General features: G+C 32.6%; 83 protein-coding genes (1 of these 83 running past the window's edge). 51 read left to right on the top strand and 32 right to left on the bottom strand.

The genetic code is table 11. From position 1 onward, the window contains the following. A partial coding sequence (locus ACFSC2_RS10625; protein WP_379818636.1) for a hypothetical protein occupies positions 1-322 on the top strand: 322 nt, incomplete at its 5' end. Positions 323-802: 480 nt separating this feature from the next. Next, a complete protein-coding gene (locus ACFSC2_RS10620; protein ID WP_379813998.1) occupies positions 803-1,603 on the top strand; it encodes a hypothetical protein in 801 nt (266 codons plus the stop codon). Between the two features lie 337 nt (positions 1,604-1,940). Here the strand turns inward: ACFSC2_RS10620 and ACFSC2_RS10615 are convergent, their stop codons facing one another. Continuing rightward, positions 1,941-2,279, bottom strand: a complete 339-nt coding sequence (locus ACFSC2_RS10615) for a hypothetical protein (RefSeq protein ID WP_379813999.1) — start codon at positions 2,277-2,279, stop codon at positions 1,941-1,943. Between the two features lie 356 nt (positions 2,280-2,635). Here ACFSC2_RS10615 and ACFSC2_RS10610 point away from each other — a divergent pair, with 356 nt between their 5' ends. The 6 genes from ACFSC2_RS10610 (at position 2,636) to ACFSC2_RS10585 (ending at position 6,747) form a co-directional block, all read left to right on the top strand. Continuing rightward, positions 2,636-3,247, top strand: coding sequence for a hypothetical protein (locus tag ACFSC2_RS10610; RefSeq protein ID WP_379814000.1), 612 nt, complete (start codon positions 2,636-2,638; stop codon positions 3,245-3,247). Between the two features lie 191 nt (positions 3,248-3,438). Further along, the gene (locus ACFSC2_RS10605) at positions 3,439-4,236 is read left to right on the top strand and encodes a PhzF family phenazine biosynthesis protein (protein ID WP_379814001.1); all 798 of its coding nucleotides are present in this window, start codon (positions 3,439-3,441) and stop codon (positions 4,234-4,236) included. Between the two features lie 361 nt (positions 4,237-4,597). After that, positions 4,598-4,963, top strand: a complete 366-nt coding sequence (locus ACFSC2_RS10600) for a hypothetical protein (RefSeq protein ID WP_379814002.1) — start codon at positions 4,598-4,600, stop codon at positions 4,961-4,963. Positions 4,964-5,170: 207 nt separating this feature from the next. Beyond that, on the top strand, positions 5,171-5,725 hold the full coding sequence (locus ACFSC2_RS10595; RefSeq protein ID WP_379814003.1) for a hypothetical protein: 555 nt from the start codon (positions 5,171-5,173) through the stop codon (positions 5,723-5,725). Positions 5,726-5,778: 53 nt separating this feature from the next. Beyond that, positions 5,779-6,381, top strand: coding sequence for a hypothetical protein (locus ACFSC2_RS10590; protein WP_379814004.1), 603 nt, complete (start codon positions 5,779-5,781; stop codon positions 6,379-6,381). A gap of 3 nt (positions 6,382-6,384) precedes the next feature. After that, positions 6,385-6,747: a hypothetical protein gene (locus ACFSC2_RS10585; protein ID WP_379814005.1), complete on the top strand. Its 363-nt coding sequence runs from the start codon at positions 6,385-6,387 to the stop codon at positions 6,745-6,747. Between the two features lie 109 nt (positions 6,748-6,856). Here ACFSC2_RS10585 and ACFSC2_RS10580 read toward each other — a convergent pair whose 3' ends face one another. Then, positions 6,857-7,648, bottom strand: a complete 792-nt coding sequence (locus ACFSC2_RS10580) for a DUF5995 family protein (RefSeq protein ID WP_379814006.1) — start codon at positions 7,646-7,648, stop codon at positions 6,857-6,859. Between the two features lie 156 nt (positions 7,649-7,804). Between ACFSC2_RS10580 and ACFSC2_RS10575 the strand changes: the two genes are divergently transcribed. The 12 genes from ACFSC2_RS10575 to ACFSC2_RS10520 all read left to right on the top strand — a co-directional run bounded on the left by ACFSC2_RS10575 (position 7,805) and on the right by ACFSC2_RS10520 (position 18,246). Next, positions 7,805-8,215, top strand: a complete 411-nt coding sequence (locus ACFSC2_RS10575) for a DUF6157 family protein (protein ID WP_379814007.1) — start codon at positions 7,805-7,807, stop codon at positions 8,213-8,215. Between the two features lie 103 nt (positions 8,216-8,318). Further along, entirely contained in the window at positions 8,319-8,675 is a 357-nt protein-coding gene (locus ACFSC2_RS10570; protein ID WP_379814009.1) for a hypothetical protein, read from the top strand. Positions 8,676-8,720: 45 nt separating this feature from the next. Further along, entirely contained in the window at positions 8,721-9,281 is a 561-nt protein-coding gene (locus tag ACFSC2_RS10565; RefSeq protein WP_379814010.1) for a YdcF family protein, read from the top strand. 59 nt (positions 9,282-9,340) lie between these two features. Further along, positions 9,341-9,796 carry a hypothetical protein gene (locus ACFSC2_RS10560; protein ID WP_379814011.1) on the top strand — a complete coding sequence of 152 codons (456 nt, stop codon included), beginning with the start codon at positions 9,341-9,343 and terminating at the stop codon, positions 9,794-9,796. Between the two features lie 50 nt (positions 9,797-9,846). After that, entirely contained in the window at positions 9,847-10,341 is a 495-nt protein-coding gene (locus ACFSC2_RS10555; protein ID WP_379814012.1) for an SRPBCC family protein, read from the top strand. Between the two features lie 9 nt (positions 10,342-10,350). Beyond that, positions 10,351-10,704, top strand: coding sequence for a hypothetical protein (locus tag ACFSC2_RS10550; protein WP_379814013.1), 354 nt, complete (start codon positions 10,351-10,353; stop codon positions 10,702-10,704). Next, positions 10,673-11,191 carry a hypothetical protein gene (locus ACFSC2_RS10545; RefSeq protein WP_379814014.1) on the top strand — a complete coding sequence of 173 codons (519 nt, stop codon included), beginning with the start codon at positions 10,673-10,675 and terminating at the stop codon, positions 11,189-11,191. Before ACFSC2_RS10550 ends, ACFSC2_RS10545 begins: the two co-directional genes overlap by 32 nt. Before the next feature lie 90 nt (positions 11,192-11,281). Further along, positions 11,282-12,157, top strand: a complete 876-nt coding sequence (locus tag ACFSC2_RS10540; RefSeq protein WP_379814016.1) for a class I SAM-dependent methyltransferase — start codon at positions 11,282-11,284, stop codon at positions 12,155-12,157. 253 nt (positions 12,158-12,410) lie between these two features. Continuing rightward, complete coding sequence (locus ACFSC2_RS10535) at positions 12,411-13,868, top strand: hypothetical protein (protein WP_379814018.1); 1,458 nt, start codon at positions 12,411-12,413, stop codon at positions 13,866-13,868. Positions 13,869-14,046: 178 nt separating this feature from the next. After that, positions 14,047-16,350 (top strand): type IA DNA topoisomerase, encoded by a 2,304-nt coding sequence (locus tag ACFSC2_RS10530; RefSeq protein ID WP_379814019.1) that lies wholly within the window; start codon positions 14,047-14,049, stop codon positions 16,348-16,350. Positions 16,351-16,657: 307 nt separating this feature from the next. Next, positions 16,658-17,134, top strand: coding sequence for a DUF6265 family protein (locus ACFSC2_RS10525; protein ID WP_379814020.1), 477 nt, complete (start codon positions 16,658-16,660; stop codon positions 17,132-17,134). A 53-nt stretch (positions 17,135-17,187) separates the two neighbouring features. Continuing rightward, positions 17,188-18,246, top strand: a complete 1,059-nt coding sequence (locus tag ACFSC2_RS10520) for a hypothetical protein (protein WP_379818634.1) — start codon at positions 17,188-17,190, stop codon at positions 18,244-18,246. Between the two features lie 199 nt (positions 18,247-18,445). Here ACFSC2_RS10520 and ACFSC2_RS10515 read toward each other — a convergent pair whose 3' ends face one another. After that, positions 18,446-19,606, bottom strand: a complete 1,161-nt coding sequence (locus ACFSC2_RS10515; RefSeq protein WP_379814022.1) for an MFS transporter — start codon at positions 19,604-19,606, stop codon at positions 18,446-18,448. 218 nt (positions 19,607-19,824) lie between these two features. On the opposite strand from ACFSC2_RS10515, the gene ACFSC2_RS10510 reads away from it, so the two are divergent. The 5 genes from ACFSC2_RS10510 (at position 19,825) to ACFSC2_RS10490 (ending at position 28,015) form a co-directional block, all read left to right on the top strand. Next, the gene (locus ACFSC2_RS10510) at positions 19,825-22,149 is read left to right on the top strand and encodes a TonB-dependent siderophore receptor (protein ID WP_379814023.1); all 2,325 of its coding nucleotides are present in this window, start codon (positions 19,825-19,827) and stop codon (positions 22,147-22,149) included. A 91-nt stretch (positions 22,150-22,240) separates the two neighbouring features. Continuing rightward, a complete protein-coding gene (locus ACFSC2_RS10505) occupies positions 22,241-23,389 on the top strand; it encodes a PepSY-associated TM helix domain-containing protein (RefSeq protein WP_379814024.1) in 1,149 nt (382 codons plus the stop codon). A 147-nt stretch (positions 23,390-23,536) separates the two neighbouring features. Further along, on the top strand, positions 23,537-24,259 hold the full coding sequence (locus ACFSC2_RS10500; protein WP_379814025.1) for a DUF4198 domain-containing protein: 723 nt from the start codon (positions 23,537-23,539) through the stop codon (positions 24,257-24,259). 242 nt (positions 24,260-24,501) lie between these two features. Further along, positions 24,502-26,406, top strand: a complete 1,905-nt coding sequence (locus ACFSC2_RS10495; protein ID WP_379814026.1) for a S9 family peptidase — start codon at positions 24,502-24,504, stop codon at positions 26,404-26,406. Positions 26,407-26,704: 298 nt separating this feature from the next. Further along, on the top strand, positions 26,705-28,015 hold the full coding sequence (locus tag ACFSC2_RS10490; RefSeq protein WP_379814027.1) for an APC family permease: 1,311 nt from the start codon (positions 26,705-26,707) through the stop codon (positions 28,013-28,015). Between the two features lie 42 nt (positions 28,016-28,057). Here the strand turns inward: ACFSC2_RS10490 and ACFSC2_RS10485 are convergent, their stop codons facing one another. From ACFSC2_RS10485 to ACFSC2_RS10465, 5 genes are all read right to left on the bottom strand, one after another. Beyond that, positions 28,058-30,328, bottom strand: a complete 2,271-nt coding sequence (locus tag ACFSC2_RS10485; RefSeq protein WP_379814028.1) for a hypothetical protein — start codon at positions 30,326-30,328, stop codon at positions 28,058-28,060. After that, positions 30,288-31,358: a hypothetical protein gene (locus ACFSC2_RS10480; RefSeq protein ID WP_379814029.1), complete on the bottom strand. Its 1,071-nt coding sequence runs from the start codon at positions 31,356-31,358 to the stop codon at positions 30,288-30,290. Before ACFSC2_RS10480 ends, ACFSC2_RS10485 begins: the two co-directional genes overlap by 41 nt. A 133-nt stretch (positions 31,359-31,491) precedes the next feature. Continuing rightward, a complete protein-coding gene (locus ACFSC2_RS10475; RefSeq protein ID WP_379814030.1) occupies positions 31,492-33,843 on the bottom strand; it encodes a hypothetical protein in 2,352 nt (783 codons plus the stop codon). Next, positions 33,803-34,756 carry a hypothetical protein gene (locus ACFSC2_RS10470; protein WP_379814031.1) on the bottom strand — a complete coding sequence of 318 codons (954 nt, stop codon included), beginning with the start codon at positions 34,754-34,756 and terminating at the stop codon, positions 33,803-33,805. Before ACFSC2_RS10470 ends, ACFSC2_RS10475 begins: the two co-directional genes overlap by 41 nt. A gap of 235 nt (positions 34,757-34,991) precedes the next feature. After that, entirely contained in the window at positions 34,992-37,628 is a 2,637-nt protein-coding gene (locus tag ACFSC2_RS10465; RefSeq protein ID WP_379814032.1) for a valine--tRNA ligase, read from the bottom strand. A 276-nt stretch (positions 37,629-37,904) separates the two neighbouring features. Between ACFSC2_RS10465 and ACFSC2_RS10460 the strand changes: the two genes are divergently transcribed. Next, complete coding sequence (locus ACFSC2_RS10460) at positions 37,905-38,285, top strand: DUF1573 domain-containing protein (RefSeq protein WP_379814033.1); 381 nt, start codon at positions 37,905-37,907, stop codon at positions 38,283-38,285. Between the two features lie 103 nt (positions 38,286-38,388). Here ACFSC2_RS10460 and ACFSC2_RS10455 read toward each other — a convergent pair whose 3' ends face one another. From ACFSC2_RS10455 to ACFSC2_RS10435, 5 genes are all read right to left on the bottom strand, one after another. Further along, positions 38,389-38,871 carry a hypothetical protein gene (locus ACFSC2_RS10455; RefSeq protein WP_379814034.1) on the bottom strand — a complete coding sequence of 161 codons (483 nt, stop codon included), beginning with the start codon at positions 38,869-38,871 and terminating at the stop codon, positions 38,389-38,391. Positions 38,872-38,978: 107 nt separating this feature from the next. Further along, positions 38,979-41,108 carry an OmpA family protein gene (locus tag ACFSC2_RS10450; RefSeq protein ID WP_379814035.1) on the bottom strand — a complete coding sequence of 710 codons (2,130 nt, stop codon included), beginning with the start codon at positions 41,106-41,108 and terminating at the stop codon, positions 38,979-38,981. Between the two features lie 10 nt (positions 41,109-41,118). Beyond that, a complete protein-coding gene (locus ACFSC2_RS10445; RefSeq protein WP_379814036.1) occupies positions 41,119-42,054 on the bottom strand; it encodes a PorP/SprF family type IX secretion system membrane protein in 936 nt (311 codons plus the stop codon). A gap of 34 nt (positions 42,055-42,088) precedes the next feature. Beyond that, positions 42,089-44,722, bottom strand: a complete 2,634-nt coding sequence (locus ACFSC2_RS10440; RefSeq protein WP_379814038.1) for a gliding motility-associated C-terminal domain-containing protein — start codon at positions 44,720-44,722, stop codon at positions 42,089-42,091. Between the two features lie 137 nt (positions 44,723-44,859). Beyond that, on the bottom strand, positions 44,860-46,074 hold the full coding sequence (locus ACFSC2_RS10435; RefSeq protein WP_379818632.1) for a PDZ domain-containing protein: 1,215 nt from the start codon (positions 46,072-46,074) through the stop codon (positions 44,860-44,862). A 234-nt stretch (positions 46,075-46,308) separates the two neighbouring features. Between ACFSC2_RS10435 and ACFSC2_RS10430 the strand changes: the two genes are divergently transcribed. From ACFSC2_RS10430 to lgt, 6 genes are all read left to right on the top strand, one after another. Continuing rightward, entirely contained in the window at positions 46,309-47,505 is a 1,197-nt protein-coding gene (locus ACFSC2_RS10430) for a pyridoxal phosphate-dependent aminotransferase (protein ID WP_379814040.1), read from the top strand. 136 nt (positions 47,506-47,641) lie between these two features. After that, positions 47,642-48,394, top strand: coding sequence for a hypothetical protein (locus tag ACFSC2_RS10425; RefSeq protein ID WP_379814042.1), 753 nt, complete (start codon positions 47,642-47,644; stop codon positions 48,392-48,394). A 154-nt stretch (positions 48,395-48,548) separates the two neighbouring features. Next, complete coding sequence (folE, locus tag ACFSC2_RS10420) at positions 48,549-49,220, top strand: GTP cyclohydrolase I FolE (protein ID WP_379814043.1); 672 nt, start codon at positions 48,549-48,551, stop codon at positions 49,218-49,220. A gap of 141 nt (positions 49,221-49,361) precedes the next feature. Continuing rightward, on the top strand, positions 49,362-50,840 hold the full coding sequence (gene cysS, locus ACFSC2_RS10415; protein WP_379814044.1) for a cysteine--tRNA ligase: 1,479 nt from the start codon (positions 49,362-49,364) through the stop codon (positions 50,838-50,840). 77 nt (positions 50,841-50,917) lie between these two features. Next, positions 50,918-51,166 (top strand): membrane protein insertion efficiency factor YidD, encoded by a 249-nt coding sequence (gene yidD / locus ACFSC2_RS10410; protein WP_193844708.1) that lies wholly within the window; start codon positions 50,918-50,920, stop codon positions 51,164-51,166. 64 nt (positions 51,167-51,230) lie between these two features. Then, positions 51,231-52,163 carry a prolipoprotein diacylglyceryl transferase gene (lgt, locus tag ACFSC2_RS10405; protein WP_379814045.1) on the top strand — a complete coding sequence of 311 codons (933 nt, stop codon included), beginning with the start codon at positions 51,231-51,233 and terminating at the stop codon, positions 52,161-52,163. A 64-nt stretch (positions 52,164-52,227) separates the two neighbouring features. Here the strand turns inward: lgt and ACFSC2_RS10400 are convergent, their stop codons facing one another. The 6 genes from ACFSC2_RS10400 to asnB (ACFSC2_RS10375) form a co-directional block, all read right to left on the bottom strand. After that, a complete protein-coding gene (locus ACFSC2_RS10400; RefSeq protein ID WP_379814046.1) occupies positions 52,228-52,842 on the bottom strand; it encodes an acyloxyacyl hydrolase in 615 nt (204 codons plus the stop codon). An 84-nt stretch (positions 52,843-52,926) separates the two neighbouring features. Continuing rightward, positions 52,927-55,917, bottom strand: coding sequence for a protein translocase subunit SecDF (gene secDF, locus ACFSC2_RS10395; protein ID WP_379814047.1), 2,991 nt, complete (start codon positions 55,915-55,917; stop codon positions 52,927-52,929). A gap of 225 nt (positions 55,918-56,142) precedes the next feature. Beyond that, the gene (mdh, locus tag ACFSC2_RS10390) at positions 56,143-57,078 is read right to left on the bottom strand and encodes a malate dehydrogenase (RefSeq protein ID WP_379814048.1); all 936 of its coding nucleotides are present in this window, start codon (positions 57,076-57,078) and stop codon (positions 56,143-56,145) included. Between the two features lie 110 nt (positions 57,079-57,188). Continuing rightward, the gene (gene gyrB / locus ACFSC2_RS10385) at positions 57,189-59,129 is read right to left on the bottom strand and encodes a DNA topoisomerase (ATP-hydrolyzing) subunit B (RefSeq protein ID WP_379814049.1); all 1,941 of its coding nucleotides are present in this window, start codon (positions 59,127-59,129) and stop codon (positions 57,189-57,191) included. 330 nt (positions 59,130-59,459) lie between these two features. Continuing rightward, positions 59,460-61,076, bottom strand: coding sequence for an asparagine synthase B (gene asnB, locus ACFSC2_RS10380; RefSeq protein ID WP_379814050.1), 1,617 nt, complete (start codon positions 61,074-61,076; stop codon positions 59,460-59,462). 297 nt (positions 61,077-61,373) lie between these two features. Further along, a complete protein-coding gene (asnB, locus tag ACFSC2_RS10375; RefSeq protein WP_379814051.1) occupies positions 61,374-63,050 on the bottom strand; it encodes an asparagine synthase B in 1,677 nt (558 codons plus the stop codon). A gap of 269 nt (positions 63,051-63,319) precedes the next feature. Between asnB (ACFSC2_RS10375) and ACFSC2_RS10370 the strand changes: the two genes are divergently transcribed. Beyond that, positions 63,320-63,562 carry a hypothetical protein gene (locus ACFSC2_RS10370; protein ID WP_379814052.1) on the top strand — a complete coding sequence of 81 codons (243 nt, stop codon included), beginning with the start codon at positions 63,320-63,322 and terminating at the stop codon, positions 63,560-63,562. Here the strand turns inward: ACFSC2_RS10370 and ACFSC2_RS10365 are convergent. The 4 genes from ACFSC2_RS10365 to ACFSC2_RS10350 all read right to left on the bottom strand — a co-directional run bounded on the left by ACFSC2_RS10365 (position 63,543) and on the right by ACFSC2_RS10350 (position 70,192). After that, positions 63,543-63,992: a hypothetical protein gene (locus ACFSC2_RS10365; RefSeq protein WP_379814053.1), complete on the bottom strand. Its 450-nt coding sequence runs from the start codon at positions 63,990-63,992 to the stop codon at positions 63,543-63,545. The two genes, ACFSC2_RS10370 and ACFSC2_RS10365, sit on opposite strands and share 20 nt — an antisense overlap. 241 nt (positions 63,993-64,233) lie before the next feature. Then, positions 64,234-65,985: a TonB-dependent receptor gene (locus ACFSC2_RS10360; protein WP_379814054.1), complete on the bottom strand. Its 1,752-nt coding sequence runs from the start codon at positions 65,983-65,985 to the stop codon at positions 64,234-64,236. Between the two features lie 130 nt (positions 65,986-66,115). After that, positions 66,116-66,979 (bottom strand): PhzF family phenazine biosynthesis protein, encoded by an 864-nt coding sequence (locus ACFSC2_RS10355; RefSeq protein WP_379814055.1) that lies wholly within the window; start codon positions 66,977-66,979, stop codon positions 66,116-66,118. A 189-nt stretch (positions 66,980-67,168) separates the two neighbouring features. Continuing rightward, positions 67,169-70,192: a tetratricopeptide repeat protein gene (locus ACFSC2_RS10350; protein ID WP_379814056.1), complete on the bottom strand. Its 3,024-nt coding sequence runs from the start codon at positions 70,190-70,192 to the stop codon at positions 67,169-67,171. A gap of 322 nt (positions 70,193-70,514) precedes the next feature. Between ACFSC2_RS10350 and ACFSC2_RS10345 the strand changes: the two genes are divergently transcribed. Together ACFSC2_RS10345 and ACFSC2_RS10340 are read left to right on the top strand one after the other, a co-directional pair. Then, positions 70,515-71,198: a cell division ATP-binding protein FtsE gene (locus ACFSC2_RS10345; protein ID WP_379814057.1), complete on the top strand. Its 684-nt coding sequence runs from the start codon at positions 70,515-70,517 to the stop codon at positions 71,196-71,198. Between the two features lie 2 nt (positions 71,199-71,200). Next, a complete protein-coding gene (locus ACFSC2_RS10340; protein WP_379814058.1) occupies positions 71,201-72,067 on the top strand; it encodes a glycosyltransferase family 2 protein in 867 nt (288 codons plus the stop codon). Between the two features lie 273 nt (positions 72,068-72,340). On the opposite strand, the gene ACFSC2_RS10335 is transcribed toward ACFSC2_RS10340, so the two are convergent. The 3 genes from ACFSC2_RS10335 to ACFSC2_RS10325 are packed head-to-tail and all read right to left on the bottom strand — an operon-like array spanning position 72,341 to position 74,932. Then, positions 72,341-73,435 (bottom strand): glycosyltransferase family 4 protein, encoded by a 1,095-nt coding sequence (locus tag ACFSC2_RS10335; RefSeq protein WP_379814059.1) that lies wholly within the window; start codon positions 73,433-73,435, stop codon positions 72,341-72,343. Then, positions 73,432-73,836 (bottom strand): sugar 3,4-ketoisomerase, encoded by a 405-nt coding sequence (locus tag ACFSC2_RS10330; RefSeq protein WP_379814060.1) that lies wholly within the window; start codon positions 73,834-73,836, stop codon positions 73,432-73,434. Before ACFSC2_RS10330 ends, ACFSC2_RS10335 begins: the two co-directional genes overlap by 4 nt. Positions 73,837-73,840: 4 nt before the next feature. After that, entirely contained in the window at positions 73,841-74,932 is a 1,092-nt protein-coding gene (locus ACFSC2_RS10325) for a glycosyltransferase (RefSeq protein WP_379814061.1), read from the bottom strand. A gap of 195 nt (positions 74,933-75,127) precedes the next feature. On the opposite strand from ACFSC2_RS10325, the gene ACFSC2_RS10320 reads away from it, so the two are divergent. Then, positions 75,128-76,027 carry a glycosyltransferase gene (locus ACFSC2_RS10320; RefSeq protein ID WP_379814062.1) on the top strand — a complete coding sequence of 300 codons (900 nt, stop codon included), beginning with the start codon at positions 75,128-75,130 and terminating at the stop codon, positions 76,025-76,027. Positions 76,028-76,112: 85 nt separating this feature from the next. Here ACFSC2_RS10320 and ACFSC2_RS10315 read toward each other — a convergent pair whose 3' ends face one another. From ACFSC2_RS10315 to ACFSC2_RS10290, 6 genes are all read right to left on the bottom strand, one after another. Next, positions 76,113-76,859: an acyltransferase gene (locus ACFSC2_RS10315; protein WP_379814063.1), complete on the bottom strand. Its 747-nt coding sequence runs from the start codon at positions 76,857-76,859 to the stop codon at positions 76,113-76,115. A 1-nt stretch (position 76,860) separates the two neighbouring features. Continuing rightward, positions 76,861-78,345, bottom strand: coding sequence for an O-antigen translocase (locus tag ACFSC2_RS10310; protein WP_379814064.1), 1,485 nt, complete (start codon positions 78,343-78,345; stop codon positions 76,861-76,863). Positions 78,346-78,348: 3 nt separating this feature from the next. Then, a complete protein-coding gene (locus tag ACFSC2_RS10305) occupies positions 78,349-79,449 on the bottom strand; it encodes a DegT/DnrJ/EryC1/StrS family aminotransferase (RefSeq protein ID WP_379814065.1) in 1,101 nt (366 codons plus the stop codon). Further along, a complete protein-coding gene (locus tag ACFSC2_RS10300; protein WP_379814066.1) occupies positions 79,449-80,396 on the bottom strand; it encodes a FemAB family protein in 948 nt (315 codons plus the stop codon). The genes ACFSC2_RS10305 and ACFSC2_RS10300 overlap by 1 nt, the downstream gene beginning before the upstream one ends. A gap of 7 nt (positions 80,397-80,403) precedes the next feature. After that, positions 80,404-81,006 carry a trimeric intracellular cation channel family protein gene (locus tag ACFSC2_RS10295; protein WP_379814067.1) on the bottom strand — a complete coding sequence of 201 codons (603 nt, stop codon included), beginning with the start codon at positions 81,004-81,006 and terminating at the stop codon, positions 80,404-80,406. Positions 81,007-81,141: 135 nt separating this feature from the next. Next, positions 81,142-81,885 carry an RDD family protein gene (locus ACFSC2_RS10290; RefSeq protein WP_379814068.1) on the bottom strand — a complete coding sequence of 248 codons (744 nt, stop codon included), beginning with the start codon at positions 81,883-81,885 and terminating at the stop codon, positions 81,142-81,144. 20 nt (positions 81,886-81,905) lie between these two features. Here ACFSC2_RS10290 and ACFSC2_RS10285 point away from each other — a divergent pair, with 20 nt between their 5' ends. The 15 genes from ACFSC2_RS10285 to ACFSC2_RS10215 all read left to right on the top strand — a co-directional run. After that, positions 81,906-82,883, top strand: a complete 978-nt coding sequence (locus ACFSC2_RS10285) for a stage II sporulation protein M (RefSeq protein ID WP_379814069.1) — start codon at positions 81,906-81,908, stop codon at positions 82,881-82,883. 14 nt (positions 82,884-82,897) lie between these two features. Next, entirely contained in the window at positions 82,898-83,671 is a 774-nt protein-coding gene (locus ACFSC2_RS10280) for a DUF4129 domain-containing protein (RefSeq protein ID WP_379814071.1), read from the top strand. Further along, positions 83,664-84,911: a DUF4350 domain-containing protein gene (locus tag ACFSC2_RS10275; protein WP_379814072.1), complete on the top strand. Its 1,248-nt coding sequence runs from the start codon at positions 83,664-83,666 to the stop codon at positions 84,909-84,911. The genes ACFSC2_RS10280 and ACFSC2_RS10275 overlap by 8 nt, the downstream gene beginning before the upstream one ends. Before the next feature lie 40 nt (positions 84,912-84,951). Further along, positions 84,952-85,965, top strand: coding sequence for an AAA family ATPase (locus ACFSC2_RS10270; RefSeq protein WP_379814073.1), 1,014 nt, complete (start codon positions 84,952-84,954; stop codon positions 85,963-85,965). Between the two features lie 86 nt (positions 85,966-86,051). After that, on the top strand, positions 86,052-87,383 hold the full coding sequence (locus ACFSC2_RS10265) for a DUF58 domain-containing protein (RefSeq protein ID WP_379814074.1): 1,332 nt from the start codon (positions 86,052-86,054) through the stop codon (positions 87,381-87,383). A gap of 17 nt (positions 87,384-87,400) precedes the next feature. Beyond that, positions 87,401-87,811, top strand: coding sequence for a hypothetical protein (locus ACFSC2_RS10260; RefSeq protein WP_379814075.1), 411 nt, complete (start codon positions 87,401-87,403; stop codon positions 87,809-87,811). Further along, positions 87,808-88,758 carry a hypothetical protein gene (locus ACFSC2_RS10255; RefSeq protein ID WP_379814076.1) on the top strand — a complete coding sequence of 317 codons (951 nt, stop codon included), beginning with the start codon at positions 87,808-87,810 and terminating at the stop codon, positions 88,756-88,758. Before ACFSC2_RS10260 ends, ACFSC2_RS10255 begins: the two co-directional genes overlap by 4 nt. A gap of 114 nt (positions 88,759-88,872) precedes the next feature. After that, positions 88,873-89,958: a phosphoglyceromutase gene (locus tag ACFSC2_RS10250; RefSeq protein ID WP_379814077.1), complete on the top strand. Its 1,086-nt coding sequence runs from the start codon at positions 88,873-88,875 to the stop codon at positions 89,956-89,958. Between the two features lie 190 nt (positions 89,959-90,148). Further along, on the top strand, positions 90,149-90,937 hold the full coding sequence (locus ACFSC2_RS10245) for a TrmH family RNA methyltransferase (RefSeq protein WP_379814078.1): 789 nt from the start codon (positions 90,149-90,151) through the stop codon (positions 90,935-90,937). A gap of 238 nt (positions 90,938-91,175) precedes the next feature. Beyond that, a complete protein-coding gene (locus ACFSC2_RS10240) occupies positions 91,176-93,398 on the top strand; it encodes a RelA/SpoT family protein (RefSeq protein WP_379814079.1) in 2,223 nt (740 codons plus the stop codon). Then, positions 93,367-93,969 (top strand): hypothetical protein, encoded by a 603-nt coding sequence (locus ACFSC2_RS10235; protein ID WP_379818630.1) that lies wholly within the window; start codon positions 93,367-93,369, stop codon positions 93,967-93,969. Before ACFSC2_RS10240 ends, ACFSC2_RS10235 begins: the two co-directional genes overlap by 32 nt. Before the next feature lie 182 nt (positions 93,970-94,151). Next, complete coding sequence (locus ACFSC2_RS10230) at positions 94,152-94,610, top strand: Fur family transcriptional regulator (RefSeq protein ID WP_035684359.1); 459 nt, start codon at positions 94,152-94,154, stop codon at positions 94,608-94,610. A 92-nt stretch (positions 94,611-94,702) separates the two neighbouring features. Beyond that, positions 94,703-95,974 (top strand): adenylosuccinate synthase, encoded by a 1,272-nt coding sequence (locus ACFSC2_RS10225; protein WP_379814082.1) that lies wholly within the window; start codon positions 94,703-94,705, stop codon positions 95,972-95,974. 51 nt (positions 95,975-96,025) lie between these two features. After that, positions 96,026-96,610, top strand: coding sequence for an NUDIX domain-containing protein (locus tag ACFSC2_RS10220; RefSeq protein WP_379814083.1), 585 nt, complete (start codon positions 96,026-96,028; stop codon positions 96,608-96,610). A 41-nt stretch (positions 96,611-96,651) separates the two neighbouring features. Then, positions 96,652-97,113, top strand: the 5' end (the start) of a protein-coding gene (locus ACFSC2_RS10215; protein WP_379814084.1) for a S41 family peptidase. Its footprint extends 1,038 nt past the window's final position; 462 of the gene's 1,500 nt are visible here — the first part of the coding sequence; it begins with the start codon at positions 96,652-96,654; its stop codon lies beyond the right edge, outside the window.

The raw sequence follows: 97,113 nt of genomic DNA, 5'->3' as shown, positions 1-97,113 counted from the left end.
AGCGCGGATTTGCAATCCGCGCTATTCGGGTAATTTTAATATAATAAGACCTGAAAAACATAAAAAAATGGGAAATTTTAAACATTATTATGTTGATATAGTGAATGTCATAGTTGATGGAGCACTATTCGAAACTATAACAATAACTGGTTCTGGAATGTATGAGCCAAATCAAGTAAAAAGATATGCTGAAAACATGTTAAGAGAATCATATCCCAATTCACAAATAGCGTCAATAATTCTAAATCATACAAATGTAACATTAGAAGAATATAAAGAAATAATAGGTAAAAATCCTCCATGGCTCGGTAATATTAGTTAAAAAAAACATCTACCTACTGAAGTATTTAAATGAAAAAACGATAGCACGGATTTGCAATCCCTCCCCACAACAATAAGACAAATAGAATATTGTAATAAAAGCTATACAATTTATGTCGCTTTTATTATATATTTATGTACTGAAAAAATATCAAGCTTTGCGGGCACGGATTGCAAATCCCACTATCGGGTTAACAATGGAAAAACGGTTCCAATTATAATAAAATCAGTAATGGATAATACTCAAAATAAAGTTGATAATGCAAAACCTTATGCTTCGTGGACTAGCGCAAGAACATTAGAATATATTTTAAAAAATGAAATTATCTAGTAGAAAATCGTAATCAGAATATTTATAAACACGAGCTTCAAGTCGCAAACAATTTCGCTGAAATAAATAAAGTGGTCATCATTACAAATCCACACTATCGGATGTAGAATAAAAATGTTTATCATAGCCATCAATAAAATAAATTAAAAAATGCAGGAAGAAACAATTAAATCATTTATGAAAATTGGAGTCAATTCAATTGAAGACGGAGAATCAATTTTTATACTAACAATTACTTATTTAGACGAAATAAAAAATCAGGCATTTAATTCAGATGCTGCATCCATGATAGAAGGGTTAATCAATAAGATAGTAATTATTAGTGAAAACTTAAACTTCAATCAAGATTTTATAAATATTTTAGAAGTTGATTTGACAAATTTTGTAAATTCTGTCAACTCATCAACAAAAAACAATGTACAAGTATATTTTAGTAAACTCTATTCAAATGTAATGAAATTTCACAATTTACTTACAAAGAAAACCTCAAAAACCGAAATCAGTGTAGGACCATTTCAGCCCGATAAATCAGACAAACCTCGAATCTCCTTTTTAATTGCCGAAGTTATTGAGCAAATTCAAAATTCACCATATTTAACTGAAAAAGTAAAAGAAAATTTAATTGAAAAACTGAGTCAAGTTATTAAAGAATTAAACAGTGAAAAAACTAATTGGGGAGTTTATTTTAAACAAATGGCAAATGCTATTATGATTATAAGTGCATTATCTGCAATTCCATCAGGAATTGAGTCAGTTAAAAACTTATTATCTGCAAAAGAAAAACTTGAAACTGCAAACGAAACGGTGGCAAGATCTTCTTTAAATATAAGTACACATGATTTAAAAGAAGTTTTTGTAATCAATCAAACACCACAGCTTGAAGGAAAAATAATCATCGAATTAGAGCAAAAAACAAATCATTTGGAAAACGAAAAATTATTAAATAAATAATATTTAAGACTCTCATACTTGTACAAACATTATCCTTCCACTAGAAACCCGATAGCCCGATAGCGCAGATCTGCAATCCGCGCTATCGGGTTTATTGGAACTTTCTAACTTTTTCACATTACAAGATAAATCTGGAAACATTGATAATTTCCAAAACAGCTATTGGAACTTTTATTAAATTGGATCATGAAACAGAATAAAGAAAAAAAGAAAAATTGGTTTATAATTTTTATAGACATTTTACTTGATTTTATTTTAAAATAAAAAAATGCGCAAAAGGTCTTAAAACCTTTTGCGCATTTCCTTTTTATATCAAAAGAAACAAACGCTACTTCCCTTACAAACATTCATTTTCCAAATAAATTTTATGCAAATCATCCAGCAATTCCATTTCTTCTTCTGGTAAAAGCTGCAAAGCAATTTCAATTAAAGTCATTACATTAACATCCCTGTCTTTTGTGAAACTCGACAAACCTTTTGCTTCGGGATTTAGCAAAATAATACTGGCTTTTAGCAAATCTGAAACCATTAGATTTAATTCGTTATAGCCTGAAACATTTAATGGAATGGTAAACGAATTATTTTCTTTATGCTCTGGTTTTAGTTTGGTGAAATATCTTCCTTTATTTATTAATTCTAACAATTCTTCGGCTCTTTCATTATTTTTTATTTCCATGATTTCTAGTAGTTTTTATTGGAAACGAAATTAGAAAGAACAAATAAATTATAAGTGATTGTAAACAATCGGGCGAATACAACTGATTTTCTAAATCTAAAAAAACCTATCACGTTAATATATCCCTACGAGTCGTTAGCGCGGATTTGCAATCCGTGCCCGCAACGATAAGACACAATAGAATATTGTAATAAAGGCTGTATAATTTTATGCAGCTTTTATTATATATTTATCGTACTGAAAAACATCAATCTTTGCGGGCACGGATTGCAAATCCGCGCTATCGAGGACTAATTAAAAAAATCTTATTCACTTTGCGAAGTCTAACAACTTCTTATCGATATCTTCAAAAAAAAATGACAAAACAGAAATACTTAATACTTTCTAATATTGGAATCATAGCAATAGTATTTTTACTTAATTCCTGTAGTTCTTTTAAAAACAATGAAATAATAATTCCTATCGATGAGAAAACAACTGATATAGAGCTTAGCTTAGGAGAAATCGATAAATATATTACCATTGAAAAAAGACAAAACTCAATTGATGTAACTCGTAATTATTTTGTAGACATAAGCGAAGGAATTTATCCGTATATTAAAAATCATACATTTGAGATTCCAAAAGAATTTGAATTACAAACTGAAAAATCAATTGAATTAAGAAAGTCTTACTATTATACAAAAAATGGAAACGTGAAACTGATCTTGTATGAATGGAATGTTGCAGATAAATCAGAAGTTGAAAAAGAAAAATTTAAATCAATATTTTTAAATATAGAAAGAAAAGTTACTCAGAAAATTGGCCAACCTTTTTTTAAAAAAATAGAAAGTAAAAAAGTAAGAAATGACAAAACTTTTCGTGATGATGTAAAATGGCAATCACCGGAACTAAATGCATATTTGTTCAGATTTGGAGATAGAAATAACACATACAACCAAATAATATTAGCGATCTATAAAGATTGATAATACTTCACGGTGTTCGAACCCGATAGCGCGGTTTGCAAATCTGCGCTATCGGGTAAAACTTGGTATCCTTGCACCTTTACGGAAGTGCAAAAATGAGGGTAAAACTTGGTGCCCTTGTGCCTTTGCGGCAGTGACAAAAGTTAGAAAACCTGCAAGAAAATCAAAACATTAAAAAACCAAAATTAAAAATGAAAACTTATTTTGTTGACTCATTTACAAATGAAAAATTTAAAGGAAATCCAGCAGCTGTTTGTCTTCCCGACGCCGAATTGGATGCTGTGATGATGCAAAATATTGCGACAGAAATTGGCTTTTCTGAAACCGCTTTTATAAAACAGATACAAGAAAACACATATAGCATTCGATTTTTTAGTCCGAAAACTGAAATTCCTTTATGTGGGCATGCGACTTTGGCTTCGTCTAAAATTCTTTTCAGCACGACTTCATTTGAAAGTATCAAATTTATTAATTGTAATAATGTCGAATTGCTTATTGCAAAAGAAGCAGACAAAATCAAGATGCAATTTCCGGTTTACGACACAGAGCAAACGGAAGTTCCTCAAAAACTATTAGAAGCACTCGGAATTTCTGAAATTGTAGAAAAAAGATATAGCCCGAACAATAAAATAATCTTAGTAGAAATTGAAAGTGCGCAGCAACTAGCCAATTTAAAACCCGATTTTGCAGCCTTAAAAAATTCACACAACGGCATAAACGGTGTTTTGGTAACTGCCATTTCCAACAACGAGAATTTTGATTTTCACTACCGCTATTTCTGGCCGTGGGCAGGAACCGACGAAGATCCGGTAACGGGAGGTGTTCAAACTTTTTTGACAAAATATTGGGCAAATAAATTGAATAAAACAAAATTTAATGCCTTTCAATCTTCTTCAAGAACTGGAATTATGAGCACAGAACTTATTCAAGATAAAGTTTACATTCTGGGAGAAGCAGTGATTGTTTTAGAAGGTGATTTTATTTTATAAAATTATTTGAAGCTTTTTAATTAATTAAACCCGATAGCGCGGATTTGCAATCCGTGCCCACAACGATAAGACACAATAGAAACAATTATAAAATAATATTTCTAATTAATTTAGAAATTAAAAATGCGCAAAAGAATAAAAGCTATTTGCGCATTTTTCGTTTAGAATAAGAAAATACGTAATAGTTCTTCAAAAAAACTTTTATCGGTTTGAGTTATAATACAAAAAAACTTATTAAAAAAATCTTCGAAAGTTAGGTCCAAAATATTTCTAATGCATTAATTTTCAGCGTTACGGTTTCCCGTAAGGATTCTTGATTTAAAGCTTTTACATTTACCTCGAAATCAAATTGAAAATAATCATGACTGGACTTAAATTTATAGAAAATTATCCTAGCGATATCAGAGAAAAAATTGAAAATGTGTATGGAAGTATTGAAGATTTATATCAAACTATTTTCAAATTAATTGTAGAAGATTATAAAAGCTATCAAATGATGCCGCGCAACGAGAAAAAGATTGTAGAGGTACAAAATCATTTATTCGCTATTGAAGAAAAACTAGACGGTTTCGGAATCGATGGAATCGATGTAATTGCCGAAGTAAGAAGCGATTATGGCGATATCTTAGTAAATAGAGAAATTAATGCTCTAAATGAGTTCTTAAAAGATTTGGGAATCGAATATCCTGCTGTTAGAGAATGGTTAAAAGATACTTATAATCTTTAACCCAAAATATAAAACCAACCAGCCCAATATATAGTAGTATAACCATGTTAAAACCAAAAATGAGATCTGAATATTTAGATCTCATTTTTTTTGGTTCAATTGTATTTCTCTTGTGTATTAACTTTTTTGTATAGAAATTTCTATATTGATTAAATAACTGAATAGATTTTTAATTTACACCCAAATCTGAAACAATTTTTATTTATTATGAACAAAATAATTATCCTTTTCATCTTATTTTCTACTACTGTTTCTTATTCACAACTTTTTGAAGGGCAAAAATTTTGCGAGGAATCAAAAAACGAAAGTTATTTTCCGCTTTTAATTGGAAAGAAAAAGATATTCTGGAAAAAAGGTTTTTATTTTGAAACTAAAGGCGAAACAAAAATCATAAATGGGAAAACCTATACAGAATTCAAACAAGTATGGAACAATTCTGATCTTGATTCTGATTTATTATATTTTAGAGAAGAAAATGGAGTTGTATATCAATATGAAAAATGCTGCCAAATGGAAACCATTAGATTTGATCCTAAATTTAAAAATGGCCATTCTTGGAAAGATGCAAAAAAAGATGCTGCGTATACTATAATTACTTATGATGGAAAATTGAAAACTCCTTATTGTGAATATCAGAATTTGTTGGTCATTGAAGCAAAATATACTAATGTTACGTTTAATTTTTATTATTTAAGAGGACACGGTTACATTGGGGCTACGCAGGATAATCAGCTTATTTCGTGCATTTCTCCAGAATGGTAATATTTAAATCTTAAAAGATTGCTTTGTAAATTGCCTCAAAAAATATCAATTATATGAAAACAATATATTTCAGTTTGCTTTTAATTGTAAGTATCGTAAGTTGTAATTTTAGTAAAAAACAAAATCCTGACGATAAACAAAAGAAGATCATTTCTAAAATAAGATTAAAGAAAAACATATCTGAAATCGATACTTTATGGGTTTCGCAAAATGACAGCACGGTTTTTAGGAAAGAAGAATTTATGAACGCTCGCCCTTGCAGTAAACCTGAATTGCAGGTAATTTATAAATTGATCCATCCAAAAAATAATGCATATTATTTTATTCACGATGAATATGGAAAGTTAGTATTAGAAGGAAAATATACAAATAGTTATACTTACGAAGGAGTAATGTACAAAAATGGTAATTTTTATAATACAAAAGGTTATTCATACAATGACGACGGAGAATTAACGACGATTCATTATATGGAAGACGGACGAAATCTTAAAACCGAAACCTACGATAAAAAAAGAAGATTAGAAGAAATAATATATAGGGATAAAAAATCTGGCGCAACTACAAAAGTCGAATTTTATGATGAAGGCCAATTAGAAAAAACACGTTTCTATACAAGTTTTGACCAATATACTACTGTGAAAGCCAATAAATAAGGAATGAAAAAATTCGAATTATACTTTAAAGAAATTCATATCGGATCTCTTACCGAAACTAATTGGGATATGAGAAGTGCCGGCAATATAATATATCATTATGATTTTTATTCGGAAGATGCACAAAACAGCTTACTTGCAGCGTTAATTAGACATTCTATCAAAGCGGACATTTATTGGGAAGAATTTGGAGAAGACGAAAATTATCATAAAATGTGCGAAGAAGAAAATCAATTTCTTGAAATTATAAACACTCCAGATTGGTATATAGTAAATGAGCAGCATAAAAAGATTAAAATTTTATGTCCACTCTTTCATGATAACAATCAAATTGTCTGGCAGGAAGACTATTTAAATATATTATAACGTTAAATAAAAAAGCTGACCCGAGCGGGACGCTCGCGCTAGCCATAGAAATCTTTATTCCTTATTCTATTTTCTATTTTCTATTTTCTATTTTCTATACTCTAAAAAACTACGCCACAACACATTCCATATTTTTTTCTTCCATTATCTGCATATCAATTATTTTTTGAGCAATAGTTCCTCTTTCGAATATACGGATGAATTTGAAAACGGCACTCACAAAATAGCCAGGATTCGAAACCAAGCGGGCAATTTCTGTAATTCTTCCATCTCTTAACACCGTACAAGCTTCTCTTTCATTTTCTGGAACGGCAACAAATTCATTAGCGAACTTCCAAGCACCATTTCTTGCGGTTTCCATGCTGAAATCGATAAAGAAAGTGTCTATTTTTCCGGTGTATTTTAGAATCCAAGTGAGCGTTGGCCAAATTTTGATGAGACATTTTTCGACACCCGCGACCAAGTTGCTCAGAATGGCATTTATTTTGTCAAAATCAGCTTGTAAATCTGCTATGTCTTCTACCGTACAAACTTCGGCAGAGGCAATTCCTAAATCTAGATTTATATGCGCATTCATTCCGAGTAATAAATGCTGCAGGACTATTGGCCAGAACTTTTCGGCTTGTTCAAAGGCAAATCCCCAGCATTCAGATGGTTTTTCTTTGGCTTGGTATTGATAATAGGCTTTTAAATATCGATTGGCAAAAGTGACGTCCAGTTTTTCCATTCGTTCCCCATTCTGAAAAGAACCATTCAGAATACCTTCTTTTACTTTTACAGTAACTTCGCGATACAGAATGGCAAATAAACCCAGATTGCTTTGATCAATTTTTGCTTTTTCAATTATTTCATCCAAAAACAAAATTACTTCGTCTATAGTTTCAGCTTGTTTCATGCTCATTTATAATTGGTTATGGTTAATTTTGAGAATAACGAATATAATTATTTTTATCTTTGAATGTGCTTTTTTGAAGCAATTATCTTATTAACTTTTAAATAGTTATATTTGAAATACCGCTCTAAAAAATCTAAATACTCATAGAAAAATGCAAAGGAGATGAAAACACATACTACAAATTATACCGATACTTTTATAGAAGTGGCAGCAGATACCAAAGCAGAAATGGGTACCAAACCGCCATCAAAAGATAAAAAAACGGTTGCCGAAATGCAATATGAGCTAATTGCTAAAAATCCGTACGCATATACGTCTGATGATATTCTTTTTCAGGTATTTGCCGATCGAAATGATTTAACCAAAAAGGAATACAAAGAAGCTAGAGAACAGTTTTTCTCAAAAGGTCAGGCGTGTATGCGAGCTTCGCCTCTGACCAAAACATATGGCTTTGGAATTCACAATGATAAAAACGGAAAAATTGCACTTTTTGGAATGGAAAGCAAAGAATATCAAGATTTCTTAAAGGACAGCAAAATCAAAAAAGTTAAAGCAATGAAATCCAGCAGATAAATTGTTAAACCTGACAGGTTTGTTTCTGTAATTTCAGGTTTTTGAAAAACCAATTCTGACAATAAATACCTTATATTTACTACAATTAAAAATCTATCGAAAAATGAATAAGCTTCTCAAATTAAATATTATTGGAGTGATTTTATTTCTCACTTCTTGCTCTAGTTCAATGTCTCCTATTAAGGTACATAACACCCTTCCCACTTTAACAAAATCAAAATACATTTCATCGTCAGAAATGGAACAAAGCAATTGTAAAGTTTTAACTAAAAACAGAACCTACACGGCTCCAATTGGTTTATTTGCTAAAGACGATTTAAAAAATGCTGCTAGAGGAATTGACGAATGGGTAACTTTAGATGGTGGAAATGCGTATGTTTTAAGAAACTATAAATGGGTTAATGTTGGTGAAGAAACTACACAGCTTCACGTTGAATTTGACACTTTATTATGTGAATAAATCATATCGGTTATATTTGCCAATGAAACCAAAAAACACATCTTAATGCAGATTTTTAAAAGAATAATTAAATCGTTACTGCTTCTTTTTATAATATGGTTTATTGGTCATACCGTATTTATAACAATTGACGGTTTGAGTGATAACGGAAAAACTGCAGATATTGCAGTAATTCTTGGTAATAAAGTAAACGAAGATGGAACACTTTCTGAACGTCTAGAAAAACGTTTGGAATGCGGTTTGAATTTATATCAAAATCATCGTGTCAAAAAAATAATTGTAAGCGGCGGTTTTGGCAAAGAAGGTTTTTATGAAGGGACTAAAATGAAAGATTTTCTACTCGCGAAAAAAGTTCCTGATTCTTTAATAATTGTAGACAACTTAGGAAATAATACACGTGCAACTGTAGATAATACCCTAAAATTAAAAGACAGTCTGCATTTTAAAAGCATAATTGTTGTGTCACAATTTTATCCTGTTACAAGAACAAAAATGCTGTTTAAAAAACAAGGATTTGAAAATGTCAGCAGTGTTAGTCCTAATTATTTTGAAGTTAAAGATCTATATTCAATCATAAAAGAATTTGCGGGTTATTACACGCAGTAAAGAAATTCCTCCATAAAACAAGACAAACAATATCAATCAAAATAAAATAGTATCAAGTAGTGAAAAACAACTTTCTCTTCAGCTTCTTAACAGCATCTTTCGTAATTTTAACCAGCTGTAAAAAAGAAAATTCAGATTTGACATTTTATTCGTGTGACTTTGACAAAACGCAGTATAACGATCCTCAGTTTTATGATAAATGGATTTACAATAAAGAAGACGCGCTTAAAGTAAAGCTTACTTTTAATGATTCAGAATTGGACAATAGAAATTTAGATAGTCTGTATAATCAAAAAGTACAATACTTATTTATACTCGGCGGCGGCAGTATTTATGTGCATGCTGATGACTGTGAAGCCGAAATTAAAAATGATACTATCTTCATTAAATATGACATAAGAATGACTACAGATCAGGTTGGTGAAACAGCAGAATCTTTGATCTGTTTGGAAGTTAATAAAAGAAAATATCCTAATTATAAAAAAATGAAAATTAAGTATTTAGAGTTTAATTAAATTAACAGAAAAATATTGGAGTATTATTTAGATAATCAAACTAATGAATCATGGAAAACTTCGACTGGACTTCTTTCACCAAAAAAATAGCGGTCAAAGCTAAAATAGATGATATTTACGACGCTTGGACAAAAGCAGCAGCATTAGAAAAATGGTTTCTAGAAAAAGTTTCATTTTTTGATGAAAATCAACAATTGATAAGTAAAAATCAAAACGCTTCGGCAGGCAATACTTATGACTGGCTTTGGTTTTTGTATGATGATGCAATGAAAGGCAAAATTGTTTCTGCCAACGGAAAAGATCAATTACAATTTACCTTTGAAGGAAATTGTCTGGTCGATATTAAATTAAGCGAAAAAGACGGCTATACAATTGTAGAACTTCGTCATCATAATATTCCGACAGACGATTTTTCTAAACAATACATCAGGCTTGGGTGCTCCAACGGCTGGCATTTTTATTTGACCAATTTAAAATCGGTTTACGAAGGCGGTTTGGATTTACGAAATAAGGATCATAATTTGAATCCGATGATTAATAATTAAATATAAACGATGCGAAAAAGTATTTTAGGCGTTATTAGTTTTTTGATTTTTGCTTCTTTTCAAAGTAAAAAAGAAGAAGAAATTATTGTTCTTTATTCAGCCATTTCTTGCAGTTGTGCACAATGGCAAATTGTTAATTCCAATTCAAAAGAAAATATTTATTTGGAGAGATCTAATACCAAAATAGTCGACGCAGATAAAATTTGGAACGGAAAAACATTGCCTCTAAAAATTAAAGTCTTTGGAAATTTTAAAGAAGAAATTGGTTTGCCCGCAGAAATGAAATTCAAAGGAGATCCGAAACCAGCGAGAGTTTTTAAATATGATAAAATTGAAGTTATTCAATACGGTCCCAAAAATTGATGTTGCAGAAACATTAGAAAAACTTATATCTGAATTGCTTGTACTTGCAAAAGAAACGTGCTGGAATACTATTTCGAAAAACTTCGTATTTATTTTATCCGATATTTCAGAAGAAGAAGGAGAAAACTATTTTATTAAACGTCTTAACAGAAACAAACTCAACAAAAAGAAAATTCCCAAGAGCTTTATTGAAGCCGTAACCGATCTTAAAGACATTTATGATTCGATTTACGATATAAACCTACATGTCTATAAATCTGAAAAAAACAGAACGATAATTGATATTCAATATTATCTCAAAAGCAGGTTGGATGCCGATTTTTTAAAAACTGTAATTGATAATCCTCCAATGCTGCATTGTAAAATAGCAATTCCGCCTTACGTGAAAAAAGACAGTCGAAAAAAATTTGACATCAACTGGGAATTAGAAGGATTAAGATACAAGTGGCATATGCTGTGGTGGAAAAGAGAAATAAAGAGATCGTAACTTAAATTCTTCGCATTTTAACGCTAACTAAAAAAACTTAAGAGCTTAGTATTTTAGAGAATTTGAACCACATGATTAATAATTACATCTATGAAAGCAAATAAAACAAGTAGAACAGCGCAATATATGGCATTGTTTAGAGCATTAGAAAGTCAACGAAATTCTAGTGAAAGGCTTTTCTATGATCCGTATGCAAATTATTTTCTTGAATCTAAATTAAGACTTGCCGCTTATTTGTATAAATATCCAGCTATTCAGAAATATATGGACAAAATTATTCAGTCTAAAATACCTGGCGCATTTTCTTCTGGAATTGCCAGAACCAAATATATTGATGACTTATTACTTTCAACTATAAACAGCGGCGTGCAACAAGTTATTATCTTAGGTGCAGGGTTTGATACCAGAGCCTTACGTCTTGATTTTCTGGAATCGATTCCGGTTATAGAAATCGACCATCCCAATACATCAAATTTTAAGGCAGCCGTTTATAAAAATCATTTAAAAACTCTTCCAAATAGAGTTCACTTTTATCAAATTGATTTTAATAAACAAAGTCTTGACGAGTTAGCAGCATTGCATAATTTTGACTTTACAATTCCAACAACCATAATTTGGGAAGGTGTTACCAACTATTTAACCGCAGATGCTGTAAAAAATACTTTCTCATTCATTTCAAAATTTGCAAAAAACAGTAATGTTATTTTTACTTACATTCATAAAGGTATACTTCAGAATCCTAGTTCTTTTTTAGGAGGCGAAAAGCTTTTACAAGACCTTAACAATCTAGAAGAAAAATGGACATTTGGTTTTGAACCCAGCGAATTACAAGATTATCTAAATCAGTTTGACATGAAATTGATTGAAGATCTAGGCGCTGCTGAATACCGCGAAAGATATTTACCAAATAGAACCGAAAAAGGCTACGAGTTTTACAGAACTGCCATTGCAGTAAAGCAAGCGTAATTGGCAGCAAAGCACCTTTTCCCTTTGTCTCTAAGAACCTTTGCCTCTTTCTCATAAAATCCTTAATTTCGCTTCTTCGTCTGTTAGTCCCGAAGCTTCGGGATAGCCGCTCTTTTTATCAATACCCATTTTTATCAGTTTTATACCTCAATATAGGGGACTTATGACATTTTTTCAGAAGTCACTTTTCTAATTTTTTAATTTCAGGTCATCAAAAAAGATAACTACAAAAAAATTAACTAAAGCCCCTATTATGAAAACTACAAAAACACTATTAGTTTTTATCTTGCTAATCTCGTTTTATGCCTGTAAAAAGGATGCAAAAGGAGAAAAAGACAGCTACACAACTGTAAACAAAAGTACTGCTGCTTCTGAGTGCTTAGCTCCTGCAAGTTGGTTTAAGATGATTAACAACAATCGCCAGACTCCTCCGCCAAATGAGGGACCAACAAGCGTATTTGCCAACAATGCAACGGTAACAAACTGTGACTTTCATCAATGGTCATGGCAAAAATTTCTTTGGCTTACCAATGAAGTCAACGGCAAGCTATTTTTTATGACTAATTTGATTCAGGTGAATGCAGCAGGTCAGAAATTAGATCCAAGCAACGGAATTGTTTTAACAGATACTGCTCAGGCAAGTTCTAAAGTTGATATTTTACAAACTCCTAAGTACCCGGGTGTTCCTAAACAAACTACAGTCTATTATTCTATATTTATGGACAAACTTCTTTACGACACTATGATAAAATATGGTCCAATAGCCAAAAGTGATCCTTCAAAAGTAAAAGACATCACTTTTCCTGTAGGAGCATTAGAACTTAAAACCTCATGGATTGACGCAAGTGCCCTTAAAGATTCTTCGACTTATTTTGTTACACAGGGTGTAATAAATGGAGTAAAAACAAAAGTTGCACTTTTAGGAATGCATGTCGTAGGAATTGTAGAAAATCATCCGGAATTTGTATGGGCTACTTTCGAACATGAAAATCTTGCACCTGCTTACGATTGGACTAAAGCTACACCAACAGCCGATGCCCCGGTAACGAGTACAGTTGATTATCCGTTCTTTAATAAAAACAGCACGGCAACGGTTCAAAATATAACTTCAAAAAATGGAATTTACACAGATGTTTTTTCTGTTTACAAATACGGGGTCCCTGTTGAAAAAGCAATGAAAGGTTCTTTTAATGTTCAGCTTTATATGGACACAAGCCAAAATGGCTCAGAAAACTTCAATAATATTCAAACTATTAATCAAAGTGTTAAGAAACAGTTGACAGGTATCTGGAACAATTATTTCTACAATGGTTCATTATGGATTAATACCGAAGGATACAAAGACACTCAGGCACAAGCTGCTCTATTAGATTCGTTAAGTTTAAAACTTTCAAATTCTTCACCAGGAGACTTAACCAGAGGATCTACTGCTGCTTACAATATCACTATGGAAACGTATGTTCAGGTAGGATTTGGAAAACCGTCTTCTATACATGCCAATACCGTAGGCAACCTTGTTAATTGCTTCTCCTGCCATAATACATTAGATGATAATGCTAACTCTCCTCTTTTTATAAGTCATGTTTTTACAGGGTATGTACAAAGCTTGGAAGGGTTAAACAGAGCACAAATCAAAGACGAACATGTTAAAGAAATTGTCAAACAATTTAATATGCGTCTAAAATTAAAACAATCAAAATCAAAACAATAACCTTCTTACTTTTCAAATTTATAAATACAAAAAACCACAAGCTCATGTTTGTGGTTTTTATATTTTATTGATCAACATAAGATTAAAAATATAAAAACCTTTGCCTCTTTGTTCCTAAGAACCTTTGCCCCTTTCTCATAAAATCCTTAATTTCGCTTCTTAATCAAGAAAGGAAAGAATGAAGGTCTGCATTGCCGAAAAACCAAGTGTCGCACGAGAAATCGCATCTGTTTTGGGTGCCAACACCAAACACGATGGTTATTACGAAGGCAATGGTTATGCGGTGACCTATACTTTCGGGCATTTATGCACCTTAAAAGAACCCAACGACTACAAACCGCACTGGAAAAGCTGGGATTTGAACAATCTCCCGATGCTTCCCGAGAAATTCGAAACCAAAGTCGTTCAAAATTCGGGAATTCAGAAACAGTTTAAAATCATAAAAAGTCTTTTTGACAAAGCCGAAGTGGTTATAAACTGCGGGGATGCCGGACAGGAAGGAGAATTGATTCAGCGCTGGGTGATGAATGAGGCGCATTACAAAGGCGAGATTCAGCGTTTATGGATTTCATCATTGACTACAGAAGCTATCAAAGAAGGTTTTGAAAACTTAAAACCCTCTTCTAATTATGATAATTTATTCTACGCCGGATTTTCAAGAGCTATTGGCGATTGGTTATTAGGAATGAATGCAACTCGCTTGTACACTGTAAAACACGGTGGTTACAAACAAGTTTTGTCTATAGGACGCGTGCAGACACCGACTTTGGCGATGGTTGTAGACCGTTTTAGAGAAATCGAAAATTTTAAACCGCAGCCCTATTGGGAACTGCAGACTTTATACAGAGAAACACTTTTTAGTTATGAAGAAGGTCGTTTTCTAAAAAAAGAAGATGGAGAAATTCTAGCCGAAAAAGTAAAAGAAAGTGATTTCGAAATTGTTTCTGTTGACAAAAAGAATGGAAACGAATATGCTCCAAAGCTTTTTGATTTAACAGGTTTACAGGTTTATTGCAATCAGAAATTTGGATTTTCGGCAGAAGAAACGCTTAAGATTGCACAATCTTTATACGAACAAAAAGTCATTACCTATCCCAGAGTTGACACCACTTTTCTTCCTGGAGATATTTACCCGAAAGTACCTGGAATTCTGCAAAAATTAACCAATTATGCAGCGCTTACTGAACCGCTTTTAGGTAAAAAAATCAAGAAATCGCCAAAGGTTTTTAATGATAAAAAAGTAACCGATCACCACGCAATTATTCCAACTGGTGTTCAGAATAATTTAGCCTACAATCAACAGCAGGTTTACGATATTATTACGCGACGTTTTATTGCCGTTTTTTATGACGATTGTCTGGTAGCAAATACGACAGTAATCGGAAAAGCGGCCGATGTAACTTTTAAAGCAACGGGTAAAGAAATCTTGAAAAAAGGTTTCCGTGTTGTTTTTGAAGATCCGAATGCGAAGGAAAAAGAACCCGATTTACTGCCAAGTTTTGTTGTTGGTGAAAGAGGTCCGCACGAACCGTCATTTCTTCAAAAAGAAACCAAACCGCCGAATCAGTTTACAGAAGCAACTTTACTGCGCGCGATGGAAACGGCAGGAAAACAAGTTGACGATGAAGATTTACGAGAGCTAATGAAAGAAAATGGAATCGGGCGTCCGTCTACGCGTGCGAATATTATCGAAACGCTTTTTAAGCGCCAGTATATTGTCCGAAACAAAAAACAGGTCTTGCCTACTCTAACCGGAATTCAATTGATTGATACCATTCAGAACGAATTGGTAAAATCGGCCGAACTTACTGGAACTTGGGAAAAGCAGTTAAAAGATATTGAAAAAGGCACTTTTACCGCCGCTGCGTTTATTAGAAACATGAAACGAATGGTGGAAGCTTTGGTTTATGAAGTTCGAATGGAAACCAAACATGCCAATATTTCGCATGCAGCAACTATTCAGAAACCAGTTGTAAAAGCTGAGAAAAAGAAAGCTGCCGGAATTGAAGCAGAAACTTGTCCGAAATGTCAAAAAGAGACTATTATAAAAGGAAAAACGGCTTTTGGATGTTCGGGATATAAATCGGGTTGCGATTTTGTGCTTCCGTTTGTTTTTCATGATAAAAAAATTACCGAAAGTCAGTATTTACGATTAGTTCAAAAAGGCTCAACGGTAAACATAAAAGGTTTTAAAACGGATTCTGGAATGGTTGAAGGTTTGATTCGTTTTGAGGAAAATTACAAACTGAAATTAGAACCTAAAAAAACAGACTCTAAAAAAGTAAAACAAGAAACGTCAGATGTTTTAGTTTGTCCGAAATGTAAAAAGGGAACAATCCTAAAAGGCAAAACGGCTTACGGCTGCGCAGAATATAAATCAGGCTGTGATTTTAAAGTGACTTTTGAAAATGTTCGAGCGAAATTAGGCGATCAAAAACCTACAAAAGAATTGGTTTACTCAATTTTGAGTGCAAGCGTTTAGTTTTTTTTCAGCCACGACTCGAGCGATAGCGAATAAGCGAAGCAATTCACTAATTTTCACTAAATATTTATTTCACGCAGATTTAAAATGATTTAAGCAGATACCCACAGATTTTATATAATTTAAAATCTGCTCAAATCATTTTAAATCTGCTTGAAAGAATAAATCCTTTTAATCCTGTAATCTGTGGCAACTTTTTCCTGTAAAATATTTCAATAATTAATTCGTGAAAATTCGTGAAATTCGTGGCAAACTACTTTTTTTTCATACTTTAGTAGTACTATAACAAACCCAAAATCTCATAAATATGTTTCAGAAAATTACTCTCATAACCCTTATTATAGCTTTTGTTTCTTGCGGAAAAAAAGAAACTATTGAGAAAGACAAAATCAAAATCGCTGATTGGTTAATTGGAAACTGGGAAAATACTTCTCCAGAAGGTGTTTTAACCGAAAACTGGCAAAAATTGAACGACAGTACTTTCAGCGCCTCATCTTATTTTATCAAAGGAAAAGATACACTGCATTTTGAAACGATTATTCTAGCTCAATTAGGCGAAACATTGACTTATAAAGCAACAGTAAAAGGCCAGAATGATGACAAGCCTGTTTTCTTTCCTTCAACTTCTGAAACAGAACAAAAATTAGTTTTTGAGAATCCAAAACACGATTATCCACAGAAAATTACGTACACAAAAGGTGCAAATAATACTTTAACTGCTGAGATTTCTGGAACTTTGAATGGAAAACCTAGTTCGGAGAAGTTTGTTATGACGAAGAAGTAAATTCTCAAATACATCTAGCTTTTTTAATATAGTTCAATCCATTTTCGTGAATCATGAAATATATACTTTTTTTATTTTCTTTACTCGTTTTTTATAACAGTTCCGCTCAAAACTCAACAAACATCGTTGGGACATGGATAAATTACAAAACAGAAATGAAAGATGGAAGTGACGTTTATAAAGCATTCCTAACCGATTCTACCGGAACTAAGTACATTATTACACCGAATAAATTTACTTGGGTAAATGCATTAGATGTAATTGACGACAAAAAAGTAGCTGATGCTTTTGGTTTTAATTATAACCTAGTTAATAACGAAATTCAAACATCACAATATTCAGCCTACATTATAGAAAAAACAACTAAAGACTCTTTAACTTTATCACAAAAATTAAGCGATACACCCGACGAAAAATTGACAAGATTGTATCTTTTAAGAGAAGAAATTGTGATTGCTAATTTTAAAGAAAAATTTAAAGATAAATCAAACATAGTAGCTTCAACGAAATTCACTCCAAAAACAAAAAAAACTTTTCTAAAACTTTTAGGTGAGGATTTTAAAAAAAATGGCACCTATAACAATCTACGTTTCAATGGTAAACTTTTTATTTACCCAAAAGAAAAAAAAGTAGAAACTACTATTTTATATGCTACAAACAATGATTCACAAATTAAAAAAATTAAAAAATTTCTAGACGAATCTTTTGAAGATTGGGACTTAACTGGTTTCGAAAACTTTGATTCTATAGAATTACCATTTATTTATGAAGTGAAAAAAAAAGAATTAATTAGAGGAAATGATATTCGTTTTTTTGTAAATGATGTCAGCATTTTTGATCATCTAGGCGGAACCACTATAGATAACAAACAAAAATCTCTAAATTATTTCAAAAAAGCTGTGGAATCATTTCAACAAAAAAAATTTTTGAAAGCTGCTGAATTATTTGGAAAATCATTTGAAATAAATCCTGAAAACCTTGACGCGCTTTACAATAAAGCGGCATGTTTTAGTGAAATCGGAGATAAAGAAAATGCCTGTAAAACATGGAAACAAATTTCAGATTTTGGGCAAGTTAGCGGAAAAGAGCTTTATTTGAATAATTGTAAATAGAAAAAAAATTAATCTAAATTAACTACAACGGATTAATCCCGATCGCAATCTTGAGTTTCTAAAATGTATTTATTCATGCTGAATTTCAAAACTTTGCAATTCTTTATATTTAATATAAAATTCTAAAAAAACATTTTGTGTTCTTTGGGCTAAAAAACGTCCCAATAAGAAAACTCAGCCTCTTAGAAGCTTAAAAAACTCACTCATTCTCCCCGATTTTATTCACCATAAAAATCATCAAAATACCTAAAAGCGCCATAATCAAGAAAGCCCATTTCATGCTTAAATATTCAGAGATAAAACCAACCATTGGCGGAACTAGCAAGAAACCAAGATAACCAATTGTAGAGATAGAAGTTAAGGCAGAACCGCTGCTTAATTTTGAAGATCTTCCAGCAATGCTGAACACTAACGGAACAACGCACGAAACTCCGAAACCAATTAAAACATATCCAAAAATTGTTGGATAAGCATACGGCAGAATAAAACAGATTCCGAAACCTATTGTAATTAATATACCGCTATACAAAAGGATTTTTTTAGTACCGAATTTCATTACACCATAATCCCCAAAAATACGTCCCAAAGTCACTGCGGTTGCAAAAAATACAAAGGCGGCACTGGTTAATTTTGGAGATGCTTTTAATATATTTTCGAAATAAATACCGCTCCAATCGTACATCGTGTTTTCGCACGCCATAGAAACGAAACAAATCAAAGCGAACTTTACCAGATTTTTTTCTGGCATCGAGAAAAATTTCTTTTTAACCGGAACTGGTTCGTTATGAATACTCATTGGATAAAAACAAGCAGTCAAAGCTAGCATAAAAACACTCACGCCCAGCAAATGATGCGATGGCGCAATTTTCTGTGTCACCATAACGTAACCTAAACCTGCACCCGAGAAAACGGCAATACTCCAAACGGCATGAAAACGGGTAATAATAGATTTTGGATATAATTTCTGTACTTCCAGAGATTGCGCATTAATCGATAAATTGAAAATATTTCGAGAAGCTCCAAAAATCAAAAGTACTATAACCAATTGCCATACAAAAGCAACCAAACCTGGAAGAGACAAAACAATATTAAACATAATTGCTCCTAAAAGCATGATATAACGACTGCTGTATTTGTTTAGCAATTTTCCAGTAAACGGCATGGTAAGCATTAAACCAATCGGAAAGGCAAATAAAACGGCTCCAAATTCGGCTTCAGATAAATGCAATTGTGCTTGTATGTGTGGAATTCGAGAAACCCAAGAAGAATATCCAAATCCAGAAAGAAAGAAAAAAACAGTGTTGGCAATGCGATATCCTCTCGGAGTATTTTGGATTTTTTTGAAAAATGGTAAAATCATGAGTTGTGTTTCTGACCGCAAAATTAAGCCTTTTTAAAATTTATCACACTACAACTTTCAATAAGAATTTTGTTTTACGATTCTCCAGCAGTCATTTAACAATTTAATCTTCAAATCATGAAAAAATATAATTGTTAAAGTTATTTTAATTTTTACATTTGCACTGTTTTTATTTATTCTAAATAAATATTATTTTATAAACCAATAAAAAATTACCGATGAATTATTCAAGACAGAAAACATTTCGTTTTCTATTTTCAATCAGTTTTCTATTTTCGTTCTTATCTATTTTTGCCCAACAAAACCACGGAAAAATTAAGGGTACTGTAACCACTTCTGACGGCGAAGAAGCTGCAGGAGTAAATATTATTCTTAAAAACACTAAATATGGCACCGTTTCTAATGACGACGGTAGTTTTGATTTTAATAAAGTAAGAGCAAACTCTTATATTTTACAGATCTCTTTAACAGGTTATGAAACCTCAGAAACTGAAGTTATTGTAACCGAAAATGAAACCACTACAGTTAATTTACAGCTTAAAGTTTCTAACAAAGAATTAAAAGAAGTTGTCATTAACGGTAAAAAAAGCATCACTTCTAAAAAAACCGATTATGTGGCGAGAATGCCGCTTAAAAATTTAGAAAATCCGCAGGTTTACAGCGTTATCCATAAAGAACTTTTACAGGAGCAAGTGGCTGTAGATATCAGAAGTGCAGTTCAAAACTCGCCTGGAGTAGTTTCTATCAGTTATCCGTCGGGAGGTGTCGGCGTAATTTTCAGAGGATTTTCTACTGGAATCAATGCAAGAAACGGAATGGAAACAGCTTCTGGACGTTCTTCTGTAGATCTTGGAAACGTGGAAAGAATTGAAATCATGAAAGGGCCTTCTGGAACTTTATTTGGTTCTTCTGTTTCTTCTTTTGGAGGTGTTGTCAATTTGGTTACCAAAAAACCTTTTGAAACGCCTGCTGCCGAAATTTCATATACAACTGGAAGTTACAGCTTAAACCGCCTTACAGCCGACATTAATACGCCTTTAAACAAAGATAAAACCGTATTATTTAGAGTAAATTTTGCTGTTAACAGAGAGAAAAGCTTCTTAGATTATGGTTTCAACAATGCGTTACTTTTCGCGCCAAGCCTTACTTATAAAGCATCAGAGAAACTTACTTTTAATATTGATGCCGAACTTTATAACGTCAACAATACCAGACGTACTTATAATACGTATGCTGCCACTTCGGGAATCATGAATCCGAACGACTTAAAAATCGACTATAGAAAATCGATGTTCCATGACGATAATGATGCCAAAACAAAAGCAACCAAAGTTTTTGCGCAGGCAGAATATGAAATCTCTGAAAACTGGAAATCTACAACCGTATTTTCATTTGTAGGCGAAGATGTAGAACGCAGTTACCAAAGTTATGCTGTTTGGAGTTCTCCAACACAGGTAGCGAGAAGAGTTGGTCTTTGGGGACCGATTTACAATAATTACACTAACATCCAAGAAAATTTAAATGGAACATTTGCAACAGGAAGCATTAAACACAAATTCCTTGCGGGTGTTAACTACAGACTTTTCAGTTCTGCTTTTTCTGGAGGAACTACTTTTACTCTTGATAATATTGACGTTACAACTCCCTTCGCTCCTATTAGAAGAAAAGCCGTTGATGCTGGTCTTGCATTGACTACTTCGGCAATAGCAAATCAAAAAACGTTTAGTGCTTATGCTTGTGACGTTATCAATTTTACAGATCGTCTTTCTGCTATGTTAAGTTTACGTTTGGATAATTTTGAACGTGCAAAAGTTGGAACTGTCGAAGGTTACAGCCAAACCGCTCTTTCTCCAAAATTAGGATTGGTTTATGAAGTAGTTAAAGATCAGGTTTCTGTATTTGGAAATTACATGAACGGTTTCCAAAACGTACAGCCTGTAACACAGCCAGATGCTTCTATCTTTGTTTTAGATCCAATTTATGCTGTGCAATATGAAGGTGGTATTAAAGCAGAAGCTTTCAATAAAAAACTGAGCGGTTCTGTAAGTTATTATAATATTACTATTGATAATGCAACGAGAGTTAATACTGCAGGATTTACAGAACAAGATGGCAAACAGGTAAGTAAAGGTTTTGATTTTGAATTAACAGCTGCACCAATTAACGGATTAAGCATTGTAGCAGGATATGGTTATAATGATAACAGAATTGTAAAATCATCTGTTGCTGCAATTGAAGGAAATAAAGCTACAAGTTCTCCAGAAAATGTAGTGAACTTTTGGACTTCGTACACGTTCCAAAATAAATTAAAAGGTTTAGGTTTAGGATTTGGAGCTAATTATGTAGACAAAAATTTCTTTACTGCAGATAATACTTTTTACATTCCTTCTTATACAACTCTTAATGGATCTGTATATTATGATCATACATCATGGAGAGTCGGCTTGAAATTTAATAATATAACAAACGAAAAATATTGGGATTTCTGGGGAACTTCACAAGCTCCAACTAATATTCTGGCTAGTTTAACTATCAAATTTTAAAAATTTAAATTTAAAAAGCACCTCTTTTCTAAAGTTAAGAGGTGCTTTTTTATTAGCCGTTTTTAATAAACCGCTATAGTATTTACAAAACATGACATTTAAAAATTTTATAAAAAAAGCACACCTTTGGCTGGGATTGTCTTCTGGCTTAATTGTAGTTATATTAGGAATTACGGGTTGTTTGTATGTTTTTGAAGAAGAACTGCGCCCCATTGTTCACGACTATTATTATGTAGATCAGGTAAAAACTAAAAAACTGCCTCTCAGCAAATTAATTCAGACTGCAAAAGATGCCAACATAAAAGCCAATCCTAAACAGACACTTTCGGGATGCAGAGTACTTAATGACGACAGTCGTACAGTTATTGTCTGGTTTTTTGAAGAATTGGATAAAGACGCTATTTGGTATTGGAATAGATATCAAACTGCCTATGTCTATGTTGATCCTTACACAGGAGGCGTAAAAAAAATAGAAGATTACAACTCTGAGTTTTTTGTTTTTGTTAGAATGCTCCATCAAACGCTTTGCCTTCGAAGTGAAATTGGCGATCCAATTGTGGGAACAGCGACCATTATTTTTATCATTTCGTTAATTACGGGTTTGATTCTTTGGTGGCCGAAAAATAAAAGTGCTGCCAAACAACGTTTTTGGTTTCAATGGAAAAACACAACCAAATGGAAACGTAAAAACTACGATCTCCATAATATCCTCGGCTATTACATGCTGATTTTTGCTTTAATTATTGCGCTTACGGGTTTGGTGTGGGCTTTTGATTGTTACGATAAAGGAGTGCAATGGCTTTTTAATGGAGGAAAAACATTTGAGAAAAAAGAAGTTATTGTTTCTGATACCACTCAATATACTAAAAGTACATCCACAGATAAAATATTTGCGGCGACTGTAAAAGCAAATCCAAAAGCAAAAACGTATTTTTTGTTTCTGCCAAAAGAGAATGATTCATTGGCAACTACAAACACTTTTGTTCGTCATCAAAGCCGTTTTGATGATGTATCTATGCAATTTGATCAATATTCTGCAAAGCTTTTAAAAAGCACTGCATATAAGGATAAAAACAATGGAGAAAAATTTAGGTTCATAAATTACGATCTTCACGTAGGCAGTATTCTAGGATTTCCAGGAAAAGTGCTTGCTTTTTTTGCCAGTTTGGTATGTGCAAGTTTACCCATAACAGGTTTTCTAATTTGGTGGGGACGAAATAATAAGAAAAAGAAAGCTTGATTTTTATTGATCTTTAAATCATTTCTTTTAAAAATATTTAAGAGGGTGCTATTAAAAATCAGCCTTTTTTTGGTTTTAATTTTTAATTATTCTAAATAAGCCCTATGTTTGCAAAAAATATCATTCTAACAATTCAAACTTGATCTTATGAAAACAAATACTTTTAAAATCATAGCTTTTTTCTTTTTAATGCTTGTTTCTGCTCCAACATTTGCGCACGCACTTTGGATCGAAACTAAAGCAACTGGAACAAAAGGAAAAGCACAGGAAATTTCTATTTACTTTGGAGAATTCTCTGATAATGACATTACAAAAGCAGATAAATGGTTTTCTGATTTGAAGAATTTCAGCTTAGTTGTGGTTAGTCCATCAAAAAAAGAAACTAAACTTTCTACAAAAGCTTTAGACAATAAATACCAGGCATTTTTTACACCAACAGAAGATGGTGTTTACACAATCGTAATGCAGCATACAGTTGGCGACGTTTACGGAACAATGAAATTAGATTATAACTCTAGCGCGACGGTTGTGGTTGGAAACAAAAATGCTGGAAACAATATTGCAGCAAACACTAACAAGATTGCAGTTTTCTCTGAGAATGCAGATGTTGCTAAAAAAGATACAAAAGTAACTGGAGTTGCTTCTTATGAAGGTGCTATCGCTAAAGAAGCAAAAATCAAAGTAATTGCTCCAAATGGGTGGGAAAAAGAATTATGGACAAACGATAAAGGTGAATTTACTTTTACTCCTATCTGGTCAGGAAATTACATGGTTGAATATGCACACACAGACAAATCATCTGGTGAGCACAATGGAAAAAAATACGATGAAATCTGGAAAATGGCTACTTACCAAATCGTGGTAAAATAATTTTCTGATAAAATTTAATTTTAGAATTTAGTTTTCAATCTAAAAAGTCTTGCTTGATTGCAGGGCTTTTTTTATTTATCTCTATTCCTGTTGAATTAGCACATTAACTGTAAATTATAATCAACAAACTTGAAACCTCATTTATTTTTTTAAGTGAGGTTTTTTTATATGTTTTTTGAAGCGTTTTTTTTATAAATTTGATTGTCATCAATTGAAAAACAACAATTTAAAAACATTAAAAAATGAAAGAAAAATTTATGTTTATTGGTCTTTTTTCACTGTTAATGCTTCAATCGTGTAAAAAAGAAGAAAAAAATCAAGAAGCAAGAATGCCGAAACAATATGCCGTAGAAGATTTCTACGACACTAAATCGATCGGCGCTGCGGGTTTTAACAAGGACGAAACCAAAATCTTAATTAACAGCAACAAAACCGGAATTACCAATATCTATGAGTTAAATATTGCGGATACGACTTCAGTAGCGCTTACGCAGTCAAAAACAGAAAGTAATTATGCAATTGATTATCTGCCGGGCAGTTCAAAATTTATTTACTCTTCAGACAAAGGCGGTGATGAAAATGCACATTTATATCTTGCTGACAGAACTAATTCTAAAGTAAAAGATCTTACACCTTGGCCAAAAAGCGCCAATAATTTTATGGGCTGGAGTCTGGACAAGAAAAGCTTGTATGTGAGCAGTAACAAACGTGATGTTAAATATTTTGACATTATAAAATTGGATACGCTTTCTTATAAATCAACGATTTTATACCAAAATACGACTGGTTTTACTCCTTCTGTAATCAGTAAATCGGAGCGTTATATTGCTTTAACAAAAGAATTGACTACAGACACCAACGAGCTTTATCTTTATGATAATAAAACGAAAACAACTAAAAAAATCAGCGGTGAAAAACCAGCAAACTGGAACCCAATGGTTTTCGAAAAAAATGACAGCATTCTTTATTATGCAACTAATCTTGACAACGAATTCAGTTATTTGGTAAAATACAACCTCAACACCGGAAAATCTGAAAAAATCTTTGAAGATAAATGGGATGTGAATTACATGAATTTGAGTGAAAATGAAAAATATCATGTCATTTTTATTAATGATGACGGTAAAAACAAAGTCTTACTTTTTGATCATAAAACGGGGAAAAAAGTCGATTTCCCTGATTTAAAAGACGGTGATGTTCAAAACGTTATTATATCTAACAGCGAAAATAAATTATTACTTACTGTTGGAAGCAGTACTAGTTCGCCAAATCTTTATGTTTATGATATTCCGTCTAAATCATTAAAACTATTAACAGCAACTTTGAGCAAAAAAATTGATCAAAATGATCTTGCAAAAGCAGAAGTAGTTCGATTTAAATCTTTTGATGGAAAAGATATTCCGGCTATTTATTACAAACCTTTGCAGGCATCAGAAAATAATAAAGTTCCTGCTTTAATCTGGGTTCACGGAGGTCCGGGCGGTCAAAGCCGAATTGGATATTCGAATAGTATTCAGTATTTAGTAAATCACGGTTACGCAGTTTTGGCGGTAAATAATCGCGGCAGCAGCGGTTATGGAAAAACATTTTATAAACTAGACAATAAAGACCACAGCAACGGCGATCTTAAAGACTGTATTTGGGGTAAAAAATGGCTTGCTCAGCAAAATTATATCGACTCTACTTCTATCGGAATTTACGGAGGCAGTTACGGTGGCTGTATGGTTTTAGGCGCATTGGCTTTTCATCCAGAAGAATTTAAAGTCGGCGTTAATTTATTTGGTGTTGCCAACTGGTTACGAACTCTTAAAAGTATTCCGCCTTATTGGGAAGCATTTAGAACTGCTTTGTACGACGAATTAGGAGATCCAAATACTTCTGACAGTATTCGCTTAAAAAAGATTTCGCCATTGTTTAATTATCAGAAAATAAACAAACCGCTACTTGTTTTTCAAGGTGCAAATGATGTGCGTGTGCTTCCTGTAGAAAGCGATGAAATTGTTGCGGGTGTCAAAAAGAATGGTGTTCCGGTAGAATATGTAGTTTATCCTGATGAAGGCCACGGTTTTCAGAAAAAAGAAAATCAAATTACAACTTCTAAAAAAACACTCGCTTTTCTTGACAAATATCTCAAAGCAAAAAAATAAATTATTCTTAACACATCGAAAAATAGTTTTATTAAACTCAAAAAGAGGTGTCACTTTTACTATTCATTCCGATAGTTATCTGGACTATGTGTTAGAAACAAGTTTCTTTCAATTGCCTTTTTTAAAAAGAAAAATCTATGTTTCTATGTGTTAAAATTTATACATTTTGAATTCCTTCTAACGGTTAGAGTTATCCAATTTGAAAACCTCATTTAGCAATAAGTGAGGTTTTTTATTTCCTCCAAAGAATGAACTTTAAAAAAGCTATTTTTGTGGCAAATATTCCAAAAAGAAAAAGATGTCAGAATCCAAAAACAATCAATTAAAGAGGTCGCTTGGTTTAAGTTTTAATATTGCCGTTTTAATCGGCGGTACAATCGGAGTTGGAATTTTGCGCACTCCCGGAAGTATTGCAAGTCTTTTAGGCAATTACTGGCTGATTATTTTTTCTTGGATTTTTGGAGGTTTGTACGTTTTGCTTGGCGCCAATTCTTATGCTGAATTGGGTGCTATGTTACCAAAAGCCGGAGGTTCTTATAATTATATCAAAAAAGCTTTTGGTAATTATGCCGGATTTCTTTCTGGCTGGTTTGATTATATTACCAATGCCATTCCTCCTGCTTTTTACTGTATTGTAATCAGTGAATATCTTATTATTTTATTTCCAAGTTTAAAAGATTATTCAACTGTAATGGCAATTTCGCTTTTGATTGCTTTTGTATTGATTCATTTGAGCGGCGTCAAGAACGGAAGCGTGATCCAGCAGATTACCAGTTTTCTTAAAGTAATTTGTTTTGTCGCTTTAGTTGTGGCTTGTTTTATGTATTCTGGAATTCAGGTTCCAGCAATAAAAACCGATAATTCTTTTTTTCAAATCGGACTTATATTTGGATTCTTCAAATCTTTACAACTTATCATCGGCACTTATAATGGCTGGAACAGCGTTTGTTTTTTTGCAGAAGAAAATGATGATCCGGGAAAAAATATTCCAAAATCACTTTTTAGCGGGGTTATTTTGGTTGTTGTAATTTATACTTTGGTCAATATTGCATTTTTTCATGTTTTATCTGTTGAAACACTTTCAAAATCAAATCTTGCCGCTGCAGATGTAGCCAAAATACTTTTCGGAGAAAACGGTGCTATTATCGTAACCGTAATTTCGATCTTTTCTTTAATTAGTATTTTGAATGCTTTTATGATGATTCCGCCAAGAATTCTTTACGGATTAAGTCGTGACGGATTTTTTATCGAAAAAGGAACGCAGGTAAATAAAGGCGGAACTCCAATTACGGCACTTCTGGTTTCGTCTTTTTTCAGTTTATTTTTGATTTGCATTGGTTCTTTTGAAGTTTTATTTTCTTTTGCTGCTTTCATCTCAATCATCGTTTGGGGATTAGCCTACGCATCACTTATAAAACTCAGAAATCGAGAACCCAATTTACCTAGACCGTATGTTGCCTTCTGGCATCCGTGGAGCTCGATTATTGCTATTTTAGCTTCTGTCGCATTATTAGCCGGATTTATTTACAGCGATCCAAAAAGCTTTATTATCATTGTCGGTATTACGATTGTTTCATATCCTCTTTTTTTGGTTTTGAAGAAGAACTAAAAAAAGAATCCCGCTAATTTGATAGTATTAGCGGGATTCTTTTTATCTAAGTTTAAAATAGTTTTCTAAATTTTCACAGCCTGATAAATCGGAGCTGTATTCTGGAAATTCTTTTTTAACCCTTAATGAATTCGAATATTCATTCTCTTCTGCATAATCCATCATACGCAGACACAATGCTTTAAACTTATCTGTTTTTGCATTTTGAAATGCAAGCTTGTAATTGTCCACAGCTTTCAGTTTATTTCGATACTCAATTTCATCTATATAAGATTCTGTTCCGTTATTACTATCGTAATAAGTAGTGCTGGAATAACGGCGCATCATCCAGGAATTTCCGTAATCAGACATATTATAATAACAGTTTGCAATTAAAAAGTAATAATACGCCTTATCTGTAGTTGATGTTTTTTTCGCCAAATTGATATACTTAATTAAATGTTCTGTTACAGAAAGTTTGTTAACCAAGTAGTTATCTTTATGTTTTATAAATGATTTTGTATGTTTAAAATCGTAAAACGGGTTTTGATCAAAAGAATAATTATCACCATATTCTCCCCTTTCCCATGCGTTGTAATTATCATCCCAATACTTCTTATCTAAACTTCTAAAGATTTTTAATGCATTACTTAATTGATCTTCTCTAATATACTTTGTTCCCAGTAAATCTTTTAAATAATCTTTGTCTTTAGATAATTGCGAATAAATATTTTTTTGAAACTCAGACAGATCCTCATTGTCTATTCTATTCACGATTTTTTGCAAATCTTTAGCCGCATAAACAAAATCTACGTAATCGAAATAACGATAAAATTCTGCTAGATTTCCTGATGTTTTAATGCGGTTGCCCTGCCATTCCACATCATCTGGATTATACTCTTCATATAAAGTTCCTTCAATTAATGACATCAAAGCCAATCCATCTATAATATTTCCTTTAAATTCTAGTTCTCTCCCTAATGCAAAAATAAAACGTTCATCATTTTTGTATTTTAAAATAATAGATTGAATTTGAGGTTTTATAACCGCTTTTCCATTCTCCTGATCGGCAGTTATGCAAAGTGCTTTTATTTTTTCTAATTCTTCATTGACTTTTTCAGATGGATGCTGCTTTTTAAACAAAGCAATATTGTTTAAACAATCGTTGTAATGTCTCGTAATAAACTCCAGATTTATTTGTACCGCTTTCCAAACTGCCACATCTTTTATTGCATTGATTTTGGCCGCATTTATAAAATCTAATACTTCTTGCGCATAAAGTCTATCCGTTTCAGATCTGTTTCTTAATGTCTCTGTTGTAACTTTAATTTTATCATTTTGCCAAGTATCTTCTAACTCGACCGATGGCGTGTAATTAGTATAATAAGGCGTATAAACCCAATCTTCAATTTTACTCAATTCGCGCAAAAGCAGAAAACCAAGAATTTCAGATTTTGGATTGTTTTTATAAATCTCTTTAAGATAATCTAAGTTTTTGTCTTTTTTCTGCATTGAGGCATAGGCATAAATATTTGCAATTTCCTCTTTAGTTTTAGCTTGTTTTAAGACTTCCTCTATTTTAAATTTTTCATGAAAGAAATAATAACTTGCATATCTCTTTTCTGGAGAATTAGCCATTAAAGAGGCAACATCAACCATAAAAGCCGGATTTTTTTCGGTAAAAGTGTAAAAAAACAAACTCCAATAATAGAGATAATCTTTTTTTCTGCCTTTAAAATTAGCTTCAAAAACCTCTTCAATCAAATTTGTATTACCAGAATAATAAGCAAGACGTATGGTTAAAAATGCATATTTCCTTTTGAAATATAGATTCTTTTCTGCGTTTGTAATCTTTACTATTTTAGTTAATAATTGACTTCTTCTCTCGTTGTTTTCATTTTCATTTCTTTCCCAAGCATCATCAGTATCATTCGTAAGTTCACAGCCTTTGGCAATTTTCAAGTAATTAATCGCTTCTGTTTTATTATTGGCATACAAATATTTAATAAACTCATTTTCACTTTTTGAATTAATATCTGTATAACTCAATCTAAAATTGAAATCTTCTATATCTTCTATCGAAACCTTTTTATCCGTATAATTATACCAATCCAAAATATTGGCATCAATTATTTTGTAGGCATTTGGATCCCTGTCATAATCATATCCCCATAAATCGGCATTATAATAAAATGCTTTAAACGCAGCATATTTAAAATACTCTGGTTTACAAAGAGAATATCTTACATCTTCACCAGATGGTGAATAACCACAAGCCAGAATTCTGCTAAAACTATTTACTAAAAGAGCTGTAAAAACTAGAAACTTCTTCATGATTATATTTTTTAAAAGTGCTGTTGTCTAAGTGAAATAATGAAATTGTTGTAGTATTATCAAATTCGATATTTTGTTTTATTATCGAAATAGCCTCACTAATTGTTTTTGCATCTACTTCTTCGCATTTTAGCTGATCTCCCTTTTTTAGATAAGTTTCGTATTCATACGTATAATCTTTTGTTATTTCATACCACATCGGTTTAGTTTGCTGGGCAAATTCGCTTATATCTGCCGAATTAAAATTAACGAGTCCCGCAAAACGATTATTATGATACCAAAGTGTCCAGTAAAAAACAGGCAGTGCCACATCTAAATGAACTGGATAGCTTCTTTTTTTATTTAAATACGATTTTAATTCGTCAATATCTAGAATGGAGTTTTTCTCTTTTTTTGATAATGGTTTAATCAAATTATAACACATCAGCATCGCTTTATCTACTGGCGGAACTCCCATGATTTCTGGATATTTATACGGATAAAGACGCAGCGTACAACTGATTTCTTTTTTTGACAATTCCTTGATTTTCTTCAGCAGATAAAAATATTTATCTTTTGTAGACTTTGTCCAATCACAGTCAATTTGAATTTCAGTGTAATTAAATACTACTTTTTTATCATCTTTATCATTGTTGGAATAGTCATTTTCGAAGTGATATTTTTCAACCAAAAAGGTAATATTATCTGCCAATTTATCCAGCGATTTTTCGTCATTAAACTGAAAGATTTCATTTTTGATAAAAATCGTCGGCACAATTGTAACTGAATCTAAATCTCGAAAAGTGTACAATGACGGGCTGTTTTTTTGATATGGAAAATTCCCCATCGATTCATTATAATCGACTTCAAATAGTTTGTAGTACAATTTCTTGACATTTAACTTATTCATTTCTTTTGCAGTTCCGTCATCCAGATAAGAACTGCTTTTCCAGTAATAAAATGCTCTTTCAACATTTGTAACTTTATTTTCTTTTTTTGAACATGCCAAAAAGAACGAGGAAATTAAAACAAGTAAAATGATCTTTTTCATTGTAATTTGATTGTTAAATTAAGATGTAAAAACTTACCAAACATATATCTTTTCAAAATATAAAAAATAGGTCTTTAGATTTTTTTGAACTAAAAATTTGGAATTTAAACTGGTCTAACTGTTTTCTGTCTTCTTATCTCCTAGCTTGAAAATATGCTGCATAATTTTCACAACCAGAAGACAGCATGGCATAATCATCAGCATAATTTGATTTTAAATCCTGATAATATTTGTTTTTATTCCACAAAAAAGTATCGTAGTTTTCAATAGTTTCATTGGTCTCATAATCATATTCAGGGTATTTATGTCTCAATTTATTTAATTCGCATTTACCCATCATTCGCAGGCACAAAGCCTTAAATTTTTGCGTTTTGGCATTCTTAAAAGCAAAACCGTAATATTTCTTAGCCAGATTACATTCGTAAAACTCATCATTATCGATTACGGGATAATCTTGGAAATCGTTAGTAAAACCATAACGCCTCATTACTTTCAGACTTCCGTAAAAAGTCATGTTGTAATAGCAATTTGCAATTAGAAAATTATAATAATCTTTATTCTTTTCTTTAGGATCTTTTGCTCTTTCTAAATACGAAATCAATCTTTTGGTAAAAACATATTTATTTATACTTAAATAATTTTTCTGAGAAACAAATTCAGGCGTATAGGCTAAAGCAAAAAAGGGATCTTTTACTGAATATCCGTCTCCACAAGACTCCTTTTCCCATAAACAGTCATAAGTCCTGATTACCGATTGTCTTTTGTCTTCATCCGAATCTAAATCAAAGTAAGACAACGCTTTATACAGTTTATTTATTCGAATATATTTTGTTCCGATAAGATCATAAAGGTGTGGTATTTCTTTTTTAATTAAACTATATTTCCATAACGAAAATTCGTCTGATTTTTTTTCATTCTGCTTTGTATTTTCAATAATATCTTCAACTTGTTCTGGCGTATAAACCATATTGATATAATCAAAATAATCGTCAAAATAATCAGCGTAATAATGTTTTTTGTTTTTAGAAGTTTTCCAAAATGCCTCATTGTCATAACGAGAATTGGAAACTTCAGTTAATTTTGAGTACAACAAAGCTGCATCTGTAAAATTGCCTTTATATTCTAATTCTCTTCCGATAGCAAATACAAATTTCTTATCATTTTCATTTTTAAGGAGAATTGGTTTTACAGCATCCAAAACAAAAGCTTTTCCAGTTTGCTGATTTGCAGTCAATGCCATGGCTTTTATAATTTCCATTTGATTAGAATGAAGAGAATCTTTTTTGGAGAAATTTTGCTCTAGTTTCGAAATCTCATTCAAACAATTTTTATTATCCTTTGTTACAAAATACAAATACGCTTTACTCATTTTCCATAAAAGCGGATTATCTCGTTTTTTAAAATTAATCGTATTTATAAACGAAAGTACTTCTCCAGCATACATTCGATCTCTTTCTACACGTTTTAAAATAGTTGCAGTAGAACTTTTTTCAGACTCATCATAAGATGTGAGTGAAGGACTAAAAAGAGAATAATAAGGCGTAAAAACCCAATCTTCGATTTTATTGATTTCACGCAATAACAAAAAAGATAATCCATCACTTTTCGGATTGTATTTGTAAACCTGCTTTAAATAATACAAAGACTGATCTGTTCTTTTTATTCCAGCAAGCAAATAAATATTGGCTTTTTCTTGATTGTTTCTAGCATGACGCAACACTGATTCTAACGGAACTTTAGTATCAAATGAAAATGAAGCCATAAAACGTTTGTCTGGCGCATTTACAAAAATCTGTGCCGCGTAATAGTTGACTAATGCTTTGTCTTTTTCTGCAAACATTCTGAAATACAGACTCCAATACTTTAAAAAAGAAGTCTTTTGTGGCGATTTGAAGACATCATCATATAATTTTATTATCGTTGCAAAATCTTTATTATAATAAGACGATCGAATGGCCAAAAAGGTGTAACGGTATCTTAATTCTTTATCAGAAACTTTATTAGAAAGCAAAACAGCTTCATTGATAAGCTTTGTTCGCTCAGGCCTCAATTTTACAACATTGTGTTCCCAGGAATTATCATCAAATTCATTGTAGATTTCGCATTTTTTTGCAAATTTCAAATAGTCAATTGCTTCTGCATTTTTTGTTTTATACAAATGACGCAGCATTTCGTTATTGCTTTTTTCTGTAATGTCCTTCAAATTAAATCCATACAACACTTCTCTAACCGCTTCTATAGAAACTTTATTTTTGCAATACTGCAACCAATGATTTTCGTTAGAATTGATTCTATCCGTTTCGCTGGCTGGTTTTTCGTTTACACTAAAGGAATAAGTAGAATAATAAAAATCGGAATACGAATAAAGGTTAAAAATTGACGGATTAAAAAATGAAAAACGAATGTCTTCGCCTGTTGGATAAAAACCGCAGGCAAAAATGACGTTACTTGCTAAAATTAGTATAGAAACCAGAAAGCTCTTCATTGGTGTAATTTCTTAATTGTTCTTCGTCTAAGTGAAATAAGGTAACCATTGTGTAATCATCTAAAGCGACATTTTCTTTGATAATTTCTATCGCTTCATTAATTTTCTCGGGGGTTATTCTTTCGTATTTTATCTTATCTCCCACTCTTAGATAAAAATTGTCATGAACCAAATCTTGAGTTACTTCATACCACAATGGTTTTATCTGTTTCAGCGAAATAGAAATGTTTTCATGTCCGCTATAAAGAACTGTAGTAAATTTATTGTTTTGATACACCTGCATCCAAGAATAAATGGGCAGTGCAATATCCAGATGCAAAGGATATTTGCTTTTTTTATTGAGATAAAGTTTTAATTCATTTAAATCTAAAATCGAATTTTTGGCCTTATTCTCTAACGGATTTATAAGATTATAACACATTAAAGTAGCTTTGTCTACAGGTGGAACTCCCATTTTCTCAGGATATTTATAAGGATATAATCGTAAAGTACAGCTTATGTCTTTTTTAGAAACCTGTTTCAGTTTTTTCAAAAAATAGAAATAATTGTCTTTTGTTTTTAAAGTCCAGTCACAATCCATTTGAAATTCTGTCACAGGATTTTTCTCAAATCGTTCTTGAGTGTACTTATTAATTAAAAAATTAACGTTGTACACGAGTGAGTCTAAAGCCTTTTTATCATTAACCTTAAAAACTTCATTCTTTATAAAAACGGTCGGCACAATAGCAATACTGTCTTCTCCGTAAGGGTGCAATGTCGATTTTGAAATCGGAAAATCTCCAAATTCATCATTATGATCAACCTCAAAAAACTTAACGTGTAATTTTCTAATTTTCAAATCTTTAATTACCGCATTTTCTCTTTCTGTAAAATCCCAACTATTGCTTTTCCAGTAATAAAAAGATTTTTCCACATATTCAATTTTATTCGAACATGACAAAAAGAGGCATAAAATGAGAGCCGAAAGGAAGATATTTTTCATTAAAATGACAGAGATTATATTGCGTAAAACCGTATTAAAATTATATTATTTTAAAATACAAAATCACATTTGCCTCAACTATTTTTTTAGCTAAAATCAGGGCATAAAAAAAACCTAACAGGTTTTAAAAACCTGTTAGGTTTGGTATATAATTACCTTAAAAATATTATTTCAAACCTGCCAAACTTTGCTCAATTGTAGCAATTTTTGCGAGAGCATCGGCTTCTTTTTGTTTTTCGTTTGCCAATACTTTTTCTGGCGCACCTGCAACAAATTTCTCGTTTGATAGTTTTGCCTGTACCGATTTTAAAAATCCTTGAATATAAACTAATTCGGCATTAAGCTTTTCTATTTCGGCTGCAACATCAATATTTCCTCCAGAAATCGGGATAAAATATTCATTAGATTTTACACGGAAAGACAATGCTCCATCTACTTTTTCAGACACATATTCAAATGCAGAAATGTTTCCTAGTTTTGTTATAACAGAATCAAAATAAGTAGAAAAACTTTCGCTGTTTATGGCTTTCAATTCGATGCTGTCTTTCATCGCAATATTTTTTTCTTTACGAATCGTTCTGATTCCAGAAATTACCTCAACTGTATTTTCAAAATCAGTAATTAGTTTCGCATCAAATGATTTTAATTCTGGCCAAGTCGAAACAATTAAAGCTTCTTCTGGTGTTCTTTCTGCAAGTAAATGCCAGATTTCTTCTGTCAAGAAAGGCATAAACGGATGAAGCAGTTTTAGATTGCTTTCTAAAATTTCGATTGCTTTGTCAAACGTTTTTTTGTCAATCGGCTGTTGATATGCAGGTTTAATCATTTCAAGGAATAAAGAGCAGAAATCATCCCAAACCAACTTATAAATAGCCATTAATGAATCTGAAATTCTGTATTTCTCAAAATTATCTTCAATATCTGCTAATGATTGTTGAAATTTATTCTCAAACCATTCGATTGCCACTTTTGATGATTCTGGTTGCGAAATAGTTTCAGAAACTTCCCATCCTTTTATCAATCGCAGCGCATTCCAAATTTTAGTTGAAAATGCTTTTCCTTGACTGCATAATTCTTCATCAAACATAATATCGTTTCCTGCAGAAGCACTTAAAAGTAATCCTACACGAACACCGTCTGCACTGAATTTCTCGATCAAATCTAAAGGATCAGGAGAATTTCCTAATGATTTAGACATTTTACGACGTTGTTTATCACGAACTAATCCCGTTAAATATACATTAGTAAATGGTTTTTCACCCGCATATTCGTAACCTGCAATGATCATTCTCGCTACCCAGAAAAATAAAATATCCGGACCTGTTACTAAGTCGTTTGTTGGATAATAATATTTGTAATCTGGACTTTCTGGATCCATAATACCACCAAAAACAGACATTGGCCATAACCAAGACGAAAACCAAGTATCTAAGGCATCAACATCTTGAGTAAGGTTAGAAGTTGTAAGTTCTGGATTATTCGTTTTTTCTTTAGCTAAAGCTAACGCCTCTTCGATATTTTCAGCAACTACGAAATCCTCTTTTCCATCTCCGTAATAATATGCTGGAATTTGTTGTCCCCACCATAACTGGCGAGAAATATTCCAATCGCGAATATTGTTTAACCAATGCGCATACGTATTTTCAAAACGTTTTGGATGCAATTTAATATCTCCAGTTTGTAAAACTGATTTAATGGCTGGTTTTACCAAATCATCCATTTTCAAAAACCATTGGTCTGATAATCTTGGTTCGATTACCGCTTTGGTTCTTTCAGAAGTTCCTACTTTATTTAAGTGTATTTCTGTTTTTGCTAAAGCACCAATTTCTTCAAGTTCTTTTTCAATTTCTTTACGAACTACAAAACGGTCTTTTCCTTGATAGTGTAATCCGAAGGTGTTTAAAGTTGCATCTTCATTAAAAATATCAACGATTTCAAGATTGTGTTTTTCACCCAAAGTTTTATCGTTCATATCGTGAGCAGGTGTTACTTTCAGACATCCTGTTCCGAATTCTACATCTACATATTCGTCTTCGATAATCGGAATAACTCTGCCACAGATTGGAACGATCGCTTTTTTACCTTTCAAATGTGTAAAACGCTCATCGTTCGGGTTGATACAGATCGCAGTATCTCCGAAGATAGTTTCAGGACGTGTTGTTGCAATAGTCAAGAAATCTTCAGAACCTTCGATTTTATATTTTAAGAAAAATAATTTTCCTTGTTGTTCTTCATAAATTACTTCTTCATCAGATAAAGTAGTTTTTGCTTCCGGATCCCAGTTTACCATTTTATAGCCACGGTAAATTAATCCTTTGTTGTATAAATCTACAAACGATTTAATTACAGATGCAGACATATCTGGATCCATTGTAAATTTAGTACGTTCCCAATCGCAAGACGCACCTAATTTCTTAAGCTGCTCTAAGATAGTTCCGCCGTACTTATCGGTCCATTCCCAAGCGTGTTTTAGGAATTCTTCGCGAGTTAAATCATTTTTATTGATTCCTTCTGCTTTTAATTTCGCTACAACTTTTGCCTCAGTAGCAATAGATGCGTGATCCGTTCCCGGAACCCAGCAAGCGTTGAATCCTTTTAGACGCGCTCTACGAATTAAAACATCTTGAATCGTATTATTCAACATATGCCCCATATGAAGGACTCCAGTGACGTTTGGCGGCGGAATTACAATAGTATAAGGTGTTCTATGATCTGGTTCTGAATGAAAATAATTATTTTTCATCCAATACTCATACCATTTACTCTCAATCGTCTTAGCGTCAAATTGTGCTGGAATTGTCATTTAATAGGTTGTTTTAATCGTTGATTTTTTTAATTGTTTAATCTTTCTAAATTGCCGGTTTTAATTGTTTTTCTATTATAATGTCATTATTGCTGAAACTCAAAATAGGATTTAAACAAAATAACGATTAAACAGTTAAACAAAAAATTGGTTCAATTTTTGTAATTATAACTCACAGCAAAAGTAAATAATTAAGTACACTATAAAAAGCGAATTAATAATTTGTGTGTTAATTAAAAGAATGTATATTTACTTACAACTTAAAATCAATTTCAGATGAAAAATGCAGCCTCTTTTATTGCAGTCTTATTGTTTAGTGCAATGAGTTATGCTCAAAATGGCCCAAAGATTGAATTTGCAGCCCCAGACAATACAATCGATTATGGAAAGATTTCTAAAACTGATAATGGCCTACGTACGTTTGAGTTTACTAATACAGGCGACGCACCGCTGTTAATTATAGGTGCAGAATCTACCGTAAGTTCTATTGTAGTAACCAAACCTTCAGCAGCAATTTTGCCTGGTAAAAAAGGTAAAATTGATGTAAAATACAACATGGCAGCTGGACCAATTCGTAAAACAATTACGGTTGAAACCAATGCTGTTAATTATCCAGACGGAAGGGTTGCTCTTAAAATCAAAGGCGAAGTTCTTTAAAAACTAAATTATAAAAACATTAAAAAGCCGTTTCTAATTCAGAAACGGCTTTTCTATTTTCTTTATTCTATTCTCTATATTCTATTTTCTATTTTCTTAATCTCTATTTACATTCTGTTTCATCAAACTTATACTTTACATTTTCAAAGTCAATTGGTTTGTCTTTTACTAAATAAGTAACTCCCATTGTGGTCTGCATGGTTCCGTTTCCTAAAATCAGCTGTTTGTCTTTTTTAAGCAGCGCCATCGGATTTTTGAAAGTTTTGTTTTTGTCTGTTGGTGCATTTGTCGTAAAAGTGTAATCTACAAACAAAGTATCGCCGTGAAACTCTCCTGAAACTTCTCCTGTTCTTACGGTTGACGGAGCGACTTTCATAGTCAGATCACCGCTTAATTTACCACTTTTAAGTGTGTTTAATTTCAAGTCAATCGTGTCCTTTTCATAAACCGCTTTGTAGCACTGCGTTCCTACAACAGTTTCGGCATCGGCTTTTGCTGCGGCCGCTTCTTTTTGTTTTTCTTCATTTTTACAGCTTTGCAAACCAATACAGGTCAAAAGCAGACATGATAAGGCTAGATTTCTCATAATTCAATATTTTTTTAATCGTTTTGTATGTTATAAAAATAAATAAAAAGTTTTCTATAAGAAAGGCTTTTCGTCAAAAAATACGACATAAAATTGAAATTAAACCCTTATAAATTCTTAATCACAAACTCCGATCTTCTATTCAATTCGTGTTCTTCTTCGGAGCAGGCATCATCGGTTTTGCATTTTACGATCGGTATAGATTCTCCATAACCTTTTGCAGTTACTCTTTTTGCATTTATACCCGATTGAATAATAAATTCTCGCGTCGAATTGGCTCTTTTTTGAGAAAGATCTTCGTTAAATTTTGCGTTACCACGCGAGTCTGTATGCGATCCTATTTCGATTTCCATTTCTGGATATTTCTTCATTAAATCGACCACTCTTCCTAAAACGACTTTAGATTCTTTACGAATGTACCACATGTTGTAATCAAAATAAATCGGATCTGTTTTAATGATTAAACGATCTTTATCTCTTACAACATCTTTTTCTCTCTCTAAAATCTCTTTAACTTTTTCCTTCTTTTTAATTTCAGCAGCGACAACGGCAGCTTCTTTGGCTTGTTTCTCTTTTTGCTTTAATTCAATAGCCACCAAAGCTTCTTTTTTCTTGTTTTCTTCTTCTAAAATTAGTTCTTGCTTTCTTTTCTTTTCTGCAATTTCTTTTTCTTCTAATTTAATTGCTTCTAAAGATTTTAAAGCCAGAGAGCCATCATTTATCTTGTCTCGAGTTTTATCTAAAGTAAAGGATTTAGATTCGTTTGTATAATTTTCTTTGAAAGCAGAAATCTTATATGAAGCTTCACAGAGCACTCTAAAACTAAATTTTCCGTCTTCTTCTGTTGTTGTTGTAAACAATGTTTTTTTATCTGAATCCTGTAAAATAACCGTTGCATTTTCTAATGGCAATTTAGTCACAGCATCAGAAATTATTCCTTCAATCAGCTGTTTACAATCTTCTACAACTAAATCTTTGATTTCTTTAAATTGATAAATATCGTCACCGCCTTTTCCTCCTTCTCTATTCGAAGCAAAAAAACCTTCTTTTGTTGAAGCATCAATATTAAAAGCAAAATCATCTGAATTTGAATTTAACGGAAGTCCGATATTTACAGGTTCGCTATAATCATTCCCATTAATTTCAGATACAAAAACATCAAGCGATCCATAACCCAAATGACCGTCTGACGAAAAATAAAGTTTGTTGTCTGAAGAGGCAAACGGAAATTGTTCACGTTTTGAGGTATTAATTTTTGGACCCAAATTCTTGGGTGTATCAAAAGCACCTTTATTAATGTTTACCGAATAAAGGTCAAACAAACCGTATCCCCCAGGCATATCAGACGCGAAATACAGTATTTTTTCGTCGGCACTCAAAGCGGGATGTTCTACAGAATAATTAGGACTGTTGAATGGAAGTGCTGTGACATTTTTCCATTTTCCATCTATTAATTCGGCTTTAAAGATTTGAAGATTCGAGATTTTTTGATCGTTCTTTTTCTTTCTTCCGTTTTTTGAATTGTTTCGGGTAAAATAGATTGTTTTTCCGTCTTTTGTAAAAACGGCATTCGATTCGTGCATTCCCGTTTTGAGTTCTTTTGCAAAATAATGCACGACAGAATCTGCGGTATTAATATTCTTTAGCGGAAGCGAAACCAAATTCAAATACGTTTCATTATCCCATTTAAACTTTTTATCAAATAATCCTGGCTTGAGTTTTACGCCTGCAAAAACCAAATTTTCATTGTATTTCACAGCTCCGAATTCAGAATTGGGCGTGTTTATTGCTAAGTTTTTAATCTCAAAACGTTTTCCGATAGCGCTTACATTCTCTAAAGTTTTTAATTCTTTTTCAAAATTTAAAACAGCTTCAGCATCTGCAGATTGTGTATAATATTCTCTTAAAGCGACGTTAGCATCTTCTGGGCTGTTCGTAGCTTTTAGAGTCTGTGCATATCTAAAATAGTATTCTCGGTCTAATCCGTTATTATAGTTTTTGATTAATAGACGATAATACCGCTGTGCTTTGACCAAATTGTTGGTGTAATAATAAGAATCCGCCAGATTTTTAATGACTTCTTGCGAAGGTTTTTCTTCTGCTAATCTTTCGTACAAAACAATGGCTTCACTGTAATACGTTTTATCAAAAAATCGTTTTGCTCTCGCCAAATCCTGATTTTGAGAATATATAAGTTGTATTGAAAATACGAATATAATAACGAGTAGTTTTTTCATATTTTTCATTTTAGAAGAATCTTGGAGATTTATCGAATCCTTTTCCTAACAAATCCAAATCAAAGAGCAGCATAATTTCGTGTGTTCCCGAGTTAAATTGTCCCAGATTTGTCAGCGTATAATCGTAGGCGTATCCTACTCTAAGTGTTGGCGTAATATTTATATTGGTCAAAAAACTAACGGCATCACCAACTCTGTAAGCAGCTCCAAATTCAAATTTATTATTGTACAAAACATTTGCTGTAACGTCTAATGTAATAGGCGCACCTTTTACAAATTTGGACATAAAAGCCGGTTTTACTTTCCACATATCGGTTACTTGAAAAACATAACCCGCAGTTAAAAAGGTATGAATAGCTTCTTCTCCAAAAGCATTTACTCCCGATTTTTCTTCAATAAATTTAGATTTCAATAAGTTCGGAGCCGATAGTCCAACATACAAATTGTCTCTAAAATAATAGGCGCCAACTCCAATATTCGATTTTGTTGAATTAATATTTTGAGCAAAAGCCATATCGGTTGAGGCATCTCCGCTCTGTAATACAAATCCATTAAAATTGGTCTGCATGGTTGAGAAACCTGCTTTTAAACCTAACGAAAGACGATTTTGACCGCCTAACTTTAATACATAAGCAAAGTCTGCATTAAAATTGGTTTCTTTTTTGGCCCCGTCACCAATATCGTCAGACTGTAAAGAAAGTCCCACTTCTACTTTTTCTGTAATAGCACTGTGACCGAAAAAAGAAAAAGTTTTTGGCGCTCCTACTGCCCCAACCCATTGTGTTCTGTACATTCCTCCAAAATTCATCATGGCGGGCATTCCTGTGGCATACGCAGGATTCACAACACTCATATTATACATATAATATGTGTATTCTGGATCTTGCTGCGCCGATGCAGGAAGTATATAAAGTAGAAAAAGGATAAAAAATATTATTTTTTTCATTTGAAAATGATGTTTTTATGAGATGAAAAAGCAATTATCGGTTTAAATAAAGACGCCCTTGTTTAGGAGGTTTGTTGTCTTTATTAAAATGAATAACATAGAAATAAACTCCATTTGGAGCTATTCCGCCATTAATGCCTTTTGCTTCATAGTTTATTCCGTCCCAGCCAGGTTTGTCTTTTCCTCCTTCATACATTCTGTTTCCGTATCTATTAAAAATTTCTATGCTATAATCCGGATATAAAAAATCAATATCGGGAATTACAAACACATCGTTTACGCCATCCCCGTTAGGAGAAAATCCGTCGGGAATAAAAAACGGATATTCTGGTGCGTTACAATCTTTAAGTGTTACTGTCACAGAGAGATTTTCATTTGAAAAACAACCAGTCGCATTCGAAAAATCAAATCCATAATACGTCATTTTATCAATTAAAAGTGCTGTCGAAGGAATCAAGTTTCCTCCATTTGGTGCATCGTACCAAACTACCGTTGAAGGCGAATTTGTATTGTTTGATAAATTTAAAATAGTCGGATTGTCTAAGCCGCAGAAATTTTGTCCGTCATCTTTTAAAGTCGGGGCGTCTGGATCGTTTATCGTTACTGAAATCATCGATGCCGGCGATACACAACCAGCAGCAGAAGTTTCTTTGAGATAATAATTTTCAGATTTTAAAAGATAATTGTTTGCCAAAGGCGTTGTCGCAGTTTCAGAAATGTACCATTTGTATTGAGTGCCTTTGGGTTCTAAATCTGCAATAGTAGGATCATCTGCCTTACAAAATGGCTGATTTAATGCCACTGGCGCCGGCGGAATCGGATTTATTATAAAAGGATCTGAAACATTCGTAACATTTACATCGCAATTGGTAGTATTATTTTTGAGATTTGTAACTATTATAGTTGATGTTCCTGTATTTGGAATTAAACCAGACGGAATTACAAAAGCTGCATTTCCATTCGTATTTGTCAAAACGACTGTTTGAACAGATGCCGTATTTGCACCAGAAATTTCATAAGACAAGGTAACTTCTGGCAGATTATTAAGTCCAGAAACTGTGGCTCTAACCAATTCTCCAAAACAAACATTTGCAACCTGAATTTGTAATGAATTAACAGGAGGCAAAGGATTAACGAGAATCTCTCCTTTAAGATTTGCACTATTTACACATTGCGAAACGACATGCGTAATAGCCGTTATAGTTATAGTGGAAGTACCGCTTCTGGAATTTAAAATTTCTGGAATTGTAAAATTGGCAATACCGCCAACGACTGTTAATCGAGACACTTGAGAATTAGCTGTATTGGCTCCCGAAATATTATATACGATATCATAATCGCCATCGGCCAGTTTTATTGCATTAGTGATTTGCACCAAAGCATCTTGATTTTGACATACAGTTGCAGGAGTCATTACAGCTCCTGAAAGATCCGGCAACGGATAAATAATTAATTCATCTGTCAAATTGTTTACAATATTTCGACAAGCATTAACACTGTTTACAGCAGCAATACCTAAAACAGTTACTCTAAATCGACCAACTGTTTGAAAATATTCTGGTTTTATAGGAAACAATAAGACTCCGTTTGTAAAATTGGCAAGAACAGTTTCTGTAGCTGCACGTGGACCGCTCACACTGAAAGTAACATAATACTGCCCATTCGGTATTGCCGCTGGACCTTTTATTATAGTGGCCGAATAATTTGCTGTTGTTATTTCTGATTCGCAGATATCTGAATTTACCTCAAGTATTGCTCCTGTAAAATCTAATTTTCTTTCTAATCGTATTCGTACCGTGGTTCGTGCAGTAGTACAAATTGGATTATTTGACGGAACTTCATACGTAAAATTATAAGTTCCTTCTCCATATGTATTATATATTTTTTCTAGGTTTATGTTGTGATCTCCTGTAAAAGTAAGTTCTCCCGTTCCTGAATTATCTCTCCAGACACCTCCTAAATCATAATTTGAGATTCTACTAAAAAGATCTAAATTATTATAAGCCGTTAATCCGTCTGTGGCACACAAATTTAAATGGCTGGGATCTCCTGATTCTGGAGCTCTAAAAATCCTTACAACTGCTGTTGAAGACATTGCAGGACAAGTGCCGATTGCCGGCATTGTATAAGTAAATTGATAAATGCCTTCGAGATTCTCTACATAAACAGTTGATCCCGAAATATATTGATTAGTTGTATCATTATGCCAGATACCATTGGATTGCGGACTGATATAATTTCCGTTAAAAGGCTGAAAAAGATTATAATAAACAACGTCACTGCAAACAGAAACGTTTGGCGAAGTAACTCCGGAATAACCGCCAATAGTTACAGAAACTGTAGAAGTATTATCTGTACAACCTGCAGAACCCGTAACGGTATAAGTGTAACGAAAAATATTACTTTGTCTAATTGCTTGTGCATTTAGAATTCCTGTGGTGCTGTTCAAACCGCCGGAGCCGTCAACATCGGTCCAGACACCACCAGCAACAGGTGATCCTCCCAAAAGAGAAAATAAATTGATTGCCTGACTGCTCGGATTCGGAATATCGCAGACAGTAAAACTCGCATCATCACCAGCACATTGCGAATGAAGAGCGAAAGGAAAAATTAAGAAAAAAACAAAAAACGAATAGTACTGTAAGATTTTATTGTAGTTTTTCTTCATGGACTAAATTTTTACATAAACTTAATAAAATATCTGTCCAAATGCATGAATTTTTTCACAAAAAAACACCTTAAAGTCTAAAAAAATAAACAATCGCTGTGTTTACTACAAAAACAAAAGCACTAACTAACAATCGATTACAATTCGTCTTGTAATTTAAATCTGAATTTTAGTATCAAACTATTTCGTTCGACTTCCAAAGTGATATAAACATCGTCTTCAGATTTCAACATTTGATTGATTTGCTGCAGCGAATATCTGTATGGACGTTCTCGATTAATACTCACAATCATGTCTCCGGGTTTTAAACCGCATTTTTCGGCGGCAGAGTTTTTTCGAATGTTTACAATCTCATAAACTGGTTTTAATGCAAATTTATATTTGAAATTGTTATTATCTTTTTCATTGTAAGCAGCATCGCTCAACGAATTTGCAACTTGAACAGTTTCCATCCTAACCGTTTCCTGTACCCACTGTAAACCATTGTGTTGTATGGTTATACCGCTTTTGTTATAAGTAAAAGGTTCGCCATAATGACTATTTTTACGGAGATAAAGTGTTTTTCCAGCGTAATCCAAAACCAATGTAAACCGCTTTAAAACCTCCCCTCCTACTGATCCTAGACGTCCTGGAACCATCTTAACATTGCGAATAGAACTAGAATCTGGAAAAGCCACGATTGGTTTTTTAAAATCAAATTCACCAATAGAAAATTTACTGATTTTAGCACGATGTCCTTCAATATCACCACTAAAACCTTTTCCTAGAAAATCAGGAAAATTCTTTTTTGGAAGTTTAATTTTATCGTTTTCAAAAATCCAAAAAGCATCACTGTTACCAATATCAATTAATAATTTTGCAGGAAGGCTAACAGAATCGACAACTGCTGTTGAAGTAATATAAGGTTTTGATCTTTCGATGGTGATCGGAACGGCTTTAAATTTTTTTTCCAATTTCTTTCTAAAAGCCTCCGTATCGGCATGAACAGTTATTTTTTTCTTTTGATAATTGACTTCTACCAGATTGTTTCGAAAAAATTTATGACCGACGATTCCGTTTACCGGAATTCCGATATGAGAAGACAAATTAAAACTTTGATCTAAAATAATGTAAACCAAATGCCCCATTGATTTTAATCCATGAGTTTCTAAAATATTGTTGGTTGATTTAAGTCCTTCTACTTCTTCTTCGCTTCCCAAACCTCTTAAACGGATTTTCTCTACGTTATTAAAAGTTACCTCTTGTTTTTCTTCCATACTAAACAAAATTGTTTCTTCTACACCAGAATCTAAAAGAAAATTAAGCTCAACGCCATTGACTTTTATAGGAATAAAAACAAGGTTGTTTATCATTTTAAAAGGGATTACAACTTTAGAATGCTTCTTTTCCATCATAAAATCGCCTTGCGAAAAAAGCAAAAAAGGTAAGAATAACCCAAAAAACAAGAGTATATATTTTTTCATTGACAATATTTTATTATAAAATTAGTAAATATATTTATTATTGTTACATTTCTCTAAGTACTCATATTGTTTTCGTTAAATTCGAAAAAAAAATGCAAATTTGCACCTCAATAATTTATACTCATGCCAACAATTTCACTCAAAGGCAAAAACATGCCTGAATCACCGATACGCAAGCTGGCACCTTTTGCAGATTTAGCAAAGCAAAAGGGACACAAGGTGTATCACTTAAACATTGGTCAACCGGATATCAAGACACCGGAAGTGGCCATCGAGGCGGTAAAAAATATTGATTTGAGTATTATAGAATACAGTCCGTCTGCCGGATATGAAAGCTATAGAAAAAAATTAGCTCATTTTTACCAGCGCCAAAATGTAAATGTTAACACAGAAGACATCATTGTAACTACTGGTGGCTCTGAAGCCTTACTTTTTGCACTGGCCACAATTACAGATCCTGGAGACGAAATCATTATCCCGGAACCTTTTTATGCTAATTACCATGCGTTTGCTTCTTCTACAAGTGCCACTGTTGTACCTTTAGTTTCGACTATTGAAACTGCTTTTGCATTGCCAAGCATTGATGAAGTTGAAAAACTAATAACACCAAAAACCAAAGCCATTTTGATTTGCAACCCTGGAAATCCAACTGGTTATTTATATTCTGAAGCCGAGATTAAACAATTGGCTTCTTTAATTAAAAAACACGATTTATACTTAATCGCTGACGAAGTTTATCGTGAATTTCTATATGACGGAGATGATGTGCATTTTTCTGTAATGAATTTAGAAGATGTACAGCAAAATGTTATTATGGTTGATTCTGTTTCTAAGCGTTACAGTATGTGCGGTGCACGAATTGGCTGTTTAGTTACTAAAAACAAAGAGGTTTTAGCAACTGTAATGAAATTTGCTCAAGCACGTTTGAGTCCGCCGACAATTGAACAAATTGCGTGCGAAGCTGCTATTGATACACCTCAAAGTTATTTTGACGAAGTAATTGGAGAATACAAAGAAAGACGTGATACTTTGATTGCCGAATTAAATAAAATTGACGGAGTTATCGTTACAAAACCAAAAGGTGCTTTTTATTGTATTGCAGAACTTCCAATAGAAGATTCTGACGATTTTGCACAATGGCTTTTAGAAAGTTATAACCTTAACGGAGAAACAGTAATGATCGCACCAGCAAAAGGATTTTATTCGACTCCAGGAATGGGATTGAATCAGGTTCGTATTGCGTATGTTTTGAATAAAAAAGATTTAATTACTGCCGTAAATATTTTAAAAGAAGCTCTTTTAGTTTATAACAAAAGATAAAAATTAACTGAATTATTCTAAAATCTGTTTCAACTTATTTGTTGAAACAGATTTTTTTTATGCTTTGTATTTGCAAAACAATCTTGATATCAAATTAGTTCTTAGTAATTTAGCAGTAGTTTTAAAGACTTCTGACATGAAAAAAATAATTGCGATATCATGTTTCTTTATTATTTCCACATCTGCTAATAATAAAATAAGCAGCGATGTAAAGAATATCTTTAAAATCGAATATGTTTTTCTTCAAAAAAACGAAAACATAGAATATTATCGAAAAGAAATAAACCGTGCTTTTTCATTATTAAAAAAGAAAAAGAAATTTATAGACTTAGAGCTCCTCCAAAACGAAAAAGCACAAATTTTATCTATTGCTTTTCCAGAAATCCTTCGTTACAATTCTTACTCAGATTATCTGGAAACCTCTTCTAACAGAATCTTATATGTCAATAAAGGAAAAGAAGCATCTGATTTTTCAACAGGTTATTTTCAGATGAAGCCTTCATTTTTAGAAGATTTAGAGAATTATGTTGCTGCGACCGAAAGTTTAAAAGACTATCAATGGATTATTATTTCCAAAAAAAATGAAAAGGAAACACGAAAAGAAAGAATAAATCGTCTAGGGGATTTTCGCTGGCAATTGCGGTATTTAAAAGTATTTTGGTTTGTCTCTGAATATAAATATCAAAATATGAATTTTAAAACAACACAGGACAAAATCAGATTTTATGCCACTGCCTATAATTACGGCTTTACAAAGCCTGAAAGCGAAATAACAAAATACCAATTTCTACAAAAATTTCATCCTGGACAAAATACAGATGCCCTCAAATTTGCCTTTGCAGATTTTTCAATTGATTTTTTAAAGACCTACTCTATTTTTTTTAATTAATAACATCAACAAACAAAACTTCAGCAAAAAGGTGTTAATTTAAATTATATCCAAAAAGCAGTAATTAAATAGTAAAAACGATAGAAAAGGTTTCCTATTTATTAATTATCTTTACCGCCTTAAAAAGGAATACATATACTAATAGTAGTTTTTAATGATAAACAACGAAGAATTTTTAGACGAAATAGGAGATAATCATTTCAGCAGTAATGCTAAAAATCCTCTTAGAGAAGATGCTTTTGCTTTAACTGATGAAGAAAAAATAGAAAAAATTAAAAAAGATGTCGAAAACATTCTGCAGACTCTAGGAATGGATTTGACAGATGACAGCATAAAAGGTACTCCAAACCGTGTTGCAAAAATGTTTGTAAAAGAAATTTTTGGCGGTCTTAACCCTGCAAAACAGCCAAAAGCTTCCACTTTCGACAACAATTATAAATATGGCGAAATGCTGGTAGAAAAAAACATTACTGTTTATTCTACTTGCGAACACCATTTACTTCCAATTATCGGACGCGCTCACGTTGCTTACATCTCAAGTGGAAGAGTTATCGGTTTATCCAAAATGAACCGTATTGTTGAATATTATGCAAAAAGACCTCAGGTTCAAGAGCGTTTAACGATGCAGATTGTTCAGGAATTGCAAAAAGCTTTAGGTACAGAAGATGTTGCCTGCGTTATTGACGCTAAACACCTTTGCGTAAATTCGCGCGGTATTAAAGATATCGAAAGCAGTACGGTAACGTCTGAATTTGGTGGAAAATTTAAAGAACCGCAAACAAAAAGAGAATTCTTAGATTATATTAAATTAGATACTCAATTTTAAGTTTATTGTTTTTGGTTGATTGTTTATTGTTCTAATGGCAAAAAACAATATTAGTACCATCTGAACTATCTAACTATGCGATATCAAAGAATTAAAACTCAAATAACAACAAACTAAAACATCATACAACAAACATATAATATGCCGTTATATAACACACAATCGCTAAAAATATACAATTCGCTTTCGGGTGAAAAAGAAGATTTCAAACCAATCCATGAAGGAAATGTTGGAATGTATGTTTGCGGACCTACGGTTTACAGTAATGTACACTTAGGAAATGTGAGAACTTTTATGTCTTTTGACGTGATTTTCAGGTATTTTCTGCATTTGGATTATAAAGTACGTTACGTTCGTAATATAACTGACGTTGGACATATTGTGGATGATGTTGATGAAGGCGAAGATAAAATCGCAAAAAAAGCACGTTTGGAGCAATTGGAACCAATGGAGGTTGTACAGCGCTATACGGTTGATTTTCATGATATTTTGAAATCATTCAACTTTTTACCGCCAAGTATTGAACCAACAGCTACGGGTCATATTATTGAACAAATCGAAATCATCAAAAAAATCATTGATACCGGAATTGGTTATGAAGCCAACGGTTCTGTTTATTTTGATGTTGTAAAATATAACGAAACTAAAAATTACGGTATTCTAAGCGGCAGAAATATTGACGATATGCTTGCTAATACTCGTGATCTAGACGGGCAATCTGACAAGAAAAATCCGCAGGATTTTGCACTTTGGAAAAAAGCAGAACCAGAACACATTATGAGATGGCCTTCTCCTTGGAGCGATGGTTTCCCAGGATGGCATTTAGAGTGTACTGCAATGAGCACCAAATATCTTGGAACTCATTTCGACATTCATGGAGGTGGAATGGATTTGAAATTCCCACACCACGAATGTGAAATCGCACAAAACGAAGCTTGCACAGGACAATCTCCGGTAAATTACTGGATGCACGCCAACATGCTTACTTTAAACGGTAAAAAAATGGCAAAATCGACTGGAAATAATATTTTACCAGGCGAGATTCTTAGCGGAGACAACAATATCTTAAGCAAACCATTTTCTGCTTCAGTAACTCGTTTCTTTATGCTTCAGGCTCACTACAGAAGTATTTTAGATTTTTCTGATGATGCCATTGTTGCTGCCGAAAAAGGATATAAAAGGTTAATGGAAGCTGTTGATGCTTTACCAAATCTTACTTCTGGAAATACAAGTTCTATTGATTTTGCATCATGGAAACAACTTTGCTACGATGCCATGAACGACGACTTTAACACGCCAATTTTAATTGCGCAGTTATTTGAAGCCGTTCGTTACATTAATTTACTAAAAGAAGGAAAAGAAACAATATCGCAATCCGATTTAGCAGCATTTAAAACAGCTGTCAATGCATTTGTTTTTGATGTTTTAGGATTAAAAGACGAAAAAGCTGCAGATGTTAATACAGACAAATTAGAAGGCGCTGTAAACATGCTGATTGCAATGAGAAATCAGGCGCGTGCAGATAAAAACTTTGCGCTGTCTGATCAAATTCGTGATCAATTAATTGCACTTGGAATTCAGTTAAAAGACGGAAAAGAAGGAACATCTTTCAGCATCTAATAAATTTGGATGTAACAAAGTTGTCACAAAAACAACTAATATAAAGTACAGCCATTATACAGTAATTATTGATAAATATGTTATCTAAAATTCTAATATATCCGTTTGTGCTTTTGGTACGTTTTTATCAAACTGCAATATCTCCATTCACACCGGCGTCTTGCAGATTTGAACCAACATGTTCGACTTACATGATTCAGGCTTTACAAATACATGGTTTATTTTATGGAGGTTATTTAGGAATCAAGCGTATTTTAAGCTGCCATCCCTGGGGAAGAACAGGTTATGATCCAGTTCCTGAAAAAAAATGTTCACACAAACATTAACTTTCTATAAAGACGAGCCTTAATTAAATATTTATTTTTACAACAGATACAAAACATATTTTATATGACACACGCCTTAAATTTTGTTTGGAATCCTTCAGAAGGAATCAATTTAGGTTTTTTTATGATTCGTTATTACAGTTTAATGTTCGTAATTGCTTTTGGATTAGGCTGGTTCTTGATGAAAAAGATCTTCGAACGTGAAAACGAACCACTTGAAAAACTTGATTCTTTATTTGTTTGGACAGTTTTAGCAACTTTAATAGGCGCCCGTTTAGGACATGTTTTGTTTTATGACTGGGAATACTTTAGAAATCATTTATTGGAGATCTTCCTTCCGTTTAAATTTGAACCTGAATTTCAGTTTACAGGATTTCAAGGATTAGCTAGTCATGGTGCTGCAATCTCAATTATCATTGCGATGTATTATTACAGCAGAAGAATCCTAAAAAAACCTCTTTTATGGATTCTTGACCGTGTTGTAATTCCAGTTGCGAGCGGTGCTATTTTTGTTCGTTTAGGAAATTTCTTCAATTCAGAAATTATCGGACACGAAACTACATCTGCTTTCGGAATCCGTTTTTTACATGATAAATTCAGCAAAGCCGAAGCGGTAAACGCGACTCAAATCGCAGATCCAAAAGAAGCTTACAATGCTATAGCAACAAATCCTAAATTTGCCGATTTATTAGCTCAAGTTCCAGCAAAACATCCAACTCAATTATACGAAGCATTCTGCTATATTTTTGTTTTTGCAATCTTATTTTTCCTTTACTGGAGAACAAATGCCAGACTTAAATCTGGGCTTTTATTTGGCTTGTTTTTAGTTCTTTTATTTGTAGTTCGTTTTATTGTTGAATTTGTAAAAGAAAGCCAAGGAGGAATCGAACAAGAATTAGGTTTATTTTCAACTGGACAATGGCTGAGTATTCCATTTATCATTATTGGACTTTTCTTTATCATAAGAGCACAGAGAAATCCTTTAGCTCAATCATAAAACAAAATACAATATACTTAAAATAAAAAAGCGCCCAATATTTAGAATATTGGGCGCTTTTTATTTAAAGCTGATACGAAATACCAAATTCGATATTCTTCGTATTATAACCTGCATTACTGCTTCCTAATCCTGCATTAGAAACATGCCGTAAGCTTGGCCTAATATCAAACTGAAATGCTTTGACGTTTGCTGAAAAACCCAAAGCTAAAACATCTGCGAAAGCAAATCCTTTAGACATTCTTTCTGTTTCTGTATCGGTAATCATTGGGCCGATACTTCCCAAAAAATAACATGAGTATATTTTACCTATTGGTTTTCGAACTACAAAGCCTACATTCATAACATATTCATGAATATTTTTCAGTTTAGTATATTCTTCTCTTTTCTGCTCAAAATCGTGAGTTTCAGGCTTTACAAAATACAAATTCAACAATTGATGCTTTGCAAAATTAATTTCGGGCTGTATTAGAATTTGATATTGAAAATGCTTTGTTTCTTTTATCAAATAATACAATTGTGCTTTATAAAAATGATTTTCAAAAGTATAATCTTTATTATTGAATTCACTTCCAAATCCATACGACAAACCTATTCTATATTTTTTATCCGCTTGCTGTGCATTCGCAGACATGCAGACAAAAAGAAAAGCAGAAACCAATAATAGTTTTTTAGTCATAAAATAACTTTTGAATCTTCCATACAAACATAAAAAAAAGATCCAGCTTTCACTGGATCTTTTTGATATATAAAAACTTAAAAATTAAGCTTTATTATGTTTGTCTTCAATTGTGTGTTTTTCGTCTTTTGAAATCGTGTCAACCAATACTGGTGTAGCGATAAATAATGACGAATAAGTACCAACGATAATACCAATTAACATTGCAAAGATAAATCCTCTGATAGATTCTCCACCGAAGATAAACATCGTCAATAATACAATGATCATCATTAATGAAGTATTCAACGTTCTTGATAATGTAGTATTAATAGAAGCGTTTACGATATCTTCAAAACTTCCTTTACGGTTTCCGATGATAAATTCTCTTACCCTGTCAAATACAATTACTGTATCGTTCATAGAGTAACCAATTACAGTAAGAATCGCAGCGATAAAGTGCTGATCCATCTCCATGTGGAATGGCATGAATTTATAACATAAAGAGTAGATTCCTAATACGAAAACAACGTCGTGCGCTACTGCAGCAATCGCACCTAATGAATACTGCCATTTACGGAAAGAGATCATTAAGTATAAGAAGATAACTGCCATTGCACCTAAAACTGCCCAGTAAGAGTTAGTTTTGATATCTTCAGAAATAGAAGCACCAACTTTAGAAGCTTGTAAAACACCTACTTTTTTACCATCAAATGAGTTGATAAATTTATCGTAAGTTGTTGTTGGGAAATATTTCTGTAAAGCTTTGTATAATTTTTGGTTTACTTCCTCATCGATAGCAACACCATCTTCTTTAATTTTATATTTAGTAGTGATTTTCAATTGATCATCATCTCCTAAAATTTTAGCCTCAACTGGTGTACCAAAAGCAGCTGACAATTCATCTGAAACTACAGTTGCATCGATTGGTTTTTCGAATTTAACTTGGAATGTTCTACCTCCAACAAAATCAACACCTTCATCTAATCCGTTAACAAAGAAGATAGAAACTAAACTTACTACAGTAACGATAGAAGAGAAAATATAAGTAAACTTTTTAACTTTAATGAAATCAAAGTGGAAGTTTGTAAACCAGTTTTTAGTAATATTCGTAGAGAATGTTAAATCTGCTTTTCCAGCGATATTTCTGTCAATGAAAATTCTAGCAATAAAGATTGATGTAAACAATGAAGTTACAATACCGATTAATAATGTTAACGCGAAACCTTTGATTGGTCCTGTTCCGAAAATAAACAAGATTGCTCCAGTTAATACGTGAGTAACGTTTGCATCAATAATAGAACGCATTGCACCATGCCATCCGTAAGAAGCTTGAACAGCCTCAGAAAGTGATTTTCCTTCACGCAATTCCTCTTTTGCTCTTTCGTAGATAATAATGTTCGCATCTACCGCTGTACCTAATGTTAATACGATACCTGCAATACCTGGTAATGTCAATACAAAACCAAAACTTGCCATAATTCCGAATAAGAATAGTAAGTTTAATAATAATGCAAGGTTAGCATACCAACCAGCTTTACCATAATAAAATACCATCCAAGCACAAACTAATAAGAATCCTAAGATAGAAGAAATTGTACCTGCATCAATAGCTGCTTGACCTAAAGATGGTCCAACAACAGTTGATTGAATAATATCTGCAGAAGCTGGTAATTTACCTGCATTTAATACGTTAGCTAAATCTTTAGTTTCAGCAACATCAAAAGAACCTGTAATTTCAGATCTTCCTCCAGCAATAGGACCACTTGTTACACCTGGAGCAGAATAAACGATGTTATCTAAAACAATAGCAATATAACCTTTTTGAGAGAAAGCTCTTCCTGTTAACTCTTCCCATACTTTAGCACCCTGGCTGTTCATCTGCATAGAAACTGCAGGTTTCCCCATTTGGTCAAAAGTATCTTTTGCATCAGTAACAACACCACCGCTCATTGCTGGGCTATTGTCTCTGTTTCCTTTTAGAGCATATAATTCAACTGCTTCAATTTCTTTAGCATTTGCTGGATTTTTAGCTGTAGGGTCTTTTAAAGTTGTTGGTTTACTCCAAACAAATTTTGCATAATGCTGATCTGCAGCTAATAAAACTCTAATTTCTGGTCTTTTGAAATAAGCGTTGATTGCAGCTGTATCTTTAGGAGCGAAATAACCTAAAACTGGTCCGCCTCCTTGAGTAATCATTTTATCAAATAAAGGATTGTTTCCTTTTTTAACGTCAGTTGAATCTTTAGAATCTGTTAATAAAGCATTCAAAGAATCTTTAGCAACAGTTTTAGTTTCAACTTTTTTAACTTCAGTTTTCTTTAAAGCTTCGTTAGCCTGAACTAAGAAACTTCCGATTTCTTCAACTTTGTAAGTTTCCCAAAACTCTAATTGAGCTTTTCCACCTAATAATTTTTTAATTCTATCAACATCCTTAGCACCTGGAAGTTCTACTAAGATTCTTCCTGTCTCTCCTAATTTTTGGATGTTTGGCTGTGTAACACCAAATTTGTCGATACGCTCTCTTAATACTTTGTAAGCACTTTCGATAGACTCATCAACTTTTCTTTTGATTACTTTTTGAACTTGAGCATCTGACATTTGAAAGTCAACTCCACCTTCACCTTGAAGACTTCTGTTAGCGAAAATATCTGGAGATGCTAATTTTTCATTACCTTTTGAATTTGCTTCAAAAGCTTCAAAAAACTTATTTAAATATGTTTTGTTTCCTTCTAGATTTGCAGTCGCATCAGCTAATGATTTATTAAAAACTGGATTTTTAGAATTATTAGCCAAACCTTTTAATACATCTTTTACAGAGATTTGAAGAATAACGTTGATTCCTCCTTCTAAGTCAAGACCTTTATTAAGCTGTTTGTTTTTCACTTCATTGTAAGTGAAATCAGTAAAACCAAGGTTTAATACTTTTTCTTTACCAATAGAATCTAAATATTTCAGCTCCTTATCAGGATTGTCTCCTGCAAAAGCTTTAGCTTCACTTTTGACACCATTTGCCACAAAAGTGAATGATAGTTGGTAAATACTTACCAATGCAAATAGAATTGCGAAAAATTTAATAAGTCCTTTATTCTGCATTATTACTAAAAATTAATTATGTTTTATTTTGTTTTTGTTTTAAAGTCCCAATAAAATAAGCCCTGACATGTTTTTTTAAAACAAAAATACGAGATCACGAATTACCAATTTTTTTTTAAACCGAGCAAATATATAATTAACGAAAATATTAACCAATTAATTTATTAATTAATCTCAAAAAAAAGACTGCAAAAGTGCAGCCTTTTTCTTTTTTTTCCGTTTTTATTATACTAAAATCGATTTCAAAGCATCATTCATGCTGCGAACTGCATCTGCACTTTTCGCAAATAACGCCTTTTCCTGGTCGTTTAAATTAATATCTACAATTTCCTCAATTCCATTTTTACCGATTATACAAGGCACTCCAATACAAATATCGTTTTGTCCGTACTCGCCTTCTACAAAAACAGAACAAGCGATCATTTTCTTTTGATCATTTAAAATACTATCAACCAAATATGCTACAGAAGCTCCTGGAGCATACCATGCAGATGTACCTAAAAGACCTGTAAGTGTAGCACCGCCCACCATAGTATCTGCCGCAACTTTTTGTAAAACTTCTTCAGACAGGAATTGCGTTACCGGAATACCATTATAAGAAGCCAAACGTGTCAACGGAATCATAGTTGTATCTCCGTGACCTCCAATTACCATTGCTGAAATATCATTTGCTGGTTTATCTAATGCTAACGAAAGATAAGTTCTAAAACGAGAGCTGTCTAATGCACCTCCCATACCGATAATTCTGTTTTTTGGCAGACCTGTAGCTTTTAAAGCCAAATACGTCATAGTATCCATCGGATTTGAAACCACCACAATTATAGTATCCGGAGAATATTTTAATACGTTTTCAGCAACAGTTTTTACAATTCCTGCATTTATCCCTATTAATTCTTCTCTTGTCATTCCTGGCTTTCTCGGAATTCCTGATGTAATAACCACTACATCACTTCCAGCAGTTTTCGAATAATCGTTGGTAACACCCGAAACTTTGGTATTAAAACCTGTGTTTGTCGCGCATTGCGTAATATCCAACGCTTTACCTTCGGCAAAACCTTCTTTAATATCCAACAATACTACTTCGCTTGCAATTCCTCTATAAGAAATAACATCCGCACACGTAGCTCCAACATTTCCTGCTCCTACAATGGTAACTTTCATATTTTTTACTTTATCGGTTATTAATTTTGTCTATTTTTTAAAAAGACAATTCGTTTAATTGTCTAGTAAATTTAAACAATTAAACGAATTGGAATTATTAATTTTTCATTTTATGCGTCAATATTTGCATAAACTGCATTTTTTTCGATAAACTCTCTACGAGGCGGTACTTCATCACCCATCAACATAGAGAAAACTCTATCAGCCTCGGCTAAACTATCAATAGTTACTTGACGTAATGTTCTGAAATTTGGATCCATTGTTGTTTCCCACAACTGTTCCGCGTTCATCTCTCCAAGACCTTTATAACGCTGAATAGCAGCACTTCCTCCCATTCTTTCGTTAGCTTGATCACGTTGTACATCATTCCAAGCGTATTCTTTCTTTTGTCCTTTTTTAACCAAGTATAAAGGTGGTGCCGCAATGTATACGTGACCTTCTTCAATAAGCTCTTTCATGAAACGGAAGAAGAACGTTAATATTAAGGTAGAAATGTGACTGCCATCGACATCGGCATCACACATGATGATTACTTTGTGATATCTTAATTTTTCAAGATTTAATGCTTTACTGTCTTCTGCAGTTCCCACTGTAACTCCCAAAGCTGTAAAGATATTTCTAATCTCTTCGTTTTCGAATACTTTGTGGTGCATCGCTTTTTCAACGTTCAAGATCTTACCTCGTAATGGTAAAATTGCTTGAAAGTTACGATCACGCCCTTGTTTTGCTGTTCCACCAGCCGAATCTCCCTCGACAAGGTAAACCTCACATCTTGCTGGATCTTGTTCTGAACAGTCAGATAATTTTCCTGGTAATCCACCGCCCCCCATAACGGTTTTACGCTGTACCATTTCACGCGCTTTTTTCGCTGCGTGACGTGCTTGGGCTGCTAAAATTACTTTTTGAATAATCAGTTTAGCATCATTTGGATTTTCTTCCAAATAATTCTCTAACATTTCTCCAACTGCTTGAGAAACTGGAGAAACAACTTCTCTGTTTCCAAGTTTAGTTTTAGTCTGACCTTCGAACTGAGGTTCTGAAACTTTTACAGAAATAATTGCTGTTAATCCTTCACGGAAATCATCTCCAGCAATTTCAAATTTCAATTTGTCTAACAAACCAGAAGCATCCGCATATTTTTTAAGCGTTCTTGTCAAACCACTTCTAAAACCTTGTAAATGCGTTCCTCCTTCGTGAGTATTGATATTATTTACATAAGAAAAAATATTCTCTGTATAACTTGTATTATAAATTAATGCAACCTCAACAGGGATTTCACCTTTATCGTGATCCATACTGATTACGTGAGAAACAATTGGCTCACGATTTCCGTCCAAATAACGGATGTATTCTTTTAGTCCTTCTGTAGAATGAAAAACTTCACTTCTGAATTCTCCTTTTTCATCTACTTCTCTTTTGTCTGTAAAAGTAATTGTGATTCCTTTATTCAAGAAAGAAAGCTCACGCATACGAGCAGATAAAGTATCGTAAGAGAACTCTGTAGTTTGTGTAAAAATCGTGTCGTCTGGGTAAAAAGTCTGGCGTGTACCTCTTTTTTCTGTTTCCCCAATTTGTTTTACAGGATATAATGACTTTCCTCTTTCGTATTCTTGCTCGTAGATTTTTCCTTCTCTAAAAACAGTAGACTTCATGTGAACCGAAAGTGCATTTACTACAGAAACCCCAACACCGTGAAGTCCTCCAGAAACTTTATAAGAATCTTTATCAAATTTACCTCCAGCACCAATTTTAGTCATTACAACCTCAAGTGCAGAAACTCCTTCTTTTTTATGCAAATCAACTGGAATACCACGACCGTTATCTTCAACTGTAACCGAACCATCTTCGTTTATTGCAACACTAATAGCATCACAATGTCCTCCCATCGCCTCATCAATAGAGTTATCAACAACCTCGTAAACCAGATGGTGCAGTCCTCGAACCCCTACATCACCAATATACATCGACGGACGCATTCTTACGTGCTCCATCCCTTCTAATGCCTGAATACTATCTGCTGAATAATTGTTCTTCTTGATTTCTTCGCTCATATAATTTATTCTAATAAATGTATTTATGTCTAACACGCAAATATATAAAAATGCCTTCTATATACCCATTAAAATACGACTTAAAGTGCTTAAGTTATTAACAGAATCATCTTAAAAACCTAAAAAAAACTTCAAAAGCTTACTTTAAATTCCAATTTTGATAAATTCCAAATTCTAAAAATAGAAATACAGCAAAAATTTCAAATTCCAACCTTATCAAATCTCAAATTAAAACTTAAAAACAAAAATCCGAAACAGTTAAAAAACTATTTCGGATTATATGAATATCCAAAAAATGGAATTTGAATTTATTTTTTTTGAATTTAAAATCTAAGCCGTAACTCCCTTTTTAGCACTTTCAAAATTCCCTTTTAAGTGTGCCGCATTTGCTCTTCCACTCGGATCAAGGTTTTCCTGCCATTTTGGAATCCATTTACGAACTGTTTGCGCGGCGCTGACCTGTGGGTAGTATTTATGAAAAATTGAGCGGTACAAGTAAGCTTCTTTTGTTGTTGGGGAAAGATATGGGAATTCTGCACTTGCACCAGCCAATTGTTCGTCTGTAATTTGAGCTGCACAATATTCGATCAATTGATCTACCCAATTGTAACCAACCCCATCAGAAAACTGTTCTTTCTGACGCCATAAAACTTCTTTTGGCAAGTATGGATCTTCGGTCGTATCAAAAGCTTTTCTTAAAATGTATTTCTCAATTCCATCATAAGTTTTTGGCTGTTTTTCTTCTGTTTTGATTCGAATTGTAGTGTCCAGAAAATCGGTATCTAAAAACGGAAATCTAACTTCTAGTCCGTGTGCCATTGTCGTTTTATCTGCACGCAATAAATCTGCCGTAAACAACTTCTGAACTCTTTCTATAGATTCATCCTGAAACTCTTCTTCAGATGGCGCATTTCTAAAATATAAATGTCCACCAAAAATTTCATCAGCTCCTTCTCCAGACAGAATTACTTTTATTCCTGCATCGGCAATTGCTTTTGATAATAAATACATCGGAACGCCTGATCTTACAGAAATAATATCGTAAGTTTCAATATGATAAATTACTTTTTCTAAAATCTGAACTCCTTCTTCTACAGAAAAATGAATTTCGTGATGCTCTGTTCCTAAAAATTCCGCAGCTTTTCTAGCCGACATATTGTCTGGCGAATCTGCATCTAAACCAATTGAGAAAGAATGCAGTTTTTCTCCTTTTTCTTTTAATAATCTAGAAGTTATAGAAGAAATTAATGAAGTATCTAACCCGCCTGAAAGTACAACTCCCAACGGAACATTACCCAATAAACGTTTCGAAGTCGCATCAATAAGACTTTGACGAATTACTCCTAAATCTAAAGCTTGATTCGCATTTTTAACCTCTTCGTATTCTGGCTTATAATATTTTACAAAACCAGTTTTTGCAGTATAATAATGCCCTGGAGGAAAAGTAGAAAATGATTTACATTGATCTGCTATGGATTTCATTTCCGAAGAAAAATAAATTCTCCCTCTTTCATCCAAACCGTAATACAAAGGTTTTATACCAATGGGGTCACGACCGGCAATATATTTATCTCCATCGACAACAACAAAAGCAAAATCTCCATCTAATTTATTACAAAAATCATATCCGAATTCTTCATAAAGATGCACAATTACTTCTGAATCTGATTCTGTTCTAAAAGTATGATTTTTTAAAACTGTATTTTTAAGTTCCTGGTAATTGTAAATCTCACCATCATGGATCATCCAGGCCGTACTACTTCCTTGTATTGGCTGTTTTCCGGACTTAAGATCAATTATGGATAAACTTTCATGACAAAGCACACCACCATTTTCCAATATATGAAAATCACTTTCATCAGGGCCACGGTGCGACATTCTTTCAGACAATTCTTTTACAAGCTTCGGATCTTTTCCTTTTCCAATAACAGCTAATAATCCAGACATAATATTCTATTTTTATTTTACTTCCGTTCATTCTCAGTCAAAACGAACATTAAAAAATCATTAAAATTTTTCAGATAAAGCAAAAATACGCATTAATTAGCGTTTGCTTCTACTAAAATTCTAAGATATAAGTGCATTAATCTTTTTTGGGGATGTCAAATATATTAAAAGAAAGTTAAATAATTACCAATCACATTTTACAAACACGTTTAATATCAGAATTTAACAATCTAAGACAAGAAAAACGCCCTCAAAGAGAACGTTTTTCTGCAATATATACTAATTCTAAAATTAAAATTACGCTTTTACATAAGCATCGTCATGAACGCTTGCTACTGCTCTACCTGAAGGATCGTTCATGTTTTTGAATGCTTCATCCCACTCTAAAGCAATTTTTGTACTACAAGCTACACTCGCTTCTTGCGGCACACATAATGCTGCTGCATCACTTGGGAAATGCTCTGAGAAGATGGAACGATAGTAATATTCTTCTTTTGAAGTTGGTGTCTGCAATGGGAATTTGAATCTTGCGTTTGCTAATTGCTCGTCCGAAACTTCTCTTCCTACTACTTCTTTCAAAGTATCAATCCAGCTGTATCCTACTCCATCAGAAAATTGCTCTTTTTGTCTCCAAGCTACACTCTCTGGAAGCATGTCCTCGAAAGCTTTACGAACTACCCATTTTTCCATCGGATGTTCTTTGTTGATCATTTTATCTTGTGGGTTAATGCGCATCGCAACATCCATAAATTCTTTGTCTAAGAAAGGAACACGACCTTCGATTCCCCAAGCGGCTAAACTCTTGTTTGCACGCAAACAGTCGTACATATGAAGTTTTCCTAATTTACGAACGTTTTCTTCGTGGAATTCTCTAGCATTTGGCGCTTTGTGGAAATATAAATATCCTCCGAAAAGCTCATCTGCTCCTTCTCCTGAAAGTACCATTTTGATTCCCATTGATTTAATAACTCTTGCCATTAACCACATTGGAGTTGAAGCTCTTACTGTAGTTACATCATAGGTTTCTAGGTTGTAAATTACATCACGAACAGCATCTAAACCTTCTTGGATTGTAAATTTAATTTCGTGGTGAATCGTTCCGATATGATCTGCCACTTTTCTTGCTGCAGCTAAATCTGGAGAACCTTCTAATCCAACTGAGAAAGAGTGCAATTGTGGGTACCAAGCATCTGTAGTATCATCTGACTCAATACGCTTTTGAGCAAATTTTTTGGCTACAGCCGAAGTAATAGACGAGTCTAAACCTCCTGAAAGTAAAACTCCATAAGGAACGTCACTCATTAATTGTCTGTGAACTGCTGCTTCAAGCGCTTTTTTGATTTCTGGAATACTTGTTTCGTTATCCTTAACTGCATCATAGTCAACCCAGTCTCTTTTGTACCATTGTACAAATTCTCCGTCTTTACTTGATAAATAATGTCCAGGAGGGAATAATTCGATTTTTGTACAATATCCTTCTAAAGCTTTTAACTCTGAAGCCACATAAAAAGTTCCGTGTTGATCCCATCCAATGTACAACGGAATGATTCCCATATGATCACGAGCTACAAAATATTCGTCTTTATCAACATCATAAATCGCAAATCCGAAAATTCCATTTAATTCGTCAACAAAGCTCACTCCTTTTTCTTTGTATAAAGCTAAAATAACTTCACAGTCACTTTCTGTCTGAAAGTTATATTTTCCTTCAAATTGTTTGCGCAGCTCTCTGTGATTATAAATCTCACCATTTGCAGCCAAAACTAATTTTTTATCTTCTGTAAATAAAGGTTGTTTTCCTGAAGCTGGATCAACAATAGCCAAACGCTCGTGAGAAAGAATTGCTTTATCATTGCTGTAAATTCCGCTCCAGTCTGGTCCACGGTGACGAATGATTTTAGACATTTCTAATACTTGAGGTCTTAAAGCTTCGGCTTTTTGTTTTAGATCAAAGGCACATACGATTCCGCACATAATTTTATATTTTTAATTGTAAATTTTATTTTGATAAGGCAAAGATGTAATAACAGTTACAATTACAAAACACAAAACACTAATTCAGTTACAATTTTAAACATAAAATTTATTTTTACATATAAAATGTAAAATTTAAGCATCTAAAAAAGCTCTAAACTTGAAATTTTTAATTTTGAGTATAAAACTGCTTAAAAATTTAAAGTTTAATTCTATATTTTGAATTAAATTTTGAGTTATTTCAGTCCGAATGAAAAATTCGTAAAGAGATGATGGTATGTGCGTTTAGAATTATGGTTTATGCAACCATTAAGATTACAATTACAGTTTGTCATTCCGACGGAGGAGGAATCTTCGCGAGAAACTCAACAAAGATTGGAGATTTACTTTGTGGAGCAACTTGCGAAGATTCCTCCTCCGTCGGAATGACAAGATTGTTCAGAAATCTTTGTCAAAGTTTTAAACTCGACAAAGTTGATGGCGAACATAACATTAATCTACACTCTCAATAGTATAATGCGTTTTATTAATCTCAAACTCAAACCCTGTTTTATTTCCCATTAAATGCGCTCCAAGCGGAGACTGCGGCGAAAGCGCTATCACATTTATCCCATCAATGGCAATTTTAGGAAGCGCCACACTTACATACAAAAAGATTCCGTTTGCTTTTACAAGGCTCCCAACACTGATGTTTTCTGTAGTTTTTGAAGCGTCAATTTTATCTAAAATTGCTTTTTGAGCAATCGCTTCTTTCAATTTATTCGTCAGTTTTTCCTGTTCTATATGCATCATAGACAAAGCCGTTTCATGTTTGTCTCCGGCAGAACCTTTAGCATCGTTTTTAGAATCTTCGGTCAAGTTTGAAATCATGTCTTTAAAAACATCAATTCTGTCTTGAACCATTTGTGAATAATGTGAGTATATTTTTTGCTTAAATTCCATTTTTTAAAGATGCTAAGATTCTAAGTTGCAAAGATGCTAAGGTTTTTTCTTTATTAAAATTTTTATTCAAAGAAAGCTTTGTATAAAGCACTTCTCTACTAGTAATTTTTTAAAACTTAAAAAGCCATGAATTCACGAATCTACTCCAAAAAATTCATGAACTCACGGCTTAAAAAAAAAAGGCACATTTTTTTCTTAAAATCTTTGTGCCTTTGCAGCTTTGTATCTTTGTAACTTAGAATTAAAAATCAAATTTATAATTGGCACCTCCTAAAATTTGGAAACCTTGAACAGGATAATTCAGCCATTTTTCATAAGCTTGATTTCCGATATTATTTGCTTTCAAGAAAAACGTTAAACGGTCGCTAAATTTATATCCTAAATGAGCATTAGCATCAAAATAGCTTTTCAGCGTTATTACCGCTGGGTCTGTCGTTAAATCCAAATTCGACTGCATGTCTTTTCTTTCTCCCACATAAAAAATATTTACGCCGGCAAACCATTGTTTTGTAAAGTTAACATCAAGGGTTGAACTCAATTTCATCGTTGGTAAATTCCAAGCCTCAACAACATTATCAGTGTTGTAACTATTAAAAGTTCCGTTGATTCCGAAAGTTACGTTTTGCGAAAAATCAGCTTTTAATTCTGCATAAAAACGTAATGTTCTAATGTCTTCATATACTACTCCAAACGAGTTTCCGAAAGCATAATCTTCATTCGTTATCACTTCTGTATAATCATTCGCTTTAAATAGCGCTTTATTTTTTTCATTCAAATAAGAACCTGTCAAATTATAGCTGACATTGTTGGCTAATTTCCCCTTTAAACCTGCAAAAACATTGTATTGTGTGCTTGACGGACGCATGTTTAAAGTCGGTGACAAAAACGGATTTTCGGTTACAAAATCGGCATAAGAATTTTGTTGTAAACCTCCATTTACTCCTGTATAGAAAATCATTAAATCACCCACCAATTTATACGAAGCGTTTACTTTTGGATAGAAATAAAATTTATTGCCGCTGTTTTCAGAATCTGCACTATAGAAAAGACCAGCTCCTAATTCTAAAGTCCAATCATTTTCATGAATTACAAAACTCGGTTCAATTCCCACATTTGTAAAACTATATTTTAAAGCTTCTGTATTGTCTTGGAAATAATTGTTTTTGAAAGAACCGCTTACGTGATCTACAATTACATTAGTTTTGATAGCATGATCCATTACATCAACCGTAAAAGTCGGTTTTACAAAAAATCTATTTTCTGATGAAGAATAACTGTCTGAAAAATGGGTGAATTTTGTAGAAAGATTACTAAAAATACTTTCTGTAAATTCTGCATTTCCGCCCAGCCAAATAGTATTATAAGAATGATCTGGATTAATGCTGTTTACTAAATCAAAACGCTGAGCCGGAATTGTCGCTCCAAAATCTGAAGGAAGTCCATACCAGTTATAAATTTGATTTTGATAACCTAAATCAACATTCCAAGACATATCGCGGTTATTTTGTCCGTAACCGACATCTATTGCTGTATCGTAAAATTCGTCATTTAATTCTACACCTTTAATTCCTCCTTGCGAAGAATGATGACGAAACATTCCTGCTACATAATCATTATTTCCTAAATCTTGGTTTACAAAAAATTCTGCATTCAAAGTGCTGTAATTTCCAACTCCTACCGTTGCATAATTATTAAACAAACGCTCTTTTTTAGCTTTTTCAACTCCTTCGGCTTTTCCTTTAGAAGGAGTAAAAGTCGACGCAACTGGAACCGACAAAATACTATATTTAATCGTTTCTTTCGGCTGATTACCGCTGTCGTCAAGCGAAGGAATTTCTTTTACTTTAAAAGCATCCGAAATAGTTGGCGAATAAGGTTTTACTACGTTTACGGTTTCTGTACCAATACTTTCGTTTTTCTTTTGTGAAAACGAAAACTGACCAGCAAACAATACTAACAAAATGATAATTTTATGTCGGCAGTTTAATTTCATATTTCTTCTATTTGAGAGTATAGAGAAAAGATTATAGAATATAGGCTTTTGCTATATCTCAATCTTTTACTCAAACTCTTTGTTTTATTCTCTATATTCTTTTTTCTTTTTTTCTAAAATCTAAAATCAATTAAGCTTCCCACTCGCCTTTGGCAACAAACTGAGCTTTTCCTCCAATTTTAATATCAAATATATCGTTGGATAATTTTCCATTAAAATAAATTTCAGACGGACGACCAATGTAATCTCCTTGATGATTCGTCAATTCAATTTCCGGCGAATGATATTTTAAAAGATACGCCTGCAGGCAAGTACTCGCGCTTCCTGTTGCTGCATCTTCCACTAATTGATTATGTTCTACACACAACATTCTGCTTGCCAATTTCGAATCTTCAAAGCTGTAGAAATACAAACCTCTATGATCTGTTTTGCAATGATTTTTCAGCCATTTATCAGTTTTATCTTTATCTAAAACTAAATTCTCTAAAGCTCTTTTACTGTTTAAAGGCACAATTACAAAAGCACTTCCAGTTGTAACTTCCTGAATCAAATATTGATTATCAAAATCATCAATTGTCAGGTTGCTGAAAGACGGAAAATCTTCTTTTGCAAAAACATCCCAGAATTTTGGCTGTGCGGCTTTTAGCCAAATTAAATCTTCGGTTTTCTCAATAGCAATTGGTCCAATCGGAACTTCTAATGTTATTTTTTCTGGAGCATTTTCGAATATTTTATTCATCAAAACCCAAGAAGTTCCAATAATCGGATGACCTGCAAATTGCATTTCATTTGCCGGAGTAAAAATTCTTATTTCGGCTTTATTATTATCTGTGTCTAGTTTGGTTACAAATGTGCTTTCGGCAAAATTAATTTCGCGTGCAATCTGCTGCATTTGTTCTGAACTTAAATTTTGCGCATCTAAAAAAACCGCCAGCTGATTTCCAGCATATTTTTTATCTGCAAAAACATCAACTATATAAAAGGGTAAACTCATATTTTTTTCTTTTTAAGAGATTAGAAAACAGAATAAAGAGAATAGACTTTCAATCTTTGCTCCAACATCTATACTCTATTTTCTTTTTCTTTTAAGAGATTAGAAAATAGAATTAAGAGAATAGACTTTCAATCTAGTCAAAATCTACATTCTATATTCTATGTTCTATACTCTATTCTCTTTGCTCTATTACTTATTAATTGATGAATTCGTTTTTGACTCTTCCATCTTAATTGCACTTAATTCTCTTTTTGCTTCTTCAACAACATCCGGATAATCGGTAAAATTGTTGATTACGTTGTCTAGAATATAAGTTGCCTGATAGCTGTCTTTTAATCCGTAGAAGTTTTTCGCCATTAAAACCAAGCCTTTTGCTCCATAATATTTGTAAGCCGAATAGCTTTTTGCCAGCTTTTGAACAGCTGTATTCGAAGCTTCAAATTTTCCTTCTTTAGTTTTAAAATAAGCATCATAATACAATGCTTCTGCTGCTAATTCTCCTTTAGAAGTTGTCGCCAGTTTTGCGTAAGCTGTTTTCGCTTTATCTTCGTTTCCAGTCTGCATGGCTGCACGTGCTACAATAATCTGAGCATCAGCTTTTACGCCTGCATCTGATTTTGGATTTTCTAAAACTTTATCTGCAGCAACAACCGAATTGTCATAATCTTTCTTGTCATAATAACATTTCATCAAATTGGCTTGTGCAAAAGTTTTATTTTGAGGATAATCGGCTTCTTTTTCTAAACGTACTAAAACCGGAATCGCTTTATCACAGTCTTTCGCTTTTAAATAAATCTGAGCCAATCTGTTTAAAGCCTGCTCTGTAAATTCGTTTCTAGGCTGATCGATTACATATTGATAATTGGCAATAGATTTTGTTTCAGATCCATCCGCATACGTTAACTGACCCAAATAGAAATTAGCTTCTAATGCGTGTAATCCGTTCGGGAATTTGCTTACGTAACCTGCAAAACCAGTTATTGCAGCTTTACTGTTGTTTTGGCTGTATTGCTTGAAAGCAGCATCATACGTATCATTATCCAATTCAGCATCTGTAACCGAAACAAAATCCAGTGTACGAACCCAAGTTGCATATTCGTCAACTTTTCCAGAATCTACATAAATCAATCTTGCGGTTGCAACAGCTTCTAAAGCTTCCGGCGTTTTTGGGAATTCGGCAGCAACTTTTTTAAACTTCGTTAAAGCCTGTGCATCACGATCTGAATTGTAATAAATAAGACCTTGTTTTAAGATTGCTTTTGAAATAAATGTTCCGTTACCAAATTCAGAAATCAACTGATCGTACGTCTTTATCGCCTGATCGTTTTTCTTTTCTGCCACATACGTATTCCCTAACTCGAACAAAGCATCATCACGGTAAGATGATTTTTTGTACATCGCAATGAAATTATTCAATTCATCTACTTTCTTAGCATTGTTTGACATAAATCCATAAGAAAGTGCTTTTTGGAACTGTGCATAATCGGCATCAACGCCTTTAGCCGCAATTGCTTTTGCATACGCTTCGTTGGCAGCGCTGTATTTTGAAGTTACAAAACGACAGTCTCCCAATCTTAAATAAGAATCGTTTAAACGCGTTTTATCTGAAGGAGAATTATCAATCTGCGCCTGAAATGAATTCGCAGCCTGATCGTATTCTTTCAATTTAAAATACGTATAACCAATATTGTAGTTGATGTTTTTATATTCATCTGTAGATTTTGCAGCGGCCATTCCGGCAAATTGTTTGTACGTTAATAATGCATTCTGCATATCATCGTTCAAATATTCTGTTTCTGCTTTCCAGAAAGTCGCGCGCGCTGTAAATTCAGGTGTTTTTTGTTCGCTGATAGCACTTTTAAACATTTTACCAGCTTCCTGATAATTCGATTCATTATACAATTCTAAACCTCTGTAAAAAAGAACTTTTTGATACGCCGCTTTATTTTCTGGAGTTCGGTTTTTTTCTAATAAAACTAAAGCTTCTTTGTAGTTTTTAGTCGAAATATAAGAATCAACCAATAATTTTTCTACTTCTGCTCTGCTCGAATTGTTTGGGTATTTTTTTAAGAAATCTAATAAAATTCCAGGAACGGTTTGGTATGCGTTTCCGATATCGTAACTTAATTTGGCATAATTCAACGAAGCATCTTCTTGAATCTGCGCGTTGAAATCCATTTCTGATGCATTTTTAAAAGCGTTTAATGCTTCCTGTTTTTTTCCTGAATTTAAATAACTTAACCCTAAATGATAGTAAGCGTTCTGCGCCACAAAATCCCTTCCTTCAATAATTTTATTAAATTGAGAAATTGCTTTTTCGTAGTTTTTCTGCTCATAATAGGCATATCCTAATTGGTAGAAATCGGTGTTATTCCACTTCCCTTTTTTACCTGCATATTGTTCTAAATACGGAATCGCCTTTCCGTATTGTTTTAAGTTGAAATAACTTTCTCCAATGATTTTATTCAGTTCCGATTTTTCAATTTCATTCGATTTACCCATCGCCTGCTGACCTAAATCAATTGCTTTTTGGAAATTCCCAAGTTTGAAATTCATATCGGCTTGATAATACGAAAGCTTTTCTTTGTATTTTTCTTCTCCAGAAACTTCGTCAAAATATTTGGTTGCTTCTTTATAATCGTCGCCTTCATAAGCCATAAAACCTAAGTAATATTTGGCTTGCGAACCGTATTCTTTAGAATTAACGACTTTATTAAAATAGTTGGTTGCTTCTTTTTTCTTTTTAGCATTAAAATAGCTGTAACCTTTCATGAAGTTAAACTTATCAGCTTCATTTTTACTCATATAAGCTTCGTCAACTTTGTCAAACCACATTAACGCTTTTGGATAATTTCCCTGTTCAAAGAAATATTGCGCAGCTTCTATATAAGCCTGATTCTGCTTAGTGCTTGTCGGATAATCTTCTACGAATTTTTCTACCAAAGCATCGGCATTTGCTTTGTTGGTTCTAATAGCGCAATTAGCAATATAAAAAGCACAGTCAGACTGCACTTCTTCTGTAATCGCAGGGTTTTCGGTATTTTTTACATGCTCGAAAATAAGTTGTGCCGAAGCATATTGTTTGTCATTATATAAAGCCAGTGCTTTGTCAAAATCCTTTAAATCGTAAGTATAAATAGCTGATTTTTGTGCCGAAACCGTGGTCGAAATAAGGATAATTTGGAATAAAAAGAACCAGGAAAGTTTACGCATTTTAATAATATTTAGTATTCAAATGTATCATTTTTATACGGTTTATAACGAAACGTTTCAAGCTTTTATTATCTCTAAAAATTTAAAATGATACTTTTTTTTAACATATCAATCTCAAAATATTGGTTCTCAAAGTTTCTAAAACAAATATTTTAAAATCCTATAAGTGATATCAGTTACTATTAAAGCGGAGAAACTTTAGCGTGTTTTAATTAAATGAACTTATATTGCATATATGGTTTAATTTTTTAAGTTTTTCATAAGAAATTATTTTGAATCCAAACGTTAACTTAGTACTTTTACCATTCAAATCAATTTTATTATGCCACAGACCGTACTATCTCTTAAAGAAGTCACTATATATCAAGAAGGAAGAAAAATTATCTCTCACATTAATTTAGACGTTAATCATGGTGAATTTATCTACATCATCGGAAAAACTGGTTCTGGAAAAAGTAGTTTTCTAAAAACTTTATATGCTGATTTACCGTTAATTGAAGGTGAAGGACATATCGTTGAATTTGATTTGGCAACGATAAAAGAAAATGATATTCCGTTTTTGAGACGTAAAATCGGAATTGTATTTCAAGACTTCAAATTGCTTCCAGACCGTTCTATAAAAGACAACATGCTTTTTGTTTTAAAAGCTACAGGCTGGCACGAAAAAGATGCAATGGAGCACAAAATTGATGAAGTTTTGGACAAAGTCGGCATGAAAGATTTTGTAAACAAAATGCCTCACCAACTTTCTGGAGGAGAACAACAAAGAGTAGCAATCGCCAGAGCACTTCTTAATGATCCTGAATTTATTTTGGCCGACGAACCAACAGGGAATCTTGACCCGCAGACAAGTTCTGAAGTTTTAGAAGTCCTAAAAGCAATTAACGCTGCCGGAAAAACAGTTATCATGGCAACACACGATTATGCTTTGTTAATGAAATTCCCTTCTAAAACATTGAAATGTGAAGACGAAAGAATCTTCGAAGTGGTGCAAAGAAGCGTGTAATAATGCTTTCTATTTTAATTCCGGTCTATAATTACAATGCTTTTTCTTTAGTAAGCGAATTAGCAACGCAATGTAATTTAAGTGGTATTAATTATGAAATCCTTTGTCAGGATGATGCTTCAAATTCATCAGAAAACTTAAAAAATCAAAAAATTAATTCGCTCCCAAATGGTTCGTTTTTTATAAATGAAATCAATTTAGGAAGAGGAAAAAACATTAATTCTCTAGCTCAAAAAGCAAAATACGACTGGCTTTTGATTCTGGATTGTGACACTTTTCCTGTACACCAAAACTTCATTTCCAATTATATTGACAAGATTTCAAAAAATGCTAAAAAAGTGTTTTTTGGCGGGATTTTGTATGAAAATAAAAAACCAGAAAAAGAACAGTTTTTACGCTGGGTTTACGGTAAAGAAAGAGAAACTCAATCTATTCTAACCTCTAATTTATTGATTAAAAAAGAACTTTTTTTAAAGTTTCCTTTTGATGAATCTATAACGAAATACGGTTACGAAGATTTGGTTTTCTTTTCTGTTTTAAAATCAAATAAAATTGAAATCTCAAAAATCGAAAATCCAACTTATCATTTGAATCTTGAAACTTCAGAATTGTTTTTGAATAAAACCAAAACGGCTTTAGAAAATCTTCATTTTCTTTATAATGAAAATAAAATTTCAAAAAACGACAGCAAAATCATTAAGGCTTTTGAAGTTTTAAAAGCCTTTAAAATGACTGGTTTTGTTTCTTTTCTTTTTCTAAAAAACAAAAAGAAGTATGAAGAAAATCTGCTTTCGCAAAAGCCTTATTTATTTGTTTTTGATTTTTATAAATTGGGTTATTTTTCTAATTTGAATAATATTAAACGTTAAGAAATATGTCGCCCCGCTGGGGCTTTTTGCGTTAAACGAATACATTTTTTCTATAAATATTTTGCCCCGCTGGGGTATTTTTAATAGCTGTCAATTTTCATCCAAAGAATAATTTAGAGAAAAAGCCCAAGAAAACCAGAAGGTTTTCAATAAATAGTTTTGAATAAATAGTTTTGAATAAAAATACCCAAAAGAAAACTCCAGAGGAGTTTACTATTTACAGAAAATCATACATCCCAAGGCAGAACGAAACATTATAAACAACAAAATATTTTAAACCATAACAATCTGTTCAAAAAATGCTTTCCAATCATTCATGATTTTTTCAATAGAAAATTGATTTGAAGTTTCTTTTCCATTTTTTCCAAATTCGATTCTTATTTCTTCATTACTCATTAAAACAGAAAGCTTTTCGACATACAAATCAAAATTATTATCTGGAATTAAAAACCCATTTTCATTGTCTTTTATAATCGTTCTTGGTCCCACAGGACAATCAAAAGCAATACATGGAATCCCAAAACTCATTGCTTCGATTAAAACCATCGGAAATCCTTCTGTGCGAGAAGTCATTGCGTAGATCGAAGATTCCAAGTACTTTTCTTCAATATTTTTTATAAAATCGTGAACATGAACCGTAGACAAAATTCCTAGATCGATCACAATTTCAGTCAAAGTTTTTTTATCATCGGTATAAATATCCAAAGTCCAATCTGGATGCTTTTCTACTACTTTTTCCCAAATTAATAATAAACGATCCAATCCTTTTTCATAAGAATAACGGGCAATAGCTACAACTTTTTTGTTTCTTAAAGCTGCTTTTTTGTCCGTTTTAATCCAAGAAGGATTCAGAATTACAATTCCGTTTTTGACATTCCATTCCTGCAGGCTTTCTTGTGATAATGCAACGATTTTGGTAAATCTTCCCGCAGAAAAATCTTTGTAACGATATTTTATTTTTGAAATAAATTTTGAAATAAAATCTGCTTTTGGAACTTGTTCTTCAACAAATTTAGAACCGTGCGCCTCAAAAACAAGTGGAGTTTTTGATTGTATAATAAACGGAATCAAAAAAGCTTTTAAACCATTATCAGCAACTAAAATAATATCTGGATTGATCTCTTTAATTTTCTGATTTACATTTTTTTTGAAAGAAGAAAAGAATTGAAAAACATTTCCTTTCAATATCATATTATGAAAAGAAATTCTTGAATCAAAATCATAAAATGGCTGTTCTGATTCTTCATTTTGAGATAAAATATGAACTTCATAACCAAAATGTTCTGCAAAATAATTGGCTTTTACAGAGATAACTCTCGCCACTCCGCCGGCGTTTTTTATTTTTGGAACAAGGTAAAGCAGTTTCATTTTTTAGAAGTCAAAAAATCATTAAAATCCCTGATATAATCAGATTCTGCAAAAACATCTGAAGCAAAAACCAAGCAGACAGCGCCCGAAGAAAAATTCTCCAATTCGCGCCAAATTCCTTTCGGCAGATGAAGACCAACGTTGGGTTTATTTAATATATAACTGTTTTTATTTATTCCGTCGTTTACGGTTACCTCAAAACTACCGCTCAAAGCAATCAAAACTTCATGCTGTTCAATATGCGAATGCCCGCCTCGAAAAGCAGAACTTGGAACATCGAAAAGATAATAAACACGTTTGAATTCAAAAGGTAGAATATCTTTTTCTACAAAAGCCAAATTACCGCTTAAATCCTCAACTACAGGAATTTTGAGTAAAGAAATATCTTGAATAGTTGTCATATCTTTATTTTGAGTTCAGTAAATATAGCCATTGCTGTCCAATTTTTTCTAATGAAAACTTTTGTACGCTTTCAAATGCATTTTCTTTGCAGGTTTCATACAAATTTTCATTTACAATCATTTCGTTCATCGCTTCGGTTAGTTTTTGCCAATTTTGATTTTCTACTAAAATTCCGTTTTTAGAATTTTCGATTATATCTCTTGGTCCAAAATCGCAGTCAAAAGAAATTACGGGAGTTTTGCATGCCAAAGATTCTAAAATAACGTTTGGAAAACCCTCGTTTTTACTGCTTAAAACTACAAAATGTGCTTTATTCATAAATTTAAACGGATTATTTTGATAGCCTAAAAGATGCACAAAATCAGTCATTTTTGAATCTGAAATAACTTTTTCAAGTCGGGTTTTATCACCGTTCCCTAAAATCACCAAATGAATATTTTTTTGCGGTAAAATAGAATCTGCATAATTCAAAATAAGTTTATCAAATTGTTTGATTTCGTTTTCATATTGTCCGACAGCCAAAATAAAATGGAATTTCAATTCACAATTTTCTTTTTCTTTTTCAAGAATTTCTTCTAAATAAACAGGATTCGGAATCGAAACTATGTTTTTCAGCTGATGTTTTTCTTCAATCAAGTTTTTCATTTCATTTCCAAGCGCAACGTTGGCAAAACAATGATTATACATTAATCTTGTTAACCAAGAATTATTGGGCATATAATGGTCGATCAAAAAACTGTGAACCGTAAAAATCGTCTTGGTATTGTAGATAAAACGAGACAGGATAAGTTCCTGTAAAATCTTTGTCCGAAATCGGAAATCAATAATAAAGTCAAATTGATTTTGTTCCAAATATTTTCGAAGCGCATTCAACCTTTTCCATTTATTCAAAAATCCGTTGCTTTTGTTTTTAAGCAACCCAAGATTTACCAATTTCCCTGAATATGGAAAAGAGACTTCGTTTAGAACAATAATTATATCAACCTCAAAACCTTGTTTTTCAAAAAAAAGAGACAAATTTGCCATTACTTTATCGCTTCCGCCTCCGCTGAGACGATAACCAATTAAAGCAATTTTCTTTTTTTTCTGAGACATTCTCTTTGTGATTTCTTATTTTCGTATCAAATATAACTTTTTAAAATAAAAATAAAGATTTAGAACCATTAAGACATTCAGCGGCATAAAGCTTTGGCTTAATTTTTCTAAATAAATAAAACAAAATTAAGTTTCAGTATAAATGAACTCAAATCTTAATTCCTTTATTATCATAATGGTAAAATAAAAAACAAAATGCAGCATAAACCTTTGGTTACCGTTATTTGCTTGTGCTACAATCACGAAAGGTTTGTCGTTGAAAGTCTAAATTCGGTTCTGAATCAGGATTATCCTTTTATTGAGTTAATTGTTGTTGATGATTTTAGTACGGATTATTCTGTAGAAACCATTCAGAATTGGCGTATGGATTATCCTGAAATTCAATTTATTATTAATGAAAAAAATTTAGGAAGCACGAAATCGTTCAACAAAGCTTTAAAAAAAGCAAAAGGTGATTTTATAATTGATCTCGCTTGTGATGATATTTTACTTCCAAATTGTATTTCACATCAAATCAAAGCTTTTGAAGAAAGCAGTTTTAAAAATCTCGGAATTGTTTACGGAAATGCCGAATTGATTACTGAAACTGGCCAACATAGTTCTTATTATTTTCCTGTCAATTCGAACAAAAAAACAATCGAGGAAAGAAAAACCGGCGATATTTATTTAAGTGTTATTTCTGGCGGAAATAGTATTTGCTCGGTTTCATCAATGGTAAAAAGAACTGTTTTTGAGGATTTAAAAGGTTACGACGAAAATCTGGCTTATGAAGATTTAGATCTTTGGATCAGGGCTTCGCGTGAATACGAAGTAGATTATATTGATGAAATTCTAATGCAGAAAAGAATAAGTGAAGCTTCGTTAGGAACGCACTTTTATCTTAAAAATGATTCTCGTTCTAAAAAAATAAATTACTCTACTTACCTGATTATCAAAAAAGCAATTCGGTTAAATCGGACAAAAATTGAACACAAAGCGATTTTAAAGAGAATGCATTTTGAAATGATTTTGGCTTACAAAACTGGTAATTTTAAGCTTTTACTTAACTACATTTTTTTAGAAATAAAACAACGTTTGAGAATTCTTTTCACTTAAAAAAAATGTAAAAAATCTGCGTCTAAAATAAGAATGCGGATGACGCCGATTTACTTCGTAAAAACGCGGATTTATACGGATTTTTTTAAATCGTCAGAAAATTATCTAATTGCTGTTTTTCTCCCTGCCAGTCTCTTGAAATATTATTTCGGAGTAATTTTGCTGTAACACCGCCAATTAAGACATTTTCTCCTAACGGTTTATAATCTTTTGTGCATAAACTATTTGAGGCAATCGTACAAAAATCGGGCGTTTGAGTTCCTTTGAGAATTGAAACTCGATTACTCGCAAAATTATAACTGCCCACAAAAATTGGAGCCGATTTTTTAAACTTCTCACCTGTTTGGGTATCAATTAAATCATGAAAATTAGTATCAATAATTTGTGATTCTGAACCGAAACGGGCATAATCCCCGAGAACAATTTTTTCAGTACAAATTAATTTGGCACCCGTCGCCATCGATGCCATGTTTCCTAAAACGCAAAGTGCATTTTCGCCTACAAAAAGGAAATAATCTTTTCCGAACTGAAATTTTCCTTTAAAAACTAGTTTCCCTAGAAGAATTATTTCTGCTGTTCCGCGATGAACGGTATTCATTTCATACGGCTGTCCAAAACCAATCATTCCTTTTTGGATTTTTCCGTCAAGCTGAATTTCTCCAGAGATATTGTTTAATTTAACTTTTCCATAAAAGAAAACAGGAAGTTTTTTTGCCGTTTCAAAAGGGAATTTTTTAAAGTTAAAATACAGCGTTTTTGTCCAGTTTACAGAATAGTAAAATCGGAGCTTTTGATAAAAAGAACGGTATTTTCTGTAGCTTTTTTGTAGCATTTTATTTCTTTTTTCGCTTTACAAATGAAGTAAATATTTCGCTTAAATTCATTTTTTTATTCATTTGATGCAAACTGAATGCAAACGAAATTACAATCATTAATACCCATAAACTGTACTTTAATGCTGTAAATTCAATATATCTAAAACCAAAAGCCAATCCGGAAATCATAAAACACACTAAATAGGTTTGGTAAAAATCGTTTTCAAAATAAAAATTATAACGCATTTTGGTGATGATTTTTAATCCGATAAAATGACATAGAAAGTACAAACCATAACTAATTCCTAAACCTTCTAATCCGTAAAAATAATAGCCTGCAATATTCATTAAAACAGACAAAACATTAAATCCGAAAGCTGTTTTTACAAAGATTTTAGAATCGCCCTTTGCAATTAAAATAAATCCCATCGACCAGGAAACGGCACGAAAAAGCATTCCTAGAATCCCAAAACATACCATCGGAATTATAGCATCAAAATTTGAAGTATAAATAATCGGAATTATAAAATCTGCTAAAGCCAAAAACAAAACAATAATCGGCGTGATAATTAAAATTGAAACAAACGCTTGCTGCGAAACACTTTCTCTAACTTTAGGATTATTAGAATGAATAGATGCAAGTTTCGGAAAATAATCGGTGCTCATAACCGTAAAAATAATTCCGACGTAAGAATTGAGCAAAGTAAAACCTGCATTGTAAAAACCAACTTGTTCTAAACTGCCTGTTTTTCCGATATAAATCTGAATTAAATAAGTTGACAATAAAGTTAATACACTACTGATTGTGAGCATAAAACCCAACTTGACAATTGATTTTCCTTCTAAAAATAAGTTGTCATTTGAAATTTTTTCCTTTTCAATTTTAACTTTATTAGAATACAAAAAAGAAAAAATTAAAGCAGTTAATGACGTGACAATTAATGTGGGAACTATTGCATCAATTTTCAGGAAATAGTAGAGCGGAATCGAAAAAAGTAAACCGAAAATATTTCCAAACAAATTGGCTTTTGCTAAAAACTTTATTTGTCTTAATCCTTGCAAAACAGCCAATTGACCCGATGTTAATTGTTTAAATAATATCGTAACAGCAACTAAAACAAAAGTATACGTCTGGCTTGAATCTCCAAAAGTAATTTCACTCAAAAATTTTGAAAAAGCAATTGTAAGCAACATTCCGAAAATCCCTGTAAAAAAGACAATTTTTTTAATGATCTGAATAGTTTTGGAAACCGTTTTTATGTCTTCATTTTTATAATTTTCAGAAATACTTTTTACTGCGCTGGTTTCAATTCCGAAACCCGAAATACTGGTAATAATGTTTAAAGTTGAATTGAGTAAAGCGATAATTCCCATTCCGGCCGGACCGATAAATACAGCAATTAATTTGGTTCGGATAATCGAAATTAAAATCGTAAAAAACTGAACGCCTCCAAATATCGAAGTTGCTTTTAAAATCTGCTGATATGCTTTTTTATCAGACACGATTTAGTATTTATTTAAAGTTTCAATCACAAAACTTACTTCTTCGTCCGTCAAAACTGGACTTATCGGCAAGCTCAAAACTTCATTATGAATTTTTTCTGTTATCGGAAACGACAAATTATTCCAATCTAAAAAAGCCTTTTGTTTGTGTGGCGGAATAGGATAATGAATGACAGTCTGAATCTCATTTTGAGCTAAATACTCTTGTAATTTTTCGCGATTTTCTATGCGAATCACAAATAAATGAAAAACATGATTGTCGGAGAAATCCCAAAACGGTAAAACTATTTTCTCATTTTTTATTTCGGCTAAATAACGTTTTGCAATCGTTCTGCGTTTTTCGTTATCGGTATTTAAATTGGGTAATTTTAAGTTTAAAAAACCTGCTTGAAGTTCGTCCAATCTAGAATTTACACCTTGAAATTCATTGTGATATTTTTTTTGTGAACCGTAATTTCGAAGAGAATAAATAACTTTCGAAAGTTCTTCGTCATTTGTCACAACCGCACCGCCGTCGCCCAAACAACCCAAATTTTTTCCCGGATAGAAGCTGTATGCGGTTGCAGATTGTAGATTTGAGATTGTAGATTTGAGATTGTTTTTAGCGCCGTGACTTTGCGCACAATCTTCAACTACAATTAAATTATTCTGAAAAGCAATTTGATTAATTTGATCCATTTCAACCAATTGTCCGTACAAATGAACAGCTAAAATGGCTTTTGTTTTTGAGGTTATTTTAGCCTGAATTAATTCTGGATTTACATTGTAGGTTTCCAATTTTGGCTCAACCAAAACCGGCACTAAATCGGCTTGTAGAATGGCTAAAATACTGGCAATATAAGTATTTGCAGGAACGATTACTTCGTCGCCTTTTTGCAGTTTTCCGAGTTCGATATACCCTTTAAAAATTAAAACTAAAGCATCTAAGCCATTCCCTGTTCCGATGCAGTATTTTGATTGGCAATATTCAGCGAAAGCTTTTTCAAATGTTTCGACTTCTTTTCCTAAAATATACCAGCCATTTTCTAAAACCGTTTTCAGTTTTGCCTGAAAAGCAGTTTCATAAGGTTGATTTATTTTTTTAAGATCGAGAAAAGAAATCATTATAAAGTAATTTTGTAAAAATCCTGATTATAAATAGTGCAGCCTAATTCTTCTTTTTGCTTTAAAAGACCTGGATTATAGCCTTTCTCGTTTTCTTCGTTTACAATTCCCATATCAAAAAAGCGTTTTCCTTCTCTTTTAAACTTGAATATTAAATGAATAAACAAAAAATCAAGCGCTCTAACTGCTTCTCCTTTTTTTGATGTTGCTCCATATTGCGATTTTACGATTCCATTGGATTCAAAAATAGTGATTCCAGCAACAATATTATCCTCTTGATAAACAGAGAACTGCTTAATATGTTTCGGAAATCTTGTCTGCAAAAGCGTTATTTCTTCTTTGGAGTGAACAGGTTTTACATTAAATTTTTCTGATAATCGCGGTATTAAAACTTCGTCCCAAAAAGTAGTAAAATCAGTTTCTTCAACAATATCCAAATCCAGATTTTCGATGCGTCTGAAATGCTTCATTTTACTTTTGGAAATATGAAGCGGTGTTTGCAGATTTAATGCCAGATTCATTTCCTTGCGTTCTAAAACAGCATTTCTTTTAAAAAGGAAAAAATCTATTTCGTTATTTCCTTTTGTAAAATAAAAACTCGGAATGGGTTTGTAATAAAATGTTTTAAAACCGTTTAGCTTTAGAAAATTTAAAATCTCATCTAAAATAATCTCAATTTTTTCACCATTTAATTTTTCCAAAAATAGTAGTCCGCCATATGTTAAACCTTGATGCGAATATAGGATATCTCCTTTTTTATTGGCTGGAAGAATTGCTTTTAATTTTTCTTCGTCAAAAATTAAAAGTGAAAAATCTTCAAAACGATCTTCGTGATATTCCATAAAATCCCTGTGAAATAAAAAAGTCGCGTTTTTGGCATCGGCGACAAATTTATTCCATAAATCAAAATGATCTTTGTGGTATTTTTTTACGATGTAGTTTTTCACTAAAAAATTATTTATGATCGAATGCTTTTAAATGCCATTTGTACTTTACAGCCATTAATCGGATTGCGATTATGATCAGCGAAGTTACAAGATACAAAACATCATCGTTTAGATTTAATTTTCTTAAACCAAAAAATACGATGCCACCAAAAATACAGATTGTAGCGTAGATTTCTTCTCTAAATACGTTTGGAATTTCATTACACAAAATATCTCGAATTACACCGCCAAAACAAGCTGTCATGGTTCCAAGAGCGATACAAATTGCGGGATGAAGTCCTGTAAGAAGTCCTCTTTCTAAACCGATTAAAGTAAAAACACCCAAACCGATTGTATCAAATAAAAACAAAGAAGTTCTAAGTTTATCAAAACTTTTTCTGAAAAGAATAGCTAAAAAGAATCCCAGAATAATTACATAAACATATTGCATATCGCGCATCCATCCTACAGGCGTACGACCGATTAAAACGTCTCGCAATGTTCCGCCTCCAACTGCTGTTACAAATGCAATAATAAAAACCCCAAACGGATCTAATTTTTTATGCATTGCGGTTAATGCGCCAGACATAGCAAATGCCATTGTCCCAATAATATCTAGTAAGTGAAACATTTTTTTTCTTTAAGTTACAAAGATGCAAAGGGTCAAAGTTACAAAGTTGTTAAGTAATTCTAATTTCGATTTCAAAAATCAATTCAATGACAAGAATCAATGCGACTCATAATCCGTAACTTATAATTCTAAAGATTACATGTTTTGTGTGTAAAAATTGTAATCTTTTATAATAACACGAAGAAAATCACTGCTGTTACCGGATTGATTTTTTATTCCTGTAACACTTTCAATCTTGGCAACTAATTTATATAAAACTTCGTGGTCATTTTTGGCCTCAGCTCTATGAAAGTTCTCTTTTATAATTCGGACATCGTTATCTGAAAGTTTTATTACTAAAGGATAAGTTGGCACATAAGCATCTCCAATTTCTTCTAAAATGGTATGGCTGATGTTAATTTTATTCTTTAATGTAATTACAGCAGTTCCCGCCGCCATGTCACCTAAACGCTGCGATTTTTTGCTTGTTATAATCGTAATAAATCCGACTAAACCATAAAAAGAACTGAAATCTATCATTCTGAAGAACCAGCGAATTAAGTAATCGCCAAAACCTGCTTGATAACCGTCAATTTTAACTACTTTAATCTTCACAATTTTCTTTCCGATCGACTGTCCTTCAAAAATGCTTTCTAAGGTTATTGAATAGATCATTATCGGAAAAAAGAAGATAATAAAAATAGCTCCGACAGACCAATCGTCTAAAGTATTAAACCATCTTTCTAATTTAAAAACAGAAAAAAACAACACTAAAATAGTTATTATATAGCAGATTTTTATAAACAGATCTATAAAGTAAGCCCCAAGTCTTTCGCCTGCAGAAGCCGCTATGAAATTTATTTTAACATTTTGTGTTGTATTAATAGATAATTCTGACATATTTTATATTTTAGCGGACAATGAGAGAAATTGCTTTTATAAAACAAAATAAAGAAAAATGGCTGGAATTTGAGCTAGCTATTTTTGGTAAAGCTAAGAAAAATCCTGATGAATTAGCTAATTTGTACATTCAAATGATGAATGATCTTTCGTATGCTCAAACGTATTACCCTAAGAGTAAGACGGTTGTATATTTAAATCATTTGGCTTCGCAGATTTATCAGAAAATTTACAAAACCAAACGTACTGAAAAAAATATGCTCGTGTATTTTTTTAAGATCGAAGTACCGCTTTTAATGTATCAGTACAGAAGATATTTGATTTATGCCTTTGTATTATTTTTTACAACGGTTTTAATTGGAGTTATTTCGGCGCGATACGATCAAGGTTTCGTCCGATTAATTTTGTCCGATGGCTATGTAAATATGACCTTAGAGAATATCAAAAAAGGGAATCCTGTAGCAGTTTACGGCACGGGTTCTAACTGGGGAAGTTTTATCGGAATCACGATGAATAATCTCGTTGTGGGTGCAAAATGTTACTTGTACGGCATTCTGGGCGGTTTGGGTACTTTTTATATTTCGATGTCCAATTGTATTATGCTGGGAGCTTTTCAGTACTTTTTTTACGAACATGGCGTTTTCTGGAAGAGTGTCCGAGGTATCTGGATTCATGGCTCCATGGAAATTTTCGCTATTGTTATTGAAACAACAGCCGGTTTCATTTTAGGAGCTTCTATCCTATTTCCTAAAACTTTTTCTAGAATCAATTCTTTTAAAATCGGTTTTAAAAATAGTTTTAAAATATTCCTAAGTACTTTTCCTTTTACAATCAGTGCCGGATTTCTAGAAGGTTTTATAACACGCTATTCTATAGATATGCCCAACTGGTTAAGCAGCGGTATCATCTTAATTACATTAGGAATTATTTCTTTTTATTATTTGGTTTATCCTTTTATTGTTCACAAAAAATTACAGTTAAGCGCCAAATCAAATTAATCACAGCCTTTTAAATGAATAAATTTTTCTTCTTTTTATATTTCATTTTACACTGCAATATTGTTAGTGCTCAAGATACTATTATTACTCAGGATCCTCCAAAAATAGGAAGCACAAAATATACTGAAAAAGATATCAGAATTGATTCTAATCCAGTTACCGCAAAACATTTTGAGAAAAACTTCAAAGAAAATTATAAGGGTTCTGATTTTATTTACGAATACAAAGCACCCGAAAAAAACTGGTGGGATCACTTTTTAGAGTGGCTGGCTAGTGTTTTCAGGAATTTATTTCATTTCCAGACTTCAGAAGCAGCCTTGGATTTTGTTGGAATTTTAATTCGATTTATAGCCGTAGCTGTAATTGTTGTCATTATTTATTTTATTGTCAAAGCTTTGCTTAATAAAGAAGGTAAATGGATTTTTGGTAAAGACAGCACCAAGAAAACTATTTTTTATACGGATGCAGAAAAAAATATTCATCTTTTAGATTTTGAAAAACTAATAAAAGACAGCATTGCTTCTGGCGAAAAACGTGCAGCAGTACGCTACTATTATCTATGGCTGCTAAAAGTTATGGCTAAAAACCATTATATCGAATGGGATATCGAAAAAACAAATTCTGATTATTTGTACGAACTCCAACGCCCTGCGCACAAAGAGGAGTTTATGTATTTATCGTATCTGTACAATTATATTTGGTACGGTGAATTTGAAATTGACGAAACAACGTTTCTTAAAACTCAAAACCGATTTAAAAATGCTTTAAAAACCTTTGGTAATGAATAAGACTATAAAAATATACATTGCTGTTCTGGTTTTTATTTTCGTTCTGATTTTAGTACTAGACAAAGGCAATCCAAAACCAATTGACTGGACACCAACTTATTCGGTAAACGATAAAATTCCGTTTGGTTTATACGTGTTTGACAATGAAGCCAAAAAATTATTTAAGAATCAAAATATTGAAAGAATTACAACGCAGACTCCTTATGAGTTTTTAAGTTCTAAAGTAAATGAATCTTATATAAATGATGAGGAAAATCAAGACGAAAACCAATATTTGAACACATATGTAAAAACGTATTTGATAAAAGGAACTTTCTTAAACATTTCTGAAGAAGAAAATATTGACAGTCAATCTGCAAAAGAAATTTTTGAATTTGTATCTAAGGGAAACAATGCTTTTTTAAGTATGAAAACGTTTCCAAAACTGCTTGTCGATTCTTTAAAACTTGAATTAAAAACCGATTTTCTTCCAACAAAGAATGTTTCTATTTGGATGGCAAATAAAAAACTAAGCAAACTGAAGTATCAATTTAATACTGGCGAAGGTTATTTTTTCTCTAAAATTGACACTTTAAACACCACTGTTTTAGGATATCAAGAAAGTGCCAACAATAAAAAAAGTATCAATTTTATTAAAATTCCATTTCATGACGGTTATTTTTACCTGCATACACAGCCTGTAGCTTTTACGAATTACAATCTGCTTAAGGCAAATCATTTTAAATATGCCGAAAATGTAATGTCATATCTGCCGAAAAATGATGTTTTCTTTTACACAAAATATGAAGAGGATTCTATTTCTGGTTCCCCTTTACGCTACATCCTTAGTCAGCCGGCGCTAAAATGGGCTTGGTATTTATCGTTGATCGGAATTTTAATTTTTGTTTTGTTTAATGTCAAAAGAAAGCAGCGTATTGTACCGATTATAAAACCGCTTCCAAATTTAACGGTCGATTTTACCAAAACAATCGGAAATTTATATTACCAAGAAGGAGATCACACGAATATTATTGATAAAAAAATCATTTATTTCCTTGAAAAAATCAGAACCGAATATTTGATTGATACTAATAATCTGGATGATAATTTGATAAAAAAACTGCATCATAAAACAGGAAAAGATAGTAAAGATATTGAAGATCTTGTTTTCTTGATTAATGAACACCGAAAAAGTTATCACGGAAATCTTGAAGAAGATTTAATTCGAATTAATCTCGCAATAGAAAAAATTTTAAACTAAGAAGTTAACCTTATATTTATAAAGAAAAAAAGACCAAATCATGGACGACATCAATACAACAAAAAGCGAAATCACAAATGAAAATGTGAATTTTGAAACCAGAATTAATTTGGGTCCGCTTTTGGATCATGTAAATACGATTAAAAAAGAAATTGAAACCGTTATTGTAGGCCAGCACAAAATGGTCGATCAGCTTTTGGTTGCGATTTTATCCAACGGGCACGTTTTACTTGAAGGCGTTCCTGGAGTTGCTAAAACAATTACCGCAAAATTGTTATCTAAAACCTTAAATATTGGTTTCAGCCGTATTCAGTTTACACCCGATTTAATGCCTTCTGATATTTTAGGAACTTCGGTTTTCAATTTAAAAAACTCGGAATTTGAGTTTAAAAAAGGACCGATTTTTTCTAATTTGATTTTAATTGATGAGATTAACCGTGCGCCCGCTAAAACGCAAGCAGCTCTTTTTGAAGTTATGGAAGAACGCCAGATTACAATTGACGGATCGGCTTATCAATTAGAAGCACCGTTTTTGGTAATTGCCACTCAAAACCCTATCGAACAAGAAGGAACTTATAGACTTCCAGAAGCTCAGCTGGATCGTTTTCTTTTCAAAATCACTATTGATTATCCAAAATTAAACGAAGAAATTTTAATTATTCAGAGAGAACATCAATTACAAGATCACGGAAAATTAGAAGGAATTAAAACGATACTTTCTGCACAAGAAATTAAAAACTACCAAGGATTAGTAAAACAAATCAGAGTAGAGCAGAATTTATTAGAATATATTGCCCGAATTGTAATTAACACCAGAGAAAATGCCTTTTTATATTTGGGAGCTTCGCCTCGTGCTTCAATTGCAATTTTGAATGCTTCGAAAGGTTTTGCTGCTATTCGCGGACGTGATTTTGTAACACCAGAAGACATTAAAGATGCTGCAATTCCTGTATTACAACACCGTGTAATTGTAACTCCGGAACGCGAAATGGAAGGAATTACAAGCTCAGAAATCATCAAACAGATTATTGAAACTGTTGAGATTCCGAGATAAATCTTGGTTTCGGTTTTCATTTTTATAATGAAAATTGAAATTTAAAAGTATGACTAAAAACTAAGACCAATCTGAAACAAAAAAAAGTGAATTTCATAAAAAGCCTTTACCTCAATAATTTCTTTTTCTATGTGCTTATCGGCATTATCGGATTGTTTTGGTGTGCTTTTATTTTCCCAAATTTATATCATGCTGTTTGGTACCTTATACTTGTACTTGGCACATTTACAGCAATAGACATACTGCTTTTGTACATAAATAAAACGGGAATTGAAGGCGAAAGAATAATTCCAGAAAAACTTTCAAACGGAGATTTAAATCCGATTACGATTGTGATTAAAAACCATTATACCTTTAGTATTTTGGTAAAAGTAATTGATGAAATTCCGTTTCAATTTCAAGTTCGCGATTTTAAAATTTTAAAGACTGTAAAAGCTTCCAGCCAAAAAGAATTTGGTTATGATCTTCGCCCGACCGAAAGAGGAGAATATCATTTTGGAGCCTTAAACCTTTATGTTTCTTCTCCGTTACGACTGGTTTCTCGACGATATGAGTTCGAAGAAAACAAAATGGTTCCTACATATCCTTCTTTTATCCAATTAAGAAAATACGATTTACTGGCGTTTTCGAATAATTTATTTCAATACGGAATCAAAAGAATTCGACGAATTGGCCATACAATGGAGTTTGAGCAAATCAAAGAATATGTTCAAGGTGATGATCTTAGAACTTTAAACTGGAAAGCGACCGCAAAGAAAAACGCTTTGATGGTCAATCAGTTTCAAGATGAGAAATCGCAATCTGTTTATATGGCAATTGATAAAGGGCGTGTGATGCAAATGCCTTTTGACGGCTTGAGTTTATTGGATTATGCTATTAACTCGTCTTTGGTTTTGTCTAATGTAATTCTGAAAAAACAAGATAAAGCCGGACTTTTTACTTTTTCAAAAAAGGTTGAAAATAGAGTTTTTGCAGAAAAGAGGGCTTCGCAAATGCAGAAAATATTGGAAACTTTATACAATGTAAAAACTGATTTTTTTGAAAGTGATTATAGCCGTTTGTATGTAGACATTAAGAAAAGTATCAATCAGAGAAGTTTGATTATTTTGTATACCAATTTCGAAACAATGGACGGACTTAATCGTCAATTGCCTTATTTGAAAGGAATTGCAAAAAGTCACTTACTCGTTGTGGTTTTCTTTCAGAATACAGAGCTTAATTCGATCATTAATAAAAAGACAGAAACGATTCAGGAAATTTACGATAAAGTAATTGCTGAAAAATTTATGTTCGAGAAACGTCTTATTGCTAATGAATTAAAAAAATACGGAATTCATACGGTTTTGACACAACCTGAAAACCTGACACTGGATGCTATCAATAAGTATCTGGAAATTAAGTCTAGAGGGATTTTGTAAAAATTTAATATAGTAAAATGGATTATGAATTTATTTCAAAAATCGGATTAATTATTGGCTTATATTTTTTTGTCAATTATTTTTATAAAAAAATAGATTGGCACTCTTCTACTAAAAATGAACAAAAGAATTTATATTATTATATTAAGTATATTCTAATCCTCTTTTTTGGTTTTACTCTTTTTTGTAGTCTATTAATATTCTCCATTATTTTTTTTAAAGAATCTCTCTATTTTTTTGAAAATAGAAATTACTGGGAACAAATTGGTCTTTCGCTTGGCCTAATCGTTTCTTATTTTTATTATCTAATTGTAAAGGATGGGAAAAAAAATAAAGAGAATGAAAAATTGTCAATTATTAAAAAACAAAAAAATAAAATTAATCAACTTGAAAAAAGAATTAAATCATTAGAAAATGATAAGTTATGAAAAAAATAATTTCTATTCTATTCCTTTTAATTAATTTATCCAGTTTTTCCCAAAATAAAGAAACCATAGCAATTCCAAAAGGAGTTGTTTATAAATACTGTGATCCAAAAACGCTTGAAAAAGCCAAAAAATTAATTTCCGATAATTTATCAAATAATAGTGATTTCAAACTTCTCAAGAGCAATTTAATTATCGGTCCCGTTTTATGGAAGACTTTTAAAGACAATGAAAACATTCAAAAAATTGAAGGCGGAAAAGTTCAATTTCATGTTGACAATTTGGTTTTGGATGGAAAAATAAGCCAGACAATTGACGATTCTAAAATAATCTGGAACGAGTTTAAAAAAGAAGTTTCAGGCGAATATACAATCAGAAAAGCAAATGAAAAAGAATTACAATATTACTGGTCTGTAATCTCTTTTGATATTGAAGAGCCTTTGCTTATTGTCGAAACTAAAGATCATAATTACATTTTAAATCTCTTAAGAAAAGATTTGACGCTATTATGGTTGGACGAAGCTCCGAGAGCAGATGTTCTTTTGGACAACAGCAATTCGGCTGTAGTTCAATATCAGAATGGACAAGTTATCGATTCTGTTTCAAAAGGTATAAAAGAAACAAAACTTGAAAAGGTTGTTTTCCTAAATTCTGATGCAGAATTAATAGAAAATAGTTCTCTTGAAGACCTAAAACTAATTATTGAAAAGACAGAAAAAATATTTGATGACTTATTCAAAACCTCAGAAAAACCGGGAAAAATTATGGTTCAGTTTGAGTTAAAAAAGAAAAAGAACGAAATAACTTTTGCTGTAAGAGATGATTTGGATTTAGATCTTATGAAAGAATTTGAGAAGAAAGTAAACGGAGAAATATATCCAAAATCGAAAAAAAATCCAATTGGAATACAATTAATTTTTAAGGTTAACTCTCTTAACGATACACAATAGAGACTTCTATTAATTTATAGTTACATTATGTTATCCTGTAAAAATTGATTAATTAAATTAGGTAGTTTTGAAATAAATTTAAAATCAATAGATATAATTTCAAACTAATAAAAAATGAAAAAAGTAACTCTAATTCTGTTCATTTTATTAAGCTGGAAATCTCAAGCTCAAAAAACAGAAAACATTATCATTATAACCACAGACGGTTTTAGATGGCAGGAGCTTTTTAAAGGTGTTGACAAAACGATCGCTAATGATAAAAAATTCAACCAAGGCGACAGCGCTTACATCTATAAGAAATTCTTTGATACTGATTTAAAAAAATCACGCGAAAAAATCATGCCTTTTCTATGGTCCGAAATTGCGGCTAAAGGACAAATTTATGGCAATCGCGAATTGGGAAATAAAGTCGATGTTTCAAACCCATATTGGTTTAGTTATCCTGGTTACAGCGAAATCATGACCGGAAATGTGGATCTTGCTGTAAACTCAAATGGCTACAAACCTAATCCGAATGTGAATGTTTTGGAGTTTCTAAACAAACAATCTAAACTAAAAGGAAAAGTAGCCGCTTTTGGCGCTTGGGATGCTTTTGATAGAATTTTAAATGAAGAAAGAAGTGGCTTTCCTGTCATTTCAGCTTTTGATAAAGTCGGCGGAAATAAACCAACAGCTGCTCAAAAATTACTGAACGAAATGCGTGATAATTCGTTTAAACCTTTTCATGAAGATGAATGTTTGGATGTTTTTACACATTATCAGGCAATGGATGAGTTAAAAACCAAGAAACCAAAAGTGCTATATATTTCATACGGCGAAACAGACGAATGGGCACACCACGGACATTATAGATCCTATCTCGACGCAGCGAATCAAGTTGACAAATGGATTCAAGAAATCTGGAATTTCATTCAAAATGATCCGCAGTACAAAAACAAAACAACGATTTTTATTACGACAGATCACGGAAGAGGCGATAAAACCAAAACACAATGGACAGATCACGGTGCTGATGTTGTTGGAGCATCGGAAATCTGGTTTGCAGCAATCGGTCCAGAAATTGCCCCAAAAGGCGAAATAAAAACGGATTCGCAAGTCTATCAAAAACAGTTTGCGCAGACTATCGCAAAATTGTTAGGTTACACTTTTACAACTGATCATCCTGTTGCAGAAGAAGTAAAAGAAGTTTTTGAGAAATAGTTTGTTTTTTTTCCACTACCCGAGCGATAGCGAACTGACGAAGCAATTCACGAATTAGTTATTATTCGAAACTAAATAATTTGTGAATTCGTGGCGGAAAAAAACTTTGAAACCTACAAGGTTTTAAAAGCTTGCAGGAAGAAAAAAACTCTGTACCTTTGCCTCTTTGCAACTTTGAGCCTTTAAAAAAATGAAACAAATCACTTCAGTTCAAAATCCGTTTATAAAATCTTTGGTTTTACTTCAGGAAAAATCCAAAGCCCGAAAACAAACTGGAACTTTTTTGATTGAAGGACAACGCGAAATTTCACTTGCCATAAAAGGCGGTTACGAAATCGAAACGGTTTTATTTTTAGCAGACCTAGTTTCAGAATCCGAAATCAACAAACTGATTCGCAATCCTTTTCAGTTAATTGAAATCAATAAAGAAGTTTATCAAAAATTGGCTTACAGAGATACAACAGAAGGTATTCTGGCTGTAGCCAAAACGAAATCTTTAAAATTATCGGATTTAAAATTATCCGAAAATCCGCTGATTCTGGTTACCGAATCTTTGGAAAAACCAGGAAATGTCGGCGCTGTTTTACGCACCGCAGATGCCGCCAAATTGGATGCTGTTTTAATCGCAGATCCAAAAAGTGATTTATACAATCCGAATATTGTTCGCTCCAGCGTTGGCTGTTTGTTTACCAATCAAATTGCAGTCGGAACAACAGAAGAAATTATTGCTTTTTTAAAAGAAAAAAAGATCAATTTCTATTCGGCTACGCTTCAGAATTCGACTTCTTATCATACACAAAATTTTACCACTCCAACTGCTTTAGTTGTAGGCACAGAGGCAACGGGTTTAACCCGGAAATGGCGCGAAGAAGCTACACAAAACATCATCATTCCGATGCAGGGAGAAATCGACAGTATGAATGTTTCTGTTGCGGCCGCAATTTTAATTTTTGAAGCAAAAAGACAGAGAGGGTTTTGATTTTAGATTTTAGGTTTTAGATTTTAGATTTTAGATTTTAGATTTTAGATTTTAGATTTTAGATTTTAGATTTTAGATTTTAGATTTTAGATTTTAGATTTTAATTTGGCTTCGCCAAATTAAAATTGACGACCTATTAGAAGCAATCTAAAATCTAAAATTTGAAATCTAAAATCCCTAGTTCTCCCTTGCGTATGTTATAACAAATGCTTATTTTTAGTACTTGAACTATGCCGTTATGACAGAAATAGATATAGAAAAAGAAAACAAAGCTATTGCGCAGGAATACAAGGAATTACTACGAATAAGTTATCAGACTTTAAGCCCGACAGACAAAAAATTAATTCGAAAAGCTTTTGATGTTGCCGTTGATGCTCACAAAGAACAGAGACGTAAATCTGGTGAAGCTTATATCTTTCATCCTATTGCAGTTGCAAAAATTGTTGCCTCAGAAATTGGTCTGGGTGCGACTTCTATTGCTGCAGCTTTACTTCACGATGTTGTAGAAGATACTCCGATTACGGTTGAAGATATTGAACGCTTATTTAATCCAAAAGTAGCGCAATTGGTTGAAGGTTTAACCAAAATATCTTTAGTTCAAAAAGATTTAAATGCTTCTATGCAGGCAGAGAATTTCAGAAAAATGATTCTGACATTGAATGATGATGTCCGTGTTATTTTGATCAAATTGGCCGATCGTCTGCATAACATGCAGACAATGGATTCTATGGCAGAGTACAAACAAACTAAAATTGCCTCAGAAACTTTATACATCTACGCTCCTCTTGCCCACCGTTTGGGACTTTATAACATTAAAACCAAATTGGAAGATTTAGGTTTAAAATATACTGAACCTGCTGTTTACAATGATATTGTCAGCAAAATCCGTGAGACTAAAGAAGAACAAGATGCGTACATTAAAGATATTTCGGATGTTCTGAAAAAGTCTTTAGACAATGAAGGCATTGATTATATCATCAAAGGCCGACCAAAATCTATTTATTCTATTCGCAGAAAAATGCGTGCTCAAAACGTAACCTTCGACGAAGTGTACGATAAATTTGCACTTAGAATAGTTTATAAATCGGATGCTCACGAAGAAAAATTCGTGGCTTGGAAGATTTATTCGATTGTAACCGATCATTACAGACCGAGCCCGAGTCGTTTGCGTGACTGGATTTCATCTCCAAAATCTACTGGATACGAAGCTTTGCACATTACCGTAATGGGACCAAAAGGACGCTGGGTTGAAGTACAGGTTCGAAGCGAACGTATGGATGAAATCGCTGAAAAAGGATATGCGGCGCATTACAAATATAAAAACGGCGCAACAGAAGAAAGCGGTCTTGATACTTGGCTGAATTTATTGCGTGAAGCATTAGAAAACCAAGAAACCAACGCGGTTGATTTTGTCGAAGATTTTAAAATGAATTTATATTCTAAAGAAATCTTTGTCTTTACGCCAAAAGGAGAAATTAAATCACTGCCAAAAGGTGCCACTTCTTTGGATTTTGCTTTCAGCATTCACTCCGAAATCGGAATTAAAACCCGTGGAACCCGCGTAAATGGAAGATTGGTTCCTCTTAATCATGAATTAAAAAGTGGTGATCAGGTTGAAGTAATTACTTCTGTAAACCAAAAACCTACCATAAACTGGTTAGAATATGTAACTACGTCTCGTGCTAAGAATAAAATTAAAAACGTTTTAAACGAGAATACTAAGAAAATTGCCGAAGAAGGAAAAGAATTACTTGTTCGAAAATTAAAACATTTAAAAATTACTTTTAACGAGCAGGTTACAAACGAGTTAGTTAACTTCTTCAAATTAAAAACCAGTTTAGATTTATTTTACAGAGTCGGAATTGGTGCGATTGAAAATCAGCAGTTAAAAGATTATGCGGCGCAGAAAAGTAATTCGTTTATTAATTTCTTTAAAAATAAAATTAAACGAAATAAAGACACCACTGCTGCCGAAGATATTCACAAACCTGTCATCAGCAGTAATTACGACATGCTGGTTTTTGGAACTGAACATGATAAACTGGATTACAAACTTTCGCAATGCTGTAACCCAATTCCTGGAGATGATGTTTTTGGTTTTGTGACCATTAACGAAGGAATTAAAGTGCATAAAAAAGATTGTCCAAATGCGATCGGAATGCAGTCAAACTACGCCTACCGCATCATGAGCGCAAAATGGATTGACTCTTCTCAGGAAGAATTCAAAGCCATCATCAATATTACCGGAATGGACGTTTTAGGTCTTACTAACCAATTAACGAGAGTCATTTCGAACAATATGAGCGTAAATATCCAAAGTATTTCGTTGAGTACAGACGCTGGAATTTTTCATGGTCAGATTGCTGTTATTGTGAAAAACAATACGATTTTGAAGAAAATGATTAATGCCATTAAGAAAATTGACGGAGTTGATAAAGTTACAAGAGAGTACAGAACTTAAATTGATTGCTATTAATAAAAACTTAATGATGCAAAACCAGTCCTTAGAAATTCCACAAGTACAATTTGATGAAGACGGCGAACTCGTAATTACGGCTTCTGAATCTTCATCAAAAGATGATTTTGATTTTTTTCAAGGAAAATCGGTTATCCGTAATAGAAAATTAAAATCTAGATTAAGCAATTGTGATGAATGGATTGAATTTCCTTCAACACAGGAAATGTACAAAATCTTAAACGGAATTGGAAACATTGATAATTTCCTTGCCACTTTTGACGGAGAACCGTTTGAAGGCATGACGGTAAGATTATTTAATCCTAAAACCAAATTATGGAGCATTTACTGGTCTGATTCTAATACAGGAATATTAGACAAACCTGTAGTCGGTTCTTTTGAAAACAAAGTCGGCCATTTTTTTTCTAAAGATGTTTTTAACGAAAAACCAGTTATTCAAGTATTCCGATGGGACGCGAGAGATGAAAAAAATCCAATTTGGAGTCAGGCAATGTCTGATGATAAAGGAAAAACTTGGGAATGGAATTGGTACATGCATATGTCTAAATCAAACTAACCTTTGTTAGTTTTATCATAAATTAAAATAATTATGTTAATTAAGCCCAATTAAGCTTTCAAAACATTTGAGATGCAAAGCCCGTATTTAGTGCGTTATTGCTGCTCAAAATAAAGTTTAAACGTTAAACTTTAAACCCGAAACTTTTATTGATTAAAAATAATAAATTATCTTTGCCACATATGACACTCATTTCAACTGACAACACTAGAAATCAAGAAATTGTAAAAAATGTATTTACAATGTATCTTGAACAAAAAGGGCATCGCAAAACACCTGAGCGTTATGCTATACTTCAGGAAATTTACGATAGCGAGGAACATTTTGATATAGAAAATCTGTATATCAAAATGAAAAACAAAAACTACCGTGTGAGTAGAGCTACTCTTTACAACACAATCGAGTTATTGTTAGACTGCGCTTTGGTTAGAAAACATCAATTTGGGCAAAATCAGGCTTACTACGAAAAATCATATTTTGATAAACAGCATGATCACATCATTATGACAGATTCTGGCGAGGTAATTGAATTTTGTGACCCAAGAATTCAGACCATCAAAAAAACAATCGAAGAAATATTTGATATCGAAATCACGAATCATTCGCTTTATTTCTACGGAAACAAAAAACAAAATCAATAATCCGGAAAGGAATTATTCAAAATAAAAAAAGAAAAATTAACTACATTAATCAGTGGGATAACGGAGCTTGTCCCAACGCAAATTAAAACAGAATGACCGTAGATTTATTACTAGGATTACAATGGGGAGATGAAGGTAAAGGAAAAATTGTTGACGTTCTTACCTCAAATTATGATATTATTGCACGTTTTCAAGGAGGACCAAATGCAGGCCATACATTAGAATTTGACGGAATTAAACACGTACTTAGAACCATTCCTTCTGGAATTTTCCATAAAAACTCTGTAAATATCATCGGAAATGGTGTTGTAATCGACCCTGTAGTTTTTCAAAAAGAAATCGAAGGTTTAGAGAAATTCAACCTTGATATCAAAAGTAAATTAATCATTTCTAGAAAAGCGCATTTAATTTTACCAACACACCGTTTGCTTGACGCAGCTTCTGAAGCATCAAAAGGAAAAGCAAAAATCGGCTCAACTCTTAAAGGAATTGGACCAACTTACATGGACAAAACAGGTAGAAACGGTTTAAGAGTTGGTGATATCGAATTAGAAGATTTCAAAGAGCGCTACAGAGCTTTAGCGGACAAGCACGAAGCTATGATTGCTTTTTATGATGTTGCTATCCAATACAACTTAGCTGAATTAGAAAAAGAATTCTTTGAAGCTATTGAAGAACTTAAAAAATTAGACTTTATTGACAGTGAAGAATACATGCACCAAGCTCAAAAAGCTGGTAAATCTATTCTTTGTGAAGGTGCTCAAGGATCTTTGTTAGATGTTGATTTCGGAACTTACCCTTTTGTGACTTCATCAAATACTACTGCTGCTGGTGCTTGTACTGGTTTAGGAATTGCTCCTAACAAAATTAAAGAGGTTTACGGAATTTTTAAAGCTTACGTAACTCGTGTTGGAAGCGGACCTTTCCCAACTGAACTTTTTGACGAAGTGGGTGCTACAATGGCTAAAGTTGGTAACGAATTTGGTTCTGTTACAGGAAGACAAAGACGTTGCGGATGGTTAGATCTTGTGGCTTTAAAATATGCTGTACAAGTTAATGGCGTTACGCAGTTAATGATGATGAAAGGTGATGTACTTTCTGGATTCGAAACTTTAAAAGTTTGTACAGAATACAACTATAAAGGACAAAACATCTCTCATTTCCCTTATAACATTGAACCAGAAAACGTTACTCCGGTTTACAAAGAGTTTAAAGGATGGAAAGCTGATTTAACAGGATTAACTACTTTTGACGAATTGCCAATTGAGCTTAAAGAATATATCGAGTTTATTGAAAAAGAAATCGAAGTGCCAATCAAAATTGTATCGGTTGGACCAGATAGAAAACAAACAATAACAAAATAATACCTTAAACGCTCTGATAATCAGAGCGTTTTTTTATGTAATATTTTCACAATGAGAAAAAATCCAGAAATAGAAATAACCGAAACCAAATTATTATCTGATAATTGGTATATATTAAACCGAGTAACTTTTAATTATAAAAAAGAAAATCAGCCTGTTGAGTCTCATAAACGCGAAGTATACGATCGTGGAAACGGCGCCGCTATTTTATTATACAATACGACTAAAAAAACAGTAGTTTTAACAAGACAATTTCGTTTACCGACTTATTTAAACGGAAATAAAACCGGAATGATGATCGAGGTTTGCGCAGGACTTTTAGATAAAGATAATGCTGAACAAGCCGTTATTCGAGAAACTGAAGAAGAAACAGGTTATCGCTTAAACAAAGTTCAAAAAGTGATCGAAACCTATATGTCGCCAGGATCTGTAACTGAGATTCTATATTTATTTGTTGGCGAATATGACGAAAGTATGAAAGTCAGCGAAGGCGGCGGACTTGATGCCGAACAGGAAAACATTGAAGTTTTGGAACTTACTTTTGATGAAGCTTATGCGATGATTGAATCTGGAGAAATTACCGATGCTAAAACCATTTTACTACTGCAGCATGCTAAAATAAAAGGTTTGATTTAAAGTTTTTTGAGTATTTTAGATTGCTTAAAAAAGGAACTAAAATGCTCAAATCTAAAATAATTCTGATTCTGATTTTTCTTTTGCCATTATTCACATTTTCTCAAAACGAAAAATGGCCAGCAGAAAAATTGAAACAAGATTTGACTATTTTCAAACAAATAAGAGAAAAAGCAAATTCGGGAGTCTATAAATATCGAACCAAAAAGGAAATTGACAGTATTTATTCTTGGGCATTTTTAGAAATAAGCAAACCAAGAACTCTCCTTGACTTTTACAAAATAATGCTAAAAATTACAGATTTTGAAGGAAGTCTGCACAATGACACTACACTTCCTGATGATTTTCTAAATAAATATTCATCAGGAAATTTGTTTTTTCCTTATCCGGTAAAATTAGTTGAAAATAAATTAATCGTTAATTTTCAAAATTCTGAAATTCCTTTAGGATCTCAAATTCATTCTATTAACAAAATCAAAACCAATACTTTATTGGGTGTTTTTCAT

Source organism: Flavobacterium artemisiae, from assembly GCF_042678225.1.
GTDB classification, from domain to species: domain Bacteria; phylum Bacteroidota; class Bacteroidia; order Flavobacteriales; family Flavobacteriaceae; genus Flavobacterium; species Flavobacterium artemisiae.
This window is presented reverse-complemented; position numbering and strand designations above follow the sequence as displayed.

Coding starts and splice junctions, on each gene's coding strand:
- ACFSC2_RS10620 (WP_379813998.1), top strand. CDS start 803: ATGCAGGAAGAAACAATTAAATCATTTATGAAAATTGGAGTCAATTCA.
- ACFSC2_RS10615 (WP_379813999.1), bottom strand. CDS start 2,279: ATGGAAATAAAAAATAATGAAAGAGCCGAAGAATTGTTAGAATTAATA.
- ACFSC2_RS10610 (WP_379814000.1), top strand. CDS start 2,636: ATGACAAAACAGAAATACTTAATACTTTCTAATATTGGAATCATAGCA.
- ACFSC2_RS10605 (WP_379814001.1), top strand. CDS start 3,439: ATGAAAACTTATTTTGTTGACTCATTTACAAATGAAAAATTTAAAGGA.
- ACFSC2_RS10600 (WP_379814002.1), top strand. CDS start 4,598: ATGACTGGACTTAAATTTATAGAAAATTATCCTAGCGATATCAGAGAA.
- ACFSC2_RS10595 (WP_379814003.1), top strand. CDS start 5,171: ATGAACAAAATAATTATCCTTTTCATCTTATTTTCTACTACTGTTTCT.
- ACFSC2_RS10590 (WP_379814004.1), top strand. CDS start 5,779: ATGAAAACAATATATTTCAGTTTGCTTTTAATTGTAAGTATCGTAAGT.
- ACFSC2_RS10585 (WP_379814005.1), top strand. CDS start 6,385: ATGAAAAAATTCGAATTATACTTTAAAGAAATTCATATCGGATCTCTT.
- ACFSC2_RS10580 (WP_379814006.1), bottom strand. CDS start 7,648: ATGAGCATGAAACAAGCTGAAACTATAGACGAAGTAATTTTGTTTTTG.
- ACFSC2_RS10575 (WP_379814007.1), top strand. CDS start 7,805: ATGAAAACACATACTACAAATTATACCGATACTTTTATAGAAGTGGCA.
- ACFSC2_RS10570 (WP_379814009.1), top strand. CDS start 8,319: ATGAATAAGCTTCTCAAATTAAATATTATTGGAGTGATTTTATTTCTC.
- ACFSC2_RS10565 (WP_379814010.1), top strand. CDS start 8,721: ATGCAGATTTTTAAAAGAATAATTAAATCGTTACTGCTTCTTTTTATA.
- ACFSC2_RS10555 (WP_379814012.1), top strand. CDS start 9,847: ATGGAAAACTTCGACTGGACTTCTTTCACCAAAAAAATAGCGGTCAAA.
- ACFSC2_RS10550 (WP_379814013.1), top strand. CDS start 10,351: ATGCGAAAAAGTATTTTAGGCGTTATTAGTTTTTTGATTTTTGCTTCT.
- ACFSC2_RS10540 (WP_379814016.1), top strand. CDS start 11,282: ATGAAAGCAAATAAAACAAGTAGAACAGCGCAATATATGGCATTGTTT.
- ACFSC2_RS10535 (WP_379814018.1), top strand. CDS start 12,411: ATGAAAACTACAAAAACACTATTAGTTTTTATCTTGCTAATCTCGTTT.
- ACFSC2_RS10530 (WP_379814019.1), top strand. CDS start 14,047: ATGAAGGTCTGCATTGCCGAAAAACCAAGTGTCGCACGAGAAATCGCA.
- ACFSC2_RS10525 (WP_379814020.1), top strand. CDS start 16,658: ATGTTTCAGAAAATTACTCTCATAACCCTTATTATAGCTTTTGTTTCT.
- ACFSC2_RS10520 (WP_379818634.1), top strand. CDS start 17,188: ATGAAATATATACTTTTTTTATTTTCTTTACTCGTTTTTTATAACAGT.
- ACFSC2_RS10515 (WP_379814022.1), bottom strand. CDS start 19,606: ATGATTTTACCATTTTTCAAAAAAATCCAAAATACTCCGAGAGGATAT.
- ACFSC2_RS10510 (WP_379814023.1), top strand. CDS start 19,825: ATGAATTATTCAAGACAGAAAACATTTCGTTTTCTATTTTCAATCAGT.
- ACFSC2_RS10505 (WP_379814024.1), top strand. CDS start 22,241: ATGACATTTAAAAATTTTATAAAAAAAGCACACCTTTGGCTGGGATTG.
- ACFSC2_RS10500 (WP_379814025.1), top strand. CDS start 23,537: ATGAAAACAAATACTTTTAAAATCATAGCTTTTTTCTTTTTAATGCTT.
- ACFSC2_RS10495 (WP_379814026.1), top strand. CDS start 24,502: ATGAAAGAAAAATTTATGTTTATTGGTCTTTTTTCACTGTTAATGCTT.
- ACFSC2_RS10490 (WP_379814027.1), top strand. CDS start 26,705: ATGTCAGAATCCAAAAACAATCAATTAAAGAGGTCGCTTGGTTTAAGT.
- ACFSC2_RS10485 (WP_379814028.1), bottom strand. CDS start 30,328: ATGAAGAAGTTTCTAGTTTTTACAGCTCTTTTAGTAAATAGTTTTAGC.
- ACFSC2_RS10480 (WP_379814029.1), bottom strand. CDS start 31,358: ATGAAAAAGATCATTTTACTTGTTTTAATTTCCTCGTTCTTTTTGGCA.
- ACFSC2_RS10475 (WP_379814030.1), bottom strand. CDS start 33,843: ATGAAGAGCTTTCTGGTTTCTATACTAATTTTAGCAAGTAACGTCATT.
- ACFSC2_RS10465 (WP_379814032.1), bottom strand. CDS start 37,628: ATGACAATTCCAGCACAATTTGACGCTAAGACGATTGAGAGTAAATGG.
- ACFSC2_RS10460 (WP_379814033.1), top strand. CDS start 37,905: ATGAAAAATGCAGCCTCTTTTATTGCAGTCTTATTGTTTAGTGCAATG.
- ACFSC2_RS10455 (WP_379814034.1), bottom strand. CDS start 38,871: ATGAGAAATCTAGCCTTATCATGTCTGCTTTTGACCTGTATTGGTTTG.
- ACFSC2_RS10450 (WP_379814035.1), bottom strand. CDS start 41,108: ATGAAAAAACTACTCGTTATTATATTCGTATTTTCAATACAACTTATA.
- ACFSC2_RS10445 (WP_379814036.1), bottom strand. CDS start 42,054: ATGAAAAAAATAATATTTTTTATCCTTTTTCTACTTTATATACTTCCT.
- ACFSC2_RS10440 (WP_379814038.1), bottom strand. CDS start 44,722: ATGAAGAAAAACTACAATAAAATCTTACAGTACTATTCGTTTTTTGTT.
- ACFSC2_RS10435 (WP_379818632.1), bottom strand. CDS start 46,074: ATGATAAACAACCTTGTTTTTATTCCTATAAAAGTCAATGGCGTTGAG.
- ACFSC2_RS10430 (WP_379814040.1), top strand. CDS start 46,309: ATGCCAACAATTTCACTCAAAGGCAAAAACATGCCTGAATCACCGATA.
- ACFSC2_RS10425 (WP_379814042.1), top strand. CDS start 47,642: ATGAAAAAAATAATTGCGATATCATGTTTCTTTATTATTTCCACATCT.
- folE (WP_379814043.1), top strand. CDS start 48,549: ATGATAAACAACGAAGAATTTTTAGACGAAATAGGAGATAATCATTTC.
- cysS (WP_379814044.1), top strand. CDS start 49,362: ATGCCGTTATATAACACACAATCGCTAAAAATATACAATTCGCTTTCG.
- yidD (WP_193844708.1), top strand. CDS start 50,918: ATGTTATCTAAAATTCTAATATATCCGTTTGTGCTTTTGGTACGTTTT.
- lgt (WP_379814045.1), top strand. CDS start 51,231: ATGACACACGCCTTAAATTTTGTTTGGAATCCTTCAGAAGGAATCAAT.
- ACFSC2_RS10400 (WP_379814046.1), bottom strand. CDS start 52,842: ATGACTAAAAAACTATTATTGGTTTCTGCTTTTCTTTTTGTCTGCATG.
- secDF (WP_379814047.1), bottom strand. CDS start 55,917: ATGCAGAATAAAGGACTTATTAAATTTTTCGCAATTCTATTTGCATTG.
- mdh (WP_379814048.1), bottom strand. CDS start 57,078: ATGAAAGTTACCATTGTAGGAGCAGGAAATGTTGGAGCTACGTGTGCG.
- gyrB (WP_379814049.1), bottom strand. CDS start 59,129: ATGAGCGAAGAAATCAAGAAGAACAATTATTCAGCAGATAGTATTCAG.
- asnB (WP_379814050.1), bottom strand. CDS start 61,076: ATGTCTGGATTATTAGCTGTTATTGGAAAAGGAAAAGATCCGAAGCTT.
- asnB (WP_379814051.1), bottom strand. CDS start 63,050: ATGTGCGGAATCGTATGTGCCTTTGATCTAAAACAAAAAGCCGAAGCT.
- ACFSC2_RS10370 (WP_379814052.1), top strand. CDS start 63,320: ATGATGGTATGTGCGTTTAGAATTATGGTTTATGCAACCATTAAGATT.
- ACFSC2_RS10365 (WP_379814053.1), bottom strand. CDS start 63,992: ATGGAATTTAAGCAAAAAATATACTCACATTATTCACAAATGGTTCAA.
- ACFSC2_RS10360 (WP_379814054.1), bottom strand. CDS start 65,985: ATGAAATTAAACTGCCGACATAAAATTATCATTTTGTTAGTATTGTTT.
- ACFSC2_RS10355 (WP_379814055.1), bottom strand. CDS start 66,979: ATGAGTTTACCCTTTTATATAGTTGATGTTTTTGCAGATAAAAAATAT.
- ACFSC2_RS10350 (WP_379814056.1), bottom strand. CDS start 70,192: ATGCGTAAACTTTCCTGGTTCTTTTTATTCCAAATTATCCTTATTTCG.
- ACFSC2_RS10345 (WP_379814057.1), top strand. CDS start 70,515: ATGCCACAGACCGTACTATCTCTTAAAGAAGTCACTATATATCAAGAA.
- ACFSC2_RS10340 (WP_379814058.1), top strand. CDS start 71,201: ATGCTTTCTATTTTAATTCCGGTCTATAATTACAATGCTTTTTCTTTA.
- ACFSC2_RS10335 (WP_379814059.1), bottom strand. CDS start 73,435: ATGAAACTGCTTTACCTTGTTCCAAAAATAAAAAACGCCGGCGGAGTG.
- ACFSC2_RS10330 (WP_379814060.1), bottom strand. CDS start 73,836: ATGACAACTATTCAAGATATTTCTTTACTCAAAATTCCTGTAGTTGAG.
- ACFSC2_RS10325 (WP_379814061.1), bottom strand. CDS start 74,932: ATGTCTCAGAAAAAAAAGAAAATTGCTTTAATTGGTTATCGTCTCAGC.
- ACFSC2_RS10320 (WP_379814062.1), top strand. CDS start 75,128: ATGCAGCATAAACCTTTGGTTACCGTTATTTGCTTGTGCTACAATCAC.
- ACFSC2_RS10315 (WP_379814063.1), bottom strand. CDS start 76,859: ATGCTACAAAAAAGCTACAGAAAATACCGTTCTTTTTATCAAAAGCTC.
- ACFSC2_RS10305 (WP_379814065.1), bottom strand. CDS start 79,449: ATGATTTCTTTTCTCGATCTTAAAAAAATAAATCAACCTTATGAAACT.
- ACFSC2_RS10295 (WP_379814067.1), bottom strand. CDS start 81,006: ATGTTTCACTTACTAGATATTATTGGGACAATGGCATTTGCTATGTCT.
- ACFSC2_RS10290 (WP_379814068.1), bottom strand. CDS start 81,885: ATGTCAGAATTATCTATTAATACAACACAAAATGTTAAAATAAATTTC.
- ACFSC2_RS10285 (WP_379814069.1), top strand. CDS start 81,906: ATGAGAGAAATTGCTTTTATAAAACAAAATAAAGAAAAATGGCTGGAA.
- ACFSC2_RS10280 (WP_379814071.1), top strand. CDS start 82,898: ATGAATAAATTTTTCTTCTTTTTATATTTCATTTTACACTGCAATATT.
- ACFSC2_RS10275 (WP_379814072.1), top strand. CDS start 83,664: ATGAATAAGACTATAAAAATATACATTGCTGTTCTGGTTTTTATTTTC.
- ACFSC2_RS10270 (WP_379814073.1), top strand. CDS start 84,952: ATGGACGACATCAATACAACAAAAAGCGAAATCACAAATGAAAATGTG.
- ACFSC2_RS10260 (WP_379814075.1), top strand. CDS start 87,401: ATGGATTATGAATTTATTTCAAAAATCGGATTAATTATTGGCTTATAT.
- ACFSC2_RS10255 (WP_379814076.1), top strand. CDS start 87,808: ATGAAAAAAATAATTTCTATTCTATTCCTTTTAATTAATTTATCCAGT.
- ACFSC2_RS10250 (WP_379814077.1), top strand. CDS start 88,873: ATGAAAAAAGTAACTCTAATTCTGTTCATTTTATTAAGCTGGAAATCT.
- ACFSC2_RS10245 (WP_379814078.1), top strand. CDS start 90,149: ATGAAACAAATCACTTCAGTTCAAAATCCGTTTATAAAATCTTTGGTT.
- ACFSC2_RS10240 (WP_379814079.1), top strand. CDS start 91,176: ATGACAGAAATAGATATAGAAAAAGAAAACAAAGCTATTGCGCAGGAA.
- ACFSC2_RS10230 (WP_035684359.1), top strand. CDS start 94,152: ATGACACTCATTTCAACTGACAACACTAGAAATCAAGAAATTGTAAAA.
- ACFSC2_RS10225 (WP_379814082.1), top strand. CDS start 94,703: ATGACCGTAGATTTATTACTAGGATTACAATGGGGAGATGAAGGTAAA.
- ACFSC2_RS10220 (WP_379814083.1), top strand. CDS start 96,026: ATGAGAAAAAATCCAGAAATAGAAATAACCGAAACCAAATTATTATCT.